The organism is Streptomyces sp. NPDC057682 (assembly GCF_042799575.1).
Taxonomy (GTDB): domain Bacteria; phylum Actinomycetota; class Actinomycetes; order Streptomycetales; family Streptomycetaceae; genus Streptomyces.
Window position 1 is genome coordinate 230687 of the sequence record NZ_JBHVIN010000009.1, and the last position, 112491, is coordinate 343177.

Genomic DNA, 112491 nt, shown 5'->3' on the forward strand with positions numbered 1-112491 from the left:
CAGCCCGCCGCTCACCGAGGAGCAGCGGGACGTCGTCGGGCGGCCCTGGGACACCCGACTGCTGGTGACGGCGGGCGCGGGTTCCGGCAAAACGCACACGCTCGTCCGCCGGCTGGACGCGCTCATGGGCGACGAGGAGGCGGCGCTGGAGGCCCGGGAGATCCTGGTCCTCAGCTTCTCCCGGGCCGCGGTGCGGGAACTGCGGGAGCGGATCGCACTCCACGCCCGTGAGGCCCGCCGGGTCCGCGTCCAGACCTTCGACTCCTGGGCGTACGCCCTCCTGCGCGACGAGCAACCCGACCGGGACTGGAGCGCGCTGCGCTTCGACGAACGGATCGGGGAGGCCACGGAGGCGATCCTGCGGGGTGCGGTCGAGAACAGTGAGCAGGGCGCACCCGCCCATGTCGTGGTCGACGAGGTCCAGGACCTGGTCGGCGATCGACGGGACATGGTGGAGACGCTGCTCGACCGTTTCCAGGAGGGCTGCGGCTTCACCGTGGTCGGTGACGGGGCACAGGCGATCTACGGATTCCAGGTGTCCGACGAGGACGCCCGCGCGGCGGAGACGAACTACTTCTTCGACTGGCTGCGGGCCTCCTACCCGGACGATCTGGTGGAGCTGCACCTGACCGCCAACTTCAGGGCGCGCACCCCCGAGGCGAAGCTCGCCCTGCCCCTCGGCGCCTCGCTGCACCGACTGCCGTCCGAGTCCTCGGCCGCGGAGGCCGCGGGCGAGGACGTCCGACAACGGCTGATCGACGTCCTCCGCACCTGCCCCTCGTTCGGGTCGGTGGACGACGGATTCACCCTCGACTCCCTGAGGGACTTCGGGGGCACGTGCGCGATCCTGTGCCGGGACAACCGACAGGCTCTCGCCCTCTCGGAGCGGCTGTTCGCCCACGGTGTGCGTCATCGACTCCAGCGGGACCTCCAGGCACGGCCGGTGCCCGCATGGGTGGCGGCGGTGCTGCGCGGCACCGGATCGACGTCGCTGACGGAGGAACGCTTCCTGGAGCTGATCGGCTCCGGGCCGGTCGTGCCCGTGGGCGACCTCTCCAGGATCTGGCGGTCCCTGCGCACCGTGGCGCGGGGGCCCCGGGGCACCCTGGACGTCGCCGCCGTCCGACGGGCGGTGGCGCAGGGAAGGTTCCCCGACGACCTCGCCACCGCGGAACCGGCCGGTCTCGTGGTGTCGACGGTCCATCGGGCCAAGGGCCTGGAGTTCGACCGGGTGATCGTGGTCGAGCCGCCGACGCTCGCCGAACTGCGCAAGCAGCACACCCATGTCGACCCGGCCGCGGAGGCCCGCGCCCTGTACGTGGCGATGACCCGCCCCCGGGACGACCTGTTCCGTCTGGACGCACCCGACACCGCCCTGATCCGCCGCGACCGCCGCACCGGCCGGTACTACGCGGCCGGTTGGAAGGCGTATCAGCGGTACGGCATCTCGGCGGCGGGCACGGACGTGTCCCGCGAGCATCCCCCCGGCACCGACGGCTTCGAGCACGACGCCGGCGAGGTGCAGGACTACCTGGCCTCCTCCGTCGCCCCGGGGGACGCGCTGGAGCTGCGGTTGCAGCACAGGATGCCCCTGGCCTCGGACGAGAGCCCGCCGTACACGGTGTTCCACCGGGACCGCCCTGTGGCCGTCGCCTCGGAGGCCTTCCGGCAGGACCTGTACAGCTCGCTCAAGATCAACAGGACCTGGGACGTCAGCTGGCCCACGATCGTCGAGGGATTCCGCGTCGACTGTCTGGAGAGCGTGGCGGGCAGCACGGCCTCCGGGTCACGCGCCGGACTGGGCGAGCACGGTGTCTGGATGGTCCCCCGCATGTCGGGGCTCGGTCGCCACCGGTGGACCGACGCGCACACACACGAGGAGAACGACCGATGAGGGACGTGTCGCAGCCGCACGCCGCCCACTACGCGGTACGCGAGGAGCTCGTCGATCAGCTCCGCCGCGACCTGATGGGCCCCGGGCATCCGGACGAGATCCTGACCCAGGACCCCCCGGTCACGGCCTACCCCGTCGGAGTCCTCTTCCCCCGCCCCTCGGACCCGGGGGCCGAACGGGCCATGGAAGACGACGAGGCCGAGGTGGACGGACTGGACACGGTCCCCCTGTCCCGGGGACGCGGCGACGTCGAGGAACCGGCGCCGGATCTCGGGACCTCCGGCACGGGAGACCGCCGCCCTTCCTCCATGGGGATCACGTTCGCCGTGGACCCGACGCAGTCGTCGAGCATCGTCGTGCACGCGGAGGCCGCGATGTACGACCCGGTCGACGCCCGGGGACATGCGATCTCGGCCTCGCGGGCGGAGGCCCGCACCGTCCGGGACCAGAAGGAGCACTGGCGCCGGCGTGCCCTCGACCTCGGTCCCACGACCGTCGATGTCACGGCCCCGACATTGCATCGTCCGCCGCCCCTGCACGAGGGGGTCCGTGTGGAGATCCTGGTGCGCCCGCCGATGGCCGGGACCGTCACGGTCACCGTCACCCTGATCAACACCCACCGGGTGAGTGAACGGGAGCTCCAGGACGCGCACTGCCTCTACCAGCCCCGACTCACCGTGACGACGCCGTCGGGCGCGCCCGCCTTCGTGGAGCGGCCCGCCGGCCGGCGCGCGGTGGACCCCGAGGTGGCCGCGTCCAGGCTGCTCCACCGCCACGCCCCGACCTTCGCGATGGGGCACGGCTGCGCGGCGGAGTGGGACTGGACCCCGCCACCGATCGGTGCCCCGCACGGTGAGCGCTCCGCCGTCACCTCCGTACGCACGGAGTTCCTGCCGGCGCACGAGGTGTTGCTGACCGACTCGAACCCGGACATCGACGACTCGGCCCTGACCATGCACGGTCTGGCGACCCGTCCGGAGAGCGAGGTCCTGGCCTCGCTGACGAGGCTGACGGCCGACTACGAGGAGTGGATCGACCGACGGGAGTCCGAGTCCGCCGGCTTCCGGGGAACGCTCTACGCGGATCCCGCACACGCGCAGATCGCGCACTGCCGCACGGCCCTGGCACGGATGCGGCACGGCATCCGGATCCTCGCCGAGGACCCCGACGCGATGCGCGCGTTCCGACTGGCCAATCGCGCCATGGCCCATCAACGGGCCCGGGGCGAGTGGGTGCGCAACGGACGCGAGGGCGCGCCCGACGAGACGCGCGGTCGTTGGCGCCCCTTCCAGATCTCGTTCGTGCTGCTGTGTCTGGAAGGCATCGTCGACCCCACGCACGAGGACCGCGGGATCGCGGACCTGCTGTGGTTCCCCACCGGTGGTGGCAAGACCGAGGCGTACCTCGGGCTGATCGCCTTCACCACGTTCCTGCGGCGTCTGAGGCTGAAGGAACGCGGTGCCGGCGTGACCGTGCTCATGCGCTACACCCTGCGCCTGCTGACCCTTCAGCAGTTCGAGCGGGCCGCGGCCCTCATCTGCGCCATGGAGCGCATCCGTCTCGACAACGTGGCGGCGCTCGGCGACGAGCCGATCTCCATCGGCATGTGGGTCGGTCAGTCCGCCACCCCCAACCGTCTCTCGGACGCGGAGGAGAGCCTGGTCGAGCTGCGCAAGGAGCGCGAGCTCCAGGAGCGCAACCCGGTCCAGTTGCACGCCTGTCCCTGGTGCGGCACACGACTGGACGCGTTCCAGTACGAGGTCGACGCGGAGGCCCGGCGGATGCGTGTCCGCTGTCCCGACGACTGGTGCGACTTCCGCGACGGTCTCCCGGTCCACCTCGTCGACGAGTCCGTGTACGACGCCCGGCCCACGTTGGTGATCGCCACCGTCGACAAGTTCGCCGCGATGCCGTGGCGGGTGGAGACGGCCTCGCTCTTCAACCGGGACCGCGCGGACGGCACGCCTCCCCCCGAGCTGATCGTCCAGGACGAGCTCCACCTCATCTCGGGCCCGCTCGGCACCCTGACCGGTCTGTACGAGACGGCCGTGGACCTGTTGTCGAACCGCCCGAAGGTCATCGCCTCGACCGCCACGATCCGTCGGGCCTCGGACCAGGGGAGGATGCTCTTCGACCGGAAGGTCGCGCAGTTCCCCCCGGCGGGCATCGACGCACGGGACTCCTGGTTCGCGGTGGAGACGCCGAGGGACCGCAAGGCGAGTCGTCAGTACGTCGGGCTCCTCACACCGAGCACCAGCCAGGCGACGCTGCTCATCCGCACCTACGCGAATCTCCTCCACCGGGCCAAGCAGGTCGACGTCGACGACCAGGTGCGCGACGCGTACTGGACGCTCGTCGGCTACTTCAACAGCCTCCGCCTGTTGGCCGCGGCCGAACTGCAGGTCAACGACGACGTCGTCGACTACGTCGAGTACCTGGCCGCGCGCGACAAACGTCCGGTGCGCAGGGTGGACGAGCAGATCGAGCTGACGAGTCGGGCCAGTTCCAGTGATGTTCCCAGGCTGCTCAAGCAGCTGGAGAAACGATTGCCGGATCCGGATGTGGCCGATGTCCTGCTGGCCACGAACATGATCTCGGTCGGTGTCGACGTGGACCGGCTCGGCCTGATGGCGGTCATGGGCCAGCCCCAGACGACGGCCGAGTACATCCAGGCGACCAGCCGCGTCGGGCGCCGGCATCCGGGCCTGGTGGCGGTGATGCTGAACTCGTCGCGTTCCCGCGACCGTTCCCACTACGAGAGCTTCCAGCATTTCCACTCCGCCCTGTACCGCGAGGTCGAGTCCACCAGCGTGACGCCCTTCTCCTCGCGCGCACGCGACCGGGGCCTGCACGCCGTGGTCGTGGCCCTGGCCCGCATCCTCATTCCGGCCGCGGGGCCGAACGACGGCGCCGGTCGTATCCACGAGTTCCGCGAGGAGTTGGAGCGAGTGGTCCGCGTCCCGCTGCTCGCACGCGTCGAGTCGGTCGACGCGGACGAGCTCCGGCCGACAGCCGACGCCTTCGACGCGTTCGTCGACTGGTGGGAGGGCGAGGCCGAGGCACACGGCGGACTCGTGTACGAACCCCGTCGCGGCAACCGGACGCCTTCCCTGCTGAGCGCGTTCGACGACGAGGACCCGCACACCTGGTCCACGCTCTGGAGCCTGCGTGACGTGGACGCCGAATCAGCCCTGTTCATGGAGGCATCCCGATGACACCGCCCCCTGCCCGACGCCGCAGGGCGGCCGGCACGCCCGAACGCAGCTTTCCGCGTCGAGGCTCGGTGCGCCGCGCGCAGATGATCACCACCTACGGGGTCGGTTCGATCGTCGCCGTCGACAACGAGTCGTTCATGGTGAGCGGCACCGACTCCTGGAACACGACCGACGCGCCGACCGTCTACGAGCACCGTCTGGCGCGCGTGCTCGGCGTGAAGTCGTTCCTCCTTCCGCCGGCCTCGGACGACACCAGCAAGGACGGTGTCCGGGTCCGCCGATTTCCCCTCTGGCACTCCTGCCCCGAGTGCAACGCACTCCAGCACGTGAGCCGCTTCAACTCTCCCCCCGGCAAGAACGAGTGCGGGGAGTGTGCCGAGGACCTGGTTCCCTCGCGCTTCGTCATGGCCTGTCCGCGCGGACACATCGAGGACTTCCCGTACTGGAAGTGGGCGCACCGCAACAACAGACAGGACGGCGAGGCCGGTCTGTGCGGTGGTGAGTTGCGGATGCGCACCAGCGGAAGGACGGCGTCGCTGCGGTCGATCCTGATCTCCTGCACCTGCGGGATCCCGGAGGTGTCCATGGAGGGCGCGTTCCGTCGTACCGCGTTGGCGGACCTGAAGGTCTACTGCGGCGGGAAGCGCCCCTGGCTGGGCAAGGCGGCCGTCGAGGACTGCGCGGAGAAGCCGCGCACCCTCCAGCGCGGTTCGTCCGTCGTCTGGCAGCCCGTCGTGAGAACGGCCCTGTCGATTCCCCCGTGGAGCGACAGTCACACGACTCGTCTGGAGCCCCACTGGGACACCCTCCGCGCGATGAAGGACAACCCGATCGGAATGGAGGGCTTCCTCAAGGCCATCGGCGCCCAGGAGAACTACACCTTCTCGGTCGATCGGGTCATGAGCCTTCTGGAGGCGGAGAACCACGAGGACACCGCCCAGGACGAGGACCACGGCACCGACAGCGCCTATGTGGCGCTGCGCAGACAGGAGTACGAACGCCTGGTCGCCGGCCGTCCCGAGGAAGGGACGGACCACAGGGACACGTTCGTCTGCGAGCCACCGCGCACGTCCGCGACGGGCCTGGCGCCCTACGGGGTGACCGGCCCGATGCTGGTGAAGCGGCTCCGTGAGGTCCGCGCCCTGAAGGCGTTCTCCCGCGTCGACATGCCCGAGACGCACACGGACGTCCACGAGGCCCCGCTCTCCCTGCAACCGATGGACTGGCTCCCGGCCATGGAGGTCACGGGCGAGGGCGTCTTCCTGCGCCTGGACGAAGAGCGCCTCGACGACTGGGCCCGCAGCGCCGCCGTGGCGGCCCGCGCCGACCGCATCCGGAGCAACCATCTCCGCATGCTCCGCGAGCGTGCCAAGGATCCTGCCTCGGTTCCCGACTCCCCGGCCGATGCGCGCATGGTCCTCCTGCACACCCTGTCCCACGCCCTCATCAACGAGTGGAGCCTGGACGGCGGCTACCCCGCCGCTTCGCTCCGGGAGCGCCTGTACACGGACGAGACCATGGCCGGTCTCCTCGTCTGCACCGCCACCAGCGACTCGGCGGGCAGCCTCGGCGGGCTGGTCGCCCAGGGCGAACCCGACCGCCTGGAGTCCGCGCTGCGTTCGGCGCTGCTGCGAGCCCAGTGGTGCTCGGCCGACCCGCTCTGCGTCGAGTCCGGGGGCAGCGGCGTCGGCGGCATCAACCTGGCCGCCTGCCATGCGTGCGTGCTGCTGCCCGAGACCAGTTGCGAACACAACAACGGGCTCCTGGACCGGGCCATGCTGATCGGAACGCCGGAGGACCCGTCGATCGGGTTCTTCAGCGAGGCGCTGCGCGAGTGATCGCACACGCCCCTCACCCCACCGACCGCACCCCCACCAGCTCCCCACCCTCCGGATAGACCAGCCGGTCGCCCGTCAGGAGGAACGGGGGGCCGCTCGACGGGAGGTGCCAGGTGATCGTGTTGTCGATGTCGAGGGCCAGGATCTGGCCGTGGCGGCCGGTGCCGGGGAGGTACCAGAGGCCGTTCCGGAGGGACTGGGCGTCGGGGGTGAGTTTCCGGGGGCGGGGGCGTGCGCCCTCGGAGAGGGCGGGGTTCAGGGTGCGGTAGGTGCCGTCGGGGCGGTGGGCGACGATGCCGTTGCGGTGGGCGACGGGGTACTCGCCGGGGTCGAGGCGGCGGGGGAAGGTGCCGTGGTAGTCGTCGCCGATGAGGGCGCCGGCGGCGTCGGGCAGGACCAGGTCGGAGGACTGGATCAGGGGGATCGAGGGGTCGTAGCGGCAGCCGTCGCGGAGGGGGGCCTGGGGCTGGTTCCAGGTGAAGGTGCGCTGCCAGACCGGGGCGGCTGCCGGGGAGTCGGCGTCGTACGCGGCGGCTCGGGCCCGGCAGTCGGGGGCGTGGGGGACGGTGGTCACGATGACGCGGTAGCGGGTGCGGATCACCTGGCCGATGTCGCCCGGGGGGAGGCGCAGGGGCCGGGAGAGGGGTTTCTCCTCGCCCCCGGGAACCACCATGAGGTGGCCGTCCGCGACGAGTACGAGCGGGTCGCAGGACTCGTTGACCTCGGGGGGCGAAGAGGGGAACGCGCGGCTGCAGGGCTCCGCGAAGACCGCCGGCCCGTGGGGGTGCCGGGTCCACAGGACCTTGCCGGTGAGCCCGTCCCATGAGGTGAGGGTGCAGAGGTCGCCGGGCAGGCAGGTGGCGGCGATGACCTGGTACCGGGTGCCGGGTGAGGACGTGACCCTGATCAGGCGCAGCGTTCCGGCGGGGCGCCGCGGGGGCCGTACGGTCAGCCGGGTGAAGACGCCGGTGGCCGGGTCGATCGTCCCCAGGCTCGGGAGCCGTCCGTGCTCGGCCGCGCCGACCAGCGTCAGCGTGCCGTACGGCGGCGCGGAGGTCGCGTGCGGCCCGCCCGGCCGGCCGGTCAGCGCGAACGCGGCCGGCAGCGTCGTGCGCCACAGCACCTTCCCCTTCTCGTCGATCCGCGCCACCGCCGTGCCCTGCCCGACGACCCCCAGCCTCCGGTCCACCAGCGACCAGCCGCCCGTACCGTCCGTCGGCACCGGCAGCGGGACCCGGAAAGCCTCCTCCACCCCCCGCACAGCGCTGACCTGCGGCGACGGGGGTCCGAAACAGCCGGTCAGGAGCAGCGGAAGCAGGAGAAGGAGAAGGCGGAGGAGGAGCGTGCGACGGCCGCCCCCGCGCGGACCACCGTCCCCGCCCCCGCGCAGAACAACGCCCGAACCCCCGCGCCCGCCCTCGCCTCCACGCCCGCCTCCACCACCGTGCTCGCCCCCGCGCCCCTGCCCGTACGACCCCATCGCCACACCCCCCGTTCCCCAACCACCCTCCCCAGCGCAGGTGTTCACGCGGACACGAACCACGACCGATTCGGTCACGGCCCGGAACGACCGCCTCCCTTCGCACACACAATGTCGCCATCAGCTACACACAACCCTCACAACAGGCTTAGGATCCTCCTCATCTCGCGCTCCGGGCGGCTCGTGCCCCGGAGGGCCGCCCGTGTGCGGCGGCGGATTTCCGAGAGCAGGAACGCAGGGGGTGGCATGTCTCTTCGGGTTGCACCGAGGTCTTCGATATCCGGCGGTGTACGGGGCACCAGGGGCGGCGGTAGGGCGCGTCGCGCCTACGGAGTCCTGGTCACCGGGCTGGTGGCGCTCTCCCTCGGCCTCACCGGCTGCACCGGCGACGACGACGCCTCGGCCACCGTCAGCACCTCGCCCTCGGCCGCCGCCTCCGCGTCCGCCTCGCCGAGCCCGAGCCCGACGCCCACGCCGTCGGAGTCCGCGTCGCCGTCGCCGTCCGCGACGCCGTCGAAGGAGCCCGTCGCGGCGGTCCCCGTACGCGACTACACGGGGTGGAACCTCCAGAAGGCCGTGACGGACGCGCGCGGCCACCATGTCGCCGCCGTCTCGTACGCGGACGCGAGCGAGCTGCACCGGAACGTCGTGCACGCCTCCAACTGGAAGGTGTGCAAGCAGAGTCCGTCGAGCGGTACGTACACCGCGTCGACCCGGGTCTCCTTCAAGGCCGTCGTGGCGAGCGAGTCGTGCGCGAACCCGCCGAAGGCGTCGTCCGGTACGTCGTCGTCCTCCGGAGGCGGTTCGGGCTCCTCGGGCGGTTCGGGCTCCTCGGGCGGCTCCGGTTCGTCGGGCGGTTCGGACGGCGGTTCCTCCGCGAGCGGCGGCGGCTCCTCCGGTACGGAGGTGTGCAGCATCCGGTCGAACGCGGGCAACTGCTACCGCGCCGGACAGTTCTGCCGGAAGGCCGACGTCGGAGCCACCACCACGGACGCGTCCGGACGCCGCATCACGTGCGGCTTCCAGTCCGGCGCCAACCGCTGGCACTACTGATCCCGCGTCCGTCCCCGCACCCCGGGGTCCCCGGGGCGGTGAGGTCCACGACGGCCCCGCCGCCCCGACCTCACCGCACCGGCCCCCCGCCTCGGCCTCACCGCACCGAGGGGCGCTCCCGCTGCGACCAGTACGCATCCTCGGTGATCCCGAGCAGCACCACGTCGTGGTACGCCCCCGCGAAGTACTCGTGGTCGCGGAGCCGGCCCTCCTCGGTGAAGCCGAGCCCGCGGTAGAGGGCCAGCGAGGCCTCGTTGAACGCGTAGACCTCCACCTCGCATTTGTGCGCGCGCTGTTCGGCGAACATGTACGTCAGGACGATCCCGGTCGCCTCGGCCGCGTACCCCTTGCGGCGGTGCGCGCGGCTGATCTCGATGCCCGTACGGAACCGTCCCGCGCGGGCGTCCGTCTCCCCCACCGTCACCGACCCCGCGAACGCCCCGTCCGCCAGCCCCTCCACCACCAGGCGGAACGCCTCACCGCCCGGGGCCCGGCCGGCCCGCTCCGCCGTCCACGCGCGGAAGCTCTCGGCGGAACGCGGCGGCTCGACCAGATCCGCGTTCCGGGCGTCCACGGTGTCCCCGGCCAGGTCCTGGAACCCCTGCCAGTCCTCGGGCTCGACGCCTCGCAGCCGTACCCTCGCGCCCGTCCACATATCCACCACGGCACCCTCCGCCCATCCGTACGTACGCCTGTCGTCGTATGTACACCTCTCGCGTACGCACATCCGTCGCGTACGTACATCCGTCGCGTGCGCGCATCGCTACGCGTCACACCACTCTCGAATCCCCGTACGCCTCGGGCGTCGCTTCGAGGTCCGTGAGGAACTGCTCCGGCGTCTGGTAGCGCCCACGACGGGGTCGCGCCGTGGCAGGCGCCTCAACTCCCCCTCGCCTCGGCCGCCGAGCGTACCCGCCGTGGGCGCCGGTCGCGGGCTCGCTTCAGGTCGCTGTTGTGGGGTGGGGCGGTGACGGTACGGGGGGCGCGGGGGCGGTGCGGGTACGGGCCCGCTTCCGGCCCCGGGCCCGTCCTGCAGCCGCCCCGTCCCGTCCCCGTGGGTGCCCGGATCAGCCGAGGCGCTTGTGCATCACGACGCACGGACGGTCCATCGCCCGGTCCCTCCGGCGGTCGAACTCCTCCCAGCCCAGGGAGGTCCAGAACGCGAGGGCGGCCGGGTTGTTCTCCAGGACGGCGAGCCGGATCCCGCTCCGCCCCTCGTCCCGGAACCGTTCCTCCACCAGCCCCACCAGCCGACGTCCGACGCCCGTACGGTGCAACGCCCCGCCGACCAGCAACAGCCCGATCCACGGCAGCCCGTCCCCCGGATGCCGGTCGAGCAGACAGATGAGTCCGGCAAGCCGCCCCTCCGCATCACGGACCACCAGCACCTCGCTCCCCTCCGCCGCCGCCTCCTCCCGCAGGTCGGCCTCGACACGCTCGGCATCGACGCCGTCGGGGTCGTACTCCCCCGAGGCCCGGCAGTACCCGGGATTGCTCGCGTACAGCGCGACGATCCCCTCGATCTCCGCCGGGGTGAAACCGAGCGGACGCAGGGAGAGCGTGGGGGCGGGCGGCCGCTCCCCGGAGGGCCGCTCCCCGGACCGCCGCCGGGACATGGGCGGATTCGACATGTCCGCCACGTTACGCGTGATTCGCTACGCGCTGCCCGCTGCTCGCCGTCCGCCGCCGAGGCGCCCGGCCCCGACCCGGTCTCCGACGCGGGTGTCTGCGCACCGGCCCTGACCGTCCAGCCGACGGCCGGTGGCATCGCGTCCTCAATACGGCTGCCCGGCCCGTCCGGCGGCGAGACGATCCGGGTGAATCGGCCCAGATTCAGTCCGGCGGCCCCGACCGTCCCCGGCGGAACCTTCCCGCCTCTTCGAACGATCGGGGCCGCCTTCAGAGGACCGGTCCGGGACGATGGCTACCCGTACGGCAGGCAGATCGCCCAGGCGTGGATCGCGGCACCGGGAGTGGAATCCAGCGGTACGGGAACCTCCCAGCCCGTGTTGGTGCTGTTGGGGTGGCCCTTCTCGCCAATGCCCGCGTAGGTGTTGGGGCCGTCCGAGGTGTACCCGCCGCCGACGAGGGTGTAGCCGGTCGGGCAGGTGGCCGTGGCCACGGAGGTGCCGTCCGCCGGAACGGACGGGCCGTTCACCGTGATACTGGGCCCCGAAACTCCGGCGGGACCGGCGGGACCAGCAGGACCCTCGGGGCCAGCGGGTCCGGCAGGACCCTCGGGGCCAGCGGGACCAGCAGGACCGGCAGGACCCTCCGGGCCCGCCGGTCCGGGAGGTCCGGGAGGTCCTTGGCATTCCTTGCTGTGATGACCGCAGGAGCCCTGGTCTCCGCCCCCGTCGGCGAGGGCTGGCTGAGCACCAAGTACACCGATACCGACAGTGGCGGCGGTGAGAACGAGGGTGGAAAGTCTTCGACGGATCTTCATCCAGAGGCCCTTTCTGACCTGGGGAAAACCGCGGCTTTCACGGGTGTGATCACATCTACCAGTGGCCTCGGACCCGGGCACTTCCAAAAGGGCCGAACGGAAGCAGCGCTCTGACGTCGCCGCCGGATCGACCGCTGGAGGCCGGAGGCCGGTCCGGAGGCCGGAGGCCGTCCGCCTGCCTTCGACCGCGAGAACCGCACACGACGCAACACGGTCAAGCGGTGTGTCAACAGCCCCATGCGGTGGCGCGGTCCGCCCATCCGTTGTGACGAACCGCCACGATCCACCGCGCCGGATTCCGCCTCACCGCCGTACTCGCCTGGCTGGCACGATGAATCCGAAAGGCCGCGTGAAGCGTGTTATCGAAGGGCGCATCCCGGCAGGTCGGTCCCGGTGTCGGGAGAGGCCCGGCCCGCAGGGCCGTGGCGATGACCAGCTTGGGTGTCGGGACAGGTCCGGCCGCAGGGCCGTGGCGCGAACTGCGGCATTCGTCGTCCCGCAACCGTCGCCCTCGGCGAGACCGAGCCACCCCCGCGGACGCGGAGACCACTTCCCCGACGCTCGTTGTCCCCGGACAACAAACGGGCATCCCCGCAGATGCGGGGAGCACACCTGGCTCTCCGCCGCCCAACACGGCGAGACCGGGCCATCCCCGCCACACGCGGGGAACACGGGCACACCGCCGAGCGCGGCGCCGTGGCGTCGGGACCATCCCCGCACATGCGGGGTGCGATCTCCACGACCTGACCTTTCTCCCGCAGCAAGCGTAGGCCAACAACCTCAGCAGACACGTTGGTTCACGCACGCCTCCCGTGCTCACCGAGGGCGCGCTGCGACCCGGCACGGGCGGGCCCTCCGGCCCCACACCCACGGCGCCCCTAGACGAAGCAACCCGCCTCATCCACCCACACCCGCTCCCCGCCCCCGCTCACCGTGAGACCGAAACGCCCCCACCCCGGCCGCCCTCGGCCCACCCACCAGTCATGGGCGGCCCGGACCTCGTCCCAGAGGCGGCGGGGCCCCTGCTGCCAGACGCGGGCGGGCTCCTTGCCGTCGGTGAGCAGAGCGCACGCCCAGGATCGATCGCTGAGGCTGTAGAACCAGTGGGGTCGGGCGCCGTCACGCTTCGAGGCGGCGGTGTGCGTGCAGTCGCGTACGCGCAGCCCCAGCGCGAAGGTCAGCGCGCCGAAGCGACCCGACGCGGCGAGGTCCCTTACCGCGTCACCGGGCTCCATCGACGCAGCGGCGTCGGGTAGTTGACGGGCGTACGCCTCGTGGTGGATCGGGACGGAGCGCTGCGCCCTGAGCTTCATGAACTCGGCCGGCCCCGTGAACCTCCCGCTCGCACTCCCGCCGTCCGCCTCCACCCGAAGCCGGACGATCCCATCGGTGTTGGTGAAGGCCGTGCCCCAAGGAGCCACGATGACCCCGCCTGGACGCGTCTGCGCGACCCACGCGTACGGGAGTTGGCGCACCCCGCACGTGGCGATGACGCGGTCGAACGTGCCGCGTCCCGGCGCACCCGCGCGACCGTCCCCGTGGAGGACGTCCATGGGCGCGCCGAAGAAGTGCGCCAGCGCTTCCCGGGCACGAACCGCTACCGCTTCGTCCACTTCGACGGTGACGACGTTCTCGTCCCCGACCTTGTGAGCGAGGAGCGCGGCGTTCCAGCCGGTTCCCGTGCCGATCTCCAGGACGCGGCAGTAGTCGTCCACGGTCAGAGCGTCGAGCATCCGGAAAACGACGCTCGGCATCGACGCCGACGACGTGGGCATGCGGCCCGGCTCACGCCCCACGTGCTGCCCGTCGTCCCACTGCGTGACGATCGGCACGTCCGCGCTCGCGTACCCCCGCCACACGTCCGGGTTCTCGGCCCGCGACACATGGACGGCCCTCCCGGCCTCCGCGTCGTACGGCCAGATCGTGTCCGGCAGAAATGCCTCACGGGGTACGCGCGTATAGGCGTCCCGCCACGCCGGCTTCAGGATGCCGCCGGTGGCGAGGGCGTATGCCGTCTCCTCACGGGTGGCGTACGCAGGATCCGTCCGCCCGCCGATATCGGAAGCCCCATCCTCGGCACGACCCAGGTCGCCGCCCACGCGTGCCGTAACGGAATTCGCTTTGTTCGCCATCTGTTTCATCCCTCCGATGAGTGCTGGCGCTGCGGTGTACGAGGCATCTGCAGCCGGTACTTGGCGCGCATCGTGTTCGTTTCGCGTACGCGCTCACGGATGCCGCCCGTTGCGTCATCGGGTTCCGTCGTGGCCGGCGACGGGGCGTCCGGACAGATCGGCGCCCCGCACCGGCACGGCGGAAACGCCGCGAGCGATGCGTAACGGGAGATGTCGGCGCTCGCCCGCAGCTCACGGCTCAGCCCGTCAGCGGTGGTGCGGACAGGAATTGGGGCGGGGGCCGGCGCGGTTCCATGCTCTTCTTCAGGCACGCTTTCGTGTCCCTCCGTAGCGGTTTCACTACCAGGAGCGCCAGCGTGGCCCTAGCCTCACGAAGTCGGCAACGTGGCGGCCAGGGAGGGCATGTTGGTCAACATCAAGGAACTGAATCCGGACGCATCGCCTCAGGCGGCCTACGGAGCGCGTTTACGCAGCGTGCGGGAGCAGCACGGTTGGATTCAGGATCACCTCGCCTCGATGATCGGCTGCACAGGTCGGCACGTCTCGGCCATCGAAACTGGTCGCAAATCTGCGACTCTGCCCTTCTCACGCAAAGCAGATGTGGCGTTCGACCTGGTCGGCACACCTGAGTCCTTCGAGCGCGAGTGGCGCGAGATGAAGCACAGCAGCCTGCTGGAAGGGTTTCCGGAGTACGTCGGCTACGAGAACCGCGCCGTGGAGATCCGGCTCTTCCGGATCGGCCTCGTACCTGGGCTGATGCAGACGCAGGAGTACGCGCAGACTCTGGCTGATGGTGAAATCCATCGCGGATCGCTCACTCCCGAACAGGCCGAGGAGCGAGTCTCGTTCCTACTGGAACGGCAGAAGGCGTTGGTTCGGACTCGACCACCGATGGTCTTCGTCGTCATGGACGAAAGCTGCCTTCTTCAGGCCGTCGGCGGTCCGAAGGTGATGAACGCCCAACTCCAACGCCTGGAAGAGTTGGCTTCCCATCCCAACTGGATCATTCACGTCTCACCGTTCGGCATAGGCGCACGGCGGGCGTTCGACCTGCCCATCAACTTGCTCACCCTGTCCGATCGGTCAGTTGTCGCCTACGCCGAGTCCCAGGTTCAGGGATACGTCGACCGGGAACCGTCATCCGTCTTGCCCATGCTCACGGCCTACCATCAACTGCAAGGCGAGACGCTGTCCCAGGCAACGTCATTGGCCATGATCAGTCAGTTACGAAAGGGCACCCCGTGACGAGCGGATCCCCCCATTGGCGCAAGTCTTCGTACAGCTCGAACGGCGGCGACTGCATCGAGGTCGCCACCAACTTCGCCGCCACATCCGGGACCGTGCCCGTCCGTGACTCCAAGCAGGCCGATGGCCCGATCATGACCGTCTCCGCCAACGCCTTCTCTTCCTTCATCGCTGGTGTCGGCAGCAGCGAGTTCAGCGTGATCCACCGGTCTGCGACGTACGGCAGCCCGACGCAGGTCCATCCCCGCGCACGCGGGGGTGGATCCGCCCCCGCGTCGGTGACGGCTCCGCCGTCAGTGTGGTCCCCGTGCACGCGGGGGTGGTCCGGGGAGGAACTACGCGGCGAACGGTATGGACTTGCGTTCCCCGCGCGTGCGGGGGTGGTCCCAGCCGCAGCGTCGCCACCGAACTCGCCGCATGCTGCTCCCCGCGTGTGCGGGGATGGACCCGCGCAGCTCCCTTGGATGGACGCGCACGAAACTTGCGAGCCCCGCCCCTGCAAGGTGCCCCCTGGACCACCATCGAAGCAGGGGCGTCAGGACCACGAAGTGGCAATGCGCGAGAGATGGAGCGGTGCGAAGGAATGAGATGTATGGCCCATAGGCCCGAGTTTGGCAAAGTGGGTAAAATCCACTGCCTGCCCGGATAACACCGCAGGTCAGTTCCTGTGGTCCCCGCGCACGCGGGGGTGGTCCCCGACCTCTTCGCGCGCGCCAGCGACCTCTACGGTGGTCCCCGCGCACGCGGGGGTGGTCCCAGCGCGCTCGTCCTGGCGAACTCCGGGGTGACGTGGTCCCCGCGCACGCGGGGGTGGTCCCATCGCCTCCACCTCGGCCGCGACCGTCGTGGAGTGGTCCCCGCGCACGCGGGGGTGGTCCCGTGGCCCGGACGGTCATCACGTTGACCGTGGGGTGGTCCCCGCGCACGCGGGGGTGGTCCCCTCGCCCGGTCCATCAAGGACGGCACCGTCACATGGTCCCCGCGCACGCGGGAGTGGCCCCCACGACAGCGCGACCACCACCGCGCCGGGCGGGCGGCCCCCGCACCCGCACCCGCGAGAGCGCTCCCCCCAACCCAAGCCATCCGACCTATTGACGTGCCCCTGACTGAATGGCTTCATGGAGGCGCACATGTGGGAGCGCTCCCACATGTGGTCCACACTCTCCTCCTCCCCCATCTGGAGCCGCAGTGAGTACAGCGAGAGGCACGACGAGGCATACAGCAAGGCGCATGGCGAAGAGTCCTGTTACGACCTTTCTGACCGTTCTGGCCACCCTGCTCGGGTTGCTCGCGCTGGGCGGGCTCGCGTCGGCGCAGGCCGCGTCGGCGCAGGTCGCGGGGGCGGAAAGGGGTGCGGCCGCCGGGGCGGGGCTGCATATCAGTGACGGGCGGCTGGTCGAGGGCAACGGGAACGACTTCGTGATGCGCGGGGTGAATCACGCGCACACGTGGTACCCGGGCGAGACGCAGTCGCTGGCCGACATCAAGGCGACCGGGGCGAACACGGTCCGGGTCGTGTTGTCGGATGGGTACCGGTGGAGCAAGAACGGGCCCGACGACGTGGCGGCCGTGATCGCGCAGTGCAAGGCGAACCGGCTGATCTGCGTGCTGGAGGTGCACGACACCACCGGGTACGGGGAGGACTCCGCCGCCGGGACGCTGGATCACGCGGCGGACTACTGGATCGGGCTGAAGGACGTCCTGGCCGGCCAGGAGGACTACGTCATCATCAACATCGGGAACGAGCCCTGGGGGAACACCGACCCGGCCGGCTGGACGGCACCCACGACGGCGGCGATCAAGAAGCTGCGAGCGGCCGGGTTCGCGCACACGATCATGGTGGACGCGCCCAACTGGGGGCAGGACTGGCAGAACGTGATGCGGGACAACGCGCAGGCGGTGTACGACGCGGACACGACCGGGAACCTGCTGTTCTCGATCCACATGTACAGCGTCTACAACACGGCGCAGAAGGTCACCGACTATCTGAACGCATTCGTGGAGGCCGGACTGCCGCTGGTGATCGGTGAGTTCGGCGGGCCGGCCGACCAGTACGGCGACCCGGACGAGGACACGATGATGGCCGAGGCCGAGCGGCTGCAGCTCGGCTGGATCGCCTGGTCCTGGAGCGGCAACACCGACCCGATCCTCGATCTGACCATCGGCTTCGACCCGGCGCAGCTCAGCTCCTGGGGCGAGCGCATCTTCCACGGGGCCAATGGCATCGCCCAGACCTCCCAGGAGGCCACGGTCTACGGCGGCACCTCGGCGGACACCGAGGCCCCGACCGCCCCGGGCACCCCGGCCGCCTCCTCCGTCACCGACACCTCGGCTGCGCTGACCTGGGCCGCGTCCTCCGACAACGTTGCCGTGACCGGCTACGACGTCGTCCGGGTCAGCGGGACCACGGAGACCGTCGTCGCCTCCTCCACCACCCCCGGCGTCACGGTCACGGGTCTCACCGCGGACACCGCCTACACCTTCGCGGTGTACGCCCGTGACGCGGCCGGAAACCGTTCGGCGCGGTCCGCCGCGGTGAGCGTCACCACCGACGAGGGTTCCACCGCACCGGGCGGCAGCTGCTCCGTCGGGTACAAGGTCGTCGGCGAGTGGCAGGGCGGGTTCCAGGGCGAGATCACCATCCGCAACACCGGCACCACCGCCATCGACGGCTGGACGCTCGGCTTCTCCTTCGCCAACGGCCAGACCGTCACCAACATGTGGGGCGGCACCCCGACCCAGAGCGGTGGCACGGTGAGCGTCGCCCCGGCCTCGTACACCTCCACCATCGCCGCCAACGGCACGGTCACGGTCGGCTTCACCGGCAGCCAGAACGGCACCAACGCCGAGCCGACGGCCTTCACCCTCAGCGGGGCGGCCTGCGCCGTCTCGTAGCACCGGCCGTCGGCATCTCCGTACGCGACGGAGGGCACGGCAAGCCGCCCGGGGCAGCCGCCCCCGCCCCGGGCGGCTCCGGGCTGCCTCGCCCTGCCAGGTCCTGCCCCATCGGTGGTCCGGCACGGCGGGGCGGTCGAGCCGCGGTACGGCGGCCGACAGGACCACTCAGCCATCAGCGTCTGTCCGGTGCGCCGAACGAGGGACGCCAAATCGTTTCTCCTGATCTGCCCTCCCCGGGGTCGGCCGACCCCGGGGCAAAGGTGGGCCTGCGGCACGCGCCGCCTTCTCCCCCCACCTTCATGACTTCACGTCAGGAGAATCACGCATGTTCAGTCGTCCCTCGGCACGCCGTCTCGCGCTCGCCCTGTCCGCCGTCACGTTCGGGCTGCTCGCCGCCACCCCGGCGAACGGTGCCGCCGCCGTCACGGACATCGAGATCGAGAACCCTTCCTTCAAGCAGCCGTTCCTGCCGGGCAGCCAGTGGCGGGACGTCGACGCGGGCAGCACCTTCATCAAGGGCTGGGACGTGACCAAGGGGGACGCCAACCTGGAGTCCGCCGAGTGGGCGCAGACGGGCAGTTCCTCCCAGGCCGTCTCGCTGAACGGCGACGGCAAGGGCGAGATCCGCCAGGAGGTCAGGACCGTGCCCGGCCGGATCGTCCATCTGTCGTTCCGACTGGGTACCGAGATGTACTCGGAGTGCGACACCACCCTGGACAACACGTTCACGTTCACGCCCACCGGAAGCAAGCCCCTGCTGATGAACGCGGGCCGGCCCGACCACAAGAACCCGCAGTGGCAGGACGTGAACGTCACCTTCCTCGCGACCGCCAAGCGCACGGACCTGACGTTCACCTCCCTCGTCAATGGACGGTGCGGGGCCGTCATCACCGACCTGGAGGCCTACCAGGAGGCGTAGCCCCCGACGCAGCCTGCACTCCGCCCCGCGCGTGCCCCTCTCCCCGCGCCCCCCTCTCCCGCCCGCCCGTCCGGCATCTGATGTGCTTGGGCCCGGGAGCGCCGGGGGGCGTTCGCGCGACGAAGGGCGGGTCCGGAACATGAGCGGTGGCGGGGCGCACGTCCCCGGTACGGACGGCTGGGCACGGGCTCTCACCGCCTGGCCGGAGCGGGTGGTCGTGCGGGACGGGGTGCGGCTGGCCTGCCGGGATTCCGGCGGTCCGGGGCCGGCCGTGCTGCTGCTGCACGGGCTGGCGGGGCACTCCGGGGAGTGGGAGACGCTGGCCCGGCTGCTGGGGCCGGGGCGGCGGATCGTCGCCCTCGACCAGCGGGGGCACGGGGCGAGCGAGCGGCGTCCCGGAGATGTCTCGCGGGCGGCGTACGTGGCCGATGTCGTCGCGGTGATCGCGGAGTTGGGGCTGGAGCGGCCCGTGGTCGTCGGTCAGTCGATGGGTGGGCACACCGCGCTGCTGACCGCCGCCGCGCATCCGGAGCACGTCGGTGCGCTGGTGCTCGTCGAGGCCGCCGCGGGCCGCACCGATCCGGCGACGCCACGGGAGATCGGGGAGTGGCTGGACGCGTGGCCGAAGCCCTTCCCCTCGTACGAGGACGCCGTGCGGTTCCACGGCGGCGGGGCGCTCGGCGAGGGCTGGGCGGCCGGTCTGGAGGAGCGGGACGGAGGGTGGTGGCCGCGCTTCGACCGGGACGTGATGGTCGCGTCGATCGCCGAACTCACCCGGCGGGCCGTCTGGGAGGAGTGGGAGGCGGTCCGCTGCCCGGCGCTCCTCGTCCTCGGGCAGTCCGGCATCATCCCGCCCGCCGCCGCCGACGCCATGCGCGGCCGGCGGCCCCGGACCCGGGCCGTCTGCGTCCCCGGGGCCGGCCACGATGTGCATCTGGAGCGGCCGGAGGCGCTGTACGCGGTGATCGCGGCGTTCCTCGACGCGGACGGCTCGGAGGGCTCGCACGGCTCGGAGGGCTCGGACGGCTGACCGGGTGCGCGGCGGAGGTGGCGCCCGCCGCGCACGGGCGGGACCGCCGTCAGCAGCGCGGGAGGCCCGGTGCCGGGTCCACGCTGGTGAAGACGCGGGCGGCGGCGATGTAGCCGTAGTTCCCGTAGTCGTCGCCGTTCGTGTAGTACCAGATGTTGTTGCCCCCGCTGTGCTGCTCCCCTCGGACGTAGCACTTGAACCAGCTGTACGAGGTGCGCAGGGTGTCGACCACCTTGATGTTGCCGCACTCGGGCCCGGACTCCACACACGGGTGGTTGAGCAGCCCCGTGGGCGCGTAGTTCCCGCAGTACATGCCCGAGCTGCCGCCGCTGCAACTGGCGGCCTGGGCCGAGGGCGCCCCGGCGACGAGCGTGCCGGCGATCAGCGCGGCGCCTGCCGTGAGCTGGGCGAACTTCTGGATCCTGCGCATGGATTCTCCCCGTTCGGTCGCGTGATGCCGGTGTCGGTGGTGCGGACGACGGCCGGCGGACGGCTCCCACTGTGGAGGGTGTCCGGGGTGCGGGCGCGGCCCTTCGACGAGGAAGCAATGCGAACGGAGAGCCTCCGGGGCGCGGGGCGAGGGCGCGGGCCCCGCTCAGGCGCGCGCCCCTGGTCCCGCGTCCAGGGCCGGTGCGATCACCGCGAAGGCGCGGTCGAGCAGGGCGTCCGGGGCGGGGGCCACATCAAGAACCACGCCCTCACCCGCGCTCCAGCGGTGCAGGACCGCGTCGAAGGCGTTGAGTGCCATGCCGGCGGCCATCCGGGGGTAGAGGCCGGGATCGGCGTCGGCGTCGAGGCCCAGCCGCTCCGCGAGTTCAGCGGCCAGGTCCTCGCGCCACTGCGCCTGGCGTTCGAGGAAGCGGGCGTGGAGGGCGGGCGTACGGAGGATGAGCCGGACGACGCGGAGCGCCCGTTCGCCGTGGTCGGCGCATTCCCCGAGGGGCACCCATACCGCGTGGCGCAAGGCGGTGGAGGGGGGTTCCTCCGGGGGGCGGGCGGCGAGTTCGGCGCGGATGCCGGTGCCCATGTCGGCGAGGAACTGGACGACCACGTCCTCCTTGGACGCGAAGTAGCGGAAGAACGTCCGCTTGGAGACGCCCGCGGCGGTCGCGATCTCGTCGATGGTGACCGCGTCGAACCCCTTGCGGGCCAGCAACTGAAGGGCCGACTCGGTCAGTTCACCGGCCACCAGCTGCCGTTTGCGCTGGGCCAGGGTCAGGTCGGGTCGGCTGTTCACCCCGTCAGGGTACCCCATGCCCTCGATGTCACCCAGTGACACATTGACACTTGATGACACCCGGAGCAGTCTGTGTCATATGACTGAGCAACAGCGGCAGCGACAACGACAGCGGCGCCGACAACAGCAACGACATCGACCGCACTGGACCGCCGACCGGATCCCGGACCAGAGCGGGCGCGTCCTCGTCGTCACGGGGGCGAGCAGCGGCCTCGGCCTGGCCACCGCCAGGGCGTTCGCCCGCCGGGGCGGGCAGGTCGTCATGGCCGTGCGGGACGAGGGCCGGGGGCGCGAGGCCGCCGCCGGGATCACCGCAGCGCAGCCGGACGCGCGTCTCGACGTCCGCGTACTGGATCTGGCCGACCTCGACTCCGTACGGGCGTTCGCCGGCCGGCTGTGCGCCGACCATCCCCGGCTGGACGTGCTCGTCAACAACGCCGGGGTGATGGCCCCGCCCCGCACCCTTGGTCCGCAGGGGCACGAGATCCAGTTCGCGACGAACCATCTGGGGCACTTCGCCCTGACCGGACTGCTGCTCGGCGCGCTGGCCAAGGGAGCCGACCCCCGGGTGGTGACCGTGACGTCGGCCAATCACCGCAAGGCCCGCCTCTTCTTCGACGACCTCACGGGCGCACGCCGGTACTCCCCGATGGGCTACTACAACCAGTCGAAGCTGGCCAACGCCGTGTTCGGGCACGAGCTGCACCGACGGCTGACCGCCGCCGGCAGTCCGGTGCGCAGTCTGCTCGCCCATCCCGGGTACGCCGCCACCGGGCTCCAGCACGACGGGCCCGTGGCCCCGGTGCGGCTGCTGTTCGGCCGGCTCCTCGCGCCGCTCGCGCAGAGCCCGGAGCGCGGCGCCCTGCCGCAGCTGTACGCGGCGACCGAACCGGGCCTGGCGGGCGGCGCGTTCATCGGCCCGGACGGGAGGGGCGAGCTGCGGGGCGCACCGACGCGCGTGGAGCTGTCCGCCGGGGCGGCCGACCCCGGGACCGGGCAGCGGCTGTGGGAGCTGTCGGAACAGGCCACGGAGGTGCGGTACGCCCTGCCGGCCGCCGCCTGAGACGGTGAACGGAACGCCCTGCGGGCCGAGTTCGGCAGGGGAGCACCCGCCGGGCGGGCACGGGTGCGGCGCGGTCACGGGCCGGGGGCAGGGCCGGTCCGCGCACCGGACCGGGCCCGGCGGACCCGGCGTGACCCACATGGCCCACGGCGGGCGACGCCCTCGTTCCCGTACGGGTGAGAGCTTCCCACGTGCGGGTGAACGCGTGCGCTCCGGCGACCGGCGGGGGGCCAGACTCGGCGGCGTAACGATCTTGCTCACCCCACCGGGGCCGACCCCTCAAGGAGCTTTTCCACCATGCGACTTCGCACCACCGTCGCCGCCGCCCTCGGCGCGCTCGCACTCGTCGTCACCCTGCCCGGCTCGGCCAGCGCCGCCCAGGGCGACTTCACCTACACGTACACCGCGCAGGACGGCAGCCGGCAGCAGACCGGGCTGATCAATCCGCCGAGCCGTCAGTGCGTCGCGCTGCCCGGTGCGGCCGACCCGGGCCGCACGCTCCCGGGCGACACCCCGTGGAACAACACCGACGCCACCGCCACGGTCTTCACCGGACCGGACTGCGACGGCGACTACTTCACCCTGCGGCCCGACGGCGGCCACGCGTCCAGCCGGCTGAAGATCCGTTCGGTCGTCTTCAGCTGAGACCGCACCCCGCGACGGCTGTGAACCCCCGGGTTAACGGTCGTTGAGGTAAAGGGTGTTGATCACGGGCGGGGCGGACCGCATGCTGGTGCACGACCGGCGGCGTGTCCGCCCCGTCCAGTGTCTGGAGCCACAGCAGTGACGACGTCCCCCACCGTCGAGGAGTACGCGGTCTGCGACCGTGACAGCGGCCCGTACGCGGTCACCACCGGGCCGGACGGGGCGCTGTGGTTCACCCTGGTGCACAGCGGCGGGATCGGCCGGCTCGTCCCGGGCGAGGAGCCGGTGGTCCACCGGCTGGACCCGGACTGCGGCCCGACCGTCATCTGCGCCGGGCCCGACGGCGCCCTGTGGTTCACCGAGTACCGGGCGCACCGCATCGGCCGGATCACGGTCGCCGGGGAGGTCACCGCGTACGCGCTGCCGTCCGGCGGATGCGGGCCCTTCGGGATCGCCCCCGGGCCGGACGGGGCTCTCTGGTACACGGGGACCGCCGCCGATCTCGTCGGACGGATCACCGTCGACGGCGAGGTCACCGAGTACCCGCTGCCCTCCTCCGGCGCGTTCCCCTCCGCCATCGCCGCGGCCGGCGACGCGATGTGGTTCACGATGAACCAGGCCGGCGCCCTCGGCCGCATCGGCATGGACGGCGGCATCACGGTCCATCCGCTGCCCACCGAGGCGGCCGGTCCCGTGGGCATCGCGGCGGGCCCCGACGGCGGCGTCTGGTTCACCGAGATCGCCGCCGGGCGCATCGGCCACCGCTCCCCCGACGGCCGTGTCACCGAGCATCCGCTGCCCGACCCCGCCGCCCGGCCGCACGCCGTGACCGTCGACGCCGGCGGCACCGCGTGGTTCACCGAGTGGGGCGGCAACCGCGTCGGCTCGATCACCCCGGACGCCCGGATCACCGGTTACGACCTGCCCACCCCCGCCTCCGAACCGCACGGCATCACCGTCGGACCGGACGGCGCCCTGTGGACGGCCCTGGAGACGGGCTTCCTGGCCCGCGTCGATCCGGGGCACGGGGTCTGAGCCCGCCGGATTCGGCTCCCCCGCCTCTCCCCCTCTGCCCCCTCCCTCCCTGCCCCTCCCCCTCTGATGTCCCACCCACCGAACAAGGGAACACCCATGAAGTACGCCCTCGTCGTCTTCGAGACCGATGCCTCGCGCGCCCTGATCAAGGCCGACCGGGACGCCTACCGGGCGTCGTACGAGGCCTGGATCGGCGAACTCGCCGCCGCCGGCAAGCTGGCGGGCGGCGACGCCCTGGACACCGAGGGGCGGGGCGCCGTCACCGTGCGCAAGGCGGCGGACGGGTCCGCGACCGTGGCCGACGGGCCGGTGCACGGCGGGGAGGAGAGCCTGGGCGGCTGGTTCGTCCTGGAGGTGGCCGACCACGACGAGGCCGTCCGGATCGCGCGGGGCTTCCCGACGCCCGAGGCGCTGGAGCTGCGCCCCGTCCTCGAATCCGCCTGATCCGGTCCGTCCGCGCCGCGACGGCTCCCGGCCGGGCGTCGTCAGCCGGGCACGGCTCCGGGCCCGGCGTCCTCAGCCGGGCACGGCCCCCGGCCGGGGCGGCGCCCACCGGGCCGGCCGCGCCTCAGCCGGTGATCAGCTTCTGGAGCGCCGGGGCGTAGAGGTCGGCGATGTGCTCCGGGGTGGCGCGGGCGCCCGCGCCCTCGCGGTGGAGGCTGAGGGTGGCGCCGAGGCCCAGCAGATGACCGGCCAGCAGCTCGGCGCGCAGGGCGCGTTCGGCGCCGGGGAGTCGGGCGGTCAGGGCGTCGGTGACCTGCTCGTGGAACCGGTCGCGCAGCAGCGAGCGTTCGTCCTGGTTGCCCAGCGAGAAGACGACGCGCAGCAGCGGGTCCGAGTTGAGGGCGCGGCGGCGGGTGACCAGGGTGACGACCATGTGGCGGCCGAGCCGGTCCAGCGGGGCGTCGAGGAGTTCGGCGGCGGCCGGGCCGAAGTCGGCCACGGTGTTGAACAGTTCCTCCTTGCGGCCGAAGTGCTTGACCACGAGGGACGGGCTGACCCCGGCGTCGGCGGCGATCTTCCGGATGGTCACCTCGGCGTACGGGCGCTGGGTGAAGGCCCGGCGCGCGGCGCGCAGGATCGCGTCCCTGCCGCTGGCCGGCCCGTCGGTGACGGGGGCCGCCGCGATGGCCCGGCCACCGGTCATGACGCACTCTCCTGGATTCCGGCCGCCCGCACACCCCCCTCGTGGGTGTCCGCGGTCCCTCGGCTCTCCTCGACCGTACCCGCAGCACCGGCGGCGGGCGTGCGGCCGGGCAGGAACAGGGTGACGGCGAGGGCCGCCAGGGCCGCTCCGGCCGCGATGACGAAGACCAGCTGGTAGGCGTGGAGCGTCGGGGCCGTGCGGCCGCCCGCCCGGAACGTGATGTTGGCCAGGACGGCGGCGACCGTCGCGCTGCAGAAGGCCTGTCCGATGGAGCGCATCAGGGTGTTGAGTCCGTTGGCGGCGCCGGTCTCACTGACCGGGACGCCGCGCATCACGAGCGCGGGCAGCGCCGAGTAGGCGATGGCGGTGCCGGAGGCGACGACCGTGGCACCCGCGATGATCAGCCACAGGCTGTGGCTGGTGAAGTAGCGCACCCCGTAGCCGACGGCGATGACCGCGGTGGCCAGGGCCAGACTGGTCTTCGGACCGTGCTTGGCGGAGATCCGGGCCGATACGGGCGAGAGCGCCACCATGGCCACCCCGCCGGGCAGCAGGCAGAGTCCACTGACGACGAGCGAGGCGCCGAGCCCGTAGCCGGTGGCCTTCGGTTCCTGCACCATCTGGGCGGTGACCAGGGAGTTCGCGTAGAAGGCGAAGCCGACGAGCAGTGCGGCAATGTTGGTGAGCAGGACGGCGGGGCGGGCCGAGACCCGCAGGTCGACCATGGGCGTGGGGACGCGGAGTTCGTACGCGCCCCAGAGCAGGGCGATCACCACGGCGGCGACGAGCAGGCCGACCGTGCGGGCCGAACCCCAGCCCCAGTCGGCGCCCTGGGTGACGGCGAGCAGCAGACAGACGAGGGCCGCCGACAGCCCGAGCGCACCGAGGGCGTCGAAGCGGCCCCGGCTGCGCAGCGGGGACTCCGGTACGCACAGCAGCACCAGCACGATGTCGAGGAGGCCGATGGCACCGGAGACCCAGAACATCGTGTGCCACTCGAAGTGTTCGATGACGAGCGCTGCGACGGGCAGGCCGACCGCGGCGCCGATGCCGAGGGTGGAGCTCATCAGGGCGACGGCGGACAGGACGCGCTCGGGCGGCAGTTCGTCGCGCAGGATGCTGATGCCCAGCGGGACGACGGCGATGGCCGCGCCCTGGAGGGCCCGGCCGGTGATCAGGACGCCGATGTGGGAGCTGACCGCGCAGAGCACCGAGCCGATGACCAGGACGGCGAGCGAGGCGACCAGCACCCGGCGCTTGCCGTACATGTCGCCGACCCGGCCGAGGACCGGGGTGAACACCGCGCCGGTCAGCAGGGTCACGGTGACGAGCCAGCTCGCGGCGGCCGGGGTGGCGCCGGTCAGCGCGGGGATGTGCGGGAGCAGCGGGACGACGATCGTCTGCATGACCGCGACGACCACGCCGCAGAAGGCCAGGACGCCGACGGCGAAGCGGGGGTGCGGGGCCTGGGCGGCGGGGGGCGCGGGGGCTGCGGGGACCGGTATGTCCGCGGGCATGGTTCTCCGTTGCGTGCTCGGCGGCGGCGCCCCCGGGCCTGGGGGTGCACATCTGTTCACCCCCAGGGTAAACGCTTGTGCACCCCCGCCGCGACGGGTTCCCCGGGTCCTGGCGTTAGCCTCGGAGACCGGAGCCGGTACGGGCGTGGGTCCCGGGCACGGCGAGGTCTACGGGAAGGCTGAGGTGGCGGCGATGGCGAAGGTTCCGGCAGCGGCGGTGGCGGCGGGCGGACTGGTCGGCGGCTACGCCCTCGCGCGGTGGACCGGCAAGCGGCCGCTGGGCGGCGTCGCCCTCGCCGCGGCGGGCGGCGCGGCGGCGTACGAGTGGAACCGGCAGGCCGGACCGCGGGCGGCGGCCGCGCTGACGACGGCCTATGTGGCCGCCTTCGCCGGTTCGCACCCCCTCGCCAAGAAGCTGGGCGCCTGGCCGGCGGTCTTCACCGTCGCGGGCACGGTCGCCGCCGCGTCCTGGGCGGTCACCCGCCGGGCCGCCTGAGTACGCGCCCGCACGCGCACACGCACCGGTGCCGCTCCCGCGAGGCGGGGGCGGCGCCGGTGTCCGTACGGTCCGCAACGGGGCCGGCACGGGTGCGTCCGCGTACGCGGCTTCGCTACGCTCCGAACGCCCGGGACACCGAATAGATCAGCAGCCCCGCCAGGGCGCCCACCACCGTGCCGTTGATACGGATGAACTGCAGGTCACGGCCGATGTGGGCCTCGATCTTCTTCGAGGTCTGGTCGGCGTCCCAGCCGGCCACGGTGTCACTGATCAGCGAGGTGATCTCCGTCCGGTACGTCGTCACGACGTACACCGCCGCGTCCTCCAGCCAGCCCTCCAGCTTCGCCTGGAGGCGGCCGTCCGTGGCCAGCCGGGAACCGAGGGCCATCAGGGAGGCGCGGGCCCGCAGCCGCAGCTCGCTGCGCTCGTCCTCCGCCGCCGCGATCATCATCTGCCGGACGGAGGACCAGGCCGAGGCGATGACGTCCTGGACCTCGCCGCGCCCCAGGATCTCCGACTTCAGCCGCTCCACCCGGGCCCGGGTCTCGGTGTCCCCCTGGAGATCGGCGGCGAAGTCCCGCAGGAACGTGTCGATGGAGCCGCGCGCCGGATGCCCCGGCATGTCCCGCATCTCCGTGACGAACCGCAGCAGTTCCTTGTAGACCCGCTCACCGACCCGCCGGTCGACGAAGCGCGGGGTCCAGCCCGGGGCGCCGCCCTGCACCGCGTCCATCACCGAGTCGCCGTGCAGCACCAGCCAGTCGTGCGCCCGTGCACAGACCAGGTCCACCACCTTGCGGTGGCCGCCGTCCGCGACGACCTTCTCCAGCATCTTGCCGAGGCCGGGGCCGACCTCCGCCGCGTTCGCCCGGCGGGTGATCGCCTCGCCCACCACGGCCTGCACGTCCGAGTCGCGCAGTACGGTCAGCGCGCCGCGCAGCGCCGTCGCCAGCTCGGCCGTGACCCGGTCCGCGTGGGCGGGCTCCGCCAGCCAGGCGCCGACCCGGCCGCCGACGGCCAGCGCGTGGATCCGGTCGCGCACCACCGTTCCCGAGAGAAAGTTCTCCCCGACGAAGGAACCGAGGGAGGCCCCGAGCTGGTCCTTCTTGGTGGGAATGATGGCGGTGTGCGGAATCGGCAGACCGAGCGGACGCTTGAAGAGGGCCGTGACGGCGAACCAGTCGGCCAGCGCACCCACCATGCCCGCCTCGGCGGCCGCGGCGACGAAGCCCGGCCAGCCGCCCACTCCCGCGTTCCCCGCCCAGGTGGCGAGGGCGTACACCAGCGCGACCAGCAGAAGGAGGCCGGTGGCCGTGGTCTTCATCCGGCGTACGCCACGACGCTTCTCCTCGTCCGCCGCCGTGTACGCGAACGAGGCGAGCGGACCCGCCCCCCGGCCCGGACCCCGTCCGGGGCCGGACGGATTCGCGCCCGCAGCGTCCGCGCCGGACCGTTCCGCGCCCGCGGCGTCCGTGTCCGCACCGGTGTCGTGGCCGGCGCCCTCGATCCGTTTCATCCCGTCCATCCGCTCCACCCGTCCGCGTCCATGGCGTCCCCGGCGCCCGGTACGCATTGTCCCTGTCTGATCTACTCCCGGGCCGCACGTCGGGTTCCCCGCGCGCTGCCGCATCATGGGAGCCCCCCACCCCGCACGACCGAGGAGACACACCGCCCATGCCCAGGCGCCACGGGTACGCCCTGTTCATCGCCCTGGTGGCCGGCGTCGCCGCGCTCACCGCCGCGGTGGCCTTCGCGGGCTCGCTGCTGTTCACCGGAGCCCGCGCCAAGGCGGCCGCCGCCCCCGGACCGCAGGGCGCCGCCCGGACCCCCGCCGCGCCCGCCGGTGCCACCGGCCTCTGGCTCGCCACCTGGACCGCCGCCCCCGTCCAGGGGGTGCCCGACCCGGACGCGGGCACCGATCTCCGGCTGCGCACCGTCCGCAACGTCGTGCACACCAGCGCCGGCGGTGACGCGGCCCGCGTCACGCTGTCCAATCTCTTCGGCACCCATCCGCTGCTCGTGGACCGGGTGACGGTCGACGGCCGCCCGGTCACGTTCCGCGGCGCGCCCTCCGTGACCGTCGCGGTGGGCAGGCAGACGGTCAGCGACGCCGTCGCCGTGCGGGTCGCCGCCGACGCCGACCTCGTCGTCGCCCTGCGCACCCCCACCGCCCGGGGCCCGGTCACCGTGCACCCCAACAGCCACCAGACGTCCACGACCGAACTGCCGGAGGCGGGCAGGCCCACCACGGACTGGCGCTACCTCACCGCCGTGGACGTCCGCACCGAGGCCGCCACCGGGGCCGTCGTCGCGTTCGGCGACTCGCTCACCGCGGGCAGCGGCTCCACCACGGACACCAACAGCCGCTGGCCCGACGTCCTCGCCGACCGGCTGCACGGCCGGTACGCGGTGGTGAACCAGGGCATCGCCGGCAACCGGCTGCTGCGCGACGGCAGCGGGCCGCGCGCCCTGGACCGCTTCGACCGCGACGTCCTCGGCGTCACCGGGGCCAGGACCGTCGTCATCGCCCTCGGCATCAACGACGTCCAGGCCTCCCCGCAGGAGACCGACCCCGCCCGCATCACCGACGCCCTGCGCACCCTGACCCGGCGCGCCCACGCCCGCGGCCTCGACGTCGTCGGCGCGACGCTCATGCCGTACGAGGGGCACCGCAACTGGACCCCCGCCCGCGACGCGGTGCGGATGCGGGTCAACGAGACGATCCGGGCCGGCGGGGTCTTCGACCGGTTCCTCGACTTCGACCGGGCCGTCCGCGACCCGGAGGCCCCCCAGCGGCTCCGCCCCGCCTACGACTCCGGCGACCATCTGCACCTGAACGACTCCGGCTACCGGGTCCTCGGCTCCCTGCCCGACGTGGCCGCCCTGCTGCGCCCCGGCCCGGCCACCGACGCCCTGTGACCGACCGGGCGTCCCCGGGGCGCCGTGAAGCAAGAGGCGTACCCGGCGGGCAAGGTCAGTAGCTGTCGCCCTTGTCCAGCCGGGGGCGCTCCGCGTCGCGCAGGCGCTGCCGCTCCTCGTTGCGCAGCCGGGCCTTCTCCGTCTTGCTCCGCTTGTGCTCCACGCCGATCCCGCCCATCAGCGCGAGACCGGTGATCCGGACCCGGGGCGCGTCCGGTGACGGGATGCCCTCGTCCTTCGCCCGTTCGCCGAACCCGCCCATGACGCCGATGCCGCGGACGTCGACGTTCAGCTCCGGCGGGACCGTCACCTGGATTCCGCCCATGATCGCGAAGCAGCGGACGACGATCTCGCGGTCCTCGAAGTTCGCCTCGCGCAGATCGATCTCGCCGCCGCCCCACATGGCGAAGGCGGTGAAGACCCGGGACACCGTCCAGTTCCCCCGGCGGCTGAAGCCTCCCCAGAACGCGATCGCCCGCTGCGACGTCGGCCGCCGGCCGATCCGCTCCTGCCAGCGCGCCGCCGAACCGACGCGCTGCGGGCCGGCCGCCGGGGCCGCCGCGCTCCGGCCGGGCGCCGGGAGATCGCGGACGAGCGGTTCCAACTCCCCGTGGGTGCGGGCCTTGTAGGCGGCGTCGAGCCGCTGCTCGAACTCCGTCATCTCCAGCCGGCCCTCGGCGACGGCCTCGCGCAGGACCTCGGCGACCCGTTCCCGCTCGGCATCGGAGGCACGCATCTCCGGCAGTTCGCTTGTCATACCGCGCAGCCTATTGAACGGGGCCGCCCCCGTCACCGGCCACCCCACCCGCCCGGACCCCCGACCGGGCCCGGGGCCGGGGCTCCGGACCGGGTCAACGGGCGTGCTCCCGGGGGCCGTCGGCGGAGGCGTACATCCGGGCGATCACGGACTCGATGTCCGGCTCGCGCACCGACAGGTCCATCAGCGGATACTCCGCCGCGATCCGCGCCACCAGCGGAGCCGCCGAGGCGGAGGCCGGGAAAGCCAGCCACTGGCGGACGCCCTCCACCTTGACCGTACGCACCGAGGGCTCCGACTCCAGCCGGATCGGCGGCAGTTCGCGGGCCAGGTCGACCACGAGGACCCGCTCGCTCTCCCCCGCCTCGTGCAGCCCGTCGAGCCCGCCGTCGTACATCAGCCGCCCGTGGTCGATCACCATCACCCGCCGGCACAGCTGCTCGATATCGGTCAGATCATGGGTGGTCAGCAGCACCGTGGTGCCCCGCTCGGCGTTCAACTCCCGGAGAAATCCCCGCACCTTGGCCTTGGAGATCACATCGAGGCCGATCGTCGGCTCGTCCAGGTACAGCACCTCCGGATCGTGCAGCAGCGCCGCCGCGATGTCACCGCGCATCCGCTGCCCCAGCGACAGCTGCCGCACCGGCACGTCCAACAGCTCACCCAGGTCCAGCAGTTCGACGCACCGGTCCAGATTGGCGCGGAACCGCGCGTCGGGGATCCGGTACATCCGGTGGACCAGCCGGTACGAGTCCCGCAGCGGCAGGTCCCACCACAGCGTGGTGCGCTGCCCGAACACCACCCCGATCCGGCGCGCCAGCCGGGTCCGCTCCCGGGAGGGGTCGATGCCCGCCACCCGCAGCGTGCCACCGCTCGGAGTGAGGATCCCGGTCAGCATCTTGATCGTCGTCGACTTGCCCGCCCCGTTCGGACCGATGTAGCCGACCATCTCGCCACGCGCCACCCGGAAACCGATCCCGTCCACGGCCCGCACCTCCCGGCGCTCGCCCCGCAGCAGCCCGGTGCGCCGCCGCACCGTGAACACCTTCTCCACATCCACGAGTTCGATGAAGTCCTCGTCCACCACGCCTCAGCTCCCCGTACTCCGGTACGACCGCAACCCCGCCCGCCACGCCAGCCCGGCGAGCACCCAGCACACCCCCGCCACCAGCGGCGGCAGGAACGCCACCCACCGCGGCAGATCCAACGGATAGTCCCGCCCCAGCACGTACAACGCCGGCAGCCAGTTCACGAACGCCAGCGGCACCACGAACGTCACCCCGCGCACCAGATCCGCCGCGAACACCGACGGCGGGTACTGGAGCAGCGTCGCTCCCCCGTACGTGAAGGAGTTCTGCACCTGCGAGGCGTCCTGGGCGACGAACTGGAACGCCGCCCCGGCCGTGAACACGGCCCCGAAGATCGCCGCCCCGCTGACCAGCATCAACGGCAGCAGCACCGCCTTCGCCGGCGTCCAGTCGACGTCCAGCGCCACCAGCGCGTAGCCGAGCACCAGCAGCCCCTGGGCGGCCCGGCCCAGCCGGCGCAGCGCGAACCGGTCCGCCGCCACCTGCGCGAGCACCGGCACCGGCCGCACCAGCAGGGTGTCCAGCGTGCCGTCCCTGACCCGCCGGCCCAGCCGGTCCATCGACCCCATCAGCAGGTCCGCCAGCCCGAAGGACGTACCGGCCGCCCCGTACAGCAGCGCGATCTCCGGCAGTGTGAAACCGCCCAGCACGTCGACGTGCGAGAACATCAGCACGATCGTCACGAAGTCGAAGGCCGTGACCGCGAAGTTCGCGGCCGCCGTCATCAGGAACGACGCCCGGTACGCCATCGTCGAGCGCATCCACATCGCCACGATCAGCCCGTACGCCCGCACCCCCTCGGCCGCCCTCGACCACGGCGCACCCAGGTCCGGGGCCGGGTCCACGGCCACCACGCCCGGCACCGGGTCCACGGCCACCGTGCCCGGGACGTCCACCGGCTCAGCCACCCTGGACCACCACCCGGCGCGTCGCCACCGACTGGAGCGCCCGGCCCGCCAGCAGCAGCGCCACCGCCCAGCCCGCCTGGAAGGCGTACACCCGCAGCAGACCGGCGCCCGTGTGCTTGCCGAGGAACACATCGGCGGGGACCTGGAGCATCGCCGACCACGGCAGCGCCCGCGCGATCTCACCGAGCAGCCCCGGGAACAGGTTCAGCGGCAGCAGCATCCCCGAGAAGAACAGCCCCGCCAGGAACGAGACCTGCGCCGCGCCGGCCCCGTCCATCAGCCAGAACGCCGACAGCGCCACCAGATAGCGGATCGCGAAACTCACCACGACCCCCAGCGCCACCGCGACCAGGAACGCCGCCCACGTCCACACCGACCCGGGCAGCGCCAGCTCGAAGGCCAGCGAACCGACCGCCACCGGTACCACACCGCGCCCCAGCAGATGAAAGGCCGCCCGGCCCATGTCGCCCGACAGCCACCACAGTTGGAGATCGACCGGCCGGTAGAGATCGACCGCCACATCCCCCGTACGGATGCGCTCGATCAGCTCGTCCTCGAAGCCTCCGCCCATCATCACGCACGTCATCAGCAGCGCCTGGCCCAGCCACACGTAGGTGAGCGCCTGCGCCATGTCGTACCCGCCGAGATGCGGCCGCTCGTCCCACAGCGCCTCGTACGTATAGGCCAGGATGAAACCGAAGACGGTGTTGGTGAACACCCCCGCCGCCGTCTCGATCCGGTACGTGGCATGCCGCCGGAAACCACCGGCCGCCACCACCGCGTACACCCGCACCCGCACCACCGCCCCGTGTCCCGGGTGCCCCGCACCGCGCGGACACCAAAGCGCAGGACTCTAGTGCGCCCCAACCCGCCGCCGCGACCGCTTTTCGAAGGTCGATCCGGGGGTTATTCCATAGAAAAGGGCACTATGGGGGAACTGACCGAGGCCGAGGAGTCCGCACCGACATGAGCGACGAGCCACCGCAGCAGAACGGGGAGCCCGGGCCCCGGGGCTGGCCCCCCAGGGACCTGCCTGCCGACGCCGACGCCGCCGCCCCCGCCGGGCAGGACGCCCCGGCCGGCGGCCCGCCCGGCGGACCGGATCCGAAGAAGACGAAGCGCCCCAGGCGCACCGGCTGGCGGCGGGCGATCCCCACCTGGCGCATGGTCCTCGGCGGTGTCCTCCTCATCGCCCTGCTCCTCATCGGCGGCTTCATCGCCGGCTACCAGCTCGTCGACATCCCGCCCGCCAACGCCAGCGCCACCGCCCAGTCCAACGTCTACCTCTACAAGGACGGCAGCGTCATCGCCCGCGACGGCGAGGTCAACCGCGAGAACGTCCGCCTCGCCCAGGTCCCCCTCACCGTCCAGCACGCCGTCCTCGCCGCCGAGGACCGCGACTTCTACTCCGAACGCGCCATCGACATCAAGGCGATGTTCCGCGCCGGCTGGAACACCCTCACCGGCAAGGGCAAACAGGGCGGCTCCACCATCACCCAGCAGTACGTCAAGAACTACTACCTGGGCCAGGAACAGACCGTCGGCCGCAAGATCAAGGAATTCTTCATCGCGATCAAGCTCAACCGCGAACAGTCCAAGAGCCAGATCTTCGAGGGCTACCTCAACACCAGCTACTTCGGCCGCAACGCCTACGGCATCCAGGCCGCCGCCCAGGCCTACTACAGCAAGGACGTCGGCGACATCACCACCGCCGAAGGCGCCTACCTCGCCTCCCTGCTCAACGCCCCCAGCGCCTACGACGTCGTCACCCACCCCGAGAACAAACCCGCCGCCCTCGCCCGCTGGAACTACGTCCTCAACGGCATGGTCAAGGAGAACTGGCTCGACGAGGCCGACCGCGCCGCGATGACCTTCCCCACCCCCGGAGCCGTGAAGCCCGCCAACAGCCTCTCCGGACAACGCGGATACATCGTCCAGGCCGTCGAGGACTACCTCGTCGACAACGGCATCCTCGACGCCAAGACCCTCGCCACCCGCGGCTACCGCATCACCACCACCCTGGAGAGGAAGAAGCAGGACGCCCTCGTCTCCGCCGTCGACACCAACGTCCTCTCCAAGACCTCCACCGACCGCAAGGCCGACCGCAACGTCCGCGTCGGCGGCACCTCCATCGACCCCGCCACCGGCCGCGTCCTCGCCATGTACGGCGGCATCGACTACACCCGGCAGTACGTCAACAACGCCACCCGCCGCGACTACCAGGTCGGCTCCACCTTCAAGCCCTTCGTCTTCACCTCGGCCGTCGCCCACGACTCCACCACCCAGGACGGCCGCCGCATCACCCCCAGCACCATCTACGACGGCACCAACAAACGCATGGTCCAGGGACCGGACGGCCCCACCGGATACGACCCCGCCAACGAGGACGACATCAGCTACGGCCCCATCACCGTCCGCACCGCCACCGACAAGTCCGTCAACGCCGTCTACGCCCAGATGGCCGAGGACGTCGGACCCGACAAGGTCCGCTCCACCGCCGTCGACCTCGGCATCCCCAAGGACACCCCCGACCTCACCGCCTCCCCCTCCATCGCACTCGGCCCCGCCACCGCCAGCGTCCTCGACCTCACCGAGGCCTACGCCACCCTCGCCAACCACGGCAGGCACACCGCCCACACCCTCGTCGACAAGGTCACCAAGGACGGCGAGACCATCGACCTCCCCGCCCGGCCCACCACCCGGGCCGTCACCCGCGAGGCCGCCGACACCACCACCTCGATCCTGCGCAGCGTCGTCGACGGCGGCACCGGCACCGCCGCCCAGGGCGCGGGCCGCCCCGCCGCCGGCAAGACCGGAACCGCCGAGGAGGACCGCGCCGCCTGGTTCGCCGGCTACACCCCCGGCCTCGCCACCGTCATCGCCGTCATGGGCCAGGACCCCGACACCGGCTCCCAGGAATCCCTCTACGGCGCGCTCGGCCTGCCCCGCATCAACGGCGGCGGCGCACCCGCCCAGACCTGGGCCACCTACACCGCGGCCGCCCTGCGCGGCACCCCCGTCCAGGACTTCGACCTCGACCTGGAGAGCGGCACCGACGAGACCGAACTCCCCAGCGAACAGAACACCGCGCCCGGCGACACCGGCCGCCCCACCCGCGGCCCGTCCAGCACCGCCCCCCGCACCCCCTCCAGCACCCCGCCCACCTCACCCGCCGCCCCGCCGACCACCCCCGGCACCACCGACACCCCCGGCGGCACCACGGACGGCGGCACCGGCGGCGAGGGCGACGGCGGAACGGACGGAGGCGAGGACGGCGGAGGCGACGGCGAGGACGGAGGCGGCGACGGAGGCGTCTTCGAGGGCCCTCACGGCACCCGCGCCCCCAGCCCCACCCGCGCGCGGCCCGCCGCGCACCGATGACACGCGGACGGGGAACGGCGACGGGGACGGGGACGTGATCAGTGACCCGACGTGGCCTTCAGCCCCACCACGGCCACCAACAGCAGACACACGAAGAAGATCCGGGCCGCGGTCGCCGGCTCGTTCAGCACCACCATGCCCAGCACGGCCGCACCGGCCGCACCGATCCCGACCCACACCCCGTACGCCGTACCGATCGGCAGCGTCTTCGCCGCCTGCGACAACAGCACCATGCTGGCCACGATCCCGAACCCGGTGAACACACTCGGCCACAGCCGGGTGAACCCGTCGGTGTACTTCATCCCGATCGACCAGCCCACTTCGAGCAGACCGGCGACCACCAGCAGAACCCACGCCATGACGGCACCTCCGACCACAGAACACGCGGACAACGGGTGCGTCGTCTTTGCGGAAACCCGGTACGGCGCGTCTCGTCGGGGGTCACCCCACCGTAGCAAAGAACGGGCAAAGGGCCTGGTGACACCGGTCACCAGGCCCTTCACCCGTGCACATCTACAGATACAGCCCCGTGGAATCCACCGAACCCTCGAAGCGGTCCGCCGCCACCGCGTGCAGATCCCGCTCCCGCATCAGCACGTACGCCACCCCCCGCACCTCGACCTCGGCACGGTCCTCGGGGTCGTACAGCACCCGGTCCCCGGGCTCCACGGTCCGCACGTTCTGCCCCACCGCGACCACCACCGCCCAGGCCAGCCGCCGGCCGACCGCGGCCGTCGCCGGAATCAGGATGCCGCCCCCGGAACGCCGCTCGCCCTCAGGCGTGTCGGACCGGACCAGCACACGGTCGTGCAGCATCCGGATGGGCAGCTTGTCGTCGGTGTTCTCACTCACGCCCCGCAACCTACCCGCCCACCCGCCCGCCGCGCGCCGGAGGGGGTGACGCGGGGCCCGGACGGGGGCCACCCCGGAACGGACGAGCGAGAACCCCCGTCAACGCCGCTTCCGCCGCGACACCACCAGCAGCCCCACCACACCGGCCGCCACCAGCGCCACCGGCACCACCCGCTCCAGACGCGGCGCACCGTCCTCCGTGACGAACTGCGCCTTCACGTCCGACACCGTCCGGTTCACCGCCACGAACGCCCGCCCGGCCGTCCGGTCCACCGCCTGGGCGGCACGCGCCTTCGCATCGCCCATGATCGTCTTCGGGTGCACCCGCACCCCGATCTCGTCGAGCACCACCGCGAGCTGCTCACGCCGGCTGATGATGTCCGCCTCGATCTGCGCAGGGGTCCTGGTATCCGACACCGCGCCGCCTCCATGGTCGTCGTCCGGTAAACCTTCATCGACAGTCTGTCAGCTCCACCGCCCCCGCACCCGGCGGCACCCCCGTTACGCTCGGTCCCGTACACCCCGCATGCCCCGAAGGAGAACCATGAGCGAGCGACTCCAGCCCGGCGACACCGCCCCCGCCTTCACCCTCCCCGACGCCGACGGCAACGAGGTCTCGCTCGCGGACCACAAGGGCCGCAAGGTCATCGTCTACTTCTACCCGCGCGCCCTCACCCCCGGCTGCACCAAGCAGGCCTGCGACTTCACCGACAACCTCGACGTCCTCGCCGCCGCCGGCTACGACGTCATCGGCGTCTCCCCCGACAAGCCGGAGAAACTCGCCAAGTTCCGCGAGGAGGAGAACCTCAAGGTCACCCTCGTCGCCGACCCCGACAAGACCACCCTGGAGGCCTACGGCGCCTTCGGCGAGAAGAAGAACTACGGAAAAACGGTCATGGGCGTCATCCGCTCCACGATCGTCGTCGACGAGAACGGCAAGGTCGAGCACGCCTTCTACAACGTCAAGGCCACCGGCCACGTCGCCAAGATCATCAGGGACCTCGGCATCTGACCGCCCCGCCCGCCGCACCACCCGGGGATTGGGCCGAACGGCCGAAACCATGTGAGGGACATCCCAATCCCCGGGCCGATGGGTTTGCGCCCGCCACCTTCGCGCAGAAGCCTTTCCTGGAACACCCACCGAGGAAAGGACCCGGCCATGGCGGCCTCCGACCCCCACCAGGCGGCCGACCCCGAAGCGGTCAAACGCCACCCCGCCCTCTTCCGCGCCATCCGCAAGCGCCGGAACCCCAGGCTGCGCCGCTCCGACATCACCATCACGGACGACCAGGCGGTGAAGAGGGCCGTCAAGGCGGCCTCGCTCGGCAACGCCATGGAGTGGTTCGACTTCGGCATCTACTCCTACCTGGCCGCCACCCTGGGCCATGTCTTCTTCCCGTCCGGGAACGACACCACCCAGCTCCTCTCCTCCTTCGCCACCTTCGCCGTCGCCTTCCTCGTCCGCCCCCTCGGCGGGATGTTCTTCGGCCCCATGGGCGACAAGATCGGCCGCAAGAAGGTCCTCGCCCTCACGATGATCATGATGGCGATCGGCACCTTCGCGATCGGCGTCATCCCCTCCCACGACGCGATCGGCATCTGGGCGCCCGTCCTGCTGATCCTCTTCCGCATGCTCCAGGGCTTCTCCACCGGCGGCGAGTACGGGGGCGCCTCCACCTTCATCGCCGAGTACGCCCCCGACAAGCGGCGCGGCTACTTCGGCAGCTTCCTGGAGTTCGGCACCCTGGCCGGCTACGTCGGCGCGGCGGGCCTGGTCACCGCGCTGTACGCGATGCTCAACGACGCCCAGATGGAGTCCTGGGGCTGGCGCGTCCCCTTCCTCGTCGCCGGTCCCCTCGGCCTCGTCGGCCTCTACCTCCGGCTCCGGCTCGACGAGACCCCCGCCTTCCAGAAGCTGGAGGGCGGCACCGCGCACGCCACCGAGGCGGCGGACGGCGTCGAGACCACGGCCAAGGGCGACCTCGCGAAGATCTTCCGCGAGTACTGGCCGACGCTCATCCTCTGCATCTGCCTGGTCGGCGCGTACAACATCACCGACTACATGCTGCTGTCGTACATGCCGACGTACCTCTCCGACGAACTCGGCTACAGCGAGACCCACGGTCTGCTGATCCTGCTCGGCGTCATGGTCGCCCTGATGCTGATCATCAACCAGGTCGGCAAGCTCTCCGACCACTTCGGCCGCAAGCCCCTCCTGATGACCGGCATGCTCGGCTTCCTGGTCCTCTCCCTCCCCGCCTTCCTCCTGATCCGCCAGGGCAGCATCCCCGCCATCATCATCGGCATGTCGATGCTCGGCCTCTCCCTGGTCTGCATGCTCGGCACCATGTCCGCCGCCCTCCCCGCCCTCTTCCCGACGAACGTCCGCTACGGCTCCCTCTCCGTCGGCTACAACCTCTCCGCGTCGATCTTCGGCGGCACGACCCCGCTCGTCATCACCGCCCTCATCAGCTGGTCCGGCACCAACCTGATGCCGGCCTACTACGCCATGGCGGCGGCGCTCGTCGGCGTGATCGCGGTGGCCTGCATGAAGGAAACCGCCAACCGCCCCCTCGCCGGCTCCCCGCCCTCCGTCGAAACCCCCGAGGAAGCGGAAGAACTGGTGGCCTCCCAGACCCCGGACCCGAAGTTCTGATCCCCTCCGCCCCCGGCCCGTACGGCTTCCCCGGAAGCGGTACGGGCCGTTCCTCATCTTGTCGGATATCGGACGTGACCCTCCGCCGAGCGGTTCGTTGATCCGTACGAGGCTGCGAACGGGTGGCCGGATGCGGAGGGGAACGTTGCCGGGTCGCTATACGCGCGAGTTGCTGCGGGAAGCAGCGCTCATGGCCACCACCGCCGACGACGCCGTGCGGTGGTGCGGGGGTACGCCCACGCCAGGGAGCCGGCGCCACATGCGCAGAAGGGCGGCGGAGTGGGGCATAGACATCTCCCACTTCACCGACAGCAGAGTGCGCCACACCGAAGAGAGGCTGCGGGATCTGGTGGCACGCTCCACGAGTGTGGCCGAGGTCGTACGCCGCCTGGGCATCAGTCCTGTGGGCGGAATCACGCGCACATCAGCCGCCGCATCAGAGCGCTCCGGCTCAACACCTCGCACTTCGTGCGCTCACAGCCGCGCCGCCCCGAGAGAACGCCTGAGAACCTCCTGGTCCTCGGCAGTCCGGCCGACCACAGGACGCGTGGCGAGCGGCTACGTGCGGAACTCGCACGCCTCGGGGTCGAGGACTCGTGCGCCGCATGCGGTAACAGAGGCACATGGCAGAACCGGCCGCTTCGACTCGAAGTCGATCACATCAACGGCCACTGGTGGGACAACCGTCCGGAGAACCTCCGCATCCTGTGCCCCAACTGCCATGCGGCAACCGCTACTTACCGTGGGCGAAATCGCGGTGCGGCGCAATGAGCGCGACATACCCTCGCGATCTGCTCGAACGGACGGCGGCGCGTGCAATCAGCCTCGTCGACGTCCTTCGCCTGCTCGACGCACCGCTGGGGCCCAGGACGTATCGGTACGTGCGCAACCGGCTCCACCACTACGGCATCGACACGGCCCACTTCACCGATGAGGCCCTGCCGGATCGCGCGGAGCGGGCGTACCCGAAGGAGCTCCTTGCCGAAGCGGCAGCGAATTCACGCAGCATCCGAGAGATGTTCGCGTACATGGGCCTACCCCCGAGTGACAGCCCGTACGGATACATCCGGAGAAGGCTCGATCGCCTGGGGATAGACACGTCGCACTTCACCAGCGGGCGCCGGTACGGAACTCCTTCCGTCCCCCGCCACGAGCTGGCCCCCGCGGTGGCCGCCTCGCGATCCCTCGCCGCTGTTCTGAGGGTGCTGGGCCACGCCGACAACGGCGGGGCTCGCGCGCGGCTGAAACGGGACATCGAGGCACAGGGCCTGTCGACCAGTCATTTCACCGGCCGGGGTCACGCGGCAGGCACCCGCTCTCCGCACCGCAAGACCGCCGCCGACATCCTCGTCCGCCTGGGAAGCGGGGCGCCCCGGACGCGCACGGCACATCTCAGGAGGGCACTCGACGACATCGGGGTCCCCCGCACGTGCGTGCTGTGCGGAACAGGCGATACGTGGCGAGGCAACCGTCTCGTCCTGGAGATCGATCACATCAACGGTGACCGGCTCGACAACCGCCGGGAGAATCTGCGGTACCTCTGCCCGTCGTGCCATAGCCAGACGGCCACGTTCTCCAACCGCAGCCGCCAGTAATCCCAAGGCGGTAAGCTTGCGAAGGTATGCGCCCGTACGCCAACGGCTTGAGCGGCGGCCTTTAGGTGGCCGTGCATGTCGGTTCGAATCCGACCGGGCGTACCCGACACCAGGATGCCCGACCCCGTCACGGGGTCGGGCATCGCTGCGTCACCCCACCAGTTCCCGCACCACCGGTACCAGTGCCCGGAACGCCTTGCCGCGGTGGCTGATGGCGTTCTTCTCGGTGGCGGTCAGTTCGGCGCAGGTGCGGGTTTCGCCGTCGGGCTGGAGGATCGGGTCGTAGCCGAAGCCGTTGGTGCCGGCGGGGGTGTGGCGGAGGGTGCCGGTGAGGCGGCCTTCGACGACGCGTTCGGTGCCGTCGGGGAGGGCGAGGGCTGCGGCGCAGGCGAAGTGGGCGGCGCGGTGGGGGGTGTCGATGTCGGAGAGCTGGGCGAGGAGGAGGTCCAGGTTGGCCCGGTCGTCGCCGTGGGTGCCGGACCAGCGGGCCGAGAAGATGCCGGGGGCGCCGCCGAGGACGTCGACGCAGAGGCCGGAGTCGTCGGCGATGGCGGGGTGGCCGGTGGCGCGGGCGAGGGCGTGGGCCTTGAGGAGGGCGTTCTCCGCGAAGGTGACGCCGGTCTCCTTGACGTCGGGGATCTCCGGGTAGGCGTCCGCGCCGACGAGTTCGTGGGTGAGTCCGGCGTCGGCGAGGATCGCGTGGAGTTCGGTGATCTTCCCGGCGTTGCGGGTGGCGAGGATGAGACGGGTCATGGCTCGATTATCGCCGCGCCGGGAGGGCGGGCCGCGTCTCAGGGCTCCTCGGGGAGGCGGGCGGCGAGGGCGCGGATGCCGGCGAGGACCTCGTCGGCGGTGGGGGCGGAGTCCGGGTCGGTGAGGTGTTGCATCATCAGGCCGCTGACCAGGGCGAGTTGGACGGATCCGAGGGTGCGGACGGTGTCCTCGGAGAGTTCGGCCTCGGGGGTTCCGGTGATTTCGCGGGCCATGCCGCTGCGGCCCTGACGCAGGCCGGCGGCCATCTGTTCGCGGAGTGCGGGGTCGCGCTGGGCGCGCAGGACGGTCTCCAGGTTGGCGAGCCAGAAGGTCTTGTTGGCCGAGAAGGCCTCGATGAGGCGGTGCCAGAGCGCGGCCGGGTCGTCGCTTTCGGCGGGTGGTCCGAAGGCCCGGTCGCCGGTGTCGAGGGCTTCGAAGAGTGCCTGGTTGAGCAGGGCTTCCTTGGATCCGAAGTGGTAGCCGATGGCGGCCATGCTGACGCCCGCCGCGGTGGCGAGGTCGCGGACCGTGGTGCGTTCGTACCCCTTCTCGAAGAGGCACTGCCTGGCGGCTTCCAGCAGTTTTTCCCGGTTTCCGGTTCCCATGGCGCGGATCGTAGCAAGGGGTGCACGGGTGCGCCAGACGATCGTATGAGACGAACGCATGAGGCAATCGCCTTGAACAAGCGTATTGCACAACTGCCCAAATTCTGGCTAGCGTTGACGCGTCGAACCGATCACGTCGATTCCGGGGAGTCCCGATGTCCGTCATCTCGTCACGTATCGCCGCACTCGCCGCCTCCGCCGTAGCCGCGGCGCTGACCGCCACCGCTCTGGCGGCCGGGCCCGCCGTCGCGCGGCCGGCCGGTCCGGCCACCGCCGCCCCGGTCCGGGTGGTCACCGAGGAGGGGCCGGTCCTCGGCTCGGCCGCCGGTGCGGTGCGGACGTTCCAGGGGATTCCGTACGCGGCCCCGCCCACCGGCGAGCGGCGGTGGAAGAAGCCGCAGCCGGTGCGGCCCTGGTCGGCGACGCTGGACGCCCGCGCCCCGCGCAGCGCGTGTGCGCAGCCGACGGACCAGCCGATCGCGATCGCGGGCGGGGGCGGCGAGGACTGCCTGTATCTGAATGTCACGGCCCCGGCGCGGCAACCGGTGCGGCCGTTGCCGGTGATCGTGTGGATTCACGGCGGGAGCTTCACGTACGGGGACGGCGCGAGCTACGGCGCGGCGAAGCTGGCGGCGGCGCGGCAGGGCGCGGTGGTGGTGACGGTGAACTACCGGCTGGGGGTGTTCGGTTTCCTGTCGGCGCCGGGGCTGGGCGCTTCGGCCGATCTGGGGCTGCTGGACCAGCAGGCGGCGTTGCGGTGGGTGGCGCGGAACGCGGGTGCTTTCGGGGGTGATCCCCGGAATGTGACGCTCATGGGGCAGTCGGGCGGCGGGTACAGCGTGTGTGCGCAGTTGGTGTCGCCGGGGGCGCGGGGGCTGTTCGACAAGGCGATCGTGCAGAGCGCGGGGTGTGTGGGGCCGGACGGTTCGTTCACTCGGGAGCAGGCGGAGGTGACGGGGAAGGCGGTCGTGGAGGCGTCGGGGTGCCGTGAGCCGGCGGCGGTGGAGGCGTGTCTGCGGGGCAGGTCCACGGAGGAGTTGGTGGGGGCGTCGGTGTCGGGGCACGAGGGGTTCCGGCCGGTGGTGGACGGTGAGGTGCTGCCGGAGTCGCCGGCGGAGGCGATCGCGGCGGGGCGGTTCGCGCGGGTGCCGGTGCTGCACGGTTCGACGCGGGACGAGATGAGCGGTCTTGCGGGTCTCGACGAGATCATGACGGGGCGTCCGATGACCGCGGAGGGGTACGAGGAGCAGGTCCGGCAGCGGTTCGGCGCGGATGCTCCTGCGGTGCTGGCGGAGTATCCGGTGGGGCGGTACGTGGCGCCGGGGGCGGCGTGGTCGGCGGTGCTGACGGATGCGGACTGGTCGGTGGCGGCGCTGCGGACGCAGCGGGCGCTGGCGCGTCATACGTCGGTGTACGCGTACGAGTTCGCGGAGGAGTCGGCTCCGTATTTCCGGGGGGTGCCGCGGCCGGCGAGTTTCCCGTTGGGGACGGGGCACATGGTCGATCTGGCGTATTTCTTCGAGAACGGGCTGTTCGAGCCGTTGGACGCGGCGCAGTCGGGGCTGTCGGACACGGTGGTGGGGTACTGGAGCCGGTTCGCGGCGACGGGTCGGGTGAACGGTGCGGGGCTGCCGCGGTGGGAGCCGTTCCGGGTCGGTGACGGTTCTGTGCAGCGGTTGGCGTCGGGTGCGGTGGGGCGGACCGATTTCGCGGCGGGTCACCACTGCGCGTTCTGGGAGGGGCTGTCCGCCGCCCGCTGAGGCGGGGCGGGGTGCGGGTGCGGCGGAGCCCCGGACGGCATGGGCCGTCCGGGGCTCGGCGCGTGGGGTCCGGGGTCTACGGGGTGCAGACCTTGCCGATCTCGGCGGCGGCGTCGGTGACGGGGGTGATATCGGGGGTGTCGTCGCCCTTGTCGATGGCGTCGCGGACGTTGCCGATGCCGGTGCCGAGGTCGTTGACGGCCTTGCCGAGGTCGGCGTTGTCGGTGGTGTCGCCGAGGTTGTCGATCTCCTTCTCGATCTCGTCGAGGGATTCGGAGGCCTGGGTGGGGTCGCTGGAGGCGTTGGCGACGGCCTGTTGGAGGTTGTCGACGCTGGTGGCGATGGCGTCGGCGGTGCGGACGCAGTCGAGGGTCTTGTCGAGGGCGCCGCAGCCGGCCGCGGTGGTGGCGGCGAGGAGTGCGGCGGCGAGGGCCAGTGCGGTGCGGCGGTGACGTCGGTGGCGTACGGCCATGGTGGGTCCCTCCCCGGGTGCGGATACGCGGACGGGCGCACGGTTTCGACTCCGTGCGCCCGTATGCGTATCGACGCCGTGCGGGGGGACTTGGTTGCTTCTTTACGCGCCGAGGGTGCGGGCGAGGGCGTCGTTCTGGAGGGCGGCGAGGTCGGCGCAGCCGGCGGTGGCGAGGTCGAGGAGGGCGTTGAGTTCGGTGCGGTCGAAGGGTTCGGCCTCGGCGGTGCCCTGGATCTCGACGAAGCGGCCGTCGCCGGTGCAGACGACGTTCATGTCGGTCTCGGCGCGGACGTCCTCCTCGTAGCAGAGGTCGAGGAGGGGGGTGCCGTCGACGATGCCGACGCTGACGGCGGCGACGGTGCCGGTGAGGGGTTTGCGGCCGGCCTTGACGATCTTCTTGCCCTGGGCCCAGGCGATGGCGTCGGCGAGGGCGACGTAGGCGCCGGTGATGGCGGCGGTGCGGGTGCCGCCGTCGGCCTGGAGGACGTCGCAGTCGAGGACGACGGTGTTCTCGCCGAGGGCCTTGTAGTCGATGACGGCGCGCAGGGAGCGGCCGATGAGGCGGCTGATCTCGTGGGTGCGGCCGCCGATCTTGCCGCGGACGGATTCGCGGTCGCCGCGGGTGTTGGTGGAGCGGGGGAGCATGGAGTACTCGGCGGTGACCCAGCCCTCGCCGCTGCCCTTGCGCCAGCGGGGGACGCCCTCGGTGACGGAGGCGGTGCAGAGGACCTTGGTGTCGCCGAAGGAGACGAGGACGGATCCTTCGGCGTGCTTGCTCCATCCGCGTTCGATGGTGACGGGGCGGAGCTGTTCGGGGGTGCGGCCGTCGATACGAGACATGGCGTCGACCCTATCGGGTGGGCGGCGGCGTCCCGGCCGGTGCGGCGGGGGTGCGGGGCGGGGTGGGACGCCGCAGGCCCCGTCCGGGTGGGAGGGGCCTGCGGGGGTGCCGGCCGGTGGGTCCGGCGGGGTTCAACGGTGGGTCACATCATGTCTTCGATGTCGGCGGCGATGGGGTCGGCGTCGGTGCCGATGACGACCTGGACGGCGGTGCCCATCTTGACGACGCCGTGGGCGCCGGCGGCCTTGAGCGCGGCTTCGTCGACCTTGCTCGGGTCGATGACCTCGGTGCGCAGGCGCGTGATGCAGCCCTCGACCTCTTCGATGTTCTCGATTCCGCCGAGCCCGGCGACGATCTTCTCAGCCTTGCTGGCCATGGCCTTCTCCCTGGGTTTTCACGAACATGCGACGGCCCACCATGGGTCCGTTTCGTCACGGTAACGCACGGTTGGCCCAACTTCGCGAGCGAGTAGCCGCACCGTCACCCATGATGACGATCACCGGCGCCCTGCCTTCCGGGCGGGCTCCGCACCGTACCGCAACTGGTCTACACCAGTCTGCGGCAACCGCCAAATATGGCCCGATCCGGGAGGACGCCGATGAGCGCGAGCAGCGCAGCGATCCCTCAGAAGACCTGGTGGAACAGCTTCTTCCAGGGTCTCCAGAAGATGGGCCGCAGTCTTCAGCTGCCGATCGCCGTGCTGCCCGCGGCCGGCATTCTCAACCGGCTCGGCCAGCCGGACGTGTTCGGCGACGACGGCCTCGGCTGGAACAACATCGCCAAGGTCTTCGCGGCGGCGGGCGGCGCGCTGCTCGACTCCGGGCTCGGTCTGCCGCTGCTGTTCTGCGTCGGTGTCGCGATCGGCATGGCGAAGAAGGCGGACGGCTCGACGGCCCTGGCGGCCGTGGCCGGGTTCCTCGTCTACTACGCGGTGCTGCACGCCTTCCCGGTGGACTGCGACAAGGGCTCGACCTTCGTGTCGGGCGGCGTCTGGTTCGGTACGTGTGTGGCGGGCGACGCGACGGTGACGCCGGCGGCGTACCAGAACCCCGGGGTCTTCGGCGGCATCGTCATGGGCCTGATGGCGGCGTGGTTCTGGCAGCGGTACCACCGGGTGAAGCTGGTGGACTGGCTCGGATTCTTCAACGGCCGCCGGCTCGTCCCGATCATCATGGCCTTCGTGGGCCTGCTCTTCGCCGCCCTCTGCGCCTGGGTCTGGCAGCCCATCGGTGACGGTCTGACCAGCTTCTCGAAGTGGCTGGTGGATCTGAACTGGCTCGGGTCGGGCATCTTCGGTATCGCCAACCGCGCCCTGCTGGTGATCGGCATGCACCAGTTCCTGAACACCTTCGTCTGGTTCCAGTTCGGCGACTACACCAAGCCGGACGGGACGATGGTCCACGGTGACATCAACCGCTTCCTGGCCGGGGACCCGACGGCCGGCCAGTTCACCTCGGGCTTCTTCCCGATCATGATGTTCGCGCTGCCGGCGGCGGCGCTGGCGATCTACCACTGCGCGAAACCGCATCGCCGCAAGGCGGTCGGCGGCATGATGGTCTCGGTCGGCCTGACCTCGTTCGTGACGGGAATCACGGAGCCCATCGAGTACTCGTTCCTGTTCGTGGCGCCCCTGCTGTACGCGATCCACGCGGTCCTCACCGGTGTGTCCATGGCCGTCACCTGGGCGCTCGGCGTGAAGGACGGCTTCAGCTTCTCGGCCGGTCTGATCGACTACGTCATCAACTGGAGCCTGGCGACGAAACCATGGCTGATCATCCCGATCGGCCTGGCCTTCGCGGTCGTCTATTACGCGATCTTCCGGTTCGCGATCACCAAATTCAATCTCCAGACCCCGGGCCGCGAGCCCGAGGAACTGGAGGAGGAGATCGAGAAGAACCTCACGAAGTAGCTGTTCCACGGGGTGTTCGCCCCGTCTCGCCAAGGCCCCCGGACCCTGCGGTCCGGGGGCCTTCGGCATGTCACTGTGCGTGGACGATGGCTACTGCGAAGTAGTCGGAAATTGCAGGTTCCTTATCTAACCCTCACCGTGCTACAACTGGTCTACACCACTCAGTGGTCCAGACCACGCGATGCCTGCGCCTCGCGTCTTCCAGGTCGTCGCCCACCCCAAACACCCTGTCCCCGGCGGCGCCTTGTCTACTGGAGGAAGTTGATGAGTACGGCCACCGCTACGGCGGCCCCCGCGAAGAAGCGGGGCTCCGGCCTGTTCCAGGGCCTGCAGAAGGTGGGTCGCAGCCTTCAGCTGCCCATCGCCGTGCTGCCCGCCGCCGGCATCATGGTGCGGCTGGGTCAGGACGACATCTTCGGCAAGGACGGTCTCGGCTGGGACAAGGTCGCCGCCGTCTTCGGCAACGCGGGCGGTGCCATCACCGGCAGCCTGCCGATCCTGTTCTGCATAGGCGTGGCCATCGGCTTCGCCAAGAAGGCCGACGGCTCGACGGCGCTCGCCGCGCTCGTCGGATTCCTCGTCTACAGCAAGGTCCTGCAGGCCTTCCCGGTCACCGAGGCGGTGATCCAGAAGGGCGCGGACACCGCGGCCACGTACAACGATCCCGGCGTGCTCGGCGGCATCATCATGGGTCTGCTCTCCGCGGTCCTGTGGCAGAAGTTCCACCGCACCAAGCTGGTCGACTGGCTCGGCTTCTTCAACGGCCGCCGGCTCGTCCCGATCATCATGGCCTTCGTCGGCGTCGTCGTCGGTGTCTTCTTCGGCCTGGTCTGGGAGCCGATCGGTGACGGCATCTCCAACTTCGGTGAGTGGATGACCGGCCTCGGCTCCGGCGGCGCCGCCCTGTTCGGTGGCGTCAACCGCGCGCTGATCCCGATCGGCATGCACCAGTTCGTGAACACGGTCGCCTGGTTCCAGCTCGGTGACTTCACCAACTCGGCCGGCGAGGTCGTCCACGGTGACATCACCCGCTTCCTGGCCGGTGACCCGAGCGCCGGTATGTTCCAGTCCGGCTTCTTCCCGATCATGATGTTCGGTCTGCCGGCCGCCGCGATCGCCATGGCGCACTGCGCCCGCCCCGAGCGCCGCAAGGCCGTGATGGGCATGATGGTCTCCCTGGCGCTGACCTCGTTCGTCACCGGTGTGACCGAGCCGATCGAGTTCTCGTTCATGTTCATCGCGCCGGTCCTGTACGTCCTGCACGCGGTGCTGACCGCCGTCTCGATGGCCGTCACCTGGGGCCTGGGCGTCCACGCGGGCTTCAACTTCTCGGCCGGGTTCATCGACTACGCCCTGAACTGGACCCACGCCACGAAGCCCTGGATGATCATCCCGATCGGTCTGGTCTTCGGAGTCATCTACTACGTGACGTTCCGCTTCGCGATCATCAAGTTCAACCTCACCACCCCGGGCCGCGAGCCCGAGGAGGAGGTCGAGGACCTGACCAAGGCGTAAGCCCCCGACCGGTCCCCCGACAGACCGAAGCCCTCACCTGCCCGGCGGCAGGTGAGGGCTTCGTCGTGCGGGCGGAGAAGGGGGCGAACCTTGACTGCCGCGGCACTAGATCTCGTAGACCGCGCCCGGGACTGCCAGCTCCGACGGGCCGTCGAAGACCTCGCGGGCATCGGCCAGATTCCGGTCGGCGTCGGTCCACGGCGGGATGTGGGTGAGCACCAGCCGGCCCACCTCCGCGCGGGCGGCCAGCTCACCGGCCTGGCGGCCGTTCAGATGGAGGTCGGGGATGTCCTCCTTGCCGTGCAGGAACGATGCCTCGCAGAGGAAGAGATCGGCCCCCTCCGCCAGCTCGTCCAGCGCCTCGCAGGGTCCGGTGTCACCGGAGTACGTGAGCGAGCGGCCGCCGTGCTCGACGCGGATCCCGAAGGTGTCGACGGGGTGGCAGAGCTTCTCCGTACGCACCGAGAAGGGGCCGATGTCGAACGAGCCGGGCTTGAGCGTGTGGAAGTCGAAGACCTCGCCCATCGCGTGCTCGGAGGGGGTGTCGGCGTGTGCGGTGGTCAGCCGCGCCTCCGTGCCCTCGGGGCCGTACACCGGGATGCGGGACGGCCGCGTACCACTGTTCGGGTAGTAGCGGACGACGAAGTACGCGCACATGTCGATGCAGTGGTCGGCGTGCAGATGGCTGAGGAAGATGGCGTCGAGGTCGTACAGACCGACATGGCGCTGCAGCTCGCCCAGGGCGCCGTTGCCCATGTCGAGGAGCAGCCTGAAGCCGTCGGCCTCTACGAGGTAGCTCGAACATGCCGATCCCGTGGAAGGGAACGAGCCGGAGCAGCCGACGACGGTGAGCTTCATGGAGCGTGAACCTCCGAAACGTGGGAACGGGAGGGTTCGTGCGTGGAACGGGTTCGTCGAGCGTAAGGCGCGCGGCACCCCGTCGCTCCTTCGGGGCGTGCCGTTGTGGGGGAACTCACCTGCGCTGTCACCGGTTCGATGGAAGCCCGCCGTGCGCCGGGGCGCGGAACGGCGGACGCCGGGGGCCCGGACCGTGTCGGTCGCGGGCCCCCGGCGTCCGGGGGTGTGCTCGGCTCAGGCCCAGAGCTGGCCGTGGAGCGTTTCGATGGCGGCCTCCGTCGTGGGCGCGGTGTAGACGCCCGTCGAGAGGTACTTCCATCCGCCGTCGGCGACGACGAAGACGATGTCGGCCGACTCGCCGGCCTTGACCGCCTTCTTCCCGACGCCGATCGCGGCGTGCAGCGCGGCGCCGGTGGAGACGCCGGCGAAGATGCCCTCCTGCTGGAGCAGTTCGCGGGTGCGGGTGACGGCGTCCGCGGAGCCCACCGAGAAGCGGGTGGTGAGGACGGAGGCGTCGTACAGCTCGGGGACGAAGCCCTCGTCGAGGTTGCGCAGGCCGTAGACCAGGTCGTCGTAGCGCGGCTCGGCGGCGACGATCTGGATGCCGTCGACGCGCTCGCGCAGATAGCGGCCGACGCCCATCAGGGTGCCGGTGGTGCCGAGCCCGGCGACGAAGTGGGTGACGGACGGGAGGTCGGCGAGGATCTCCGGGCCGGTGGTGGCGTAGTGGGCGCCCGCGTTGTCCGGGTTGCCGTACTGGTAGAGCATGACCCAGTCCGGATGCTCGGCGGCCAGCTCCTTGGCGACGCGGACGGCGGTGTTGGAGCCGCCGGCGGCGGGCGAGGAGATGATCTCGGCGCCCCACATGGCGAGCAGGTCGCGGCGCTCCTGGGAGGTGTTCTCCGGCATCACGCAGACGATGCGGTAGCCCTTGAGCTTGGCCGCCATGGCGAGCGAGATGCCGGTGTTGCCGCTGGTGGGTTCGAGGATGGTGCAGCCGGGGGTGAGCCGGCCGTCCTTCTCGGCCTGCTCCACCATGTGGAGCGCCGGGCGGTCCTTGATCGAGCCGGTGGGGTTGCGGTCCTCCAGCTTGGCCCAGATGCGGACGTCGTCCGACGGTGACAGCCGCGGCAGGCGGACGAGCGGGGTGTTGCCCACTGCGGCGAGCGGGCTGTCATAGCGCATCAGTTCATGCCGCCGGCGACGGCCGGGAGGATCGTGACGCTGTCGCCGTCGCTGAGCTTGGTGGAGATGCCGTCGAGGAAGCGGACGTCCTCGTCGTTGAGGTAGACGTTGACGAAGCGGCGGAGCTGTTCGCCGTCGACGATGCGCTCCCGGATGCCGGCGTGGCGGCTCTCCAGGTCGGTGAAGAGCTCGGCAAGGGTGTCCCCGGTGCCTTCGACGGCCTTCGCGCCGTCGGTGTAGGTGCGGAGGATGGTCGGGATGCGGACCTCGATGGCCATGGCATGGGCTCCTGTCGAAGCGGAGAGGTGGCGTGGGCGCGCGGCTCTGCCCCCGCGCGGGGGTCGGTGCGTGAAGGACGGCGCCCGGTGGGCGGGGCCGTGTCCCGGCCTGCTCAGCCCTCGCGGCCGGCGGTCCGGTCGTACGTACAGATCGCGCTCGCGAGTCGGCACAGGTCGACGTGCAGGCGCGCCACGAGCAGCATGCCCGGCGTCTTGTCGCTCACGTCAGGGAGAACCATGCGCTCATCGTATCGATTCCCGGTGCCGGATCCGGAATGTGATCTCACCTGGTGGATGTCCGGCGTTCGACAGGTGGACAGGGCCGCTGCGGGCGGCCCTGTCCGGAGCCCGCCGGAGGGGTCAGGACGCGGGGTGGGCGTCGACGACCCGGACCTCCTCCTCGGTGATCTCGCCGTCCACGATGCGGTAGGAGCGGAACTGGAAGGGTCCGGCACCGTCGGTGTCGGCGGTGGAGACGAGGACGTAGTGGGCGCCCGGCTCGTTGGCGTAGGTGACGTCGGTGCGCGAGGGGTAGGCCTCGGTCGCCGTGTGCGAGTGGTAGACGATCACGGGCTCCTCGTCGCGGTCGTCCATCTCGCGGTAGAGCTTGAGGAGGTCGGAGGAGTCGAACTCGTAGAACGTGGGCGAACGCGCGGCGTTGAGCATCGGGATGAAGCGCTCGGGGCGGCCGGTCCCGGCGGGTCCGGCGACCACGCCGCACGCCTCGTCGGGGTGGTCGGCGCGGGAGTGCGCGACGATCTGGTCGTACAGCGCCTGGGTGATGGTCAGCATGGCGCCCAGGATAGGAGACGGGCGCCCGCGTACCGAGGCGTGGTACGCGGGCGCCCGCATGCTGGGACATGGGCGTCTCAGCGGCCGGTGAAGGCCTTGCCGCGCGGGTTGCGGGCCCGCAGGACCAGGTAGGAGACGCCGAGGAGCAGGGCCCAGAGCGGGGCGCAGTAGAGCGAGATCCTGGTGTCCTCGTCGATGCCCATCATGACGATCACGACGCCGATGAAGGCGAGGGCGAGGACGCTGGTGTACGGGGCGCCGGGGGTCCGGAACGGGGAGGCCGGCAGGAGGCCGCGGTCGGCGAGGCGGCGGTAGCGGAGCTGGCTGACCAGGATCATGATCCAGGCCCACATGCCGGAGATGGTGGCGAAGGAGACGACGTAGGTGAAGGCGTCGCCGGGCCACTGGTAGTTGATCCAGACGCCGACGAGCATCAGGGCGGCGGAGAAGGTGGTGCCGACGAGGGGGGTGCCGCCCGGGGTCAGCCGGGTGAAGAGGGCGGGGCCCTGTCCGTTGAGCGCGAGGTCGCGCAGCATGCGGCCGGTGGAGTACATGCCGGAGTTGCAGGAGGAGAGCGCGGCGGTCAGCACGACGAAGTTGACGATGCCGGCGCCGAGGCCGAGGCCCATCCTCTCGAAGGCCTCGACGAACGGGGAGACGTCCGGGGAGAACTCCGTCCAGGGCACCACGGACAGGATCATGACCAGGGCGCCGACGTAGAAGACGGCGATGCGCCACGGCACGGTGTTGATCGCCCTGGGCAGGACGGTCGCCGGGTTCTCCGCCTCGCCCGCGGTGACGCCGACGAGTTCGACGGCGAGGAAGGCGAACATGACGATCTGGAGCGTCATCAGGGTGCCCTTGACGCCGTGCGGGAAGAAGCCGCCGTCGGCCCAGAGGTGGCTGAGGGAGGCGGTGTCGCCGGCGTCGGAGAAACCGAGGGTCAGGATGCCGGCGCAGATGAGGATCATGCCGACGATGGCGGTGACCTTGACCATGGAGAACCAGAATTCGAGCTCTCCGAAGACTTTGACGGAGATGAGGTTCGCACCGTAGAGCAGGACGGTGAAGGCGAGCGCGGAGACCCATTGCGGGAGCGCGAACCAGAAGGTCATGTACTGGGCGGCGGCGGTGACTTCGGTGATCCCGGTGACGACCCAGAAGAGCCAGTAGGTCCAGCCGGTGACGAATCCCGCGAAGGGGCCGACGAATTCGCGGGCGTACTCGGAGAAGGAGCCCGAGACCGGGCGGTACATGAGGAGTTCGCCCAGGGCCCGCATGATGAGGAAGATCACCAGACCGGCCACGGCGTAGGCCAGGACGAGGCTGGGTCCGGCCTTGGCGATGGCCTTGCCCGCGCCGAGGAAGAGTCCGGTGCCGATGGCTCCGCCGATGGCGATCATCTGGATCTGGCGGGCGCCGAGGGCTCTGCGGTAGCCCTCGGCGGGCGCGGCGGTGTCCGGGGCGGACGCGGGGTGCGGACCGTCCTGGCCCTGGTCGTCGATCTGCGCCGATGTCATGGGCGTACCCGCCTTTCTCCATGATTGCGGCGAGCAGTATGGAGCGCGCGGCGCGGGAAAAGGCGGATAAAAGGCCCGGTTGCGGGAAGAGTGACTTATCAGGTGAGAGGACCGCGTTCCGGCTTGCGGAATCCCGGGCGGCATGCCAAGGAGCCGGACGGGCGCTACGGCATCAGCGTCTCGATGAGGGTCTCCTGGAGGCCGCCGAGCCAGAGGTAGGCCATCACCATGGGCTTGCGCGGATCGCTGTCCGGCAGCCGGTAGAGGGAGCCCTCCTGGCCGTCGTCCTCGTCGGAGACCTCCAGCCGGGTGCCGATGGTGAGCCGGAGGTCGTTGAGGGAGCCCAGCCAGTGGCGGCAGCCGTCGGCGTCGAGGGTGAGGACGGCCCCTCCGTCCCCGTCCGGGGTCAGCGCGTCCAGCGACCGCACCACCGCGAGGGCGTCGTCGCGCTTGCGGGTGCGCAGGTCGTTCTCGGTGAAGCGGCGGAACTCGGCGGAGGCGGCGCGCAGTTCACTGTCCTCGTCGCCGTAGGCCTCGGGGAAGAGGCGGGCGAGGGCGGGGTCGGAGGGCGGCTCGCTGGGCCCCTCGGCGAAGAGCGCGGCGAGCGGGTCCTCGCCGTCGGCGGGCGCGTCGCCGGGGCCGATGAGCTCCAGCAGCTGGACGGCGAGGGAGCGCAGGATCGCGATCTCCACCTCGTCGAGCGCGACGGCCGCGCCGCCGCCGGGGGTGGCCTCGAAGTGGCCGGCCATGGGTTGACTCCGATGGTGGTCGGGCGGGTCGGACGGGGCGGTGCGGAGGGTCAGTTGCGGTCCTGGGTGAGCGTGGCCCACAGTCCGTAGCCGTGCATGGCCTGGACGTCGCGTTCCATCTCCTCGCGGCTGCCGCTGGAGACGACGGCGCGGCCCTTCTGGTGGACGTCCAGCATCAGCTTGTGCGCCTTGTCCTTGGAGTAGCCGAAGTAGGCCTGGAAGACGTACGTCACGTAGCTCATGAGGTTGACCGGGTCGTTGTGGACCAGCGTCACCCAGGGGACGTCGGGCTCGGGGACGACGAGGTTCTCCTCGGCCGACTCGGGACGTTCGATCTCTGCGGGGGCGACACTCACTCCACCCATGCTGCCACTCCGGGGGGCCCGGCGCACAAACGGCCCCGCGCCGCGCCGGGTCCCGAACCCCCATCTCGTCACTTTGACGAAATAGGGGTAGCATCCCCGGCATGAACTCAGCGGACCTCGGGCGACGGGTCGGTGTGCCGTCGACCGCGCTCTTCACGGACCAGTACGAACTCACGATGGTGCAGGCCGCGCTCAAGGCCGGCACCGCCGGCCGGCGCTCGGTCTTCGAGGCGTTCACCCGCCGGCTGCCCGAGGGGCGGCGCTACGGCGTCGTCGCGGGCATCGGCCGGGTGCTGGACGCCGTGGAGAACTTCCACTTCGACGACGAGATGCTCGGCTTCCTGCGCGACCAGGACATCGTCGACGGGCCGACGCTCGACTATCTCGCCGACTACCGCTTCGGCGGCGACATCTGGGGCTACCCGGAGGGCGAGGTCTACTTCCCCGGCTCGCCGATCCTGCGCGTCGAGGGCTCCTTCGCCGAGTGCGTGCTGCTGGAGACGGTGATCCTCTCCATCCTCAACCACGACTCGGCGATCGCCGCGGCGGCCTCGCGCATGTCGGCGGCGGCCGGCGGGCGCGGTCTGATCGAGATGGGGGCCCGGCGCACCCACGAGCTGTCCGCGGTGGCCTCGGCGCGCGCCGCGTACGTCGGGGGCTTCGACACCACCTCCGACCTGGCGGCGGGTTTCCGCTACAACATCCCGACGGTCGGGACGAGCGCCCACGCCTTCACCCTGCTGCACGACTCCGAGCGCGACGCGTTCCGGGCCCAGGTGGACTCGCTGGGCCGGGGCACCACGCTCCTGGTCGACACCTACGACGTGGCCGCCGCGGTCCGCACGGCGGTCGAGGTGGCGGGTCCCGAGCTGGGCGCGGTCCGCATCGACTCCGGGGACCTGCTGCTGGTCGCCCACCGGGTCCGCCAGCAGCTGGACGAGCTGGGGGCGACGGAGACGAAGATCGTGGTGACCTCGGACCTGGACGAGTACGCCATCGCCTCGCTGGCCGCCGCCCCGGTGGACGCGTACGGGGTGGGCACGCAGCTGGTCACCGGCAGCGGGCACCCCACCTGCTCCATGGTCTACAAGCTGGTGGCCCGCGCGGGCTCGGCCGATCCGGCCGACGAGCTGCTTCCGGTGGCGAAGAAGTCGCTGGGCGCGAAGTCCTCCAAGGGCGGGCGCAAGTGGGCGGCGCGCCGGCTGGACGCGGACGGGGTGGCCGAGGCCGAGGTGATCGGCACCGGTCCGGTCCCCGCGGAGCTGGCCGGCCGGCAGCTGCTGACGGAGCTGGTCCGGGGCGGCGAGGTGGTCGCCCGCGAGCCGCTGGACGCGGCGCGCGAGCGGCACATCGCGGCGCGCGCGGGGCTGCCGATGTCGGCGATGCAGCTGTCGCGCGGCGAGCCCGTGATCCCCACGGAATACGTGTAGGAGGGCCCGGCGGCGGGTGGCGCGGGTGAAGCGGCCCGCGACGCCGCGGTACCCGCCGCCGGACCCTCCGAACGGGCGGAGCGGGGCGTTCCCCTCCCGAACCCGCACCGGAGTCCCTAGGCTCGAAACCACCCCCTGTCACCGCAGTCCCCTCCCCTCCCCCACCGAAGGACACCCGTCATGCACCGCGCCTTGATCGTCGTGGACGTCCAGAACGACTTCTGCGAGGGCGGGAGCCTCGCGGTGGCGGGGGGCGCCGATGTCGCCGCCGCCATCACCGACCTCATCGGCGAGGCCCAGCCCGGTTACCGGCACGTGGTGGCCACCCGTGACCACCACATCGACCCGGGCGACCACTTCTCGGCCTCGCCGGACTTCGAGCACTCCTGGCCGGCGCACTGCGTCGCCGGTACGGAGGGGGTGGGCTTCCACCCCAACTTCGCCCCCGCGGTCGCCTCCGGGGCGATCGACGCCGTCTTCGACAAGGGCGCCCACGCCGCCGCGTACAGCGGTTTCGAGGGCCTGGACGAGAACGGTGTGGGGCTGGCCCAGTGGCTGCGCGCGCACGAGGTCACCGAGGTCGACGTGGTCGGCATCGCGACCGACCACTGTGTGCGGGCGACCGCGCTGGACGCCGTCCGCGAGGGTTTCGGCACGCACGTACTGCTGGAGCTGACGGCCGGGGTCGCCGAGGCGACGACGGACCGGGCGCTGGCCGAGCTGCGGGAGGCGGGCGTGGTGCTCACCGGCAAGCCGGTGGTCTGAACCCGCCTCCGGGGCGTCCGGGGCCGTCCGAGGCCGTCGCGCGGGGCGCGGAGCGGCCTCTCAGCCCTGCCCGGCCGGTACGGCGGGCCGCAGCAGGGCCCGTATCGGGTGCCAGAGCTCCTGGGCCCGCTCGGGTCTCGCGCGCCACAGGAGCCCGTCGGGGTGGTGCAGGACGGCGGTGATCTCGTCCGGGGTGGGCGGCTCGGCGTTGCCGCGGAGATAGACGGCGCGCAGCCCCAGATTGCGCAGCCGGGTCAGGGCGCGGGCCCGGTTGGCCGCGTGCACCAGGACGCGGACGGAGGTGTCCGGTCCGTCGCCGCCCGCCGGACTGGGCAGGGTGATCGCGACGACCACACTGCCGTTCGGCAACTTGCTGAATCCTCCGCCTGCCATGCTCCGCGCTCCCCCGTGAGACATCGTGTCAATAAGAAGTTGGACAAGAGGCACCTAAACACGATCGGCCGCCGCCCGCTAGGGGGCGACGGCCGATCATGGTGTGACCTGCGGTTTTACCGGATTACTTGTGCGAGGGTCCCACCTGGACGATCATCTGCGAACCGTCGAGCGGCTCACTGAGGATCGCGATCCGGGTGTTGGTGTCAGCGACCTGCACGCTTCCGGTCTTGTTCTCCTTGTACCAGTAGGTGCCCTTGTGGTCGTCGAAGACCGGAACGCCGAGCTGCGGCCGGATCTTCGTGGCCACGTCACCGTTGTGCAGCGTGAAGCCGTCGGTGGGGTACCAGCTGAACGGAGCGTCGAAGGGCTGGATCTTGTTGCGGATGATCGAGCCGTCCGCCCACTTCAGCGGCTTGGCGTGCGCGTCGATCGGCAGGATCAGGCCCTGGCCCGGGTGGACCGAGACGTTGTTGTCCTTCTGCGAGCCGTCCCACAGCCAGATCATCAGGCCGTTCTGGTACGGGTAGTGCTCGACCCAGTCCGGACGGGTGTTGGAGAAGCCGAAGTTGTACGGGCCGACCTTGAGGGTCTGGTCGTACGAGACGTACTGGCGGTTCTCCGCGATGTAGCGCTGCGGGTAGTCCTTGGTGAAGGAGGCACCGACGCGCGAGAAGCCCTTCGCGGTCCAGCCGTTGTCGTCGCCCTCGGCGTTGTCCGAGAACAGCGCCGCGCCGTCCGCGGTGACCGAGATGGTGTCGGCCGCGAAGCCCACACCGCCCGCGCCGCCGTCGGTGGTGTAGCGGAAGCGGATGTCGATCTTCTTGCCCGCGTAGGCGTCGAGCGGGAACGACAGCTTCTGGTACTTCCCGGACACGTCGGTCAGGGCCGGCTTGTCACTGGCGTCACGCGGGAGGGCCTTGCCGTCGGCGGTGCCGTCGATCGCGGTCCAGCTGGTGCCGCCGTTGTCCGACACCTCGGTGTAGAGGTAGTCGTAGTCCTTCTCGATGTCCCACCAGCCGGCGAGGTCGAGCGTGGCCTTGGCCTTGCCGGTCAGGTCGACCGGACGCGACAGGGTGTTGTTCAGGTTGTCACCCATGTCGCTCCACCACTGCTTGGCGCCCTCGGCGGGCGTCGTGACGGCGGTGGTGACGGCCTTGTCGGGCAGCGAGACGACGAGCGCCTGCTTGTCCTTGGTGTTGTACTCGGAGACGCCCAGCTTGTGGGTCGACTTCGTCGCGGCCTTGGCCTCGGCGTAGTCGAGCCAGCCCAGCTGGAGCTTGTCCCAGGCGGTCATGTCGCCCGGCATGTCGCCGATGCTGCCCTTGCCGGTGCCGAGCCAGGAGCCCGCCGACATCAGCGACCAGAAGCCGACCGAGTTCTCGGCGGTGTTGGTCGTGTCGTACAGATCCGGCAGACCGAGGTCGTGGGCGTACTCGTGGGCGAAGACGCCCAGTCCGCCGTTCTCGGGCTGCGCGGTGTAGTCGCCGACCCACATGCCGGTGTCACCGATCTGGGTGCCGCCGGCCTTGTTCTGCTCCGGGCCGGTCGCGCCCACGTTGGTGCCGTAGGCGTACCAGCGGTGCGCCCAGATGGCGTTGGTGCCCTCGGCACCGCCGCCCGCCGACTCGTCCTCGCCGGCGTGCACGATCTGGAAGTGATCGATGTAGCCGTCGGGCTCGTTGAAGTCGCCGTCGTTGTCGTAGTCGTAGCGGTCCCACTGGTCGTACTGGGCCAGATCGGTCTTGATCTGCTCCGGCGTACGGCCCTTGGCCTTCTGGTCCGCGGCCCAGGCGTTGACGCCGTCGCGGATCATGTCCCAGGCGTTGGCGCAGTTGGTCGAACCGCAGTAGTTCGAGCCGTAGCGCGCCTCGTTGTACGGGACCTTGACCCAGTCGGAGACCTCGCCGTCGACCGAGTAGCGCCCGGAGGACGTCTTCTCGTAGTACGTCTTGAGCGAGTTGGTGCCGGCCCCCGTGCCGAAGTACAGCTCCTGGAAGTGGGCCTGGTTGTAATCGGCCTGCCAGGCGGTGCTGTTGTCCTTCTTGGGGTCCGGCTTGGCTATCGTGTTGTGCGCCGGACCGGGCGTGCCGCCGTACTTCTTGACCGGCGGCTTGGGGCCCTCGCCGTCCGGGTCGAACATGGTCGTGTTGTCGACCTGGTCACCGAACTCCACCAGGACGGTGAAGATCTTGTCGGTCTTCTCACGGCCGAGCTCGACGTACTTCTTGTCGTCGAGCTTGACGACCTGGGAGGCGCCGCGCTTGGACGCCTTCTTGTCGCCGTCCAGGACCTGCTCCAGGGCGGCCTGACGCTGAGCGTCCTGCTGCTTGCTGAACGGGCCCGCCAGGTCGTGCGTGTTGCCCTTGGCCGACCCCGGGTCACGGCGGTCGATGGCGGTGGGGGCACTTGACGCCTGGTCATCCGCCTGCGCGGTGGCGAAGGCCGACGCGGTGGCGGCGGTCGCGGCCATGGCCACGACAACCGCTCCGGTGCGAAGCGCCCGTCTCTTAATGATCACGTGATGCAGTCCTCCCCGGCGCCCGCGGCTGCGGCCTGGAGGTGTGTAGGGGCCGCGCGCGGATACGCGTCACAAGTGACGCTATTCGACCGGAGTTACAGAAGAAAAGACAGACCTTGACTTGAACAGACCAAGTGCACTATGCAGGAGATCGTTTCCGGTATCCGGACGGCCTCGCCCTTTCAACCGGCGCGCCCCGCCCCTCGATCGGCGCACGATATGACTCCATGCGCCCCCCGTGCACCGGCACCGTGGGTTAGGTCACGCTTACTAAGTGTTCCGCTCGGGCATGCACCGTCGTAGAGTCCTAGACAGCGAATACGTGTCGAGCGACCGCCCATCCGACGTCCCGAGGACGGATACCGCCATGCCGCGACCGACTGCCGCACAGCTCTTACTCGGTTCGGCGACCGTCGTCTTCACGACCCTCGCCATGCTGCTGCTGTCCGGGGCCACTTCGGGCACCGGCATCGCCCTCATCGGCACGGCCGCGCTCGCGCTCGGCCTTCTGGTGGCCGTCACCGTACCTCTCCGGACGCGTGGACGCACGGGAAACGCGGCAAGCGGCCCCCTCACCGTGCCCGTCCACCCCGCCACCGGCACCGGCCCCGACGTGCAGAGCACGATCCCGGCCGCCCGCTCCGCCGCCCCCCGCGTGGGCGAGCACTCGCTCCGGCACTGACCCCGGCGGGCCCGGCCGGCCGTCGCGCGGCCGGGCACCCCGTCAGGTGGTGACCACCACCACGGTCTTGGCCGCCTTGTCCTGGAGCCCCTGCTTGTACGGCTTGTCCGTGAACATCAGCACGATGTTGATGAGCCACCACAGGCACGGGCAGCACATCAGCGCCGGCAGCCACAGCACCACGGCCCGCAGGAAGGCACTCCCGGTGTCCGGCACCCGGCCGTCGTTGAGCATCGCCACCCGCATCTTCAGCAGCCGCTTGCCCACGGTGCGGCCGTCCTTGTGGGTGAAGTACGTGTCGTACGCGACGTAGACCACCAGCCCGATCAGCGACCAGAGCAACTGGTGGCCGCTGTACGTCTGGGCGAAGACATCGCTCACGTCGTCGTTGCCGTTGCCGTCCGAGACCTCCACCGCACCGCCCCAGGGCAGCGAGATCAGGTACAGCGGGATCGAGATGATCAGGAAGTCGATCAGCCGGGCCAGGATCCGCTTGCCGGGTTCGGCCAGCGGCGGCATGCCCGCCAGCGGATCCGCCCCGCCGTACGGACCGCCGCCCTGGCCGGGATCGTACGGCGGCGGGGGCGGCGCGCTGTCGTAGGGCGAGCCCGACGACGGCGGAGGGTCATGGGGCTTCTTGAGGAACGGGTCCTCCTCGGGCGGCTGACCGGACGTCGGCTGATCGTTGCTCATGGGGGCAGTGCACCCCGCCGCACCTTCCCCCGCAACGGCTCAGGTGCGTTCGGGGGACGCCCCGGAACCGCGCGGGGAACTCAGCCCGCCACGAAGGTGCGGGCCGCCTTGTCGTGCCAGCACTGGCGCCACGGGCGGTCGAACACGCACCACACCACGTTCACCACGCCGATCACCAGCAGGCCCAGCACCCCGTAGACCAGCCAGCGGCGCGTCGCCGCGCCGAAGCCCGGGGTGTCCTGGGACTCGATGTCCCGTACGTCGAGCCCGCAGAGCCGCTTGCCGAGCGTACGGCCCCACTTGGCGGTCGGCAGGACCTCCAGCAGGAAGCCCGCCACCAGGAAGACCGCGAGGAGCACACCCGCGTAGGTCCCGGTGGTGGAGTCCAGCAGCCAGACGGTGACGGTCTCCCCGCTCAGCTTCGCCGCGTCGATCTTGGTCTCGATGTGGTCGGCGGCCCGCGTCACGAGCGGCACGGCGGCGGCGCCGACGACCGCGCCGAGCACCACCGCGTCGATGAGCCGGGCCGCGAACCGCTTGCCCAGCGCGGCCGGACGGCCCGCCGCGCGGGCCGCCGCCATCTGCTGGAACGGGTCGTCGACAGGCGGCTTCCACGGCACCACGGGCTGCTCGGACTGCTGCTGCGGCGGCATCCCGGGCGGGGCCGTCCGCGACTGCTGCGGGAACGCGGGCTGCTGCCGCGCCGGGGGATGCGGCTGCTGCGGGGCGGGCGGTTCCGGCCGGGCCTGCTGGTTGACGTGCTGCGCCCAGGCACCGGCCCCCGCGGGCTCCTGCCCGGCCGGGGCGGGCCCGGCCTGCGGACTGGGCGCGGGCTGCGGAGTGGGCCCGACCTGCGGGGCGGCGGTCTCGGCCGGGGCCGCGGGCGGGTTGAGCGCCCGGATCGCCATCGTCCCCTCGGTGGACGGCGTCTGCGGGCCGAGCGCGCGGATCGTCACCGTGCCCTCGGCGGGCGGCTTCGGGGCGTCGGACGAGCCGCCGGGGCGGCCCGGACGCACGGCCCTGATGGCGACCGTGTGCTCGGGCGCGTCACCGGAGGCACCGTCACGGACCACGGGCGGCCCGCCCGCCGGGGGCGTGGCCTGGGCGGGCACCCGGGGATCGACGGGGGCCCGGTCCGCCGGGACGGCGTCCGCGGGCGCGGGGGCGGAGCCGGCGGGGAGGGCGCGGGCGGCAGGGGCCGGGCCGAGCGCCGGGCGGGCGTCGGCCGGGGCGGTGCCCTCGGGGGCCGCCGCGGGTCCCTCGCCGGAGCGGCCGCCCCAGGAGACCCGGCGGTCGTGGTCGCCGCCGAAGCCGGACTGCCGGGAGGCGTCGGCCTTCCAGGCGGAGGCCGGTTCGGGACGGCTGTCCCGCGGCTCCTCGTCGAAGAAGACCGGTCCGGTCTCCTCGACCGCCGCGGGCGCGGGAGCGGGAACCGGGGCGGGCGGCTCACCGGCGGGGGCGGCGGGCATGGGCTCGCCCTGGCGCGGGGCGGGGCGGCTGGTGCCGGGCACCCAGGAGGCGCCGTTCCAGTACCGGACGTATCCGGGAATGGACGGGTCGGGGTAGTACCCCTCGCGGGGGGTGTCGTCACCGGGTGCCGGGGTTGGGGCGCTCATCACCGTGGTCCCGTATCTCTTCGAGGCGTTGGACCGGCCGCCCGGTCCTCATACATAGGGTCCACATCTACCAGACACCCGCCTCCCACCGGGCGGGTCCCGGGGTTTGGGCCCCTTTCCGGGCACCCCGAAATATTTTTCCCGAAGTCGCGTAATGGATGACGGGGAGGGCGCTCTCTCCCTGTGCGGGCGGTCGTGGGACCGGCCCACAGGCACCGAAAGGACGCACCTGATGAACACCGTCGTGGAACGTGAGCTGGAGCTCAAGCTGGTTCTTTCGCCGGAGCGCAGCATCCCCGTACCGGCCCGGCTGTCGTACCGGACCGAGGACCCGTACGCCGTGCACATCACCTTCCACATCGGCTCGGACGCCCCGGTGCACTGGACGTTCGCCCGCGATCTGCTGGTCGAGGGGGTGTTCCGGCCGTGCGGGCACGGGGACGTGCGGATCTGGCCCACCAAGATCGACCGGCGCAGCGTCATCTGCGTGGCGCTGACCTCGCCCGACGGCAACGCCCTGCTGGAGGTTCCGTCGGCGGCCGTGGCCGCCTGGGTGGAGCGGACGCTGCGGATCGTGCCGCCGGGGACGGAGGCCGGCCGGCTCGGGATCGACGACGCGCTGGCCGAGCTCCTCGCCCCGCTGCCCGCCGACGACCTGTGGATGAGCGACCCCTGGCCGTCGGACGAGTCGCAGGACGGGGAGGGTTGAGGGGGTCGGGTGGCGGGCGGCGGGGCGCGGCCGGGGCCGGTGGCCCCGGAGCCCGCTCTCTCGGGGCCTGTCCGGCCCTTTCCGTCGTCGCCCGTGGGGCGGCCGCGCGCTGTCAGAAGACCTTGCCCGGGTTGAGGAGGCCGAGCGGGTCGAAGGCGTGCTTGACGCCCTGGTGCAGTTCGAGGGCCACCTCGCCGAGTTCGCGGGCCAGCCACTCCTTCTTGAGGACGCCCACACCGTGTTCGCCGGTGATGGTGCCGCCGAGTTCCAGGCCGAGCGCCATGATCGCGTCGAAGGACTCGCGGGCCCGGCGCGACTCGTCGGGGTCGGTGTGGTCGAAGCAGACGACGGGGTGGGTGTTGCCGTCGCCCGCGTGCGCGCAGACGCCGATGGTGAGGCCGTACTTCGCGGCGATGTCCGCGGTACCGTCCAGCATGGCGCCGAGCTTCGAGCGCGGGACGCAGACGTCGTCGATCATCGTGGCCGAGCTGACGGTCTCCAGGGCGGTGAGCGACATCCGGCGGGCCTGGAGCAGCAGTTCGGACTCGGCGGTGTCCTCGGCGGGAACGACCTCGGTGGCCCCGGCGGCGGTGCAGAGGGCGGCGACGGCGGCCAGGTCGGCGGTGGGGTCGGGGGTGTCGAAGGCGGCGAGCAGCAGCGCCTCGGTGGTCTCGGGGAGGCCCATCTGCGCCAGGCGGTTGACGGCCTGGACTGTTGTGCGGTCCATCAGTTCGAGGAGTGACGGGGTGTGGCCGTCCTCCATGATCCGGCAGACGGCGTCGCAGGCGCTCGCCGCGCTGGGGAACTCGGCGGCCAGGACGAGTTGCCGGGGCGGTCGCGGCTTGAGCGCGAGGACGGCCTTCACGACGACGCCCAGGCTCCCCTCGGAGCCGACGAAGAGCCGGGTCAGGTCGTATCCGGCGACGCCCTTGGCGGTGCGCCGGCCGGTGCTGAGGAGGCGTCCGTCGGCGAGGACGACGTCGAGCCCGAGGACGTATTCGGCGGTGACCCCGTACTTCACGCAGCACAGACCGCCTGACGCGGTGCCGATGTTGCCGCCGATGGTGCACATCTCCCAGCTGGAGGGGTCCGGCGGGTAGTACAGGCCCCGGTCCTCGACGGCCCGGGAGAGCACGGCGTTGACGACGCCCGGCTCGACGACGGCGACGCGGTCGACGGTGTCGATCTCCAGGATGCGGTCCATCTTGACCAGCGAGAGCACGATGCAGCCGTCCGTGGCGTTGGCGGCGCCGGACAGTCCGGTGCGGGCGCCCTGGGGGACGACGGGGACGCGCAGGGCCGTGGCGGTGCGCATGACGTGCTGGACCTGCTCGACGGTGCGGGGCAGTACGACGACGGCCGGGGCGCCGGCCTCGCAGAAGCTCGCCATGTCGTGGGCGTAGGAGGCGGTGACGTCCGGGTCGGTGATCAGGGCTTCGGCCGGCAGGCCCGCGCGCAGCAGTTCGAGAAGATCGTCCATGATCCAAGACTGGCACCCGGGCCCATTGGTGTGAACCCGTCGGCGGTGGCCATCGCAAGGCGCGGTGTGCTCTTCGTACTGACGCAGAGTGATCGGCATGGACGTCACGCCACAGCAGCCGCCCGCGGCCCCCGGGCCGGACCACTCCGCCCGCGCCTCAAGCGATCCGCCGTACGACCCCGCGGGGCACCGCCCGCACGATCCCGGCGACCTCGCCGATCCGCCGCCCGTCTCGCTGCGCACCACGCTGCGCAGGGCGGCGTTCGGGGTGGTGGCGGGGGCGGTGCTGGTGACCGGGGCGGTGGTCGCGGTGCCCGACGAGGACGGGGACGCGGCGCCGCCGGTCCCGGGGCCGGTCGCACGGGCGATGGGCGCGACGGCGGCGGGCTCCCCCGCCTCGCTCGCCGATCTGAAGGCCCTGATCGGGGACCGGCGGTCCTGGGTGGAGACGCATCCCTCGGACGCGGCGTCCTGGGCGGTGCTCGGTACGGCGTACGTGGGGTGGGGGCGCGGGGCCGCCGATCCGGGGGCCTTCCCGCGGGCCGAGCAGGCGCTGAAGCGGTCACTGTCCGTGCGGCCGGGCGAGAACGGCAACGAGGCGGCCTGGGTGGGCCTGGCCGCGCTGGCCAACGCCCGCCACGACTTCGTGACGGCGAAGAAGTGGGGTGAGACGGTCCGGACCCGGCGGCCCAAGGAGTGGACCGTCTATCCGGAACTGATCGACGCCTACAACGGCCTGGGCGAGTACACCTCGGCGACCAAGGCCGCCGAGAAGTACGCGGCGCTGCGCTCCGGCGTGCCCGCGCTCGGGCGGACGGCGGACATGTACCGGGTGCGGGGCTGGCGCGAGGACGCGCTGGCCACCGCGCAGGACGCCGCGGGCCGGGCGAAGACCCCGGCGGAGAAGGCGGCGTGCCTGTCCCGGCTGGGCGATCTGGCGTGGGAGCGCGGGGAGCCCGAGGAGGCGGTCGCCCAGTACGGCGCGGCCCTGCGCACCGACGCCTCGCACCATCCCGCGCTGGCCGGCCGGGCCCGCGCGCTGGCGGCCCTGGGCCGCACCGACGAGGCCCAGCGCGACTACCAGGCCGCGCTGAGCAAGGCGCCGGGGCCGGAGTACCTGCTGGAGCTGGGCGAGTTGTACGAGTCGCTGGGGCTGGACGGTGATTCGGTCAACCAGTACACCCGGCTGCGCGCGGCACTGGCGAAGGCGGAGAAGCAGGGGGTCGACACGTCCCTGCTGCTCGGCCGCTTCGAGGCGGCGCACGGCGACGCCTCCGCGGCGGTGGAGCTGCTGCGGGCGGAGTGGGACCGGGGGCACCACAGCGCGGAGGTGGCCGACGCGCTGGGCTGGGCGCTCCAGCGTTCGGGCGACCCGGACGGGGCGCTGGAGTACGCGCAGCGGGCGGTGGACTCGGGCGGGCGGAACGCCTCGTTCGCGTACCACCTGGGCATGGTCCAGCGGGCGTTGAACGACGTCGGTCCGGCGCGGCGCCATCTGGAGGAGGCGCTGCGCACCAACCCGCACTTCTCTCCGCTGGACGCGCCCCGGGCACAGGAGGCGCTGGACACGCTGGGGCAGCCCCCGGCGGGCGGTCCGGGCGAGGCCCCGGCAGCGCCCGATCCGGGACCGTCGGCGCAGCCCTCGTCGGCGCCCCGGGAGGACGCGCCCGACCCGGCGGCACCGGCCGTGGAGGCCCCGCAGGCACCGGGCGAGGCCCCGGCCCCGGCAGCGGGCGCACCCGGACAGCGGGCCGGAACGGGCGCGCCGACCCCCACCGCCCCACCGGTGTCCACCGCTCCGCCGACGGGCCGCTGACCCGATCCCCACCCCCACGCCCGACGGGCGGGCCGGAGATCCGGCCCGCCCGGCCGCGTCTCTTCGGCCGGACGCGGACACGGTCACAGCCTCTATCATCGACCGTATGAATGACACCGTGTACGGTCATTTGCGCAAGTTTGCCGCAGAACTCACCGTGCCCGCTGGTCTGGAGTACCCCGAGATCAGCCACGGCGAGATCGTCATGATGATGTCCCCGGTGAAGCGGCACGAACTCGCGGCGCTGCGTCTGCGGCGGCAGCTCGACGCCCAACTGCCCGACGGTGTGGTGGCCCACACGGGTGGAGACGTCGAGGACCAGGTGCTCGGGGTACTGCGACGCCCCGATGTACTCGTGATCCCCGAATCGGTGCTCGAAGAGGGAGACGAACGGGGCATCGACCCGTCGGACGTCCTCCTGGCCGCAGAGATCGTCTCGCGGTCCAACCCCGAGAACGACTACGTCGCCAAGATGCGCGACTACCCCGCCATGCGCATCCCGCACTATGTGATCGTCGACCCGCGCGCCGGAATCGTTCTGCATCATTGGAAACCGGTCGGCAGCGGCGGCGACGCCCGGTATGCCAACACCGTGGAGTACGCGTTCGGCGACATCGTCACGGTCGGCGAGTGGACCGTCGACACCAGTGTTTTCCTGCGTTACGCACCCGAGAACGAATAGCGGGACCGCAGGGACCGAGCCGGGCCTGTCCGAAGCCGACCACGACCGCCGGGGACCACCCGTGACGGAAGGGGTTCGCGCACGAGGCTTCCGCGTCACCGGTATCGTGCGCTCATTCGATCTTCGGGCGACCGCAGCGAACCCGCCCGTGCGCGTTCCGGCGAGGTCGACGTCAAGGTCTGCCACGACACCGAACGACGGGCGGGCCGGAATCGACCGGCCCGCCGGGGTCTTGGGGGGGGCACGTGAACAGAACGACGTGGATCGCATGGGTACTGGCGGTCATTGCCGTGGGAGCCACTGGCTGCGACACGGGCGGCACGGGCGCCGGAACCTCCGCTCCGAAGTCGGTGGCGCCCCGGCCCCAAGGCACCGGACCTCTCCCGGAGAAGGTCGTACGCGCAGACCTCGACACCACGGCCGCGGAGGCGGGGGTCCCGAACAACGCCCCGGACTACGCCCGCTCGGCCGAGAACCGGACGGACGGCTCACTGGCCTCGTGCACCGTCGCCTTCAAGGGCTACGGGACCAAGGCCGAGCCCGCCGACCCCGCCCGCTTCGACCGAGTGGTGAGCGGGCTCCACGAACGCGACTGGCGGGAGTCCCGTCAACGGGAGGAAGACACACGCGGAGGATCCGTCGCCGAGGCCCGAGTGGTCCTCGAACAGCGCGGCTGGACGCTGATCGCGTCGTACCAGGACGTCTTGAACGGCGTGATCACCCTGCAGGCCGCCGAGGACAGCTGCGTCGAGGGCGTCGACGGCGATGTCGGGCTGTTCGGCTGACGGTCCGCCCCACGCCCGACGGGCGGGCCGGAGATCCGGCCCGCCCGTCGTCGTCGCTCCCCCGTGGATCCGGGGGATCAGAGGTTGCCGCGCTTCTCCTGCTCGCGCTCGATGGCCTCGAACAGGGCCTTGAAGTTGCCCTTGCCGAAGCCCATGGAGCCGTGGCGCTCGATCATCTCGAAGAAGACGGTCGGCCGGTCCTGGACCGGCTTGGTGAAGATCTGCAGCAGATAGCCGTCCTCGTCGCGGTCGACGAGGATCTTCTGCTCGCGCAGGGTCTCGATGGGCACCCGGGTCTCGCCGGCCCACTCGCCGAGGGTGTCGTAGTAGGAGTCCGGGGTGTCGAGGAACTGCACACCGGCGGCGCGCATGGCCTTGACCGAGGCGACGATGTCGTTGGTGGCGAGCGCCATGTGCTGGACGCCGGCCGCGCCGTAGAACTCCAGGTACTCGTCGATCTGCGACTTCTTCTTCGCGATCGCGGGCTCGTTGATCGGGAACTTGACCTTGAGCGTGCCGTCCGCGACGACCTTCGACATCAGGGCGCTGTACTCGGTCGCGATGTCGTCGCCCACGAACTCCTTCATGTTCGTGAAGCCCATGACCTTGTTGTAGAAGGCCACCCACTCGTTCATCTTCCCGAGTTCCACGTTGCCGACGCAGTGGTCGATGGCCTGGAAGAAGCGCTTGGCCGGGGGCTCGACGATCGGGTCGGCGGCGACGTAACCGGGGAGGTAGGGGCCGTCGTAGCCGGTGCGCTCGACGAGGGTGTGGCGGGTCTTGCCGTACGTGGCGATGGCGGCGCGCACGACGGTGCCGTGCTCGTCCTTCGTCTCGTAGGGCTCCTCGATGCCGGTGGCGCCGTGCTCGACGGCGTAGGCGTACGCGGCACGCGCGTCGGGGACCTCGATGGCCAGGTCGATGACGCCGTCGCCGTGCGCCGTGACGTGGTCCTCCAGGAAGTGGCCCCAGTCGGTGGACGCCTTGACGACGGAGGTGAGGACGAAGCGGGCGGAACCGCTGGTGAGGACGTAGCTCGCGGTCTCGCGGCTGCCGGTCTCCGGTCCGGAGTAGGCGACCAGCTTCATGCCGAAGGCCGTCGAGTAGTAGTGCGCGGCCTGCTTGGCGTTGCCGACGGCGAAGACGACGGCGTCCATTCCCTTGACCGGGAAGGGGTCGGCCTGCCGGACGGTGTCGGGGGTGTTGTGCATCGTCTCAGTCATGTCTGAAGGTTCCCGCCGCTCCGCAAGGTGCGCAACACTTCGTGAAATCACTGGTCACTTTGACTAGCACATGCCCATGATGAGCGGGCTATCTGTACATGATGACCATCACAGTGCATCTCGGAGGGGACCCATGGCGATCGATCATCTGGACGGCCGGCTCATCGTGCTGCTGGCCCGTGAACCCAGGATCGGCGTCCTGGAGGCGTCGCGCAGGCTGGGCGTGGCGCGCGGGACCGTACAGGCCCGGCTGGACCGCCTTCAGTCGAATGGCGTCATCCGGGGTTTCGGCCCCGACGTGGACCCGGCGGCACTCGGCTATCCGGTCACCGCGTTCGCGACGCTGGAGATCAAACAGGGCCAAGGCGCCGACGTACGGGCGCATTTGAGAGGCGTGCCGGAGGTGCTGGAGCTGCACACCACCACCGGGCACGGCGACATGCTCTGCCGGCTGGTGGCCCGTTCCAACGCCGATCTCCAGCGGGTGATCGACCGGGTTGTCGGATTTGATGGCATCGTCCGGGCCTCCACGGCCATCGTCATGGAGAACCCGGTCCCCCTGCGCGTCATCCCGCTCGTGGAACAGGCGGCGCAGGACACCGACTGAGCCGAGGAGTGACGTGTGAGCTTCTGGGAGTACCTGGGGAATCGGCACCAGCAGTTGCTCACCGACGCGTTCCAGCACGCGAGCGCCGTCTTCCAGTGCATGGTCATCGCCACCGTGCTGGGGGTGCTGATCGGGGTGGTGAGCTACCGCAGCGGCTGGGGCTCCTCGGTGGCGATCACCTCGACGGCGACCGTGCTGACCATTCCGTCGCTCGCCGCGATCGGTCTGCTGATCCCGCTGGTCGGGCTGGGGGTGGCACCGACGGTGATCACCCTGACCCTGTACGGGCTGCTGCCGATCGTCCGCAACTCCATCGTGGGGCTGCGCGGGGTCGATCCCGCGCTGGTGGACGCGGCCAAGGGCATCGGGATGTCGCGGACCGCGCGGCTGTGCCGGGTCGAACTGCCGCTGGCCTGGCCGCCGATCCTCACCGGCATCCGGGTCTCCACCCAGATGCTGATGGGCATCGCCGCCATCGCCGCGTACGCCTCCGGGCCCGGTCTGGGCAACGAGATCTTCCGCGGGATCGCCTCGCTCGGCAGCGCCAACGCCATCAACCAGGTCCTCGCGGGCACGGTCGGCATCGTCATCCTCGCCCTGCTCTTCGACGCCGCCTACGTCCTGCTGGGACGGCTCACCATCCCGAGGGGGATCCGTGTCTGAGACCGCGGCACCGGACACCGAGGAGCCGGCCGACCACACCGCCTCCGGCGCCACCATCCAGCTGGAGGACCTGACCAAGCAGTACCCGGGCAACCCGAGCCCGGCCGTCGACAACGTCTCGATGGACATCAGGGCCGGGGAGACCGTCATCTTCGTGGGCCCGTCCGGCTGCGGGAAGTCGACCACGCTGAAGATGATCAACCGGCTGATCGAGCCGACCTCCGGCCGGATCAGGATCGGCGACGAGGACGTCACCGACATCGACCCGGTGAAGCTCCGCCGCAAGATCGGTTACGCGATCCAGTCCTCCGGCCTCTTCCCGCACATGACGGTCGCGGAGAACATCGGCCTCGTCCCGAAGATGGTCGGCTGGTCCAAGGCGAAGGTGAAGGACCGGGTCGAGGAGATGCTGGACCTGGTGGGCCTGGACCCGCGCGAGTTCCACGGCCGCTATCCGCGCGCGCTCTCCGGGGGCCAGCAGCAGCGCGTCGGCGTGGCACGGGCGCTGGCCGCCGATCCGCCGGTGCTGCTGATGGACGAGCCCTTCGGCGCGGTCGACCCGATCACCCGCGACCACCTCCAGGACGAGCTGATCCGGCTCCAGCACGAACTGCACAAGACGATCGTCTTCGTCACCCACGACTTCGACGAGGCGATCAAGCTGGGCGACCGGATCGCCGTGCTCCGCGAGCACTCCCACATCGCGCAGTTCGACACCCCGGAGGCCATCCTCACCAATCCGACCGACGACTTCGTCTCCGGTTTCGTCGGGGCCGGTGCGGCACTCAAGCGGCTCAACCTCACCCGCGTACGGGACGTGGAGGTCGCCGACTTCCCCACCGTGACGGTGGACGACCCGCTCCAGTCGATCTTCAACAAGCTGCGCAGCGGCCCGCACAACGAACTGCTGATGCTCGACCGCAGGAACCGCCCCTACAAGTGGCTGCGGCGCGGCGACCTGATGCGGGCCCGGGGCTCGCTGGCGCGGGCCGGGCAGCTGGTGCACGACACGGTGACCCGGGACGCGACGCTGCACGACGCGCTGGAGGCGGTGCTGACCGACAGCGGCGGGCGGGTCGCGGTGACCGGGCGGCGCGGCGAGTTCATCGGCGTCGTCGACATGCACACCCTGATGAACTCCGTGCACGAACTGCTGGAGGCCGACCGGCTCACCGCCATCGAGCACCAGCACGAGCTGGAGGAGCTGCGCACCCATCAGACCGCCCAGGAGCTGGAGGGCGGTGCGGGCGCATGAACGACTCCTCCGGCCGCCGTACGGGCGGCGCGCCCCCGTCGGCCGACCGCGACCGCCCGCCGGGCGAGCACGACGTCAAGGGCCACGCCTTCCGCGACGAGGAGGAGGAGCCCGTCGCCTCGCCGGCCGGGCCGCGCCGCCGGATCACCTGGCAGAAGCTGGTGACCGTCCCGGCGGCGCTGGCCGTGGTGCTGGTGGTCACGTACCTCTGGATCAGCAACGCCGACCTGGACTCGATCGCGGAGAACTCGCTGGCCGGAGACGTGGTCGAGGTGCGGTGGTGGCAGCACGTCCGGCTCACCGCGATCTCCACGTTCTGGGTGCTGATCATCGCGATCCCACTGGGCATCGCGCTGACCCGGCGGGGGCTGAGCAAGGCCGCCCCGGTCGTCACGGCGATCGCCAACATCGGCCAGGCGACCCCGGCCATCGGCCTGCTGGCGCTGCTGGTGATCTGGCTGGGCATCGGCCCGTCCACCGCGATCACCGGCATGGTGATCTACGCGGTGCTGCCGGTGCTCTCCAACACGGTGGCCGGGCTGCGGGCCATCGAACCGACGCTCGTGGAGGCCTCGCGCGGGATCGGGATGTCCGCGATGGGCACGCTGCGCAAGGTCGAACTTCCGCTCGCCGTCCCGCTCATCCTGGCCGGGGTGCGGACCGCGCTGGTCCTGAACGTGGGCACCGCGACGCTGGCCACCTTCGGCGGGGGCGGCGGGCTGGGCGACCTGATCACCACCGGCATCCAGACCCAGCGCATGCAGGTCCTCGTGCTGGGCTCGATCCTCACCGTGGTGCTGGCCCTGCTCGTGGACTGGCTGGCCTCGCTGGCCGAGGTGGCGCTGACGCCGCGCGGCCTGGAGGTGGAACGATGAGGCGGTGGCGTACGGGCCTGGCGGCCGGGGCCGCGCTGGCGCTGGTGCTGGCCGGATGCGGACTGAAAAGCGGTTCGCCGATGGTGGACGACGTGCGGCCGGGCTCGGTCGGACAGGGCGAGCCCCTGAAGGGCGCCTCCCTGACGGTCACTTCGAAGAACTTCAGCGAGAACATCATCCTCGGCCAGATGATCGGCCTGATTTTCAAGGCCGCCGGCGCCGAGGTCCTGGACCGGACGAACCTGCCCGGTTCCATCAGCGCGCGGGAGGCCATCGTCAAGGGCGACGCCGACGCGATGTACGAGTACACGGGCACCGGCTGGATCACCTATCTGGGCCACACGAAGCCGATCACGGACCCGGGGGCCCAGTGGCGGGCGGTCCGCGACGAGGACCGGAAGAACGGGGTGACCTGGCTCCCCCAGTCGACGCTGAACAACACCTACGCCCTCGCCATCAGCCGGAAGAACAACGCGAAGTACCACCTGAAGACGCTCTCCGACGTGGCCGCACTCGCCGAGGAGAAACCCTCGGCGGTGACGGTCTGCGTCGAGAACGAGTTCGCCTCGCGCGACGACGGACTGCCCGGGATGGAGAAGGCGTACGGGATGTCCCTCCCGGCGGCCAACATCAAAAAGATGGACGCCGGGATCATCTACACCCAGGTGTCCAAGTCGAACTCCTGCCTGCTCGGCGAGGTGTACACCACGGACGGGCGCATCAAGGCGATGAACCTGGAGGTGCTGGAGGACGACAAGCACTTCTTCCCCAACTACAACGCGGCGCCCGTCATCCACACCGCGACCTTCGACAAGTACCCGGAGATCGCCGGTCTCCTGGACCCGCTGAGCAAGAAGCTGACCACCGAGGTCGGCCAGGTACTGAACGCCAAGGTGGACGTGGACGGGGAGGATCCGCACGAGGTGGCCAAGGACTGGCTGATCGAGCAGGGGTTCATCAGGAACGGCTGAACCGGAGGAAGCCGGGTCCTCCCGGCACCGTACAGACAAGTTGCAAAATTCTTTTGCAAAAGACCGTTGCAAAGGCTCCTTTGCAACTCTATGGTTGGGGCATGCCCACAACGGACCCCCAGGACGGCGACCCGGTCGCGAAGCCCCCGCAGCTGCTCGACATCGACGCGCGCGGGCTGCGCGCCCTGGCCCACCCGCTGCGCCTGAACCTCCTCAACAGCCTCCGCGAGTCCGGCCCCGCCACCGCGTCCGGCCTCGCGGAACGGCTCGGCGAGTCCAGCGGCGCCACCAGCTACCACCTGCGCCAGCTCGCCGCGTACGGATTCGTCGAGGACGACCCCACCCTCGGCAAGGGCCGCGAACGGTGGTGGCGCGCGGTGCACGTGGGCGCCTCCTTCGGCCCGGAGTTCCTGTACGACCCGGACCCCGAGGTGCGCGGCGCCATGGGCAACGTCCTCCAGTGGGTCGCCTCGGTCCACGCCCAGGAGGTGGGCCACTGGATCGGTACCACGCAGGACTGGTCCCGCGCATGGTTCGAGGCCTCGGACCTCAGCGACTTCAAGGTCCGCCTCACCCCCGAGCTCTCCCGTCAACTCGCGGACGAGATCCACGCGTTGATCAACAGCTACCGGGGCCGCGTGTCCGAGGAGACCGAGGGGTCCGCCGTCGTCCGCACCCATCTCCACATGTTCCCGCGCTCCGCCAGCTGACCTTCCGCGCCCCGCCACTGAGAGGAACACCCGACATGAACGCCGAGAACCACCTCCTGCTGCACCGCATCCGCGCCGCCGAACTGCGCTCCCACGCCGACGCGTTCCGCCTCGGCCTGCTGGCCGCCCCCCGTCAGGACCTGCGCACCCGGCTGGGCTGGGGCCTGGTCGAGCTGGGCCTCCGCATGATCCCCCGCACCCCGGTCGTCCGGACCCGCGCGCCGCGCCTGGTCTGACCCTCGTCACCCGGTCCGGGCCCGGCCGGGAACCGGTGCCCCGGCATCAGCAGCCCGGGACCTTCCCCCCGTGCTCCAGGGCCCGCAGCGAGGACACCGCGTCCTTCAGCGTCGTGACCGGGATCAGCCGCAGCCCCTCGGGCAGCTCGGCCTTCGCCTCCGAGCACTCGGCCTTCGGTACGAGGAAGACGGTCGCCCCGTCCCGCCGGGCCGCCTGCGTCTTCAGCGACACACCACCCACCGCGCCGACGTCCCCGTCCGCCTGGATGGTGCCCGTCCCGGCGATGGTCCGGCCCCCGGTGAGGTCCCCGCCGGAACCGTCGCCGTCGAGCTTGTCGATGATGCCCAGCGCGAAGAACAGCCCCGCGCTCGGACCGCCCACATCCGCCAGATGCAGGGTGACGTCCACCGAACCGGGCTTGCGCCCCAGGTAGTTCAGGGCCGCGTCGACGGCCGCGTCCTGCGACTTCGCCATGTCGTCCAGGTTGTGCTGCTCGATCTCCTTCTCCGAGCCGCCGCTCGGGTAGACGGAGTCATGGGGCATGACCGCCCGGTCCGTACGGAACCAGCTGTCGACGACATCCCCGAGGCCGACCTTCGCGTCCGGCCCGGTCGCCACGATCGTGGTCATCCGCAGCTGACCCGTGGTGGTCCGGGTGGGGGTGCCCTCGATGCTGATCACCGGGGTGCCGTGGTCGTCCCCCAGCACGTTGGCCGTCGTCCCCGGCTGCGCCAGTGTGAACGGCAGCGGCGCGAAGGCGGCCACGCCGAACAGGGCGAGGACCGGCAGGGCGCACAGGGCGAGGGTGCGGGGGCGCGAACGAGGTGTGGGCACCCGCCCAATCTAACCGGCCCGCGTGCGGGGGCGCCCCGGGGCGCCTGGTGCGGCGTGCGCCCGTGTTCGGTGGGTGGGGGCGGGGTCCCTCCGGGGTGACTCCTCAGAAATGGCGTGTTCACCCGGGTACGTGAGGGACCCGGGTCGTACGCCATTTCCTGCGGGGACACCCCTGCACGCCCCCACCCGGGCCGGTTGTGCGTCCTCACGCCGGTGGACCCGCTGCCACAAGCGGTCTCCCCCGCCGGCGAATCACGTTGTCGCAGACGCACGACGGCCGGGTTCGGGGGCGTGCAGGGGCGTCCCCGCAGAACGACGAACACAGACCGGGGTACGTGTACGAGGTCCCCGCACGTTCGTCGTTCGAGGAGTCGCCCCGGAGGGACCCCGGACCCCACACAACGAACATCAGGCGCACCCCCGCGGGGAACCCGCACAAACCAGCCCGTCCGGCGCTTGAGGACGGAACCCCGAACACGGAGCACCCCGCACCCCGCGCCCCACGGGAACCCGTCAGCGCAACGCGTCCGCGACCTCGCGGGCCGCGTCGATCACGCGGGGCCCCACCCGCTCCGGAACCGCGTCGGCGAGCATCACCACACCGACGCTGCCCTCGACCCCGGTGACCCCCATGAGCGCGGCGGCCGCGCCACTCGCCCCGGCCTCCAGCTCCCCATGGGTGAGGGTGAAGGCGGTCTCGCCGACGGGCTTCTGCCGGGCGGCCAGGATCGCGCGGCCGGCGGCGCCCCGGTCGAGCGGATGGCGGAAGCCGGCCCGGTAGGCGACGTGATAGTCCGTCCAGGTCGGTTCGACGACCGCGACCGCGAGCGCGTCGGCGCCGTCGACCAGGGTGAGATGGGCGGTGGCCCCGATGTCCTCGGCCAGCGAGCGCAGCGCGGGCAGCGCCGCCTCCCGGACGAGCGGGTGGACCTGGCGGCCCAGGCGCAGCACGCCGAGCCCCACGCGGGCCCGGCCGCCGAGGTCGCGGCGGATCAGGGTGTGCTGCTCCAGGGTGGCGAGCAGACGGTAGACCACCGTGCGGTTGACGCCGAGTTTGTTGGACAACTCGGTGACCGTCAGACCGTGGTCGGTGTCGGCGAGCAGTTTGAGGACACGCAGTCCCCGGTCGAGCGTCTGGGAGGTCTCCGCGGTCACGACGCCCTCTCCTCTTCGGTGAGCGGCGGCGGCTGGTTCCCATGGTTTGGTGCGTCGCCGGTCCCAGCGGCAACGCATCGAGAGGCCGCCGGCCTGGCCAAGGCACCGGCTGCGCTCCGCGGCGGCACTGCCACGGCGCGTTCACTTTTTTGGGACAGTAGCGAGCCAGTCCGCTCAGCGGAAGACCTCGTCCAGAATCCGGGCGTCCGGAGAAATCGGCTTGCGGGGAACGAGCATAAGTGCCGGTCAGCGGGGCGTCGGCCGAATCGGACGCATCTACGCGCGTCCATGTCGGCCGACGCTCTCGCGACGCTCTGTGTATCAGACGTGAACCGGCGTTAACTCACCGTGAACATTTTTTGGACCGTTTTTCCGTTGACGAGGACCTCGCAGGCCCTGATCGCCTTCGTCGCCGGGTCGCGGACGGTGAAGTTGAGGGCGAAGGTGCCGTCGAGTCCGATGACCCGGGTGACATAGGAGTCGGAGGTCTGCTTGCCGTCGGCGGTGCGCCCGGTGACGGAGACGGTGGCGACGGGGGCGAAGCCCCGGCCGGTCACCTGGACCACGGTGCCGGGCGGTCCTTCGGGCGGTGAGAGGGCGAAGGAGGCCCCGGCCGGGACGGAGCCGTCCTGGACGGTGAACGCGGCCGTCTCGGTGCGGGGGTTGACGAGGACCTCGCGGACCCGGAGGGCGACGGTGTCGGCCGCGTTGACGGTGAAGGTCTGCGAGAACGCCCCGTCGAGGCCGACCACCTTGGTGCGTACGGAGTCGGAGGTCTGCGAGCCGTCGGCTCGCAGCCCGACGATGGACACGGTCGCCACCTTGGCGAAGCCCTGGCCGAGGACGGTGACCGAGGTGCCCCTGGGTCCGGAGTCCGGGGTGAGGACGACGAAGGTGGGGGCGACGGTGAGCTGGGTCAGGGCCTGGGAGACCCCGGCGGTGACCCGCAGGGCGTAGACGCCCCGGGCGGTGGACCCGGCCGGGGTGACGGTGCCGGAGAGAGTGCCGTCGGCGTTGATCCGCAGGGTGGAGCCGCTGATCCCGGCGGCGTTGCAGCCGGTGCCGTCGGCCGCGCAGAGGGCGGCCGCGGGGGCGGTGCCGGAGGGCCAGCCGTCGCCGGAGACGCCGATGGTGCCGCCGGGTTTCACCTTGGCGGTGCCGGCGGAGAGCGTGGCCTCGGCCTCGGTGACGGTGAACGGCGTCGTCAGTACGGTCGCCGGGTCGTTGGCCTCGTCGACCTGGATCGCGGCGATCGCCGGGTCGGAGACGGTGAACTCAGCGGAGAAGGTGCCGTCGGGGCGGCTCTTCACATAGACGGCGGTGTCGTCCAGGGTGGCCCCGCCCGCGTCGAGCGCGACGGTGTTGATCCAGCGGTCCTGGTAGTAGTTGCTGCCGCTGACGGTGATCACGCTGCCGACGGGTCCGCTGCCCCGGGACAGGGCGATGGCACGCGGCCCGTCGGGCACGAAGGCCTGGACGGTCAGGGGCGCGGTGGCCTCCTTCGTACCGTCGCCGACCTTCACCAGGTACGAGCCGTTCGGCACCGCGCCCGCCGCCGCGAGGGTGGCGCTGCCGGTCAGCTGGCCCGACGCGTTGACGGCGAGGGTGGAGGCGCCGAACTTCGCGGCGTCGCAGCCGCCGCCGTCGGCCGCGCAGAGCTGGGCCACGGGCGTGCCGCCGGGCGTCCAGCGGCTGCCGGACAGGGTGACCGCGGTGGACGGGCGGACCGGGGCTGTCGGGGCGATCAGCGTCGGCGGCTGGCCGGCGCTGCCCTCGGCGGTCACGGTGCCGATGGAACCGCCGCCCGCGGTGACGACGCAGGCCGTCTCGTAGGTGGAGCCGAGCACCTTGGTGCGGGTGAGGTTGCGCAGCGGGGTGAAGGTGATGGGGCCACTGGCGTTGGCCGGGATGAGGAAGTCGCCCTCGTACGGCGGGATCTCGATGGGCTTCCCGGAGGGGATGTCGAGCGAGACCTCGGGGCCGGTGACGGTGACCGTGCCGGTGGCGCCGCCGGACATGGCGAGGTCGAGGCTGGGTGTGGTGGGCACGTCGTTGAGGCTGAGCCCGCTGGTGGCGGGCGAGGGGCCGAGGGTGACCTTGGCGTGGACCTTGCCGCCGGGGTCGACGACGTCGGGGGTCAGCTCCACGCCGAACTGCTGAGGTCCGTCCGCCTCGCCCTGGCCCGCGGGCAGGGTGCAGTGGACGGTCGGGGTGATGGTGCCCGCGTGGGCGAGCGGGGCGAGGGCGACGGCGCCCCCGCTCCATACGAGGACGGCTCCGGCGCCCAGGGCGACGGCCCGCCGCCAGGCCGGGCGGGCCCGTCCTCCGGCGGATCTGCGGTGCGCGAACATATGACTCCTCCCAGGAAAACGGAATGCGAGTGTTCCGCCTGCGAAATGGAAGACGCCCGCCTGCTCCATTGCCGTACGGAACAGGCGGGCGCCTTCGGGATATCCCCGGATCCCCTTTACAGCAGGGTCAGGGTGAGAGTGGCGCTGTAATCTCCGGGCCGGGTGAATTCGGGAACGGTGAGGGCGAGATCGGCGTCGGCGTCGAACGTTCCGCCGGTGAACGGACGCGATCCGTCCGGGTTCATCCGGCAGAGGCTCGCCGCCTCGCTCCCGAGGGCGGTGGGTGCTCCGGCCACCGGGGTGCCCACGCTGCCGGCCTGCGCGGTGCAGGCCGGGGTCCAGCGCACCGCTCCGGCCGGGATGGTGCTTCCGTCGGGGCCGGTGAACCCGGTGAGGGTGGCGGTCAGGGACCAGCCGCTGTTGACGCCGCGGGCGTCCTCGACCTCGATCCGGTTGAGCCGGGCGTGCTGGCCGCCGGTGCCGTCGCCGAGGATCGTGGTGCCGAAGTCGACGGTGTCACCCGCCTGCTTCATGCTCAGCGTCCCGGCTCTGACCTGGGTGGTCAGCCGCTGTTCGGCGGTGGCCCCGTCCCCGCCGCCGCCCTCGGTGGTGACGGTGAAGGGGGCGGTGCGGACGGTCGCGGGGTCGTTGCCCTCGTCGGACTGGACGGCGGCGACCGCGTCGGAGATCACGGTGAACTCCGTGGACCAGGTGCCGTCCGAGCCGCTCTTGACGTAGACCGCGCTGTCGTCGAGCCCGGTGCCCGAGGCGTCGAGCCCGATGATGTTGATCCAGCGGTCCGGGTTGTAGCCCCGGCCGCTGACGGTGATCACGCTGCCGACCGGTCCGCGGTCCGGGGACAGGGTCATCGCCCGCTCGCCGGCCGCGACGGCCTCGACGGTGAGGGGGGCGGTGGCCTCCTTGGTGCCGTCGTTGACCTTCACCTCGTAGGAGCCGTTCGGCACGGCCCCGGACGGGCCGAGCGTCGCGGTGCCGGTGAGCGTGCCGTAGGAGTCGATCCGCAGGCTGTTCGCGGTGAACTTCAGCGGATCGCAGCCGCCCCCGCCGACCGCGCAGAGCGAGGGCACGGCGGTGGCGTCCGGGGTCCACCCGGAGCCGCCCAGCTTCACGGCGGTGCTCGGGCGCACCGGGTCGGCCGGGGCGGTCAGGGTGGCGGGTTCGGCCGCCGAGCCCTCCACGGTGACGCTGCCGAACGAGTCGCCGCCGGACACCACGTCGCAGGGCGTCTCGAAGACCGATCCGAGCACCTTGGTCTGCGTGAGCGTACGGATGGGCGCGAACGAGACGTCGCCCGAGGCGTCCGCGGGGACCAGGAAGTCCCCCTCGTACGGCGGGATCTCGATGGGCACCCCGGACGGGATGTCCAGGGCGATCTCCGGCCCCCGCACGGTGACGGTCCCGGTGGCCCCGCCGGACATCGCCAGGTCCAGGCTGGGGATGGTCGGCACGTCCTCCAGGGGCAGCCCGCTGGTGGCCGGGGACGGGCCGAGCGTCACCTTGGCGTGCACCTTGCCGCCCGGTTCGACGACGGCCGGCGACAGCTCCACGGTCATGTCCTGCGGTCCCGTCGCCTCGCCCTGGCCCGCGGGCAGGGTGCAGTGGACGGTCGGCGTCACGGTTCCGGCGGCGGCCGAGCCGCTGCCGGGCGAGACCGGTGAGGCCGCGGCGCCCGCGCAGCCCAGGGACAGTACGAAGCAGGCCGCGAGCAGGCCGGTCACACCGGGTCTTCGTCGTCGGATCACCTGACACCCTTTCATGGACCATTGATTGCGCACATTGAGGAGGGCACGTGCAGAGAAGTCAAGAGAAGGCCGATTGATCCTTTCTGAAATGCCCGAAAAGCATTTCTCCAGGCGTTTTCCGCATGTCTGTTGACTTCTTCGAAGATCACCGTTTCACTGCACCCGACATGCCGGGCCCGGCAGGCAGATCCGCACGTCCGCCGAATGCACCGACTGCGGCGGACCAAGACAACGCGGAATTCACACCGGAAGGAGTTCCACCCGTCATGTCGATCTCTTCGATCCGTGGCACCACCCGTAGGTCCGCCCGAAGACACCTGCCGCTGGCACTGGGCGCGGTCTGTTCGGTCGGCGCGCTGCTCTCGCTGTCCTCCCCGACGGCGTTCGCGGTGACCCCGACCTCGGCGACGGCCAGCTTCGACTGCGGCTCCTGGGGCAGTGGCCTGGCCACGCTGACGGCGGCCGACAACGGCACGACCAAGTCCATCAAGCTGACGTCCTCGGCGATCACGATGCCGTCCGGGTCGAGTGCCGACCCGAACAGCATCACGGCGACGCTCAAGGTCGTGAAGTCCGGGGGCGGCGTCGTCGAGTTCTCCGCCACGGCGAACCCGGGGATGACCTACCCCAATCCGATCACCCTCGGGCCGCTGAAGATCACCTCCGGGACGCTGGCCGCCGGCGACACCACCAATCTCGCGGTGCTGACGCCCCCGGCGAGCGCCACGAACAACACGCTCAAAATCGTGACGTCGTCCCCGACGGTCGCCACGGTGTACTGCGTGGCGACATCGGTCCAGTCGTCGGCGTTCACCTGGTAGCGCCCCCGGCATGAAACCGGCCCGGTACGAGGACGCGTGTCCTCGTACCGGGCCGGTGCGTGCGCGCCCGCACGCTCACCGCATGCGGGTGGCCCACTCCTGGACCTTCTTGATCCGCTGCTCGATCTGGCCGGCAGTGGCCTCCGCGCTGGGCGGCCCGCCGCAGACCCGGCGCAGTTCGGTGTGGATGACACCGTGCGGCTTGCCGCTCTGGTGGGTGTAGGCGGACACCATCGTGTTGAGCTGTTTGCGCAGCTCAAGCAGTTGTTTGTGGGTGACGACCGGCCGCTCGTGGGCGGGCTTCTCCAGCAGGTCGGCCTCGGCCGCGGGCTTCTGCCGGCTGTGAGCGATCTGCCGGGTCTGCCGCTTCTGAAGCAGCAGCTGCACCTGGTCGGGTTCGAGGAGGCCGGGGATGCCGAGGTAGTCCTGCTCCTCCTCGCTGCCCGGGTGGGCCTGCATGCCGAACTCGGCGCCGTCGTACAGCACCCGGTCGAAGACCGCGTCGGACTCCAGCGCCTCGAAGGGCAGCTGCTCCTCGGTCTCCTCGTCCTCCAGCCGCTCCGCGTCGGCGAGGAGCTTGTCCTCCTCGGAGAACGGGTTCTCCTCGTCGCTGCCCTTCTTGGGCTTGTCGAGGACGTGGTCGCGCTCGACCTCCATCTCGTTGGCGAAGTCGAGCAGCATCGGGATGGTGGGGACGAAAACGGACGCGGTCTCGCCGCGCCTGCGGGAGCGCACGAAGCGTCCGACGGCCTGGGCGAAGAAGAGGGGCGTCGAGATGGTGGTGGCGTACACGCCGACGGCCAGGCGGGGCACGTCGACGCCCTCCGACACCATGCGGACGGCGACCATCCAGCGGGAGTCGTCCTCGCTGAACTTGTCGATCTTCTTGGAGGCGGCCTTCTCGTCGGAGAGGACGACGGTGGCCTTCTCGCCGGTGACCCGCTTGAGGATCTTGGCGTACTCGCGCGCCGACTCCTGGTCGGTCGCGATGACGAGGCCGCCGGCGTCGGGGATGCCCTTGCGGACCTCGGTGAGCCGCTTGTCCGCGGCGCTGAGGACATTGGGGATCCACTCGCCGGTGGGGGCCAGCGCGGTGCGCCAGGCCTGGCCGATGGCGTCCTTGGTCATCGGCTCGCCGAGGCGGGCGGCGATCTCGTCACCGGCCTTGGTGCGCCAGCGCATGTTGCCGCTGTAGCTGAGGAATATGACCGGGCGGACGACGCCGTCGGCGAGCGCGTTCCCGTAGCCGTAGGTGTAGTCGGCCGAGGAGCGGCGGATGCCGTCGTTGCCCTCCTCGTAGACGACGAACGGGATCGGGTTGGTGTCCGAACGGAACGGCGTGCCGGTGAGCGCGAGCCGCCGGGTCGCCGGGTCGAACGCCTCCTGGCAGGCCTCGCCCCAGGACTTGGAGTCGCCGGCGTGGTGGATCTCGTCGAGGATCACCAGCGTCTTGCGCTGCTCGCAGCGGTTGCGGTGCAGCATGGGGCGGACCCCGACGCCCGCGTACGTCACGGCGACGCCGTGGTACTCCTTGCTCAGGGGGCCCGCGCTGTACTCGGGGTCCAGCTTGATCCCTATGCGGGCCGCCGCCTCCGCCCACTGCTTCTTCAGGTGCTCGGTCGGGGCGACGACGGTGACCTGCTGCACGACGTGGTGGTGCAGCAGCCACGACGCGAGGGTCAGCGCGAAGGTGGTCTTCCCCGCGCCGGGGGTGGCGACCGCGAGGAAGTCGCGCGGCTGCTCCTGGATGTACTTCTCCATGGCGCCCTGCTGCCAGGCTCGCAGCTTGCCGGCCGTGCCCCAGGGGGCGCGGCCGGGGAAGGCGGGTGAGAGGTGGTGGGAGGCGGTAGTAGTCACGGTCTCCGGTTCGGGTCTCTCGGGTACGTGGGGCGCTGTCCGCGCGGACCGGGGGCCCGTACGCGATACGACAACCGGGCCACCCTACCGGGGGGCGGCCCCCGATCCACCGCGGACCGCACCGCCCCGCACGGAAGTGCGACGGCTCTCACACACCGCCCACGACCAGCTCCCGCAGCGCCTTCGCGATGACCTCGACGTCGTCCCACTCACCGGTGGCGACTGCGATGACCAGGCGTTCCGCCGCATCGATGTCGGGGATGACATCGACACCGTTCATCGCCAGGAAGGTCACGCACGACAGCCAGGCGGTGGGCTTGTTCCCGTCGAAGAGCGGATGGTTGATCGCCAGCGACTGAAGCAGCGCGGCCGCCTTGTCGACGACGTCGGGATACGCCTCCTCGCCGAACATGGCGGCCGACGGCCGGTGCGCGGCGGATTCCAGGAGCCCGGCGTCGCGGACGACGATCTGCATGTCCGGGCAGGCGTGATCAGCGATGACGAGGATGTCCTCCGCGCTCAGATAGACACAGCTCACTTGAGCCGCTCCATGAGCTCGCTCCACTTGGCGGCCTGCTCCTTGGCGGTCTTGCGGACGATGGCCTGCTGAGCGGTCCGGGCCAGGTAGTCGTCCACGGCCTGGAGCAGTATGGCGTGCATGCTTGTGCCCTCCTGCTCGGCACGCTGCTTGAGGGCTTCGGTCTGGTCGTCGCGCAGACGCAGGTTCATGGCCATACCAGAACGGTACCACCGAGTGGGGCCAGACCAGTACCAGCTAGATCGCCCGCACCCGCCCCGCCACCCACGCCCCCGCCAGCGCCACCGCGGCCATCGGGAGGAAGACCACCGCGAACGCGGCCGGGTGCGAGCCCGAGGCGGTCGACTCCACCGCGTCGTGGACGGCGCCCACCGCTCCCCCGCCGAGGGCCGCGAAGGCGGCGCCGCCCGCCGCGAGGAGGAGGACGTTGGCGAGGCCATCGGAGATCTGGAGGGCGGCGGAGTTGGCGCCGGCCTCCTCGGGGGCGGAGAGCTTGAGGAGGAGGACGCTGGTGGAGGCGATCACCATGCCCATGCCGAAGCAGCCGAAGGCCCAGGCGACGGCGACGGTCCAGACGGGGACCGCGTGGACGAGCACCGCCGGGGCGGCGGCTATCGCCGCGGCGACGAGGACCATGCCGCCGACCATCAGCCGTTCGCGGTGCGGTTCGAGGCGGGGGCGGGACTGGACGTACGAGCCCAGGGCCCAGGTGCCGCCGCCCGCGGCGAGGGAGAGGCCGGCGAGGGTCGGGGAGAGGCCGCGCTCGGTGACGAGCATCAGCGGGACGAACGATTCGGCGGCGATGAACGAACCGGCCGCCACCCCGCGCAGCAGCACCACCGCGGGCAGTCCGCGGGCCGCACGCCCGGTGCCCGGGGGCAGCAGGCCGCGGATCGCGGGGACGAGCAGGGCGATTCCGGCGGCGGCCGGCAGCAGGGAGAGCCAGTTCCGCTCCTGCCCGGCGTACTGGAGCAGTCCGGCGCCCAGCGAGATGCCCAGCGCGAGCAGGATGCGTCGGCGGTCGTACGGTTCCACCGGCGCCTCCGGGTCCGCCGGGCCCGAGGCCCTGAGCCGGATCGCGGGCAGCGCGAGCGCCAGCGGGAAGACGACCAGCACGGGGATGCCGACGAAGACCCAGCGCCAGCCCAGGTGCTCGGTCACGCTTCCGGAGGCCAGCGGCCCCACGACCGACGGGATCACCCAGCTCGCGGCGAAGGCGGCCATGATCGACGGGCGGAGGTGCTCCGGATAGGCCCGGCTGATCACCACGTACAGCGCGACGATCACCAGTCCGCCGCCCAGTCCCTGGACCGCTCGTCCGGCGATGAAGAGCCACATGCTCCCCGCCGTCCCGGACAGCAGGAGCCCCGCGCCGAAGGCGCTGATGCCGGTGGCCAGCGGGGCGAGCGGTCCGCGCCGGTCGGCCCACTGGCCGGAGAGCACCATGGCGAACAGGCTGGTGGTGAAGTACGCCGAGAAGGCGAAGGCGTACAGCGGGATGCCGTCGAGCTCCCGGGCGGCGACCGGCATCGCGGTCCCCACGGCGGTCGCCTCGAAGGCGATCAGGAAGACCACCGAGACGATGCCGACGCTGAGCGCCCGGTAGGTCCGCCCGAGAACCCCTTCGGCCGCCCCGGGGGGTACTGCGGAGTCTTCGAGCTGCGGCGCGACATCGGCGTCACGGGGTTCCAGGGCGGTCATGCGCTCAAGAGTAAGGGCCTAAAACGCGTGTGGGCCCTGTCGCGGGTCGCCTCCGTTCTCCGCCCTTGGTCGTAGGACCGCCGGGCCGGACATGAACGGCGTGTGTCAGTCGTATGGCACGGCGGCCCGCACCCTTGAGCCCCCACCCGCCACGGGCCTAACGTCGGGGCATCGCACCAGCGCAGGACCGTGTGCCCGAGAGGCTCAGGGGCTCGACTGCAACTCGAGTTACACCGGTTCGAATCCGGTCACGGTCTCCACGGACGAACCGCCCGCCCCCGCAGCCGGGGGCGGGCGGTTCGTCGTTCTCGCAGGTCAGGAGGTGGACACCGGGTCCGCCTCGCGGCTCTCCGCGAGGGTCTCCGGCCGGCTGCCGCGCGCCCTGCGCACCGCGTACGCGACGAGGACGACGGCCAGGCTGCCGAGGCTGGTGAAGAGCTGCGTGCGCTGGTCGGCGATCACGGCCATGGCCACCAGCACCGCCGCGAATCCGGCCATGACCACCCAGGTCAGATACGGGAAGAGCCACATGCGCAGGGTCAGCCGCTCGGGCGCCTCGCGCTCCAGCCTCCGCCGCATGCGCAGCTGGGACACCCCGATCATCAGGTACATGAAGATGGCGATCGCGCCCGAGGAGTTCACCAGGTAGGTGAAGACGGTGTCCGGGGAGAGATAGGCCAGCAGCACCGAGATCCAGCCGACCACGGTCCCGGCGAGGATCGCGCGGGCCGGGACCTGGCGCTTGTTGGTCGCCACCAGCCAGGTGGGGGCGTCGCCGTGGGTGGCGAGCGCGCGCAGCATCCGCGAGGAGACGTAGACCGAGGAGTTGAGCACGCTCAGGACGGCCGTGAGGATCACGACGTCCATCACGACGCCGGCGCCCGGCAGCCCGATGATCTTCCAGGCGGCGACGTACGGGCTGGCCAGGACCTTGGCGCTGTCCCAGGGCACGATCGTGACGACCAGGACGATGGAGCCGACGTAGAAGAGGATGATCCGCCAGATGATCCCGGTGGTGGCACGTGCCACCGAGCGTTCGGGCTCCTTGCTCTCGGCGGCGGCGATGGTGACGATCTCGGCCCCGCCGAAGGCGAAGATGACCACGACGATCGCCGAGAAGATCGCGGTGAACCCGTTGGGCGCGAAGCCGCCGTGGGCGGTGAGGTTGGAGAAGTCGAAGGAGGCGCCGGGCCAGGCGCCGAAGACGTAGAGTCCGCCGACGATCAGGAAGGCGACGATCGCGGCGACCTTCACCGAGGAGAACCAGAACTCGAACTCGCCGAAGGACTTCACGGAGAGCAGGTTGGTCGCGGTCATCACGACCATCAGGCCCATGGCGAGGACCCAGAGCGGCAGATCGAGCCAGGCGTGCAGGATCGCCGCGCCCGCGACGGCCTCCACGGCCACGATGATCACGTAGTAGTACCAGTACAGCCACCCGATGGTGAAGCCCGCCCACGGCCCGATCGCCGTGCGCGCGTAGTCGGCGAAGGAGCCGGCGGACGGCTTGGCCACGACCATCTCGCCGAGCATCCGCATGGTGCACAGCACGAGCGCGCCGGCCAGGCAGTAGGAGACGATCGCCGCCGGACCCGCGGTCTTGATGACCGAGCCGCTGCCCACGAACAGTCCGGCGCCGATCGCGCCGCCGATCGCGATCATCGACATGTGGCGGTTGCGCAGCGAGCGGCTGAGCGGCGGTTGCGGGCTCCGCGGTTCCTTCTGCGGTACGGGAGAAGACATGGCACAGCTCCAGTCGGGGGCAATGTCGTGCAAGGGGGGTGGGATCCCCTCGGGCGGGTGCGGGCACGCCGTCGGGAGGGCGGCGGCCCGGAAGGGGGTGCGGGCCGCCTGGAGGGGTCCGGCTCAGGTCCAGTCGCCCTCGCGACCGCCGCCGATCACCCAGCTGAGGGCGCGGAAGCGGCGCAGGGCCGTGAGGGCGTCGGGGGTGGTGACGCGGACGGTGCGGGGGCCGGACCGTTCGACTCCGGACAGGGCGCACGCGCGGTCCGCGAGGTGGGGACTGTCCACGTCGGTCTCCACCACGTGCGGCGCGGGGCGCCGGATGGGGCGGGGCGGGGGCGCCGCGAGCGCGGCGGCGGCCTCGCGGCGGATGTCGGCCGCCGTGACGGCCGGGGTGCGGCAGACGGCGGCGTGCCGGGAGATCGCACGCTTGACGGCGACGGTCCGGCAGCCGGGCGCGTAGGCCGCGGCCTCGCGGCAGGTGAGGTCGTCGCCGGTGACGAGGACGACCGGGACGCCGGCCTCGGCGGCGACCAGGGCGTTGAACGCGCCCTCGCTGACGGGTTCGCCGTCGATGCGGACGCCGGTGATGCTGTGCGAGAGGTAGGTGTGGGCGAGGACGCCCTCGTCGCCGGCGCCGGTGTGGTAGCCGACGAACGCCACCGCGTCGATGCCCTCCTCCAGGCCCTCCAGCATGCCGAGCGGCTTCTGCCGGCCGACGATCAGCACCGCGCGCGGGTCGAGTTCCTCGATGAGGACGTTGTCCATGCCGCAGTGGGCGTCGTTGACGACGATCTCGTCGGCGCCCGCCTCGGCGAACCCGGCGACGGCGGCGTTCACGTCCTGGGTGAGCAGCCGGCGGAACCGCTCGTAGCGCGGGGTTCCCGCGGCGACGTCGGCCGGCGAGACCGTTCCCGTCGCCCCTTCCATGTCGGCGGATATGAGGACACGTGTCACTCCGCCACCTCCTTCGTCGTTCCGTGCTCCGGGCCGTCCGCGCACAGGGCCACCAGGGCGTCGGCGTGGGCCAGGCCGCTCTCCTCGACGACCTCGCGCACGCTCTGGGCCTCGCGGATCAGGGCGAGCCGGACCTGTCCGGCCGCATTCGTGCGATAGCCGTACACAGCGGGCCTGGGCAGGGAATTGTAGGAGAAGTGCGACGAGAAGTAGTACGCCCCGGTGTCGTACAGCGCCACCACGTCTCCGGGCTCGATCACCGGGAGTTCGCGGGCGGTCGCGGTGAGGTCCCCGGCGAAGCAGCAGGGGCCCGCGATGTCGACGACCTCGGTGGGGCCCTCCTTGGGGCGGCCCGCTCCGTCGAGGACGCCGACGCGCAGGGGCCAGGACTCGGGCATGAACACGGTACGGGTGGCCACCTGGGCCCCCGCGTGGGTGACGGCGATCCGCCGGCCGCCGGCGGACTTGGTGTACTCCACGACCGAGCCGATGGTGCCGCTCTTCGCGAGCAGGGAGCGGCCGAACTCGGTGACGAGGGTGTAGCGGCCGTCGAAGAGCCCGGGGACGGCGGCGCGCAGCGCGGCGACGTAGTCGGCGTAGGTGGGGCGGTCGTCGTCGTCGGTGAAGTTGACCGGCAGGCCGCCGCCGATGTCCAGGCCGGTGATCCGGGCGTGCCCCAGCCGTCCGTTGACGCGCTCGGCGAGGTCGTACGCGGCGCCGATGCCCTGGGCGATCAGCGGGAGCGGGCAGCCCTGCGAGCCGACGTGGGCGTGCAGCCGGTTGAGCCACCGGTGCCGTACGAAGGCGTCGATCACGGCGTCCTCGGCCCCGGGGTCGCGCAGCGCGACGCCGAACTTGCTCGTCGCCGTGGCCGTGCTCATCGCCCCGATGGCACCCGCGCCGACCTGGGGGTTGACGCGCAGTCCGATGGGGCCGGACGGTTCGCGGCCGGCGAGCAGGCGGTCGACGCGCTCCAGCTCCTGGAAGTTGTCCAGGTTGATCGCGATGCCGTGCTCCAGGGCGAACTCCAGCTCCTCGACGGTCTTCGCGGGGCTGTCGAAGACCAGCCGGTCCGGGGTGAAGCCGGCCGCCAGCGCCTGCTCCAGTTCGCCGGGCGAGGCCACCTCGCAGCCCATGCCGGCCTCGGCGAGCAGCCGCAGGACCGGCACCAGTCCGCAGGCCTTGGCGGCGAAGGTGTGCTGGACGGTGGCCGGCCCCTCGAACGCCTCGTTCAGCGCGTCGACGGCCGCCAGGACGCCGTCGACGTCGAGCAGTCCGACGAGGGGCGCGCCGGGACCGAGCAGTCCCTCCCCGACCGCGCGGGCGAGGGCCGCGTCACGGGCGCGCTCGCGCGGGGAGACCGAAGGGGAAGACACCTGAACCACACTCCTGAGTACCGGGGCCGCTCCTGCACCGCCGTGCGTCCGGCGGCGGGGGGATGTGCTCAGCTTCGGTGCGGAAGGCCCGGCCTGTCTTCGTCGGCCACGACCAGGCCCGGAGGATTCCTTTGTGCCGTTGGACAACCAAGTGATCAGGATTCGGTCGGGCGGCGGGCCAGGCGCAGGCCCAGGTCGGCCAGGAGCCGTACGGCCGGGTCGGACAGGTCCACGCCGAACAGCTCGCGCGCCCGGCGCAGCCGGTACCGCAGGGTGTTGGGGTGCACGGTGAGCCGCCGGGCGGCCCCGGCCGTGTCACCGAAGGCGTCGAGATAGGCCGCGACGGACTCGCCGAACGACGAGCCGTGCGCCGCGTCGTGCGCCAGCATCGCGTGCACCGGCCCCTCCACCCGTGCCCACAGCGGCTCCACCCGGTCGAGCAGCCGCAGCACCGTCGCCTCGGCCGCCACCTCCTCGTACGAGGCCACCGCCGATCCGGTCCCCGGACGGCGCCCGGCCCGATCCCGCAGGACCCGCACCACCAGCTCCGCCGCCTCGCGGGAGCCGGGCAGGCCCGCCACGTCCGCCACCACCGGTCCGGCCCCGGCGAGGACCGCTCCGCGCGGCACCGAACGGGCCGTCGCCAGCAGCGTGCGCGCGGGGTCCGCCTCGCCGTCCGCGGCCGGCACCAGCACGTACAGCCGCCGTCCCGAGCGGGCGGTCACACAGCCGGGGCGGTAGGCGGCGGCCTGGAGCGCGAGCACGTCGAGCACCCGGTCCCCCGGGGCCTCGGGGACCGTCTCCTCCCCCGGCGGCCCGGGGTGGGCCTCCGCGACCATCACCGCGTACGGCCGGCCCCGGACGATCCCGGCGTCGTGGGCCGCACGGGTGCTGCCGGCCAGCAGCGCGTGCACGGTCTCCTCGCGTGCGCGGGCCGCGGCCCGGCCCCAGGTCCGGTGGTGCGACAGATGGGGGACGGCGGCGCGCGCGGCCGTGCGCAGGGCGGCCGCCGCGTCCCCGGCCAGCGGCCGTCCGTCGGCGGCGGCCCAGATCGAGCCGAGAACCTCGGAGCCGTGCCGCACCGCGACCGCCAGCCGTTCGGCGTAGCGGTCGTCGGCGGGCAGGCGCACCACGTCGTCGGTGTTCCACAGGGTCCGGAAGAAGCCGCTCTCGCGGAGTTCGACGACCCGCCAGCGGGGCACCTCCTGGCCGAGGATCGTCAGCCGGCGCATCGGGTCGGGTTCGTGGTCCATGCGCGAGTACGCCAGCACGCGGGACTGCGGGTCCTCGATCGTGATCGCTCCCCCGACGAGGTCGGCCACGGTGTTGGCCAGGCCCGGCAGATCGCCCAGCCGCAGTCCGGCCACCCCGGCCGCGTCGCCGGAGCGGTCCGGGAGGCTGTGCACCAGGGCCGTCCGCAACTGGCCGAGCAGTTCGGTCCAGCCCTGTCCGGGCCGCAGGGTCAGCAGGGCGGTGCGCCCCCGCTCCGCCGCCTCCACGAGCGAGGCCCGGGGCCCCCGGCCGCCGCGCCGCACGACCACGGCCGCCGCCCCCGCCCGGTCCGCGGCGCGCAGTACGTCGGCGGCTTCCGGCGACCCGGCCTCGACGCCCACGGCCAGCAGGACCAGTCCGGTGGCCGCCCAGGAGTCCTCGTCCCGGTCCTCCCCGGCGTCGTGCAGCACCACGTCCAGGGCGGGCACGGCGGTGGTGAGCGGGGCCGCGACGACGTCGAGCGTGCCCGGGGCGATCAGGGCGAGGAGCTGGGCCAGGGTCGCCCCCTGGCCCGGACCCTCCGTTGCGCGGATGTGCATGCTCCCATCATCGCCGCACGGGCGACGGTGCGGCGATGACGGGGAACGTCAGGCCTTGGGCGTCGCGACCGCCGCCTGCGGGCGGATCGGGAGGCGGTTGACCGGGCGGCCGGTGGCGGCGCGGACGGCCGCCGCGACCGCAGCGGGCGAGGTGACGACGGGGACGGCGGAGGCGGGTTTGGCGCCGAAGGGGGCGACCACGTCGCGTTCCTCGACCAGCTTGACGATGCGGATCTCGGGGACGTCCAGGGAGGTCGGCAGCGCGTAGCCCGTCAGGTCCGGGTGGCGGACCAGGCCGCGGGCGGTGCGCAGGTTCTCCGTCAGTGCCGCGCCGATGCCCTGGGTGACGCCGGCCTCGATGCGGGCGGCCAGCTGGGCGGGGTTGAGGATCCTCCCGACGTCCTGGGCCAGGGCCATCTCGACGACCCGGACGGAGCCGATCTCGACGTCGACGTCCACGACCGCGCGGACCGCGCAGAACGCCAGGCCGACGAAGGCGTCGCCCTGGCCGGACTCGTCCAGCGGTTCGGTGGGGTGCGGGCGGCACTGGGCGGTGGCCCAGAGCTCCTTGCCGTCCATCGCCTCGGTGACGGTGGTGGAGAGCACCCCGTCGTACGAGGTGATCTTGCCGTCGGCGATCTGGAGCAGTTCGGTGGACATGCCGAACTTGTGGGCCAGCGGCTGGAGCAGCTGGGTGCGGACCATCTTCGCGGCGCGTTCGACCGCACCGGCGGAGACCCAGGTGTGGCGGCCGTGCGTCGCCGGGCCGGCCGGGGGCTGGTCGGTGTCGACGGAGGCGACGTGCACCTCCTCGATGCCCAGGGTCTCCTGGACCACCTGGCGGGCCAGGGTGGAGAAGCCCTGTCCGGTCTCGACGGCGGCGCAGATGACCGTGGCGACGCCGTCGTGGACCCGGACCGTGGCGGTGGAGACCTCGTCGGCGCCCTCGGCCCCGAGCATGTGGACCATGCCCAGCGCGTAGCCGACGCCGCGCCGCACGGCGCCGGGTTCGCCCGCGCCCTCGGGTCCGCCGGGCAGCAGCCAGTCGTCCTCCGGGGAGTCCTTGGGGAGCGCGGGCAGCGGGGCCTCGCTCACGGCGCGCAGCAGTTCGGCGACGGGGGCCGGGCAGGTGACCGTCTGGCCGGTGGGCAGGATGTCGCCGGTGGCCAGGACGTTGCGCAGCCTCAGCTCGGCCGGGTCGATGCCCAGCTTGGCCGCCAGCTTGTCCATCTGGCCCTCGTAGGCGGCGCAGACCTGCATCGCGCCCTCGCCCCGGACATGGCCGGAGGGCGGGTTGTTCGTCCGGACGGCCCAGCCCTCGATGAAGGCGTGCGGGACGACGTACGGACCGCAGGCGAAGGCGACGGCGGCGGCCAGGGACTCCGAGGAGGCGTCCGCGTAGGCGCCCGCGTCCAGCAGGATCTGGGCCTCGACCTTGACGAGCCGGCCCTCGGCGTCCGCGTGGTGGCGGTAGCGCAGCAGGGTGGGGTGGCGGTGGGCGTGGCCGAGGAAGGACTCCTCGCGGGTGGCGGCCAGTTTGACCGGGCAGCCGGTGCGCAGGGCGAGCAGGCCGAGCGGGAGCTGGAAGCCGGGGTCCTCGCGGTCGCCGGTCGCGCCGGGCACCCCGGTGACGACGATCTTCACCCGGTCCGGTTCGAGGCCGAAGCAGGCGGCGGCCAGGTCCCGGTCGGTGTGCGGGTCGGTGGAGGCGGTGTAGATCTCCACGCCGCCGTCGGGGCGGGGCACGGCGAGCCCGGCCTCGGCGCCGATGGGCGCGGGGTCCTGGCGGCCGATCCGGTACAGCCCCTCGACGACGACCTCGCCGGTGGCCTCCGGATCGCCGTAGCGCAGCGGGATGTGGCGGATCAGATTGCCGTCGGGGTGCAGCGGCTCGGCGGCGAACGCCTTCTCCGGGTCGGTGACCGGTTCCAGCACCTCGTACTCGACGGCGATCGCGGCGGCGGCCAGCCGGGCGGTGTCGGGGTGGTCGGCGGCGACCGCGGCGATCGGCTCGCCGTGGTGGCGGACGAGGTCGGAGGCGAAGACCGGGCGGTCGGCGACGCGGCGCCCGTAGGAGCCGTCGCCGGGGACGTCCTCGTGCGTGACGACGGCGCGCACCCCGGGCATCCGCAGGGCGCCGGAGGTGTCGACGGACAGGATGCGGGCGTGCGGGTGCGGGGAGCGCAGCACGGCCGCCCAGAGCAGTCCCTCGGCCCACAGATCGGCGGCGTACGGGAAGGTGCCCTCGGTCTTGGGGCGGGCGTCGGCGTGCGGCAGCGAGGCGCCGATGCCGAGCCGGGGGCGTTCGGGGGCCGGGCTTCCGGCACCGTCCAGTGCCGGGATGCTGATCGCCGTGTGGGTCGCGCCCGCCGCGGTGGCCGCGTCGTTGCTCACGCCATGCCTCCGTCCTGGAGATGGGCCTGCACACTACCCGCGCCGGGGGGCGCCTGGTGCGGGATGCGGGCCTCGTCCTGACCGGCGGCCTCCTGTGCGGCGGCCGCCTCGGCCGCGGCCTCGCGGCCGGCGATGACCTCGTTGACGGCGTCGAGGACGCCCCGGTAGCCGGAGCAGCGGCAGAGGTTGCCGCAGAGCGCCTGGCGGGTCTCCAGCTCGCTGGGGGCGTGGTTGCCCTCCAGCAGGTCGTGGACAGTCATGGCCATGCCCGGGATGCAGAAGCCGCACTGGACGGCCCCGCACGCGGCCAGCGCCCGCTGGACGTCGGAGGGTTCGCCGTCGACGGCGAGGCCCTCGACGGTGCGGACCTCGCTGCCCTCGGCGGTGGCCGCGGGGACCAGGCAGGAGGCGACGAGGCGCCCGTCGACCTGGACGTTGCAGGCCCCGCACTCGCCCTGGGAGCAGCCGTCCTTCGCCCCAGCGAGGCCAAGGCGCTCGCGCAGCACGTAGAGCAGCGACTCGCCGATCCAGGCGTCGGTGACCGGCCGGTCGGCGCCGTTGACGTGGAGGACGTAGGAGACGGCCGGGTGCTCGCTGGGCAGATCGGGGGACGCGGCGAGGGGGGCGTCCGCTCCGGGCGCGTCCTGCGGTGCCGGGGCCCCGTCGGTCTCCGGAAGGGCGGTCGCGTCGGCGGCGGTGTCCGTCTCGGGCGCGGGGTCCGTCTCCGGGGCGGGTACGGGCCCTTCGGGGGTCCGCTCCGTGTCCTCGGCCCGTGACTGCTCCGGTACGGGGGGCTCCTCGTCGGCGGGCGCGTGCCCACCGGAGGCGGCGGCGGACTCGGCGGGCTCGGGCGTCTGCTCCGGTTCCGGGCCGTCCGCCGGGAGGCCGTCCGCCTCGGCGGGGGCGGACTCCGCCTCGGCGGCGGGGTCGTCGGCCGGGGCGTGCGCGGGCTCCGGTTCCGGTTCGGGCTGCGTGGCCCACGGGGCGGGGGCGCCGCCGGGCAGGGTGGCCGGCGGGGTGCGGTCCGCGTACCAGTCGGCGGCCAGCGCGGAGGCCGAGAACTCCCCGGACTCCTCGGGGAGGTCCCCGTTCGCGACCGGGATCGTCCACTGGCCGGTGTGGCCGGCGGGTTCGGCCGGTCCGCCGGCCTCGGCGAAGTTCCAGTGGGCGGTGGCGCCGGGGTCGTCGGCGTACCGCTCGGGCTCCTGCGCGGGCTGCGGGTAGCCGTACGCGGGCTGCTGCCGGTTCTGCTGGTTCGGGTCCGGCCAGTGCACCGGGGCGGGCGCGGGCTCCGTGCCGGGCTCCGGCTGCGGGGCGGGCCAGCCGCCGGTGGCCGGGTCGACGCCGGGCGCGGGGGTCAGCGGCAGGATCATCGGAGGCACATAGCCCTGGCCGGGCGCGGCCAGCGGGATGTTCGCCAGGTCCTCGGGCGGCAGCTGGACGAACGCGGTCGCGTCGGCGTCGTACTCGCCGTGCGCGGTCGGCTCCCAGCCCCCGTGCCCCTGTGCGGCGCGGTCCTCGTTGCTCACGACAGTGCCCTCCCCAGCGCGCGTCGGGCCAGTGCGGCGACGGTGCGCCGCAGGTGCAGTACGGCCGGGGGCAGGGGTGGTGCCTCTCCCCCGTCGGCGGGCGGCGCCTGGTCCGGGATGCAGGCCGCGGCGACGTACTCGCCGAAGGCGGCCAGCGCGTCGGCGGCCAGGGCCCGTTCGCCGTCCCAGTCGATCAGCGAGGCGATCCAGCGTTCCGCCTCCAGCGGGCGCAGCGGCATCGGCGCGATGGCGCCGACCGCGCAGCGCACCCCGCGCCGGGCCGGGTCGAGGACGATCGCGACGGAGGCGGTGGCGCGGCCGGGGCCGGTGCGGCCGGTGGCCTTGAGGAAGACCTGCGGGGCGTGCAGGAGCGGCACCCGGACGAAGCCGATCAGCTCGGCGGGCTGGAGCATCTCGCGGCCGGCGAGCAGATGGGAGACCGGGATCTCGCGGCGGGCGCCGCCGGGGCCGGCGATGACCAGCTCGGCCTCCAGGGCGGCCAGCACGGGCAGGGCGTCGCCGGTCGGGGCCGCGGTGGCGATGTTGCCGCCGAGCGTGCCGGCGTTGCGGATCTGCGGGGGGCCCGCGGCGCGCGCGGAGGCGGCGAGCGCGGGGATGAGGGCGGCGAAATCGGGCCGTCCCATGCGTGCGTGGGTGAGACCGGCGCCCAGCAGGGCGTGGCCGTCCTGGTAGTGCCAGCCGCGCAGCTCGCTGATCCGGCCGAGGCCGACGAGCCCGGAGGGGCGCAGGAGCCCCTTGTTGACGGCGGCCATCAGGTCCGTTCCGCCTGCCACGGGGACGGCCATGGGCATGGCGCCGAGGGCCGCCACGGCCTCGTCCAGCGAGGCAGGCAGCATGACGGACTGCGTCGCCTGCGGTGCGTGCATGGTCAACCCAGCTGCCCCTTCCCGGTGTCCCGGCTGTCCCGCCTGTTTCGCCGTACGGTACGTGCTCGAAGCCCGGACGTGGCAACTCTGGCACATCTTCGGACCGGGCCGACGCGAGGGTCCACGAAGGGAGCATCCGTCCCTGACCAGGGGGATGGTCCGCTTTCACCCAGATTCGGAGCAGATGGTGAATTGCCACTCCTGGGCGGTCTTGTACGACTTATACGGGGACATGTGCCGACCGGTGCGCGGGGCCCGCACGGGCGGCGGTCACGCCGGAAACGGCACCGCCGCCCCCGTCGCGGGGACGGGGACGGCGGCAACCGGAGGGCGGGCGGACTCACACGTTCGGGGGTGCTCCCTCGATCGGGCGGCCGAGGATCCCGGGGCGCTTCTGCCACGGCAGCGGCCCGGCCGGCGGCCGGTACTCGACCCCCAGCGCGTCCAGGCGCGCATAATGCCCGGCCATCCGGCGCTCGAACTCCGCGAAGTCCCGTTCGTCCGGGGCCGGCAGGGCCGACCAGGCCACCTCGGCGAAGGCCGCCAGGCGCGGGAAGACCTGGTAGTCGACGCGGGAGCGGTTCTGCATGACCTCGGTCCACACATTGGCCTGGGTGCCCAGGACGTGCCGGGCCGCCTCGGGCGACAGCGTCGGCGGAACCGGTTCGAAGCGGTAGACGTCCTCCAGCGTGCGGACGTAGCCGATGGGCATCGGCTCGTCGGGGCCGCCGTGCTGACGGTGGTCCAGATAGACCTGCTGCTCCGGGCACATCACCACGTCGTGCCCGGCCTCCGCGGCGGCGACCCCGCCCCGGTAGCCGCGCCACGAGGAGACGGCGGCGCCCTCGGCGAGACCGCCCTCCAGGATCTCGTCCCAGCCGATGAGGCGGCGGCCGCGCGCGGTCAGCCAGGCGTCGAAGTGCCGGATGATCCAGGACTGGAGCTCGTTCTCGTCGGCGAGGCCGAGCTCCTCGATGCGTGCCTGCGCGGTCGGGGACTGCTTCCACTGGTCCTTGGGGCATTCGTCGCCGCCGACGTGGACGAACGGCGAGACGTCCGCCGGGAACAGCTCCAGCAGTTCCTCGAAGACGCCCTCGTAGAAGCGCAGGACGGTGTCCGTGGGGGCGAGCACGTTCGGAGTGACGCCCCAGTCGTCCCAGACGGTCAGCGCCGAGGTGTCGACCACATCGGTGTTGCCCAGCTCCGGGTAGGCGGTGATGGCGGCCTGCGAGTGGCCCGGGATGTCGATCTCGGGCACCACCCGGATGTGCCGGGCGGCGGCGTAGGCGACGATCTCGCGGATGTCGTCCTGGGTGTAGAAGCCGCCGTACGGCGTCTCGTCCCACAGCTCGGAGGCGCGGTGGCCGTACTTGGTACGGGCCCGCCAGGCGCCGACCTCGGTCAGCCGGGGGTGGCGCTTGATCTCGACGCGCCAGCCCTGGTCGTCGCTGAGGTGGAAGTGGAAGACGTTGAGCTTGTGGGCGGCCATCAGGTCGAGGTAGCGCAGGACATCGGCCTTGGGCATGAAGTGCCGGGCCACGTCCAGCATGAGGCCGCGCCAGCCGAAGCGGGGGCGGTCCTCGATCGTGCAGGCCGGGACGGTCCAGACCCGGTCCGGGTCCACCGGTGCGCGTCGGAAGGCGTCCGGGCCGAGCAGCTGGCGGAGCGTCTGGACGCCCCAGTGCAGCCCGGCGGGGGCGGCGGCGGTCAGCGTGACGCCGTCCGGGTCCGCCGCGAGCCGGTAGCCCTCCTCGCCCAGGGCATCGGCGGTGTCCGCGTCGAGGCGGAGCCGGACGGCGGGGCCGGAGGCACCGGGGGCGAGGGGCAGCCCGGTGGCCGCGCCGATGGTGGAGCGCAGCAGCGAGGCGACGCCCCCGGTGCCCTCCGGCGCGTCGAGCACGGTGTCCCGGTCCAGGACGAATCCGGCCGTGCCGGCGGGGTAGGCGGCGCTCAGGGGCGCCGGGATCGGATGCACCATGTCAGTCCTTAACCGCTCCGCCCAGTCCGGAGACCAGGCGTCGCTGTACGAGTACGAAGAAGACCAGCACGGGGACGGTCATCACCGTCGAGGCTGCCATGATCCCGCCCCAGTCGTTCTCATCGGGTTTGAAGAAGACCAGCAACGCCATCGGCAACGTCGACCGTGAGGTGTCGCTGATGATGAACGACTTCGCGAAGAGGAAGTCGTTCCAGGTGGAGATGAACGAGAAGACGCTCGTCGCCACCAGTCCGGGCAGAACCAGGGGGAAGAGGATCTGCCACAGGAAGCGGGTGCGGCTCGCCCCGTCGATGTACGCCGCCTCCTCCAGCGCCTCCGGGACGGCCGCGACGAAGCCGCGCAGCATCCAGATCGCGAAGGGCAGCGAGAGGGCCAGATGCGGCAGGATCAGCGAGCCGAGGGTGTTCAGCTGGCCGAGGTCCCGCATCAGGAAGAACAGCGGGATGGTCAGCGCCTCGACCGGCACCATCTGCGCGATCAGGAACATGATGAGCAGCGTGGTCCGGAAGCGGAACCGGAACCGGGTCACCGCCGTCGCCGCGAGGAAGGCGATCACCGCGGAGGCGACGACGACCGTGCCGGCGACGATCAGGCTGTTGACGAAGTAGCGGCCGAACTCCTCCTGCTGGAAGACCCGGCGGAAGGAGTCCAGGGACGGGGAGAGCGTCCACGGCCTGGGGTGGGCGGACTGGACCTCGCCGGCCGGTTTGAGGGCCGAGAGCACCATCCAGTAGAGCGGGAAGGCGACGAGGGCGGCGATCAGGAGCGCGGCGGCCTCGGCGGCCAGCCGGCCGGGCCTGCGCACCCGCAGGGCTTCGGGCAGCTTCACAGTGCCTCCCCCTGACGCCGCATCAGGCGCAGGTACACCAGCGTGACGGCCAGCAGGATCACCAGCATCACGACGCCGATCGCCGAGCCGAGGGAGTACTGCGAGGACGCGAACGCCTTCTGGTACGCGTACACGTTGAGCACCAGGTTCTGGCCGGCGATGCCGCCGCCGTTCGTCATCACGTAGATCTGGGTGAAGACCTTGAAGTCCCAGATCACCGACTGGATGGTGACGACGACCAGGATCGGCCGCAGCATCGGGGCCATGACCGAGCGCCAGATCCGCCACTGCGAGGCCCCGTCCAGCGCGGCCGCCTCCAGCACCTCGGAGGGGATCGCCCGGATGCCCGCGTACACGGTCACCATCACGAACGGGAACGAGCACCACAGCACTTCGAGGAGCACCAGCGCGAAGGCGCTGTAGCGCCCGTACGTCCAGGAGTGGTCGCCGAGTCCGAGGACGCGGTTGACGGGGCCGAAGTCCGCGTCGAAGAGGAACACCCAGACGGTGGAACCGGTGATCGCGGGGGTCGCCCAGGCGCCGAGCGCGGCCAGGGTGAGGGCGAGCCGGGGCACCGCCCGCACCCGGGTCAGCAGGACGGCCAGGGCGCAGCCGGTGAGCAGGGTGGCCAGCACGCAGGCGGCGGCGAAGACCACGGTGGCGAGGAGCACCTGCCAGAACTGGCTGTCGCCGAAGAGTTCCGCGTAGTTGCCCAGCCCCTGGAAGGTGGCCGGTTCGCCGCCGCTGACCTGGGCCTGGGTGTACTCCAGGACGGAGATCAGGCCGAGTTGGTAGATGGGGTAGACCAGCAGCGCGCCCAGCAGGGCGAGCGCGGGCAGCAGATAGAGCCAGGGGGTCCACCCCGGCCGCCCGGCCGGGGAGGCCGGGCGGCGCCGGCGCGGGCGCGGAGGGGGGCCGTCCGGGCCGGTCGCGGGGGGCGCCTGGTACGCCGTGCTGTTCGCCGTCATCGTCAGCCCGCGTCGGCGAACGCCGCGTCCATCTTCTTCGCGGCGGCGTCGGAGGCGGCGGCGACGTCCTTGCGGCCGCTGACGATCTCCTGGAACATCGTCGGCAGGATCAGCGAGGAGTCGATCTGCCCCCAGGCCGGTGAGGCGGGGACGAACCTGGCGCCGGCGCCGAGCGTCTCGACGAACGGTGCGACGAACGGCTCGCGCTTGGCCGCGTCGTCCCGGACGTCCTTGTACGTGGGCAGGAAGCCCATCGCGTCGAACATCTTCGCCTGGGTGGCCTTGCCGGTCAGTTCCTTCATCAGGCCGACGGCGAGCGTGCGGTGGGCGGAGCTCTTCAGGACGCCGATGTTGTTGCCGCCCGCGAAGGCCGGGGCGATGGAGCCCTCCGTCACGCCGGGCAGCGGGACGACGGCGTACTTCCCCTTGACGCTTCCGGCCTCGACGGCGGCGTGGCTGAAGTCGCCGCCGATGGCCATGGCGGCCTTTCCGGAGGCGAAGGCCGTGACGGTCGCGTTGCCGCCCATGGCCGCGCACTTGGCGGCGGGGCAGTTGGTGTCGCCGAAGAGCGAGGTGTAGGCCTCGATGCCCTTGCGGGCCTTCTCGCTGTTGATGGCGGCCTTGTACGTGCTGCCGCTCGCGTCGGCGAGTTCGCCGCCGTGGGCCCAGATGAAGGGCATCGCGCCGTAGGTGTAGGCGCCGCCGACCGCGAGACCGTAGAGGCCGGGCTTCTTCTTGTGGATCTTCCTGGCGGTGGAGACGAGTTCGGCCTGGGACTTCGGCGGCTGTATGCCCAGGTCGGCGAAGACGTCGGTGCGGTAGTAGAGGGCGCGGACGCCGACGAAGAGCGGGGCGCCGTAGACCTTCCCGTCGACGGTGACGGACTGCTTGGCGGCCGGGTCGGTGTCCTTGGCCTCGTCCCAGGCGGCGAACTCGGTGCTGACGTCGGCCAGTCCGCCGTCCTTGACGTAGCCGGCGGTGTCGGTGTTGCCGTACTCGATGAGGTCGGGGGCGCTCTTGGGGTCGTTGAACGCGGCCTTGACGCGCTGGGCGCGGGTCTCGACCGGGATGTACTCGATCTCGACCTTCGTGCCCTCGTGCTTCTTCCCGAAGGCGTCGACGGCGGCGTCGACGACCTTCTCCTTGGGCTTGTTGCCGACCTCCTGGAAGAGCCAGACACGCAGTGTGCCGGACTTCTCGTCCTTGTCCGCGCTGTTGTCGGAGGTCTGCGGCGCGCAGGCGGTGGCGGTGAGCCCCGCCAGGACGAGGGCCGCGACCGGGGCGGCCGTTCGGGCAGAAATCTTCATCCGGAACCCCTACCGGTAGGCGTTGCAGCATGTGCAACGCATGTTTCGTTCTGCACAACAGGCAGGAGACTAGGTCCGGACCACCAGGGGGACAAGTGGTCTCGACCACTTCGTGACCCGGGCGGCCCGCGACACGAAGAGGCCCCCGGGGCACGTCGTCGCGTGCCCCGGGGGCCTCCCGGGGGGTTCGTTGGTGCGGCCGGGCTACTTGTCCTTGCCGCCCTTGCCCTTGTCCTTGTCGCCGCCGGCGCCCATGGACTCGTAGATCTCCTTGCACATGGGACACACCGGGTACTTCTTGGGGTCGCGCCCCGGTACCCAGACCTTGCCGCACAGTGCCACCACGGGGGTGCCCTCCAGGGCACTCGCCATGATCTTGTCCTTCTGGACGTAATGGGCGTAGCGCTCGTGGTCGCCGTCGCCGTTCGACACCTGCGGCGTCGGCTCCACGAGGGTTCCGGTACCTGCCCCGCGCTCGGGCTCAAGAGTGCTCATAAACGCCAAGCGTACTGAAAGCCCGGCCATCAGTTCAGCGAAGGGTCGTCCGGATACGTGGCGATCATGGCCAGTTCGCTGCGCTGACGGCGCAGGACCGCCCGCCAGAGGCTCTCCGGACGGGGCGAGGAGACGTCGCCCGGTTCGGACTCCACGACGTACCAGGCGCCCTCGGACAGTTCCGACTCCAACTGGCCGGGCCCCCAGCCCGCGTAGCCCGCGAAGATCCGCAGCGAGCCGAGGGCCGCCGCCAGCAGCTCCGGCGGGGCCTCCAGGTCGACCAGGCCGATCGCCCCGTGGACCCGGCGCCAGCCCAGCGGGCCCTCGTCGCCGGGGATCACCGCGACGCCCAGCGCGGAGTCCAGCGAGACCGGCCCGCCCTGGAAGACGACCTCCGGCTCACCGGTGAGCCCGGCCCAGGAGGCGAGGATGTCGACGACGCCGACCGGGGTCGGCCGGTTCAGCACCACACCGAGCGAGCCCTCCTCGTCGTGGTCGAGGAGGAGCACCACCGCACGGTCGAAATTCGGGTCGGCGAGGGCGGGTGTGGCCACGAGCAGTCGCCCTGTGAGCGAGGACACCTCCGTCATGGCAGAAATGATCCCGCATCTTCGGCCTCCGCGGGGGCCAAGTAGCCCCCCGGTCGCACTCCGTGCCCGAGCGCAGCTCAGGGCGCACGGGGGCACGAGGAGCGCACGGCCGGGCCGCCGATCCGGACGGTGACCCTCCGCAAGATCGGGAGAGCACAGCGTGTTGTGGCGGATTCATGACGTTCGTGCACCCCCCGTTCCCTTACGGAAGGGGGGTGGGGGGCCATTACCCTTTCGGTTGGCCCCCCTGCCCGACCACTCCGGAACGCGAGATTCATGACCGGCACAGACGATGTCCTGCTTGTCCACGGCGGAACCCCGCTGGAGGGCGAGATCCGCGTCCGAGGCGCCAAGAACCTGGTGCCGAAGGCAATGGTCGCCGCGCTGCTGGGCAGCGGGCCCAGCCGGCTGCGCAACGTGCCCGACATCCGCGACGTGCGGGTGGTCCGGGGGCTGCTCCAGCTGCACGGCGTGACGGTCCGTCCGGGCGACGAACCCGGCGAGCTGGTCCTCGACCCCACTCACGTCGAGAGCGCCAACGTCGCCGACATCGACGCCCACGCGGGCTCCTCGCGCATCCCGATCCTCTTCTGCGGCCCGCTGCTGCACCGGCTGGGCCACGCCTTCATCCCCGGCCTCGGCGGCTGCGACATCGGCGGCCGGCCGATCGACTTCCACTTCGACGTGCTGCGGCGCTTCGGCGCGACGATCGAGAAGCGGGCCGACGGACAGTACCTGGAGGCCCCGCAGCGGCTGCGCGGCACCAAGATCCGGCTGCCGTACCCCTCGGTCGGCTCCACCGAGCAGGTGCTGCTGACCGCGGTGCTCGCCGAGGGCGTCACCGAGCTGTCCAACGCGGCCGTGGAGCCCGAGATCGAGGACCTGATCTGCGTGCTGCAGAAAATGGGCGCGATCATCTCCATGGACACCGACCGGACCATCCGCATCACCGGTGTGGACCGGCTCGACGGCTATACGCACCGGGCCCTCCCGGACCGCCTGGAGGCCGCCTCCTGGGCCTCGGCCGCCCTGGCGACCGAGGGCAACATCTACGTCCGCGGCGCCCAGCAGCGCTCGATGATGACGTTCCTGAACACCTACCGGAAGGTGGGCGGGGCCTTCGAGATCGACGACGAGGGCATCCGCTTCTGGCACCCGGGCGGCGCGCTCAACGCCATCGCGCTGGAGACGGACGTGCACCCCGGCTTCCAGACCGACTGGCAGCAGCCGCTGGTGGTGGCGCTGACGCAGGCCGCGGGCCTCTCGATCGTGCACGAGACGGTGTACGAGTCGCGGCTCGGCTTCACCTCGGCGCTCAACCAGATGGGCGCGCACATCCAGCTCTACCGCGAGTGCCTGGGCGGCTCGGACTGCCGCTTCGGCCAGCGCAACTTCCTGCACTCCGCGGTCGTCTCCGGGCCGACGAAGCTCCAGGGCGCGGACCTGGTCATCCCGGACCTGCGCGGCGGCTTCTCGTACCTGATCGCGGCCCTGGCGGCGCAGGGGACCTCCCGGGTGCACGGGATCGACCTGATCAACCGCGGCTACGAGAACTTCATGGAGAAGCTGGAGAAGCTCGGGGCGAAGGTCGAGCTGCCGGGCGGCTCGCTGGTCTGAGCACCGGCCGCGCACGGGCCTGGAAAGGCCTGTGCGGGCCGAACGCCGAAGGGCGGTCACCCTGGTCGGGGTGACCGCCCTTCGTCCTGCTCAGGGGGTGTTACTTCCCCTTGGCGGCTTCCTTGAGCTTGGAGCCCGCGGAGACCTTCACGCTGTAGCCGGCCGGGATGTTGATCGGGTCGCCGGTCTGCGGGTTACGAGCGGTGCGAGCGGCACGGTGGGTGCGCTCGAAGGTCAGGAAACCGGGGATGGTGACCTTCTCGTCGCCCTTGGCGACGACCTCACCGACGGTCTCGGCGAGCGCGGCCAGCACGGCGTCGGCGTCCTTGCGAGTCACCTCGGCGCGGTCGGCCAGGGCGGCCACCAGCTCACTGCGGTTCATGTTGTTACTCCCGTGTTCTTCTTGCCTGTGAGGCGTGAGATCCAAGCCGATGCTGCCAGGGCCCTCGGACAGTCCCCGGACCCGGGTCCGTTTTTTCAGACCTTCGCGCCCCGTGGGGTCTCCCCCGGACGAAGCCTTGGGAAAGCATCCTGCCCCCACCTGCGGCGGGAAAGCCAATCCGGCACCCTCAGGAGCCGCCCGAAAACCACCATCGCCTCGTCATGGTGACGTTCCGTCGACTCCCCGAAAGCGGTCCGCACCTGTCATGCGGGGCTCTGCGGGACGCGTCGCCCGCCCACCCTAAAGGGGCGTTTGGGGCGCCGCGACACGCGACGCGCCGTACGTCAGGCGGACGTGGGCCCCGTCACAGCGGCACCCGCGGCCTTCGCCGCGTCCCGCACCGCGCCCGCGACCGCTCCGGCGACCTTGTCGTTGAAGACCGAGGGGATGATGTAGTTCGCGTTGACCTCGTCCTCGGCGACCACTCCGGCGAGTGCACGCGCGGCGGCGAGCATCATCTCCGTGTTGACGGTCCGGGACTGGGCGTCGAGCAGACCGCGGAAGACACCCGGGAAGACCAGCACGTTGTTGATCTGGTTGGGGAAGTCCGAGCGACCGGTGGCGACCACCGCGGCGGTCCGGCGGGCGATCGCCGGGTCGACCTCGGGGTCCGGGTTCGCGAGCGCGAACACGATCGCGCCCTCGGCCATGGCCGCGACGTCCTCCGCGCCGAGCACGTTGGGGGCCGAGACGCCGATGAAGACGTCGGCGCCCACCACGGCCTGCTTGAGGGTGCCGGTGACCGATTCGGGGTTGGTGTTGTCGGCGATCCAGCGCAGCGGCGAGTCGGCGTCGGCGGAGACCAGGTCCTCGCGGCCGGAGTGCACCACTCCGTGGATGTCGGCGACGACCGCGTGCTTGACGCCCGCGGCGATGAGCAGCTTGAGGATGGCCGTACCGGCGGCTCCGGCGCCGGACATGACGACCCGTACGTCCCCGATCCCCTTGCCCACCACGCGCAGCGCGTTGGTGAGCGCGGCGAGCACGACGATGGCGGTGCCGTGCTGGTCGTCGTGGAAGACGGGGATGTCCAGGGCCTCGCGCAGCCGGGCCTCGATCTCGAAGCAGCGCGGCGCGGAGATGTCCTCCAGGTTGATACCGGCGAAGCCGGGGGCGATCGCCTTGACGATCTCGACGATGGCGTCGGTGTCCTGGGTGTCCAGGCAGAGCGGCCAGGCGTCGATGCCGGCGAAGCGCTTGAAGAGGGCCGCCTTGCCCTCCATGACCGGGAGGGCGGCCTTGGGGCCGATGTTGCCGAGGCCGAGCACCGCGGAGCCGTCCGTCACGACTGCGACGGAGTTGCGCTTGATGGTGAGGCGGCGGGCGTCCTCGGGGTTCTCGGCGATCGCCATGCAGACCCGGGCCACTCCGGGGGTGTAGATCATCGAGAGGTCGTCACGGTTGCGGATGGGGTGCTTGGACGCCATCTCGATCTTGCCGCCGAGGTGCATCAGGAACGTACGGTCGGAGACCTTGCCGAGGACGACGCCCTCGATCCCGCGCAGCCCCTCGACGATCTCGTCGGCGTGGGCGGTGGAGGTGGCGGCGATCGTGACGTCGATGCGCAGCTTCTCGTGGCCGGAGGCGGTCACGTCGAGGCCGGTGACCGAACCGCCGGAGGACTCCACGGCCGTGGTGAGCTGGGAGACCGATGTGCCGCTCGCGGGCACCTCCAGCCTGACCGTCATCGAGTACGAGACGCTGGGCGCCGTTGCCATGGCCGAGTCCTTCGCTTTCCCTAGCTTCGTTGCTATACGGCCGGAACTGTCGCCCCGGACACGCCTTCCGATATTCGCACCTACCGACGAGTAGCCGTTAATGACTGCCGGTCTTCGGAAACAGTCTTCCACCATACGAGATACGAGGGCGGCGGGGAACCCCCGGCGGGCCCACCGCGCCCACGCCGGGCCCGTAAACGGAAACAGACCCGCGCCACCGGAGGGTGACGCGAGTCTGTCTATGCGGTTTGAGCGGCACCGACCCGCCATGCTCGCCTCGCGGCAAGTGGTCGCTCGAAGCGACGAAGGTTGGGCCCGGGGGCTTGGATCGAGCCGGTGCCGACTCCAGGCTAACAAACACCCCGGAGAAGTGATTCCCGAAGCGCGTGTTGACCGCAGGTAGCCTTCCCCGCCCCGCGCCCGGGTATGCCGGGACCCGCCCGGCACCGGTCCGCCGGGCGGGTCCTCAGTCCCTCAGGAGGTCCGGCACACCGTCCCCGTCGGGCAGGTCCCGCTCCCCCGACACCACCGTGAGCTGCTGCGTCGCCCGGGTCAGGGCCACGTACAGGACCCGCAGTCCGGCCGGGGACTCGTCCGCGATCTCCGCGGGCGAGACGACCACCGTGGCGTCGTACTCCAGACCCTTGGCCTCCAGACTGCCCAGCGCGACCACCCGGTCGCCCAGCTCCGCCAGCCAGCCGCGCGCCTGCGCGCGCCGGTTCATCGCCACGACGACGCCGACCGTGCCGTCCACCTCGCCGAGCAGCCGCCGCGCCTCCGCGCGCACCACCCCGCCCAGGTCCTCGCCCACCGCCGTCGCGAAGCGCGGCACCACCCCGGTGGAACGGACCGCCGCCGGGGACTCCATTCCGGGCATCGCCAGCGCCAGCACCCTGGCGGCCAGCTCCGCGATCTCGGCCGGGTTGCGGTAGTTCACGGTCAGGGTGAAGTTGCGGCGCGGACGGCTGCCCAGCGCCTCGTCACGGGCCGCCGCCGCCTCGTCCGGGTCCGACCAGGAGGACTGGGCCGGATCGCCCACGATCGTCCAGGTGGCGTGCCGGCCCCGGCGCCCCACCATCCGCCACTGCATGGGCGTCAGGTCCTGCGCCTCGTCGACGATCACATGCGCGTACTCCGTGCGCTCGGCCGCGAGCCGCTCGGCCCGCTCCCACTGGGTCTCCTCGCGCCGCGGCATCAGCTCCTCCAGACCGGTGAGCTGGTCCAGCGGATCGGCCTCGCGCTTGCGCTTGGGCCGGTGCGGGGTGCCGAGCAGCGTCTGGAGCTCGTCCAGCAGCGCCACGTCGTGCACGGACACCGGACCGCGCCCCTCGGCGTCCAGCCGCCTCAAGGAGCGCGCGAGCCGGCGCACCTCCCCCTGGTTGAGCGTGCGCCGGGCCCACCGGGCGAGGCGCTTCTCGTCCGCCATCGCGGCCAGCACCCGGCGCGGCACCAGCTCGGGCCACCAGGCGTTCAGGAACTCGATGAACGGCGTCTCCGTGGACACGTCCTCGTCGAACGAGGACCGCAGTTCGGCCGCCAGCTCCGGATCGGTGTAGCGGCCCCGGCCCGAGGAGCGGTTCCACAGCGCGTCGAGCAGCAGTCTGCGGGCGCGCGGGCGCAGCAGGTTGACGGGGGCCGTGCCGGACAGGACGTTGTTGCGGATGCGACGCAGCTCGTCCTCCTGGAGCTCGACGCGGGCGCCGAAGGCGACCACCCGCAGCCGGGTGGGCGTGCCCGCCGGGCGCGGCGCCTCCTCCTCCCCGAACGAGAGCTGTCCCTGCTCCTGGCCGGAGGACCGGGGGGCCGGCTGCTCCAGGGCTCCCCGGGCCGCCTTGCGCAGCACGGCGAGCATCCGGGAGGAGCCCTTGATCCGGGCCACGGCGGGCTCGTCGTAGACGGTGGCGCCCTCGGGCCCCGCCGCCTCGTCGGAGAGCGAGCCGACCGCGCGGATGGCGACCTGGCCCTCCTCGCCGAGCGAGGGCAGCACGCCTTCGGTGTACGCGACGAGCAGGGGCGTCGGCGAGACGACGAGGATGCCGCCCGCGTACCGCCGCCGGTCCTGGTAGAGGAGGTAGGCGGCGCGGTGCAGGGCGACGGCGGTCTTGCCGGTGCCGGGGCCGCCGGAGACCTCGGTGACGGAGGCGGCGGGGGCCCGGATCACCAGGTCCTGCTCGGCCTGGATGGAGGAGACGATGTCCCGCATGGTGTGGCTGCGGGCCTGTCCCAGCGCGGCCATCAGCGCGCCGTCACCGACCACGGGCAGCGTCCGGCCGTCCAGGTACGCGGTCAGCTCGGGCCGCATCAGGTCGTCCTCGACGCCGAGGACCCGGCGGCCCTTGGAGCGGACGACCCGGCGGCGCACGACCCGGCCCGGGTCCTTGGGCGTCGAACGGTAGAACGGCGCGGCGGCGGGCGCCCGCCAGTCGATGACCAGCGGCGTGTAGTCGGCGTCCAGGACCCCGATCCGGCCGATGTGCAGCGTCTCGGCGATATCGGCGGTGCCGTCCTCGCGGACGGCGTCGTCGGCCGGTTCGACGGACGTGTAGGCGCCGTCCGGGCCGCGCTCCCCGTCCTTGCCGAGCAGCAGGTCGATCCTCCCGAAGAGGAAGTCCTCGAACTCGCTGTTCAGCCGGTTGAGGTGGATCCCGGCCCGGAACACCTGGGCGTCGCGCTCGGCGAGCGCCCCGGGCGTGCCGACCTGGCCGCGCTTGACGGCGTCGTCCATGAGAAATTCCGCCTCGTGGATCTTCTCCTCGAGACGGTGGTACACCCGGTCGAGATGTTCCTGCTCGACACCGATCTCCCGGTCCCGCAACGAATCGACAGCGGCATCCTGCGCGGCCACCGAGGCCCCCTTCTGACGTGCATTGGGCAGCCGTCAACCTTATGCGAAGGGGAACGTCCGCGCATCCGCCGCGGGCCGTGATCTCGCGTGGCGCGATATCGATTGCGTTGCGGGGGATGCGCGGGAATGTCACGGGCCGGGGCCGGCGGCGTGGCGTCTGCGGTGCCGGGCGACGCGTTCGCGGTTTCCGCAGACCTCGCTGGAGCACCAGCGGCGGCGCCGGCCGCGCGAGGTGTCCAGGTAGACGCGGCGGCAGTCGTCGCCCTCGCAGCGGCGCAGTCCGGCCAGGGCGGCCGGGTCGGTGAGCAGTTCCACCGCGTCCCGCGCCACGGCCGCCAGCAGCGCCGCGCAGTCGGGTTCCGTGCTCAGCCCCCGCACCAGCGCGCCGTTGCGGGCGCGCACGGCGCACAGCCCCGGCGGGGCGCCCGCGGCGAGCGCGTTGACGCGCTCCAGGGCGCCGTCCGCGCCCCGGCCGCCGAGCTGGGCGGTCAGCAGCCGGTCCACGGCGGTCCGCAGCTCCCGGAAACGGGTCAGCCAGTGGCCGTCGACGCCGGTGAGCCGGGTTCCGCGCGGTACGGCCCCGGCGGCCGTGAGCCAGTCCGCGAGGAGGTCGGCCCGGTCCAGCGGATCGCCCGCGCCGCGTGCGTCGGCCCCGGTCGCGACCAGGTCGAGGCAGAGCCGCCCGGAGTCGAACCGCCAGTCGCGCGAGCCCTTGCGCGTTCCCATGCGCGTGCCACCGCCTCGGTCCGGCCGCCGTTCCCCCCAGAGTGCCCCCTGGGGCCTTTGGCCGGAACCCCCGACGCCCCGGGTCCGTTCCGGTCAACTCGCCTCGTACGATGAGCCGATGAGCGATCCCGCGCACGAGACCCGGATCCTGGCCGGTTCCCTGACGCTCCGCCCCTGGACCCCGGCCGATCTCACGACGGTGATCGAGGCGTACCGCGATCCGGCGATCCGGGCCGCGGCCCGTTCCCCGGTGGAGGACGCGGCGGCGGCGGAGCGCTGGCTGCACCGGCAGATGGAGGACCGGGCGGCGGGGCGGCGGTTCGCCTTCGCGGTGCTGGACGAGGAGTTCGGGGACGAGCCGGTCGGCAATGTGGTGATGATGCGCGCCGCGCCGGGGGCGCCCTCGGGCGAGGTGGGGTACTGGACGGCGGCGCGGGCCCGGGGGCGTTCCCTGGCACCCCGGGCGGTGGACGCGCTCGGGGACTGGGCGTTCACGGCGTTCGCCGACGACGGGCTCGTCCGGCTGGAGCTGCTGCACCAGGTGACGAACGAGGCGTCCTGCCGGGTGGCGCACAAGGCCGGGTACGCACTGGTGGAGGTGGTGCCCCCGTACCCGCCGTGGCCGGACGAGGGCCACCGCCACGCGCGGCTGCGGGACGGCGCGTGGACGCCCGCGTAGGCACCTGCGCGTCTCAACGATGGGACGGCGCGGGCCCGTTGGCTTGACTGGGGGCATGACAGAGAACCGGGCCGGACGGCCGACCACCGCACTCCACCACCTCGTCCTCGGCGGCGCCGCCGTCACCACCGGGCTGATGGCCGGGACCTTCTACGTCTTCTCCTGCGCGGTGATGCCCGCGCTCGGCCGCAGCGGCGACCGGACGTTCGTCGAGGTGATGCAGAACATCAACGACGTGATCGAGAACCCGGTCTTCTTCGCCGGCTTCCTCGGTGCGCTGTTCCTCACCGCGGCGGCCGCCTGGCAGTGGCGCCGCTCCCCCGGCCCGCGCGGCTGGCTCTTCGCCGCGCTGGCGGTCTACGCGCTGGCGTTCCTGTTCACCTGCGGGATCAACGTCCCGCTGAACAACACCCTCGCGGACGCCGGGGACCCGGCGAGGATCGCGGACCCGGCGGCCGTCCGGGAGCGGTTCGAGGACACCTGGGTGGTCTGGAACGCCGTGCGGGCGGTCCTGTGCACCGCCGCGCTCGCCCTGCTGCTGCGGGCCGCGTACGTCATCGCCCGCCACCCCCGTACGCCGGCCGGGCGGGCTCAGGAGTCCGCGTACTTGGCGTCCGCCGCCGGGTCCAGCGCCAGCCGGTAGCCCCGTTTGACGACGGTCTGGATCAGCCGGGGGGCGCCGAGCGCGGTCCGCAGCCGGGCCATCGCGGTCTCCACCGCGTGCTCGTCCGTACCGCTGCCGGGCAGGGCCCGCAGCAGTTCGGCGCGGGCCACCACCCAGCCGGGCCGGCGGGCCAGGGCGTGCAGCAGGGCCATGCCGGCGGGCGGGACGGCGCGCAGTTCGTCGTCGACCAGAACGGCGTGGCCGCGGATCTCGACCCGGTGCCCGGCGACCGGCAGGATCCGTGCGCGGGCGGGCAGTTCACGGCAGATCAGCTGGACGAGCGGGCCCAGCCGGAAGCGCTCGGGCTGGGCGGTGTCGATGCCGCGGGCCTGGAGCGGCAGTGCGGTCACCGGGCCCACGCAGGCGGAGAGGATGTCCCCCTGGAGGGCGTCCATCAGCTCGTTCAGCAGGCCGCGCTCCTCGGCCCGGCGCAGCAGGGAGACCGCCGCCGGGGCGCTGGTGAAGGTGAGCGCGTCCAGACCGCGGGCGACGGTGACGTCGATGAGCCGGTCCAGCGGGGCGATGTCCTCGGGCGGCATCCAGCGGTAGACGGGGACGCCGACGACCTCGGCGCCCGCCGCGCGCAGGGACTCCACGAAGCCGGGGAGCGGTTCCCCGTGCAGCTGGAGGGCGATGCGGCGGCCCTCCACCCCCTCCTCCAGGAGGCGTTCCAGCACCTCGGCCATGGACTCGGACGCCGGCGACCAGGTCTCGGTGAGCCCGGCGGCCCG

The 112491-nt window shown here is 71.8% G+C and carries 102 protein-coding genes, 2 tRNA genes, 1 pseudogene, 1 CRISPR repeat array and 1 riboswitch (2 of these 107 only partly in view); of the genes and pseudogenes, 43 read left to right on the forward strand and 62 right to left on the reverse strand.

What is annotated here, in order from left to right; genetic code table 11:
- The 3 genes in view from ACFVDM_RS18905 to drmB are tightly spaced (each overlapping or abutting the next) and all read left to right on the forward strand, a layout consistent with a single transcriptional unit that may run on beyond the window.
- A protein-coding gene (locus ACFVDM_RS18905; RefSeq protein ID WP_383640671.1) for a UvrD-helicase domain-containing protein crosses the window boundary here: on the forward strand, positions 1–1894 show its 3' portion. 20 nt of this gene lie to the left of the window's left edge; 1894 of the gene's 1914 nt are visible here — the last part of the coding sequence; the start codon falls outside the window, past its left edge; the stop codon is at positions 1892–1894.
- Entirely contained in the window at positions 1891–5109 is a 3219-nt protein-coding gene (locus ACFVDM_RS18910) for a helicase-related protein (RefSeq protein WP_383640674.1), read from the forward strand. Before ACFVDM_RS18905 ends, ACFVDM_RS18910 begins: the two co-directional genes overlap by 4 nt.
- On the forward strand, positions 5106–6947 hold the full coding sequence (gene drmB, locus ACFVDM_RS18915) for a DrmB family protein (protein WP_383640677.1): 1842 nt from the start codon (positions 5106–5108) through the stop codon (positions 6945–6947). Before ACFVDM_RS18910 ends, drmB begins: the two co-directional genes overlap by 4 nt.
- A 13-nt stretch (positions 6948–6960) precedes the next feature.
- Here the strand turns inward: drmB and ACFVDM_RS18920 are convergent, their stop codons facing one another.
- Positions 6961–8199, reverse strand: a complete 1239-nt coding sequence (locus ACFVDM_RS18920; protein WP_383640679.1) for a hypothetical protein — start codon at positions 8197–8199, stop codon at positions 6961–6963.
- 474 nt (positions 8200–8673) lie between these two features.
- Here ACFVDM_RS18920 and ACFVDM_RS18925 point away from each other — a divergent pair, with 474 nt between their 5' ends.
- Positions 8674–9480 (forward strand): hypothetical protein, encoded by an 807-nt coding sequence (locus ACFVDM_RS18925; RefSeq protein WP_383640682.1) that lies wholly within the window; start codon positions 8674–8676, stop codon positions 9478–9480.
- 97 nt (positions 9481–9577) lie between these two features.
- Here the strand turns inward: ACFVDM_RS18925 and ACFVDM_RS18930 are convergent, their stop codons facing one another.
- The 4 genes from ACFVDM_RS18930 to ACFVDM_RS18945 form a co-directional block, all read right to left on the reverse strand.
- Complete coding sequence (locus ACFVDM_RS18930; protein WP_383640685.1) at positions 9578–10144, reverse strand: GNAT family N-acetyltransferase; 567 nt, start codon at positions 10142–10144, stop codon at positions 9578–9580.
- A 403-nt stretch (positions 10145–10547) separates the two neighbouring features.
- Complete coding sequence (locus ACFVDM_RS18935) at positions 10548–11111, reverse strand: GNAT family N-acetyltransferase (RefSeq protein WP_383640688.1); 564 nt, start codon at positions 11109–11111, stop codon at positions 10548–10550.
- A gap of 293 nt (positions 11112–11404) precedes the next feature.
- Entirely contained in the window at positions 11405–11638 is a 234-nt protein-coding gene (locus ACFVDM_RS18940) for a hypothetical protein (protein ID WP_383640691.1), read from the reverse strand.
- A 1166-nt stretch (positions 11639–12804) separates the two neighbouring features.
- Positions 12805–14058, reverse strand: a complete 1254-nt coding sequence (locus ACFVDM_RS18945) for a methyltransferase domain-containing protein (protein WP_383640693.1) — start codon at positions 14056–14058, stop codon at positions 12805–12807.
- Positions 14059–14463: 405 nt separating this feature from the next.
- Here ACFVDM_RS18945 and ACFVDM_RS18950 point away from each other — a divergent pair, with 405 nt between their 5' ends.
- From ACFVDM_RS18950 to ACFVDM_RS18970, 5 genes and pseudogenes are all read left to right on the forward strand, one after another.
- On the forward strand, positions 14464–15303 hold the full coding sequence (locus ACFVDM_RS18950) for a Scr1 family TA system antitoxin-like transcriptional regulator (protein WP_383641016.1): 840 nt from the start codon (positions 14464–14466) through the stop codon (positions 15301–15303).
- Positions 15300–15497 (forward strand): annotated as a pseudogene (locus tag ACFVDM_RS18955) (DUF397 domain-containing protein); the annotation flags it as partial. The gene ACFVDM_RS18950 and the pseudogene ACFVDM_RS18955, both read left to right, overlap by 4 nt.
- 473 nt (positions 15498–15970) lie before the next feature.
- A CRISPR array of direct repeats spans positions 15971–16304; the repeat unit is 29 nt; unit sequence GTGGTCCCCGCGCACGCGGGGGTGGTCCC.
- A gap of 229 nt (positions 16305–16533) precedes the next feature.
- Complete coding sequence (locus ACFVDM_RS18960) at positions 16534–18198, forward strand: cellulase family glycosylhydrolase (protein ID WP_383640696.1); 1665 nt, start codon at positions 16534–16536, stop codon at positions 18196–18198.
- Between the two features lie 328 nt (positions 18199–18526).
- Positions 18527–19120, forward strand: coding sequence for a DUF642 domain-containing protein (locus tag ACFVDM_RS18965; RefSeq protein ID WP_383640699.1), 594 nt, complete (start codon positions 18527–18529; stop codon positions 19118–19120).
- Between the two features lie 139 nt (positions 19121–19259).
- Positions 19260–20150: an alpha/beta fold hydrolase gene (locus ACFVDM_RS18970; RefSeq protein ID WP_383640702.1), complete on the forward strand. Its 891-nt coding sequence runs from the start codon at positions 19260–19262 to the stop codon at positions 20148–20150.
- 49 nt (positions 20151–20199) lie between these two features.
- Here the strand turns inward: ACFVDM_RS18970 and ACFVDM_RS18975 are convergent, their stop codons facing one another.
- Complete coding sequence (locus tag ACFVDM_RS18975; RefSeq protein WP_383640705.1) at positions 20200–20580, reverse strand: hypothetical protein; 381 nt, start codon at positions 20578–20580, stop codon at positions 20200–20202.
- 165 nt (positions 20581–20745) lie between these two features.
- Positions 20746–21405, reverse strand: a complete 660-nt coding sequence (locus ACFVDM_RS18980; RefSeq protein ID WP_383640708.1) for a TetR family transcriptional regulator — start codon at positions 21403–21405, stop codon at positions 20746–20748.
- Between the two features lie 61 nt (positions 21406–21466).
- Between ACFVDM_RS18980 and ACFVDM_RS18985 the strand changes: the two genes are divergently transcribed.
- The 4 genes from ACFVDM_RS18985 to ACFVDM_RS19000 all read left to right on the forward strand — a co-directional run bounded on the left by ACFVDM_RS18985 (position 21467) and on the right by ACFVDM_RS19000 (position 24574).
- The gene (locus ACFVDM_RS18985; protein ID WP_383640711.1) at positions 21467–22450 is read left to right on the forward strand and encodes an oxidoreductase; all 984 of its coding nucleotides are present in this window, start codon (positions 21467–21469) and stop codon (positions 22448–22450) included.
- A gap of 297 nt (positions 22451–22747) precedes the next feature.
- Positions 22748–23095 carry a hypothetical protein gene (locus ACFVDM_RS18990; RefSeq protein ID WP_383640713.1) on the forward strand — a complete coding sequence of 116 codons (348 nt, stop codon included), beginning with the start codon at positions 22748–22750 and terminating at the stop codon, positions 23093–23095.
- A gap of 138 nt (positions 23096–23233) precedes the next feature.
- Positions 23234–24130 carry a virginiamycin B lyase gene (locus ACFVDM_RS18995; RefSeq protein WP_383640716.1) on the forward strand — a complete coding sequence of 299 codons (897 nt, stop codon included), beginning with the start codon at positions 23234–23236 and terminating at the stop codon, positions 24128–24130.
- A 96-nt stretch (positions 24131–24226) separates the two neighbouring features.
- The gene (locus ACFVDM_RS19000; RefSeq protein WP_383640719.1) at positions 24227–24574 is read left to right on the forward strand and encodes a YciI family protein; all 348 of its coding nucleotides are present in this window, start codon (positions 24227–24229) and stop codon (positions 24572–24574) included.
- 124 nt (positions 24575–24698) lie between these two features.
- On the opposite strand, the gene ACFVDM_RS19005 is transcribed toward ACFVDM_RS19000, so the two are convergent.
- On the reverse strand, positions 24699–25277 hold the full coding sequence (locus ACFVDM_RS19005) for a TetR/AcrR family transcriptional regulator (protein ID WP_383640722.1): 579 nt from the start codon (positions 25275–25277) through the stop codon (positions 24699–24701).
- Entirely contained in the window at positions 25274–26794 is a 1521-nt protein-coding gene (locus ACFVDM_RS19010; protein WP_383640725.1) for an MFS transporter, read from the reverse strand. Before ACFVDM_RS19010 ends, ACFVDM_RS19005 begins: the two co-directional genes overlap by 4 nt.
- A gap of 193 nt (positions 26795–26987) precedes the next feature.
- Between ACFVDM_RS19010 and ACFVDM_RS19015 the strand changes: the two genes are divergently transcribed.
- Positions 26988–27290, forward strand: a complete 303-nt coding sequence (locus ACFVDM_RS19015; RefSeq protein WP_383640728.1) for a hypothetical protein — start codon at positions 26988–26990, stop codon at positions 27288–27290.
- Between the two features lie 115 nt (positions 27291–27405).
- Here ACFVDM_RS19015 and ACFVDM_RS19020 read toward each other — a convergent pair whose 3' ends face one another.
- The gene (locus ACFVDM_RS19020) at positions 27406–28809 is read right to left on the reverse strand and encodes a DUF445 domain-containing protein (RefSeq protein ID WP_383641019.1); all 1404 of its coding nucleotides are present in this window, start codon (positions 28807–28809) and stop codon (positions 27406–27408) included.
- A gap of 158 nt (positions 28810–28967) precedes the next feature.
- Between ACFVDM_RS19020 and ACFVDM_RS19025 the strand changes: the two genes are divergently transcribed.
- Positions 28968–30212 carry an SGNH/GDSL hydrolase family protein gene (locus tag ACFVDM_RS19025; RefSeq protein ID WP_383640730.1) on the forward strand — a complete coding sequence of 415 codons (1245 nt, stop codon included), beginning with the start codon at positions 28968–28970 and terminating at the stop codon, positions 30210–30212.
- A gap of 55 nt (positions 30213–30267) precedes the next feature.
- Here the strand turns inward: ACFVDM_RS19025 and ACFVDM_RS19030 are convergent, their stop codons facing one another.
- The 4 genes from ACFVDM_RS19030 to ACFVDM_RS19045 form a co-directional block, all read right to left on the reverse strand.
- A complete protein-coding gene (locus ACFVDM_RS19030; RefSeq protein WP_383641022.1) occupies positions 30268–30948 on the reverse strand; it encodes a DUF1707 domain-containing protein in 681 nt (226 codons plus the stop codon).
- A 115-nt stretch (positions 30949–31063) separates the two neighbouring features.
- The gene (locus ACFVDM_RS19035; protein WP_383641025.1) at positions 31064–32053 is read right to left on the reverse strand and encodes an ATP-binding cassette domain-containing protein; all 990 of its coding nucleotides are present in this window, start codon (positions 32051–32053) and stop codon (positions 31064–31066) included.
- Between the two features lie 6 nt (positions 32054–32059).
- The gene (locus ACFVDM_RS19040; RefSeq protein ID WP_383641028.1) at positions 32060–32920 is read right to left on the reverse strand and encodes an ABC transporter permease; all 861 of its coding nucleotides are present in this window, start codon (positions 32918–32920) and stop codon (positions 32060–32062) included.
- A 37-nt stretch (positions 32921–32957) separates the two neighbouring features.
- Positions 32958–33758, reverse strand: a complete 801-nt coding sequence (locus ACFVDM_RS19045) for an ABC transporter permease (protein ID WP_383640733.1) — start codon at positions 33756–33758, stop codon at positions 32958–32960.
- Positions 33759–33931: 173 nt separating this feature from the next.
- On the opposite strand from ACFVDM_RS19045, the gene ACFVDM_RS19050 reads away from it, so the two are divergent.
- A complete protein-coding gene (locus ACFVDM_RS19050) occupies positions 33932–36346 on the forward strand; it encodes a transglycosylase domain-containing protein (RefSeq protein WP_383640736.1) in 2415 nt (804 codons plus the stop codon).
- Between the two features lie 38 nt (positions 36347–36384).
- On the opposite strand, the gene ACFVDM_RS19055 is transcribed toward ACFVDM_RS19050, so the two are convergent.
- From ACFVDM_RS19055 to ACFVDM_RS19065, 3 genes are all read right to left on the reverse strand, one after another.
- Positions 36385–36705: a DMT family transporter gene (locus ACFVDM_RS19055; RefSeq protein WP_383640738.1), complete on the reverse strand. Its 321-nt coding sequence runs from the start codon at positions 36703–36705 to the stop codon at positions 36385–36387.
- 35 nt (positions 36706–36740) lie between these two features.
- Positions 36741–36807, reverse strand: a riboswitch (guanidine-III (ykkC-III) riboswitch).
- Positions 36808–36859: 52 nt separating this feature from the next.
- Positions 36860–37198, reverse strand: coding sequence for a co-chaperone GroES (locus ACFVDM_RS19060; RefSeq protein WP_030923137.1), 339 nt, complete (start codon positions 37196–37198; stop codon positions 36860–36862).
- A gap of 99 nt (positions 37199–37297) precedes the next feature.
- Positions 37298–37615 (reverse strand): DUF3618 domain-containing protein, encoded by a 318-nt coding sequence (locus ACFVDM_RS19065; RefSeq protein WP_383640742.1) that lies wholly within the window; start codon positions 37613–37615, stop codon positions 37298–37300.
- A 127-nt stretch (positions 37616–37742) separates the two neighbouring features.
- On the opposite strand from ACFVDM_RS19065, the gene bcp reads away from it, so the two are divergent.
- From bcp to ACFVDM_RS19090, 5 genes are all read left to right on the forward strand, one after another.
- Complete coding sequence (bcp, locus tag ACFVDM_RS19070; RefSeq protein ID WP_383640745.1) at positions 37743–38210, forward strand: thioredoxin-dependent thiol peroxidase; 468 nt, start codon at positions 37743–37745, stop codon at positions 38208–38210.
- A gap of 147 nt (positions 38211–38357) precedes the next feature.
- Positions 38358–39854, forward strand: coding sequence for a glycine betaine/L-proline transporter ProP (proP, locus tag ACFVDM_RS19075; RefSeq protein ID WP_383640748.1), 1497 nt, complete (start codon positions 38358–38360; stop codon positions 39852–39854).
- Positions 39855–40322: 468 nt separating this feature from the next.
- Positions 40323–40625, forward strand: a complete 303-nt coding sequence (locus tag ACFVDM_RS19080) for an HNH endonuclease (RefSeq protein WP_383640751.1) — start codon at positions 40323–40325, stop codon at positions 40623–40625.
- The gene (locus tag ACFVDM_RS19085; protein ID WP_383640754.1) at positions 40622–41449 is read left to right on the forward strand and encodes an HNH endonuclease signature motif containing protein; all 828 of its coding nucleotides are present in this window, start codon (positions 40622–40624) and stop codon (positions 41447–41449) included. Before ACFVDM_RS19080 ends, ACFVDM_RS19085 begins: the two co-directional genes overlap by 4 nt.
- A 28-nt stretch (positions 41450–41477) precedes the next feature.
- Positions 41478–41551 (forward strand) — tRNA-Leu (locus ACFVDM_RS19090).
- 48 nt (positions 41552–41599) lie between these two features.
- On the opposite strand, the gene rdgB is transcribed toward ACFVDM_RS19090, so the two are convergent.
- On the reverse strand, positions 41600–42202 hold the full coding sequence (gene rdgB, locus ACFVDM_RS19095; RefSeq protein ID WP_383640757.1) for an RdgB/HAM1 family non-canonical purine NTP pyrophosphatase: 603 nt from the start codon (positions 42200–42202) through the stop codon (positions 41600–41602).
- Positions 42203–42240: 38 nt separating this feature from the next.
- A complete protein-coding gene (locus tag ACFVDM_RS19100) occupies positions 42241–42807 on the reverse strand; it encodes a TetR/AcrR family transcriptional regulator (protein WP_383640760.1) in 567 nt (188 codons plus the stop codon).
- Between the two features lie 155 nt (positions 42808–42962).
- On the opposite strand from ACFVDM_RS19100, the gene ACFVDM_RS19105 reads away from it, so the two are divergent.
- Positions 42963–44567: a carboxylesterase/lipase family protein gene (locus ACFVDM_RS19105; RefSeq protein WP_383640762.1), complete on the forward strand. Its 1605-nt coding sequence runs from the start codon at positions 42963–42965 to the stop codon at positions 44565–44567.
- Positions 44568–44643: 76 nt separating this feature from the next.
- Here ACFVDM_RS19105 and ACFVDM_RS19110 read toward each other — a convergent pair whose 3' ends face one another.
- The 3 genes from ACFVDM_RS19110 to ACFVDM_RS19120 all read right to left on the reverse strand — a co-directional run bounded on the left by ACFVDM_RS19110 (position 44644) and on the right by ACFVDM_RS19120 (position 46256).
- Positions 44644–45039, reverse strand: a complete 396-nt coding sequence (locus ACFVDM_RS19110; protein ID WP_383640765.1) for a hypothetical protein — start codon at positions 45037–45039, stop codon at positions 44644–44646.
- 102 nt (positions 45040–45141) lie between these two features.
- Complete coding sequence (rph, locus tag ACFVDM_RS19115) at positions 45142–45879, reverse strand: ribonuclease PH (protein ID WP_383640768.1); 738 nt, start codon at positions 45877–45879, stop codon at positions 45142–45144.
- A gap of 143 nt (positions 45880–46022) precedes the next feature.
- Positions 46023–46256 (reverse strand): glucose PTS transporter subunit EIIB, encoded by a 234-nt coding sequence (locus tag ACFVDM_RS19120; protein WP_053729485.1) that lies wholly within the window; start codon positions 46254–46256, stop codon positions 46023–46025.
- Between the two features lie 222 nt (positions 46257–46478).
- Between ACFVDM_RS19120 and ACFVDM_RS19125 the strand changes: the two genes are divergently transcribed.
- Both ACFVDM_RS19125 and ACFVDM_RS19130 read left to right on the forward strand, forming a co-directional pair.
- On the forward strand, positions 46479–47789 hold the full coding sequence (locus tag ACFVDM_RS19125; RefSeq protein ID WP_383640771.1) for a PTS transporter subunit EIIC: 1311 nt from the start codon (positions 46479–46481) through the stop codon (positions 47787–47789).
- Positions 47790–48053: 264 nt separating this feature from the next.
- Complete coding sequence (locus tag ACFVDM_RS19130) at positions 48054–49304, forward strand: PTS transporter subunit EIIC (protein ID WP_383640774.1); 1251 nt, start codon at positions 48054–48056, stop codon at positions 49302–49304.
- A gap of 105 nt (positions 49305–49409) precedes the next feature.
- On the opposite strand, the gene ACFVDM_RS19135 is transcribed toward ACFVDM_RS19130, so the two are convergent.
- The 8 genes from ACFVDM_RS19135 to clpS form a co-directional block, all read right to left on the reverse strand.
- Positions 49410–50162: an MBL fold metallo-hydrolase gene (locus ACFVDM_RS19135; RefSeq protein WP_383640777.1), complete on the reverse strand. Its 753-nt coding sequence runs from the start codon at positions 50160–50162 to the stop codon at positions 49410–49412.
- 234 nt (positions 50163–50396) lie between these two features.
- Entirely contained in the window at positions 50397–51347 is a 951-nt protein-coding gene (locus ACFVDM_RS19140; RefSeq protein ID WP_383640781.1) for a PLP-dependent cysteine synthase family protein, read from the reverse strand.
- Positions 51347–51625 carry a MoaD/ThiS family protein gene (locus ACFVDM_RS19145; protein ID WP_383640784.1) on the reverse strand — a complete coding sequence of 93 codons (279 nt, stop codon included), beginning with the start codon at positions 51623–51625 and terminating at the stop codon, positions 51347–51349. Before ACFVDM_RS19145 ends, ACFVDM_RS19140 begins: the two co-directional genes overlap by 1 nt.
- Before the next feature lie 113 nt (positions 51626–51738).
- A complete protein-coding gene (locus tag ACFVDM_RS19150) occupies positions 51739–51864 on the reverse strand; it encodes a putative leader peptide (protein ID WP_383640787.1) in 126 nt (41 codons plus the stop codon).
- Between the two features lie 121 nt (positions 51865–51985).
- On the reverse strand, positions 51986–52417 hold the full coding sequence (locus ACFVDM_RS19155) for a Mov34/MPN/PAD-1 family protein (RefSeq protein ID WP_383640790.1): 432 nt from the start codon (positions 52415–52417) through the stop codon (positions 51986–51988).
- Between the two features lie 77 nt (positions 52418–52494).
- Positions 52495–53937, reverse strand: a complete 1443-nt coding sequence (locus ACFVDM_RS19160) for an amino acid permease (RefSeq protein ID WP_383640793.1) — start codon at positions 53935–53937, stop codon at positions 52495–52497.
- A 164-nt stretch (positions 53938–54101) separates the two neighbouring features.
- Entirely contained in the window at positions 54102–54686 is a 585-nt protein-coding gene (locus tag ACFVDM_RS19165) for a DUF2017 domain-containing protein (RefSeq protein ID WP_383640795.1), read from the reverse strand.
- Positions 54687–54736: 50 nt separating this feature from the next.
- Complete coding sequence (gene clpS / locus ACFVDM_RS19170) at positions 54737–55051, reverse strand: ATP-dependent Clp protease adapter ClpS (RefSeq protein ID WP_383640798.1); 315 nt, start codon at positions 55049–55051, stop codon at positions 54737–54739.
- Between the two features lie 101 nt (positions 55052–55152).
- On the opposite strand from clpS, the gene ACFVDM_RS19175 reads away from it, so the two are divergent.
- Both ACFVDM_RS19175 and ACFVDM_RS19180 read left to right on the forward strand, forming a co-directional pair.
- Positions 55153–56481 (forward strand): nicotinate phosphoribosyltransferase, encoded by a 1329-nt coding sequence (locus tag ACFVDM_RS19175; protein ID WP_383640801.1) that lies wholly within the window; start codon positions 55153–55155, stop codon positions 56479–56481.
- Between the two features lie 180 nt (positions 56482–56661).
- Positions 56662–57246, forward strand: a complete 585-nt coding sequence (locus ACFVDM_RS19180) for an isochorismatase family protein (protein ID WP_383640804.1) — start codon at positions 56662–56664, stop codon at positions 57244–57246.
- Positions 57247–57306: 60 nt separating this feature from the next.
- On the opposite strand, the gene ACFVDM_RS19185 is transcribed toward ACFVDM_RS19180, so the two are convergent.
- Positions 57307–57639, reverse strand: a complete 333-nt coding sequence (locus ACFVDM_RS19185; protein ID WP_383640807.1) for a hypothetical protein — start codon at positions 57637–57639, stop codon at positions 57307–57309.
- Between the two features lie 124 nt (positions 57640–57763).
- Positions 57764–60160, reverse strand: coding sequence for an immune inhibitor A domain-containing protein (locus tag ACFVDM_RS19190; RefSeq protein ID WP_383640809.1), 2397 nt, complete (start codon positions 60158–60160; stop codon positions 57764–57766).
- Positions 60161–60527: 367 nt separating this feature from the next.
- Here ACFVDM_RS19190 and ACFVDM_RS19195 point away from each other — a divergent pair, with 367 nt between their 5' ends.
- On the forward strand, positions 60528–60842 hold the full coding sequence (locus tag ACFVDM_RS19195; protein WP_383640812.1) for a hypothetical protein: 315 nt from the start codon (positions 60528–60530) through the stop codon (positions 60840–60842).
- Positions 60843–60884: 42 nt separating this feature from the next.
- Here the strand turns inward: ACFVDM_RS19195 and ACFVDM_RS19200 are convergent, their stop codons facing one another.
- Together ACFVDM_RS19200 and ACFVDM_RS19205 are read right to left on the reverse strand one after the other, a co-directional pair.
- Entirely contained in the window at positions 60885–61535 is a 651-nt protein-coding gene (locus ACFVDM_RS19200) for an RDD family protein (RefSeq protein ID WP_383640815.1), read from the reverse strand.
- An 80-nt stretch (positions 61536–61615) separates the two neighbouring features.
- Positions 61616–63151, reverse strand: coding sequence for an RDD family protein (locus ACFVDM_RS19205; protein ID WP_383640817.1), 1536 nt, complete (start codon positions 63149–63151; stop codon positions 61616–61618).
- Between the two features lie 232 nt (positions 63152–63383).
- On the opposite strand from ACFVDM_RS19205, the gene ACFVDM_RS19210 reads away from it, so the two are divergent.
- Entirely contained in the window at positions 63384–63860 is a 477-nt protein-coding gene (locus tag ACFVDM_RS19210; RefSeq protein WP_383640819.1) for an SsgA family sporulation/cell division regulator, read from the forward strand.
- 112 nt (positions 63861–63972) lie between these two features.
- Here the strand turns inward: ACFVDM_RS19210 and ACFVDM_RS19215 are convergent, their stop codons facing one another.
- Positions 63973–65340: an FAD-binding oxidoreductase gene (locus tag ACFVDM_RS19215; RefSeq protein ID WP_383640822.1), complete on the reverse strand. Its 1368-nt coding sequence runs from the start codon at positions 65338–65340 to the stop codon at positions 63973–63975.
- Between the two features lie 97 nt (positions 65341–65437).
- Between ACFVDM_RS19215 and ACFVDM_RS19220 the strand changes: the two genes are divergently transcribed.
- From ACFVDM_RS19220 to ACFVDM_RS19230, 3 genes are all read left to right on the forward strand, one after another.
- Positions 65438–67156, forward strand: a complete 1719-nt coding sequence (locus ACFVDM_RS19220; RefSeq protein ID WP_383640825.1) for a tetratricopeptide repeat protein — start codon at positions 65438–65440, stop codon at positions 67154–67156.
- 106 nt (positions 67157–67262) lie between these two features.
- Positions 67263–67838 carry a Uma2 family endonuclease gene (locus tag ACFVDM_RS19225; RefSeq protein ID WP_383640828.1) on the forward strand — a complete coding sequence of 192 codons (576 nt, stop codon included), beginning with the start codon at positions 67263–67265 and terminating at the stop codon, positions 67836–67838.
- 245 nt (positions 67839–68083) lie between these two features.
- Complete coding sequence (locus ACFVDM_RS19230; protein WP_383640830.1) at positions 68084–68623, forward strand: hypothetical protein; 540 nt, start codon at positions 68084–68086, stop codon at positions 68621–68623.
- A gap of 77 nt (positions 68624–68700) precedes the next feature.
- Here the strand turns inward: ACFVDM_RS19230 and hppD are convergent, their stop codons facing one another.
- Entirely contained in the window at positions 68701–69846 is a 1146-nt protein-coding gene (gene hppD / locus ACFVDM_RS19235) for a 4-hydroxyphenylpyruvate dioxygenase (protein ID WP_383640833.1), read from the reverse strand.
- A 133-nt stretch (positions 69847–69979) separates the two neighbouring features.
- On the opposite strand from hppD, the gene ACFVDM_RS19240 reads away from it, so the two are divergent.
- The 7 genes from ACFVDM_RS19240 (at position 69980) to ACFVDM_RS19270 (ending at position 75163) form a co-directional block, all read left to right on the forward strand.
- The gene (locus ACFVDM_RS19240; RefSeq protein ID WP_383640836.1) at positions 69980–70453 is read left to right on the forward strand and encodes an Lrp/AsnC family transcriptional regulator; all 474 of its coding nucleotides are present in this window, start codon (positions 69980–69982) and stop codon (positions 70451–70453) included.
- A 15-nt stretch (positions 70454–70468) separates the two neighbouring features.
- Positions 70469–71116: an ABC transporter permease gene (locus ACFVDM_RS19245; RefSeq protein WP_383640839.1), complete on the forward strand. Its 648-nt coding sequence runs from the start codon at positions 70469–70471 to the stop codon at positions 71114–71116.
- Complete coding sequence (locus tag ACFVDM_RS19250) at positions 71109–72371, forward strand: ABC transporter ATP-binding protein (protein ID WP_383640842.1); 1263 nt, start codon at positions 71109–71111, stop codon at positions 72369–72371. The genes ACFVDM_RS19245 and ACFVDM_RS19250 overlap by 8 nt, the downstream gene beginning before the upstream one ends.
- On the forward strand, positions 72368–73246 hold the full coding sequence (locus tag ACFVDM_RS19255) for an ABC transporter permease (protein ID WP_383640845.1): 879 nt from the start codon (positions 72368–72370) through the stop codon (positions 73244–73246). The genes ACFVDM_RS19250 and ACFVDM_RS19255 overlap by 4 nt, the downstream gene beginning before the upstream one ends.
- Positions 73243–74217 (forward strand): glycine betaine ABC transporter substrate-binding protein, encoded by a 975-nt coding sequence (locus ACFVDM_RS19260; RefSeq protein WP_383640848.1) that lies wholly within the window; start codon positions 73243–73245, stop codon positions 74215–74217. The genes ACFVDM_RS19255 and ACFVDM_RS19260 overlap by 4 nt, the downstream gene beginning before the upstream one ends.
- A 101-nt stretch (positions 74218–74318) precedes the next feature.
- Positions 74319–74927 carry a helix-turn-helix domain-containing protein gene (locus tag ACFVDM_RS19265; protein WP_383640851.1) on the forward strand — a complete coding sequence of 203 codons (609 nt, stop codon included), beginning with the start codon at positions 74319–74321 and terminating at the stop codon, positions 74925–74927.
- 35 nt (positions 74928–74962) lie between these two features.
- Positions 74963–75163 (forward strand): hypothetical protein, encoded by a 201-nt coding sequence (locus tag ACFVDM_RS19270; protein ID WP_383640854.1) that lies wholly within the window; start codon positions 74963–74965, stop codon positions 75161–75163.
- 46 nt (positions 75164–75209) lie between these two features.
- On the opposite strand, the gene ACFVDM_RS19275 is transcribed toward ACFVDM_RS19270, so the two are convergent.
- From ACFVDM_RS19275 to ACFVDM_RS19290, 4 genes are all read right to left on the reverse strand, one after another.
- Positions 75210–75998, reverse strand: coding sequence for a S16 family serine protease (locus ACFVDM_RS19275; RefSeq protein WP_383640857.1), 789 nt, complete (start codon positions 75996–75998; stop codon positions 75210–75212).
- A gap of 513 nt (positions 75999–76511) precedes the next feature.
- The gene (locus ACFVDM_RS19280; protein WP_383640860.1) at positions 76512–77153 is read right to left on the reverse strand and encodes an IclR family transcriptional regulator; all 642 of its coding nucleotides are present in this window, start codon (positions 77151–77153) and stop codon (positions 76512–76514) included.
- Between the two features lie 338 nt (positions 77154–77491).
- The gene (locus ACFVDM_RS19285; RefSeq protein WP_383640863.1) at positions 77492–79504 is read right to left on the reverse strand and encodes a hypothetical protein; all 2013 of its coding nucleotides are present in this window, start codon (positions 79502–79504) and stop codon (positions 77492–77494) included.
- Between the two features lie 116 nt (positions 79505–79620).
- Positions 79621–81243 carry a hypothetical protein gene (locus ACFVDM_RS19290; RefSeq protein WP_383640866.1) on the reverse strand — a complete coding sequence of 541 codons (1623 nt, stop codon included), beginning with the start codon at positions 81241–81243 and terminating at the stop codon, positions 79621–79623.
- 290 nt (positions 81244–81533) lie between these two features.
- Between ACFVDM_RS19290 and ACFVDM_RS19295 the strand changes: the two genes are divergently transcribed.
- Positions 81534–82088, forward strand: coding sequence for a hypothetical protein (locus tag ACFVDM_RS19295; RefSeq protein ID WP_383640869.1), 555 nt, complete (start codon positions 81534–81536; stop codon positions 82086–82088).
- A 75-nt stretch (positions 82089–82163) separates the two neighbouring features.
- Here ACFVDM_RS19295 and ACFVDM_RS19300 read toward each other — a convergent pair whose 3' ends face one another.
- From ACFVDM_RS19300 to ACFVDM_RS19315, 4 genes are all read right to left on the reverse strand, one after another.
- Positions 82164–83945 carry a DEAD/DEAH box helicase gene (locus ACFVDM_RS19300; RefSeq protein WP_383640872.1) on the reverse strand — a complete coding sequence of 594 codons (1782 nt, stop codon included), beginning with the start codon at positions 83943–83945 and terminating at the stop codon, positions 82164–82166.
- Between the two features lie 148 nt (positions 83946–84093).
- Entirely contained in the window at positions 84094–84483 is a 390-nt protein-coding gene (locus tag ACFVDM_RS19305) for a type II toxin-antitoxin system death-on-curing family toxin (RefSeq protein WP_383640875.1), read from the reverse strand.
- Entirely contained in the window at positions 84480–84680 is a 201-nt protein-coding gene (locus tag ACFVDM_RS19310) for a ribbon-helix-helix protein, CopG family (RefSeq protein ID WP_026290595.1), read from the reverse strand. Before ACFVDM_RS19310 ends, ACFVDM_RS19305 begins: the two co-directional genes overlap by 4 nt.
- 40 nt (positions 84681–84720) lie before the next feature.
- A complete protein-coding gene (locus ACFVDM_RS19315) occupies positions 84721–86184 on the reverse strand; it encodes an MFS transporter (RefSeq protein WP_383640879.1) in 1464 nt (487 codons plus the stop codon).
- Between the two features lie 185 nt (positions 86185–86369).
- Here ACFVDM_RS19315 and ACFVDM_RS19320 point away from each other — a divergent pair.
- Positions 86370–86444, forward strand: a tRNA-Cys gene (locus ACFVDM_RS19320).
- 55 nt (positions 86445–86499) lie between these two features.
- Here the strand turns inward: ACFVDM_RS19320 and ACFVDM_RS19325 are convergent.
- The 13 genes from ACFVDM_RS19325 to ACFVDM_RS19385 all read right to left on the reverse strand — a co-directional run bounded on the left by ACFVDM_RS19325 (position 86500) and on the right by ACFVDM_RS19385 (position 103069).
- Positions 86500–87927 (reverse strand): amino acid permease, encoded by a 1428-nt coding sequence (locus tag ACFVDM_RS19325; protein ID WP_383640882.1) that lies wholly within the window; start codon positions 87925–87927, stop codon positions 86500–86502.
- A gap of 123 nt (positions 87928–88050) precedes the next feature.
- Entirely contained in the window at positions 88051–88884 is an 834-nt protein-coding gene (locus ACFVDM_RS19330) for a M55 family metallopeptidase (RefSeq protein WP_383640885.1), read from the reverse strand.
- A complete protein-coding gene (locus tag ACFVDM_RS19335; RefSeq protein WP_383640888.1) occupies positions 88881–90260 on the reverse strand; it encodes a diaminopimelate decarboxylase in 1380 nt (459 codons plus the stop codon). The genes ACFVDM_RS19330 and ACFVDM_RS19335 overlap by 4 nt, the downstream gene beginning before the upstream one ends.
- Before the next feature lie 155 nt (positions 90261–90415).
- A complete protein-coding gene (locus tag ACFVDM_RS19340; RefSeq protein WP_383640891.1) occupies positions 90416–92071 on the reverse strand; it encodes a PucR family transcriptional regulator in 1656 nt (551 codons plus the stop codon).
- A gap of 48 nt (positions 92072–92119) precedes the next feature.
- A complete protein-coding gene (locus tag ACFVDM_RS19345) occupies positions 92120–94465 on the reverse strand; it encodes a xanthine dehydrogenase family protein molybdopterin-binding subunit (RefSeq protein WP_383640894.1) in 2346 nt (781 codons plus the stop codon).
- On the reverse strand, positions 94462–95994 hold the full coding sequence (locus ACFVDM_RS19350) for a 2Fe-2S iron-sulfur cluster-binding protein (RefSeq protein WP_383640897.1): 1533 nt from the start codon (positions 95992–95994) through the stop codon (positions 94462–94464). The genes ACFVDM_RS19345 and ACFVDM_RS19350 overlap by 4 nt, the downstream gene beginning before the upstream one ends.
- Positions 95991–96887 (reverse strand): FAD binding domain-containing protein, encoded by an 897-nt coding sequence (locus ACFVDM_RS19355; RefSeq protein WP_383640900.1) that lies wholly within the window; start codon positions 96885–96887, stop codon positions 95991–95993. Before ACFVDM_RS19355 ends, ACFVDM_RS19350 begins: the two co-directional genes overlap by 4 nt.
- 334 nt (positions 96888–97221) lie before the next feature.
- Positions 97222–98859: a beta-N-acetylhexosaminidase gene (locus ACFVDM_RS19360; RefSeq protein WP_383640903.1), complete on the reverse strand. Its 1638-nt coding sequence runs from the start codon at positions 98857–98859 to the stop codon at positions 97222–97224.
- Between the two features lies 1 nt (position 98860).
- A complete protein-coding gene (locus ACFVDM_RS19365) occupies positions 98861–99709 on the reverse strand; it encodes a carbohydrate ABC transporter permease (protein WP_383640906.1) in 849 nt (282 codons plus the stop codon).
- Positions 99706–100677: a carbohydrate ABC transporter permease gene (locus ACFVDM_RS19370; RefSeq protein ID WP_383640909.1), complete on the reverse strand. Its 972-nt coding sequence runs from the start codon at positions 100675–100677 to the stop codon at positions 99706–99708. The genes ACFVDM_RS19365 and ACFVDM_RS19370 overlap by 4 nt, the downstream gene beginning before the upstream one ends.
- A gap of 2 nt (positions 100678–100679) precedes the next feature.
- Positions 100680–101984, reverse strand: coding sequence for an extracellular solute-binding protein (locus ACFVDM_RS19375; protein WP_383640912.1), 1305 nt, complete (start codon positions 101982–101984; stop codon positions 100680–100682).
- Between the two features lie 204 nt (positions 101985–102188).
- On the reverse strand, positions 102189–102479 hold the full coding sequence (locus ACFVDM_RS19380; RefSeq protein WP_352126806.1) for a DUF3039 domain-containing protein: 291 nt from the start codon (positions 102477–102479) through the stop codon (positions 102189–102191).
- A 29-nt stretch (positions 102480–102508) separates the two neighbouring features.
- Positions 102509–103069 (reverse strand): YqgE/AlgH family protein, encoded by a 561-nt coding sequence (locus tag ACFVDM_RS19385; RefSeq protein WP_383640916.1) that lies wholly within the window; start codon positions 103067–103069, stop codon positions 102509–102511.
- Between the two features lie 276 nt (positions 103070–103345).
- On the opposite strand from ACFVDM_RS19385, the gene murA reads away from it, so the two are divergent.
- Positions 103346–104686 (forward strand): UDP-N-acetylglucosamine 1-carboxyvinyltransferase, encoded by a 1341-nt coding sequence (gene murA / locus ACFVDM_RS19390; protein WP_383640919.1) that lies wholly within the window; start codon positions 103346–103348, stop codon positions 104684–104686.
- 100 nt (positions 104687–104786) lie between these two features.
- Here the strand turns inward: murA and ACFVDM_RS19395 are convergent, their stop codons facing one another.
- The 4 genes from ACFVDM_RS19395 to ACFVDM_RS19410 form a co-directional block, all read right to left on the reverse strand.
- Positions 104787–105068, reverse strand: a complete 282-nt coding sequence (locus ACFVDM_RS19395; RefSeq protein ID WP_017237029.1) for an HU family DNA-binding protein — start codon at positions 105066–105068, stop codon at positions 104787–104789.
- 344 nt (positions 105069–105412) lie between these two features.
- Positions 105413–106846 carry an NAD-dependent malic enzyme gene (locus ACFVDM_RS19400; protein WP_383640922.1) on the reverse strand — a complete coding sequence of 478 codons (1434 nt, stop codon included), beginning with the start codon at positions 106844–106846 and terminating at the stop codon, positions 105413–105415.
- Between the two features lie 466 nt (positions 106847–107312).
- Positions 107313–109691 (reverse strand): HelD family protein, encoded by a 2379-nt coding sequence (locus tag ACFVDM_RS19405; protein ID WP_383640925.1) that lies wholly within the window; start codon positions 109689–109691, stop codon positions 107313–107315.
- Between the two features lie 129 nt (positions 109692–109820).
- On the reverse strand, positions 109821–110417 hold the full coding sequence (locus ACFVDM_RS19410) for a CGNR zinc finger domain-containing protein (RefSeq protein WP_383640928.1): 597 nt from the start codon (positions 110415–110417) through the stop codon (positions 109821–109823).
- 118 nt (positions 110418–110535) lie between these two features.
- Between ACFVDM_RS19410 and ACFVDM_RS19415 the strand changes: the two genes are divergently transcribed.
- Positions 110536–111096 carry a GNAT family N-acetyltransferase gene (locus tag ACFVDM_RS19415; RefSeq protein WP_383640931.1) on the forward strand — a complete coding sequence of 187 codons (561 nt, stop codon included), beginning with the start codon at positions 110536–110538 and terminating at the stop codon, positions 111094–111096.
- Between the two features lie 55 nt (positions 111097–111151).
- Positions 111152–111739 (forward strand): DUF1772 domain-containing protein, encoded by a 588-nt coding sequence (locus ACFVDM_RS19420; protein WP_383640934.1) that lies wholly within the window; start codon positions 111152–111154, stop codon positions 111737–111739.
- Here the strand turns inward: ACFVDM_RS19420 and ACFVDM_RS19425 are convergent.
- Positions 111688–112491: the 3' portion of a uroporphyrinogen-III synthase gene (locus ACFVDM_RS19425; protein WP_383640937.1), read on the reverse strand. The gene runs 339 nt beyond the window's last position; 804 of the gene's 1143 nt are visible here — the last part of the coding sequence; its start codon lies off the right edge, out of view; it ends in the stop codon at positions 111688–111690. The genes ACFVDM_RS19420 and ACFVDM_RS19425 overlap by 52 nt on opposite strands.

Bases quoted from the DNA above. Each gene is read 5' to 3' on its own strand.
- ACFVDM_RS18910 (WP_383640674.1), top strand. From the start codon at position 1,891: ATGAGGGACGTGTCGCAGCCGCACGCCGCCCACTACGCGGTACGCGAG.
- drmB (WP_383640677.1), top strand. From the start codon at position 5,106: ATGACACCGCCCCCTGCCCGACGCCGCAGGGCGGCCGGCACGCCCGAA.
- ACFVDM_RS18925 (WP_383640682.1), top strand. From the start codon at position 8,674: ATGTCTCTTCGGGTTGCACCGAGGTCTTCGATATCCGGCGGTGTACGG.
- ACFVDM_RS18935 (WP_383640688.1), bottom strand. From the start codon at position 11,111: ATGTCGAATCCGCCCATGTCCCGGCGGCGGTCCGGGGAGCGGCCCTCC.
- ACFVDM_RS18945 (WP_383640693.1), bottom strand. From the start codon at position 14,058: ATGGCGAACAAAGCGAATTCCGTTACGGCACGCGTGGGCGGCGACCTG.
- ACFVDM_RS18960 (WP_383640696.1), top strand. From the start codon at position 16,534: ATGGCGAAGAGTCCTGTTACGACCTTTCTGACCGTTCTGGCCACCCTG.
- ACFVDM_RS18965 (WP_383640699.1), top strand. From the start codon at position 18,527: ATGTTCAGTCGTCCCTCGGCACGCCGTCTCGCGCTCGCCCTGTCCGCC.
- ACFVDM_RS18970 (WP_383640702.1), top strand. From the start codon at position 19,260: ATGAGCGGTGGCGGGGCGCACGTCCCCGGTACGGACGGCTGGGCACGG.
- ACFVDM_RS18975 (WP_383640705.1), bottom strand. From the start codon at position 20,580: ATGCGCAGGATCCAGAAGTTCGCCCAGCTCACGGCAGGCGCCGCGCTG.
- ACFVDM_RS18980 (WP_383640708.1), bottom strand. From the start codon at position 21,405: ATGGGGTACCCTGACGGGGTGAACAGCCGACCCGACCTGACCCTGGCC.
- ACFVDM_RS18985 (WP_383640711.1), top strand. From the start codon at position 21,467: ATGACTGAGCAACAGCGGCAGCGACAACGACAGCGGCGCCGACAACAG.
- ACFVDM_RS18990 (WP_383640713.1), top strand. From the start codon at position 22,748: ATGCGACTTCGCACCACCGTCGCCGCCGCCCTCGGCGCGCTCGCACTC.
- ACFVDM_RS19000 (WP_383640719.1), top strand. From the start codon at position 24,227: ATGAAGTACGCCCTCGTCGTCTTCGAGACCGATGCCTCGCGCGCCCTG.
- ACFVDM_RS19005 (WP_383640722.1), bottom strand. From the start codon at position 25,277: ATGACCGGTGGCCGGGCCATCGCGGCGGCCCCCGTCACCGACGGGCCG.
- ACFVDM_RS19010 (WP_383640725.1), bottom strand. From the start codon at position 26,794: ATGCCCGCGGACATACCGGTCCCCGCAGCCCCCGCGCCCCCCGCCGCC.
- ACFVDM_RS19015 (WP_383640728.1), top strand. From the start codon at position 26,988: ATGGCGAAGGTTCCGGCAGCGGCGGTGGCGGCGGGCGGACTGGTCGGC.
- ACFVDM_RS19020 (WP_383641019.1), bottom strand. From the start codon at position 28,809: ATGAAACGGATCGAGGGCGCCGGCCACGACACCGGTGCGGACACGGAC.
- ACFVDM_RS19025 (WP_383640730.1), top strand. From the start codon at position 28,968: ATGCCCAGGCGCCACGGGTACGCCCTGTTCATCGCCCTGGTGGCCGGC.
- ACFVDM_RS19030 (WP_383641022.1), bottom strand. From the start codon at position 30,948: ATGCGTGCCTCCGATGCCGAGCGGGAACGGGTCGCCGAGGTCCTGCGC.
- ACFVDM_RS19050 (WP_383640736.1), top strand. From the start codon at position 33,932: ATGAGCGACGAGCCACCGCAGCAGAACGGGGAGCCCGGGCCCCGGGGC.
- ACFVDM_RS19055 (WP_383640738.1), bottom strand. From the start codon at position 36,705: ATGGCGTGGGTTCTGCTGGTGGTCGCCGGTCTGCTCGAAGTGGGCTGG.
- bcp (WP_383640745.1), top strand. From the start codon at position 37,743: ATGAGCGAGCGACTCCAGCCCGGCGACACCGCCCCCGCCTTCACCCTC.
- proP (WP_383640748.1), top strand. From the start codon at position 38,358: ATGGCGGCCTCCGACCCCCACCAGGCGGCCGACCCCGAAGCGGTCAAA.
- ACFVDM_RS19085 (WP_383640754.1), top strand. From the start codon at position 40,622: ATGAGCGCGACATACCCTCGCGATCTGCTCGAACGGACGGCGGCGCGT.
- rdgB (WP_383640757.1), bottom strand. From the start codon at position 42,202: ATGACCCGTCTCATCCTCGCCACCCGCAACGCCGGGAAGATCACCGAA.
- ACFVDM_RS19100 (WP_383640760.1), bottom strand. From the start codon at position 42,807: ATGGGAACCGGAAACCGGGAAAAACTGCTGGAAGCCGCCAGGCAGTGC.
- ACFVDM_RS19105 (WP_383640762.1), top strand. From the start codon at position 42,963: ATGTCCGTCATCTCGTCACGTATCGCCGCACTCGCCGCCTCCGCCGTA.
- ACFVDM_RS19110 (WP_383640765.1), bottom strand. From the start codon at position 45,039: ATGGCCGTACGCCACCGACGTCACCGCCGCACCGCACTGGCCCTCGCC.
- rph (WP_383640768.1), bottom strand. From the start codon at position 45,879: ATGTCTCGTATCGACGGCCGCACCCCCGAACAGCTCCGCCCCGTCACC.
- ACFVDM_RS19120 (WP_053729485.1), bottom strand. From the start codon at position 46,256: ATGGCCAGCAAGGCTGAGAAGATCGTCGCCGGGCTCGGCGGAATCGAG.
- ACFVDM_RS19125 (WP_383640771.1), top strand. From the start codon at position 46,479: ATGAGCGCGAGCAGCGCAGCGATCCCTCAGAAGACCTGGTGGAACAGC.
- ACFVDM_RS19130 (WP_383640774.1), top strand. From the start codon at position 48,054: ATGAGTACGGCCACCGCTACGGCGGCCCCCGCGAAGAAGCGGGGCTCC.
- ACFVDM_RS19135 (WP_383640777.1), bottom strand. From the start codon at position 50,162: ATGAAGCTCACCGTCGTCGGCTGCTCCGGCTCGTTCCCTTCCACGGGA.
- ACFVDM_RS19140 (WP_383640781.1), bottom strand. From the start codon at position 51,347: ATGCGCTATGACAGCCCGCTCGCCGCAGTGGGCAACACCCCGCTCGTC.
- ACFVDM_RS19145 (WP_383640784.1), bottom strand. From the start codon at position 51,625: ATGGCCATCGAGGTCCGCATCCCGACCATCCTCCGCACCTACACCGAC.
- ACFVDM_RS19150 (WP_383640787.1), bottom strand. From the start codon at position 51,864: ATGGTTCTCCCTGACGTGAGCGACAAGACGCCGGGCATGCTGCTCGTG.
- ACFVDM_RS19155 (WP_383640790.1), bottom strand. From the start codon at position 52,417: ATGCTGACCATCACCCAGGCGCTGTACGACCAGATCGTCGCGCACTCC.
- ACFVDM_RS19160 (WP_383640793.1), bottom strand. From the start codon at position 53,937: ATGACATCGGCGCAGATCGACGACCAGGGCCAGGACGGTCCGCACCCC.
- ACFVDM_RS19165 (WP_383640795.1), bottom strand. From the start codon at position 54,686: ATGGCCGGCCACTTCGAGGCCACCCCCGGCGGCGGCGCGGCCGTCGCG.
- clpS (WP_383640798.1), bottom strand. From the start codon at position 55,051: ATGGGTGGAGTGAGTGTCGCCCCCGCAGAGATCGAACGTCCCGAGTCG.
- ACFVDM_RS19175 (WP_383640801.1), top strand. From the start codon at position 55,153: ATGAACTCAGCGGACCTCGGGCGACGGGTCGGTGTGCCGTCGACCGCG.
- ACFVDM_RS19180 (WP_383640804.1), top strand. From the start codon at position 56,662: ATGCACCGCGCCTTGATCGTCGTGGACGTCCAGAACGACTTCTGCGAG.
- ACFVDM_RS19185 (WP_383640807.1), bottom strand. From the start codon at position 57,639: ATGGCAGGCGGAGGATTCAGCAAGTTGCCGAACGGCAGTGTGGTCGTC.
- ACFVDM_RS19195 (WP_383640812.1), top strand. From the start codon at position 60,528: ATGCCGCGACCGACTGCCGCACAGCTCTTACTCGGTTCGGCGACCGTC.
- ACFVDM_RS19200 (WP_383640815.1), bottom strand. From the start codon at position 61,535: ATGAGCAACGATCAGCCGACGTCCGGTCAGCCGCCCGAGGAGGACCCG.
- ACFVDM_RS19205 (WP_383640817.1), bottom strand. From the start codon at position 63,151: ATGAGCGCCCCAACCCCGGCACCCGGTGACGACACCCCCCGCGAGGGG.
- ACFVDM_RS19210 (WP_383640819.1), top strand. From the start codon at position 63,384: ATGAACACCGTCGTGGAACGTGAGCTGGAGCTCAAGCTGGTTCTTTCG.
- ACFVDM_RS19215 (WP_383640822.1), bottom strand. From the start codon at position 65,340: ATGGACGATCTTCTCGAACTGCTGCGCGCGGGCCTGCCGGCCGAAGCC.
- ACFVDM_RS19220 (WP_383640825.1), top strand. From the start codon at position 65,438: ATGGACGTCACGCCACAGCAGCCGCCCGCGGCCCCCGGGCCGGACCAC.
- ACFVDM_RS19225 (WP_383640828.1), top strand. From the start codon at position 67,263: ATGAATGACACCGTGTACGGTCATTTGCGCAAGTTTGCCGCAGAACTC.
- hppD (WP_383640833.1), bottom strand. From the start codon at position 69,846: ATGACTGAGACGATGCACAACACCCCCGACACCGTCCGGCAGGCCGAC.
- ACFVDM_RS19240 (WP_383640836.1), top strand. From the start codon at position 69,980: ATGGCGATCGATCATCTGGACGGCCGGCTCATCGTGCTGCTGGCCCGT.
- ACFVDM_RS19255 (WP_383640845.1), top strand. From the start codon at position 72,368: ATGAACGACTCCTCCGGCCGCCGTACGGGCGGCGCGCCCCCGTCGGCC.
- ACFVDM_RS19260 (WP_383640848.1), top strand. From the start codon at position 73,243: ATGAGGCGGTGGCGTACGGGCCTGGCGGCCGGGGCCGCGCTGGCGCTG.
- ACFVDM_RS19265 (WP_383640851.1), top strand. From the start codon at position 74,319: ATGCCCACAACGGACCCCCAGGACGGCGACCCGGTCGCGAAGCCCCCG.
- ACFVDM_RS19270 (WP_383640854.1), top strand. From the start codon at position 74,963: ATGAACGCCGAGAACCACCTCCTGCTGCACCGCATCCGCGCCGCCGAA.
- ACFVDM_RS19285 (WP_383640863.1), bottom strand. From the start codon at position 79,504: ATGTTCGCGCACCGCAGATCCGCCGGAGGACGGGCCCGCCCGGCCTGG.
- ACFVDM_RS19295 (WP_383640869.1), top strand. From the start codon at position 81,534: ATGTCGATCTCTTCGATCCGTGGCACCACCCGTAGGTCCGCCCGAAGA.
- ACFVDM_RS19310 (WP_026290595.1), bottom strand. From the start codon at position 84,680: ATGGCCATGAACCTGCGTCTGCGCGACGACCAGACCGAAGCCCTCAAG.
- ACFVDM_RS19315 (WP_383640879.1), bottom strand. From the start codon at position 86,184: ATGACCGCCCTGGAACCCCGTGACGCCGATGTCGCGCCGCAGCTCGAA.
- ACFVDM_RS19325 (WP_383640882.1), bottom strand. From the start codon at position 87,927: ATGTCTTCTCCCGTACCGCAGAAGGAACCGCGGAGCCCGCAACCGCCG.
- ACFVDM_RS19340 (WP_383640891.1), bottom strand. From the start codon at position 92,071: ATGCACATCCGCGCAACGGAGGGTCCGGGCCAGGGGGCGACCCTGGCC.
- ACFVDM_RS19360 (WP_383640903.1), bottom strand. From the start codon at position 98,859: ATGGTGCATCCGATCCCGGCGCCCCTGAGCGCCGCCTACCCCGCCGGC.
- ACFVDM_RS19370 (WP_383640909.1), bottom strand. From the start codon at position 100,677: ATGACGGCGAACAGCACGGCGTACCAGGCGCCCCCCGCGACCGGCCCG.
- ACFVDM_RS19375 (WP_383640912.1), bottom strand. From the start codon at position 101,984: ATGAAGATTTCTGCCCGAACGGCCGCCCCGGTCGCGGCCCTCGTCCTG.
- ACFVDM_RS19380 (WP_352126806.1), bottom strand. From the start codon at position 102,479: ATGAGCACTCTTGAGCCCGAGCGCGGGGCAGGTACCGGAACCCTCGTG.
- ACFVDM_RS19385 (WP_383640916.1), bottom strand. From the start codon at position 103,069: ATGACGGAGGTGTCCTCGCTCACAGGGCGACTGCTCGTGGCCACACCC.
- murA (WP_383640919.1), top strand. From the start codon at position 103,346: ATGACCGGCACAGACGATGTCCTGCTTGTCCACGGCGGAACCCCGCTG.
- ACFVDM_RS19395 (WP_017237029.1), bottom strand. From the start codon at position 105,068: ATGAACCGCAGTGAGCTGGTGGCCGCCCTGGCCGACCGCGCCGAGGTG.
- ACFVDM_RS19400 (WP_383640922.1), bottom strand. From the start codon at position 106,846: ATGGCAACGGCGCCCAGCGTCTCGTACTCGATGACGGTCAGGCTGGAG.
- ACFVDM_RS19410 (WP_383640928.1), bottom strand. From the start codon at position 110,417: ATGGGAACGCGCAAGGGCTCGCGCGACTGGCGGTTCGACTCCGGGCGG.
- ACFVDM_RS19415 (WP_383640931.1), top strand. From the start codon at position 110,536: ATGAGCGATCCCGCGCACGAGACCCGGATCCTGGCCGGTTCCCTGACG.
- ACFVDM_RS19420 (WP_383640934.1), top strand. From the start codon at position 111,152: ATGACAGAGAACCGGGCCGGACGGCCGACCACCGCACTCCACCACCTC.